The sequence below is a fragment of the Comamonas fluminis genome (assembly GCF_019186805.1).
Classification (GTDB): domain Bacteria; phylum Pseudomonadota; class Gammaproteobacteria; order Burkholderiales; family Burkholderiaceae_C; genus Comamonas; species Comamonas fluminis.
Map to the genome: position 1 here is coordinate 3,614,729 of NZ_CP066783.1, position 115,343 is coordinate 3,730,071.

Here is a 115,343-nt window from a genome sequence, read left to right on the forward strand (position 1 = left end):
ACTCATCCAGCGGCAGTTGCCTGGCAAACAGCGCCGCCAGTGCCGCGTCATCCACCATGTCGGTCAGCCCATCGGAGCACAGCATGATGCGATCGCCGGGCTGCAGCGGCCACTGGCTCAGCTCCGTTTCCACTTCCGGCTCCACGCCCAGCGCCCGCGTTACCAGATGGCTCATGCGTGAAGTTCTGGCCTCATCCTCCGTCATTCGCCCGGCATCGATATCCTGCTGCACCAGTGAATGGTCGTGCGTGATGCGCTGCAGCCGCCCGTCGCGCCAGGCATAGGCACGCGAATCGCCCAGATGGGCCAGCAACACCTGCTCCGGCAGCACCAGTGCCACCACCACCGTCGTGCCCATGCCCTGGCAACTGGGGCTGAACTGGGCCGCTGCATAGATCGCGGTGTTGGCCATGTCCAGCGCGTCAATCAGCTCGCAGCGCGCCACATGCTCGCCAGCCCCTGTCAGGCTGGCACGCTGCAGCGCTGCTGTCAGCAGGTCAACGGCCATGCCGCTGGCCACCTCGCCCGCCTTGTAGCCCCCCATGCCATCGGCCAGCACAGCCAGAGGCCAGGGACTGGCCTCGGGGCACACGCCCACGGCGTCTTCATTGTTGAGCCGCTTCAGCCCTACATCCGCGCGTGCAAGCATGCGCACGGCAGGCCATACGCGTGAAGGGGCAGAGGATGCAGAGGAGGACATGAAAAACAGGCGGACTGACGCGATGCAAAGTTTCTAAGCGTAACTCAAGTTACAGCAGCCCCCTTCTGCCCAAGGCTGTTGTGCAGGGTCACATACCGATGGCGCGCAATTCTGTTCAATACAGCGGCCCAGCCCTTCTTCAGACTGATGGGCAGTTTCACTCTCTTGTCTGATCATGCTGACTTCCCTGCTGGCCATGGCCGGTTTTGCACTGGCGGGGGCCATCACACCCGGGCCAGTCAATGTGCTGGCCCTGCGCCACGGCTGTGAAAGCCCCAGGACTACGGCTTTGCTTTATGTTCTTGGCGCCAGCCTGAGCTATGCGTTCATCGTCTGGCTGATGGGGCAAGGCAGCCAGTGGCTGCTGCAGATTCCGGCCCTTGCACTCTGGGCACCCCGGCTGTGCGCCGTCTATCTGCTGTGGCTGGCATGGCAAATCGCCAGGGCGCCCACCGCGCCATCTGCCGCGCAGCACCCCGATGCTGAAACGGCCATGCAAACGGCTGCTGCACCGGCCTTTTTGCAAGGTGCTGCCGTGCAGGGGCTCAACCCCAAGGCATGGCTGGTCGCGCTATCCGGGGTCGGCATGTTTGTCATCCCCCTCACCTCGCCCAGCCTGCACCTGCAATGGGCGCTGCTCTGGTTCTGCGCTGTCTCGCTGATGGCCTGCCTGCTGGGCGTTGGCTGCTGGGCTGCACTGGGGCGGGTTTTGCAGCGGTGGCTGCGCACACCGCAGCGCCAGCGCCTGCTCAACCGTCTGCTGGCACTGGTGCTGGTGGCCTGTGTCATCAGCATGCTGGCATGATGGCTGGCAGAGTGAAGCTTTCATGACCTCCAGCGCCTCCCCCCATCGTTTCCACCGGCCCCCGGCCGCCCCGTGGGCCGAACTGCGTCACAGCGCCGCATCGGCGCACTGCTTTCGCCTGCACATGCATGCCGAGTACTCCATTGGCATCGTCGATGCGGGGCAGACCGTTTTTCATCACGCCATGGGGCCGCAGCCTGTGCATGCAGGCAATGTCGTTCTGCTGGAGCCGCACTCCTGGCATGCCTGCAACCCGGCCCCCGGCGCCCCCTGGGCCTATCGCATGCTGTTCATCAATGCTGAATGGCTGCACGCCCGGCTGGGTGTGACTGCGCTGCGCTTTTCACAACGCGTCTGGGCTGATGCCGAGATCGCCCAGCTGGTTGACCTGCTCTGTCGCCCCATTGAAGACAGCGCTGCTGCGCATCAACTGGCCAGCGGTCTGGACAAACTGCTTACCCGGTGCGCGAACGCCTGCCATTCTGCGCAACCAAGCCCGTCAGACCCGTCGGGCGACTGGGCTGAGCTTCAGGCCGTGCTGCAACAGCTGCACGCAGCGCCAGCAGCCGAGTTAACGGTGCAGGCACTGGCCCGGCAATGCGGCATGAGCGCCACGCGCTTTATCCGCCGCTTCAAGGCGGCCACGGGAATGACGCCTGGCAGCTACAGGCTCAATCTGCGCATCAACGGTGCCCGGCGCCTGCTGGCTTCCGGCACCCCGCTGTCGGAAGCCGCATACACCATGGGCTTTGCCGACCAGGCACATCTGCAGCGGGCGTTCAAAGCCCATCATTCGCTGACACCCGGCAACTACGCACAGGCACAGCGCTGAAGCTGCAGCCGCACCACGAGCCGCTGCGGGACATTCGCAGGCCAGCAGTGAAATCCGCCCATTCGCGGGATACTTGCTGCTTCGTTTTCAGCCCCCAGACAGCAAGTGATGGCCGACTTTGACAGCATCCAACAACGAGAAACCGGCCTGAGCCAGCAGCTCAATGCCGCCCAGATGGCCATGATTGCCATTGGCGGCGCCATCGGCACGGGCCTGTTCATGGGCAGCGCCTTTGCCATTGGCGTGGCCGGGCCCAGTGTGCTCATCAGCTATGCAATTGGTGCACTCATCGGTCTGCTGCTCATGGGGTGCCTGGCCGAGATGACCGTGGCCCACCCTACCAGCGGCTCGTTCGGCGCCTATGCAGAGCACTACATCAGCCCGCTGGCCGGTTTTGTGGTGCGCTATGCCTACTGGGCTGCCGTCGTGCTGGCCGTGGGCATGGAAGTGACCGCCGTTGGCAAATACATGGCGTACTGGTTCCCAGCCGTTGACCAATGGGTGTGGGTAGCTCTGTTTTCCATAGTGCTTGCCGCCGTCAATGCCACCAGCGTCAAGGCCTTTGGTCAGGTCGAATATGTGTTCTCGATGATCAAGGTGATAGCCATCGTGGCCTTTATCCTGATTGGCGCCTATGTGATTTTTGGCGCTCGCCCCGAAGGCGTGGGCTTTGCCAATTACACCGCCAATGGCGGCTTCTTCCCCAACGGCCTGTGGGGCACCTGGGTGGGCGTGATCGTGGCCATCTTCAGCTACCTGAATCTGGAATCCATTGCCATTGCCGCGGGCGAAGCCGAAAAGCCCAAGCAGGCCGTGACCACCGCGTTTCGCACCACGGTGCTGCGCCTGGTGCTGTTTTATCTGCTGTCGCTGGCCATCATGCTGGCCATCGTGCCCTGGAACCACGCAGGTACGGACAAGAGCCCGTTCGTGAAGGTGATGGAGATTCTCAACATCCCCGGCGCCGCAGGCGTGCTCAACTTTGTGGTGCTGCTGGCCTCGCTGTCGGCCATGAACAGCCAGCTCTATGTCACCTCGCGCATGATGTTCAGCCTCTCGCGCGGCGGCTATGCACCCAAGGTTTTTGGCAAACTCAACCACCGTGGCGTGCCGCTGGGCGCGATTGCCGTGTCCTGTCTGGGCATGTGCGTGGCCATGGTGCTCAATGTCTTCAAGCCCGAGCAGTCGCTGGAGCTGATGATGTCGATTGCCATGTTCGGCGCCATGTTTGCCTGGTTCATGGTTTTCGTCACCCACCTGCTCTTTCGCCCCCGCTGGCAGCGCGAGCACCCAGGCCAGAAGCTGGAATTTCGCATGTGGGGCTTTCCCGTCTTCACCCTGCTGGGCGCGCTGCTGATGGCTGGCGTGATTGTCACCACCTTGTTTACCAAGGAATTCCACACCACCACACTCGTTGGAGTTCCGTTCCTGCTTGCGCTGATCGTCATCTATGCTCTCTGGTACCGCCCACGCGCCACTAAAGCATGAACGCCATGACACGCCAGATCTGGGATATTTCCCCCGCCATTGCGCCCACCAGCCCGGTGTTTCCCGGCGATACCGCCTATTCGCAGGAATGGTGCGCCACGATTGGACCGGGCTGCCCGGTCAATGTCAGCGCCATTCATCTAAGCCCCCATGTGGGCGCGCACGCCGATGCGCCGCTGCACTATGACGCGCAAGGCGCGGCCATTGGCGCAGTCGACCTCGACGCCTTCCTCGGCCCCTGCCGCGTGATTCATGCCATTGGCTGCGGCCCGCTGGTCGAGTGGCAGCACATTGAGCACGCGATTGACACCGACCTGCCGCAGCGCGTGCTGGTGCGCACCTACCAGGCTGCGCCCACCAGTTGGGACCCAGACCTTGCCGCCTACGCGCCTGAGACCGTGCAGAAGCTGGCCGAGCTGGGCGTCAAGCTGATCGGCATAGACACCGCCAGCATCGACCCAGCGACCAGCAAGACGCTGGACAGCCATATGGTGATCCGCCAGCGCGGCCTGCGCGTGCTGGAAAACCTGATGCTGGATGCCGTGGCAGAGGGTGACTACGAGCTGATTGCCCTGCCCCTCAAGCTGACCGAAGCGGATGCATCTCCGGTGCGTGCCGTGCTGCGCTCCCTGAGTTAAATAACAGCAAAAACCGCTTGAAGTCCAGGTTTCATAATCCTGGGCAGCTATCAAAATTGAGATACCTCTAAGGAAGACAATGACCACTTTGCAAGACTGCCAGGCACTGGATGCCCAAGACGCCCTGCGCCCCCTGCGCGATCGCTTTGCCCTGCCTGCGGGCGTGATCTATCTGGATGGCAACTCGCTGGGCGCCCAGCCCAAGGCAGCAGCAGCCCGCGTGGCCGAAGTGGTGACGCAGGAATGGGGGCAAGACCTGATCACCTCGTGGAACAAGGCGGGCTGGATCAGCCTGCCCGAGCGTCTGGGCAACCAGTTCGCCCCCTGGATTGGCGTGGGCGAAGGCGAGCTGATGTTCACTGACACCACCTCCATCAACCTCTACAAGGTGTTGAGCGCGGCGGCGCGCATCGCCCGCGAAGACTCGCCCAGCCGCAAAAAAGTCATCAGCGAGCGCAGCAACTTCCCCACCGATCTGTACATCGCCCAGTCCGTCTGCCAGGAATACGGGCTGGAGCTGGTGCTGCTGGAGCCCGAAGAAATCGCCGCTGCGCTGCAGAGCGACGTGGCGATCTCCATGCTCACCCACGTCAACTACCGCACCGGCGCCATGCATGACATGGCTGCCGTTACAGCCGCTGCACACGCCCAAGGCATTCTCTGCATCTGGGACCTGTGCCACAGCGCAGGCGCCGTGCCCGTGGACTTGAAGGGCGCAGACGCAGACTTTGCCGTGGGTTGCAGCTACAAATACCTGAACGGCGGCCCCGGCTCGCCCGCCTTTGTCTGGGCGCACCCGCGCCTGATCAACCGCTTCTGGCAACCGCTGTCGGGCTGGTTCGGCCATGCAGAGCCGTTCAAATTCGTGCCCGACTACCATCCGGCCCAGGGCATTCAGCGCTATCTGTGCGGCACCCAGCCCATGATCAGCATGAGCGTGCTGCAATGCGGTATCGACATCTATACCGAGGCCCAGCCATTCGGCGGCATGGCAGCGTTGCGCGCCAAATCGCTGGCCATGACCGATCTGTTCATCCAGCTGGTGGAAGAACGCTGCCAGGGCTATGGCCTGGGTCTGGCCACCCCGCGTGACCACGCCGCACGCGGCTCACAGGTCTGCCTGACGCGTGAGGAAGGTCTGGGCGTGGACGGCAAGGACAGCGGCGCCTACGCCATCATTCAGGCACTGATTGCACGCGGCGTGATTGGCGACTTCCGCAAGGGCGACGGCGGTACGGGCAAGCACAAAGACATTCTGCGTTTTGGCTTCACGCCGCTGTATGTGGGCTTTGAAGATGTATGGAATGCCGTCGAGCATCTGCGCCAGGTGCTGGAATCGGGCGAGTGGAAACGCACTGAGTTCAATACCATCAACGCAGTGACCTGATGATAAAAAGCGATTCAGTCACAAGCTACGCAGACGATGAGGTCGATCCGCGATTAGAGCGACACATGCTGTTCCAAGCTGCGATGGCAGCGCTTTGCGAAGGTGTCGAGACTGATCGCGCAGACAAACGAGAGCTAACGATTGCGTCACTATCCAACGCAGCCCGTGACCTCGCTCAAGGCCAATGGCTTCTCATTACTGCAGACAACCCTCTACCCGCTTATGCGCTGGTCAGGCCCATGTTTGAGTATGTGGTCAAAGCCATATGGTGCAGGGTCTATGCAAAAGATGACTGGCTCACACGGCTGTGGACTCCGCCGGAAGTAGATGTAATCAAGGAAACCGCGCCGCAGCGCATGCTCAAGGAAATGCTGGACAACATTGCTCAGCATCCTCCAACAGCCCAGATTCACCAGAAACTGGTCGCGCTGTATGACGCCACGGGCAAAGCCATGCATTCATTTGTTCATGGTGGCATCTATGCGAATGTTCACGCATTGATTGAGATTCCCATGGAGCAACAATTGAACCTGCTTCGCAATAGCAATGCACTTCTTCTGCTCAATGCACAGACCCTGCTGCTTCCCTACGAAGGCTGGAGGGACGACTACCGAGCAATCCAGTCCGACTTCCAGGACGTACTACCGCCATTTGATCCAGTACACTGACTTCAAAAGTCAGCCCAAGGCCTACGTTTCTCAGTAGGCTTGAGAGGAAAGGCTTGCCCACAGGTGCGCCGCCACCAGCGCTCTGAAGGGCTGAAACTGATCAAGCCAGATGCTTGCAGCCAGCGCATCTGGCTTTTCTTTTTGCTGCAGCAGGCCGATGGCGCGGCGCACGGCCACATCGCCATGCAGGCTGCCGTCGGGCCAGCCGTAGCCGCGCAGCAGGCAGTAGTTCACCGTCCACGGGCCTATGCCTTTGATGGCCAGCAACTGCCCGGCAACGGCTTCAACAGCGGTCGCGCTCCACTTTTCTTGAGCGCTCTGACTCGCCCATTCATCCAGAGGCAGCACTCCATCCACCACTGCCTTGGCTACGCTCCGCAAGGTCTGGGCCTTGGCCTGTGAAAAGCTCAGCGCCCGCAGTTGCTCCACATCCAGCGTGAGGACCTGCACCGCATCGGGATAGGCCAGCAAATGCGCGGCCTCAGGCTGCAGCTTCTGAGTCTGCTCATGCAGTCGTAAACCCGCCGCCTCGATCAGCTTGCGCCGCAGGCTGACGGCCACCGCCACCGAAATCTGCTGGCCCATGATGGCCCAGCTCAGCGCCTCGAATGGCGTGGGCGATGCGGGCACATGCAAGCCCGCTTGCCGCGCCAGCAGCGGCCCCAGCTCTGGGTGACTGCCGTGGGCCTGCAGCAAGGCGCTGGGCGGATAAGCCAGCCCCAACATGCGCTGCAGCATGGCTTGCAACTCCTGCTGGCTACTTGCCATGTCCTGCGCCACTGCATCAGGCACATGCAGCCGTGCCTGTACCTTTTCTTGATTCCACTGCAGCACCAGCAGCGCAGGCTGTCCCTGCCAGATCAAGGCTTTGAACAAACGCTGTTCAGACACTTGCAGCAACTCAGAGCGCTGCTGCGCATCGCGCCCATGAAAAGCCAGAAATTCCTGCCAGCGATAGGGCTGGGGCAGGCTTTGTTGGCATTCAATCCACATGCAATTCCTGTGTTTTTGAGAGCTGGCAGCGCTTGATATTCATAGATATCAGATTCAAATCATCTTGAAGTGCATAGATATCAATCGCTGGCAGCTATTGTTTTGATATCAACCCGGGTTGCGCTGCTGGGCTTCACGCAGTAGCAACGCACGCTTGCGCTCCACGCCCCAGCGGTAACCAGAGATGCTGCCGTCATTGCGCAGCACACGGTGGCAGGGCACCGCCACCGCAATCGGATTGGCCGCGATGGCACTGGCCACGGCGCGGGTGGACTGCGGCGCCCCCATCTGCCGCGCCAGTTCTGAATAGCTGAGCGTCTGGCCCGCTGGGATTTTCTGCAGCGCCTGCCACACCCGCTGCTGGAAAGCCGTGCCTTGAATATCCAGAGGCAGTGCCAGCCCCAGTCGCGGCTGCTCAATCAAGGCCACGACCTGCGCCACGGTCTGCTCATATTGCGTATCGGCCCCGATCAATTGCGCCGCAGCAAAGCGCTGCTGCAAATCTTCGATCAGTGCCTGCGGATCATCGCCCAGCAGCACGCAGCACACGCCCTGCTGCGTGCTGGCCACCAGCAAGCTGCCCAGCGAACATTCGGCCAGCGCAAAGCGAATGGTTTGATGCCGCCCGCGCTGGCGATAGGTTTGCGGTGCCATGCCCAGCATGGCGGGTGCATCTTTGTAAAAGCTGCTGCTGGCTTCATAGCCGCTCAGATAAGCGGCGTCGGTGACCGAGCTGCTCTGCTGCGGCTGCAGCGCCGCGCGCACATGCTGGCCACGGTGGGCCTTGGCATAGGCCTTGGGCGTGAGCCCCGTGGCGCGCTTGAAGTGTCGATGCAACTGCCAGGGGCTGAGCTGCAGACGCTGGGCCAGATCATCCAGCGAAGGTGCAGTCTCTTCAGCCTCCAGCCAGCGACAGCATTGCGCTATGCGCTCATCGATTGAGAGCAAATCAGAGGTCAGAGCGGCAGTATGGGCAGTGCGGGGCATGGCGTGATTTCCATCGGTCATGGGCTGACTTTACGCAATGACTGAATGCGCTGCATCCACGTTCTTGCACGCTGAACATGACAACTTTCGGTTACGCTGCGCGCATTGCATCAGATTCCATCGATTGACCATGACCACCGAATCCTCCGGCTGCCCCATGCATGGCGGCGCTGCCATCGTTCGTGACGAAAAAGCCCAGCTCGATTTCAGCCAGGACATGAGCTATGGCGACTATCTGCATCTGGACCAGATTCTGACGGCCCAGCACCCGCTGTCGCCCGCGCATGACGAGATGCTCTTCATCATCCAGCACCAGACCAGCGAGCTGTGGATGAAGCTGATGCTGCACGAGGTGCGCGCCGCCACCGCAGCGATTGCCAATGCCTCGGGCGAGACCAAGCCCGACGCCTTCAAGATGCTGGCGCGGGTGAGCCGCATCATGGAGCAACTGGTCAACGCCTGGACGGTGCTCTCGACCATGACACCGCCCGAATACACGGCCATGCGCCCCTATCTGGCCCAGTCCAGCGGGTTTCAGAGCTATCAGTACCGCTGCATCGAATTTGCTCTGGGCAACAAGAACGCCGCCATGCTCAAGCCGCACGAGCACCGCAGCGATCTGCTGGCCCAGGTGCAGGCGGCTTATGAAGCCCCCTCGCTGTACGACGTGGCCCTGCAGTTGCTGGCACGCGAAGGCATTGAGGTGCCCGCAGACCGCCTGCAGCGCGACTGGACCCAGCCCTATGAAGCCAGCGAAGGCGTGAAGCAGGCCTGGATTACCGTGTACCGCGACCCGCACAAATACTGGGATCTGTACCAGCTGGGCGAAAAGCTGGCCGATATCGAGGACGCCTTCCGCCTGTGGCGCTTCCGCCACCTGACCACCGTGGAGCGCGTCATCGGCTTCAAGCGCGGCACAGGCGGCACGGGCGGCGTGAGCTATCTGAAGAAGATGCTGGATGTGGTGCTGTTTCCGGAGATCTGGAGCCTGAGAACGGAGCTTTGACCACCCCTGAGCCGCTGCGCGGCTTCCCCTCTCTCGCTTCGCGGGAGGGGGACAGCAGCCTCGCTGCGGGACGGCCCTTGCTTGCTGCCACCCTGTTGGAGGCACGCCAGTTTTTGAAACGCGCCTGTTTTGAAAGCTCGTGCTCCTGCGTGACAGACACAAAACACCGAAGCCGCTACAACGCCTCTCAGCCCTCGCCACTTTTTTGCCTTGCCTGCCTGGCCACGCCAGGTGTTTTTCATGTCCACCCCAGCACCCGCTTCTGAAGCAAGCTCCTCTCGCAATCTGTCCACGGTCTGGCCCATGCTGCTGTGCCTGCTGACGGGCTTTGCGCTCAGTCAGGCCTATCGCACGATTGCGTCCATCATGGCCGATGGGCTGCGCACAGATTTTGGGCTGTCAGCCCAGTCACTGGGCTCGTTTGCGGGGCTGTTCGGCCTGTCGTTCGGCGTGGCCCAGTTGTTGATGGGCATTGGCATGGATATTTACGGGCTGCGCCGCACCGTCGTGCTGACGTTTCCGCTGACCATTGTGGGCGCCGCCTTATCCGCTGCTTCGCCCAGCTATGCATGGCTGATGCTGGGGCAGTTGCTGATCGGCGTGGGCTGCTCGCCCGCGTTTCTGGCCTGCACCATGTTTATTGCCCGCCACTTTCCGACAGATCGCTTTGCCTATTTTTCGGGAATGGCGCTGGGCATTGGCGGCCTGGGCCTGCTGTTCACAGGCACGCCTCTGGCCTGGCTGGTGCAGCACATGGGCTGGCGCAGCGGCTTCTGGCTGCTGGCGCTGCTCAGCGCCCTGTCCTGGCTGCTGATTTTCTTCAAGGTGCATGAACCCGCGCTGGCCAGCGACACTCTGCCCAAGCCCGGGTTTATGGAGGCCCTCAAAGGCTTTGGCAGCCTGCTGCTGCTGCCGCACACCTGGGGCATTGTGCTGCTGGGCATGGTCAGCTATGCCTCGTTCCTCACGGTGCGTGGCCTGTGGCTCAGCCCCATGCTGATGGACCGCTATCAGTTTTCATTGATTGCCACGGGCAATGTTGCACTGGCAACTTCGCTGATTTCGCTGTTTGTGCCTTCGCTGTTCGGCAAACTGGACCCCGGCCCGCGCAAGCGCCGCCAGCGCATTGCCCGCTTTGCGCTGCTGATGGGCTGCATCTTCACCGCCCTGGCGCTGGTGCACCACCCCATCGCCAGCGTGGCCTTGCTGCTACTGATGAGTGCCATGTCGGGCTACGGCACGCTGCTGTATGCCGATGTGCGCTCGTCCTACCCCCGAGAGACCACGGGCCGCGCCCTGTCCATCTTCACCATGGCGATGTTTCTGGGCGCAGCGCTGATGCAGTCGCTGTCTGGCGTGGTGGCAGGTCTGGCCGAGCGCCACGGCACCGATATCTATCTGGCAGTGATGCTGATGATTGCCACCATGCTGGGCCTGGGTGCACTGGCCTATCGCTTCATCAAGCCATCCCCTCTGCTGCATCAGGCCACACATTGAAAAGAGCCGCTGGCGCAATACCAATATGCGCCAGAAGCTCTCTTTTCAATAGCTTTCTGACCTAGCCTTCATACAGCCAGGGCACATCCATGATGCGGCCCCCCAAGGCGCGCAGCGACATATCGCGCCCCCAGCGCACCACACCGGTGGAGTGAAAGATGCGCCCATTGCGCAGAGATCGCTCCTGCACCCTGGCATTGCGCTGCCAGCGGTTCAGTGCATAACGGCGCAGGCGCAGGCTCACATCCAGATCATGCATGGACAGCGCACTTTGCAGCTCTGCCGCATCCTCAATCGCCATGCCAGCGCCTTGCGCCAGATAGGGTCGCATGGGGTGGGCCGCATCGCCAAGCAAAGCGACCAGGCCCTGCGCCATCTGGGCTGAAGACGACACGGGAACGCGATCAGCCACGGGCCACAGCCGCCATTCCCCACCCGCATCGGGAACATGCTGCACCAGGTCCTGCAGATAAGCGCAAGTGCCTTTCAAGTGCTTGAGCAAATCCGGCAGATTGACGGAGTGATCCCAGTGGTCCAGATCTTCAGGAGCCGGCCCCTGAACAATCACCACCAGGTTCTGCAACTCGCCACGGCGCACAGGGTACTGAATGGCGTGCAGATTCGGCCCCAGCCAGGCGGTAACCTCATGCGTGCGCAAACGCTTTGGCAACTGCGCCTGATGCACCATGGCGCGATAGGCCAGATGGCCTGTGACACGCGGCGGCCCATCACCCAGCATCTGCGAGCGAATGGCGCTGCGCACGCCATCCGCGCCAATCAGGGCATCGCCTTCAATCAGCTTGTTGTGGCTGGTGCGAATGGTGACCACACCATCTTGCTCGGTATAGCTGGTCACCGTCTGGTTCAGGTTCAGATGAACTTCAGGCAAGCCCTGCAAGGCATTCAGCAGCAGCTGATGCAGATCGGCGCGGTGAATGGTTGCGTAGCTGGCACCATATCGGCTCACGGTTTCCGCCCCCAGAGGCAGGCTTCCCAGCTCCAGCCCGCTGACTGCACTGCAAGCCCGCAATGCCGAGGGTGTGGCCACCACTTGCTGCAAAGGGCGCTGCAGCCCCCAGGCCTGCAGTTTGCGCACCACATTCGGGCCCAGCTGAATCCCTGCGCCCACTTCGGAAAACTGCGTCGCTCTTTCAAACAGACGCACATCCCAGTCAGCCTTCGCCGCTGCAATGGCCGCCGCCAGACCGCCAATGCCACCGCCCGCAATCAACACCTGTTTGTTCATGGTCTCTTATTGTGCCGTCTTAGCCGCATCGTGAGAGGCAAACCCGATCACACCGCTGCAAAACTGCCATCACCCGTTATCTGCACCCTGACATGAAAAAAGCCCACCGAGGTGGGCTCTTTCAAGCTGCGCAATCTACCAGGCTTAGATAGCGAATTTTTCGCGATCCTGGTCTGCAATCCACTTTGGTGGCTTGCCGCGGCCGGTCCAAGTCTGACCCGTTGCGGGGTCACGATACTTGGGGGCAACCTTGGCACCTGCATTGGAAGATGCGCGCGCACGTACAGGGGGGAAGACATCATCAGCAGTGAGACCGTATTCGGCAATCAGATTGCGAACCTTGGCCACAGCATCAGCCAGCTCGCGTGTACGAGCTTCGTTGATTTGCTGCTCGAGGTCTTCTCGCTGCTTCAGTAGTTCCTTGTAAGTACTCATGGTATGCGCTTGTTGGTTGATTAAAGTGAAAACATTATAGTGCCAGCATTTTCAAAGCAGCTAAAAAATCACTAAGCAATAACCACAACTTTGAAGTTTTAAAAAAGTAAGCATTTGTTAACACATTGAAAGCTTAAATTTTGGGGATAGCCAGAATTTTGTCGATTCGCTTGCCATCCAAATCGACCACCTCGAATATCCAGCCCGCACACAGCACACGCTCGCCTAATACGGGAAGATGGCCGCTTTCTGCCAGCCATAAACCCGCCACGGTGTTATAGCGGCCCTTATCTTCATCAGGCAGCTCACGAATTGACAGCCGTGCTTTCATTTCTGCAATAGGCATCAGCCCATCAAGCAGCCAGGAGCCGTCTTCTCGTTTGGTGGCCCAAGCTTCATTTTCCTCAACAGGTCGCAACTCACCAGTAATGGCTTCCAGCAAATCAGTAGGCGTCATGATGCCTTGCAGAACCCCGTACTCATCCACCACGAACACCATGCGCCCTGTTTTGGCACGCAGCTGATCCAGCAGTTCCATCCCGCTCAGGGTTTCCGGCAAAAAAGATGGAGCAAGCACCTGCTCTCGCAAAAGTACTTGGGAATTCTTTCCCATGGCCAGCAAGGTTGACACACTGATGATGCCAAGCACCTCATCCAGGGAACCTTTACAGACCGGATACCAAGAGTGCCCTCCCATTTCCTGGCCATCTGCCGCAGCCACCAATGCCTGGGCGACTGTCATATCCGCATCCAGCCAGTGCACATCGGCCCGTGGCACCATCAAAGAGGTCAATGGACGGTCATCCAGATGGAAAACGTTTTGCACCATCTGATGCTCATTCTCCTCAATCAGACCTGCTTCCCGCCCCTCTTCCAAACTGGCTGATATTTCCTCCTCGGTCACCGTTCTGCTTTGCGATTCATTAATTCTGAGCAGTGTCAAAACCCCATGCGTGGAGAATGCCAGCAGGCGCACAAAGGGTTTGGCTATGGATGCAACCCACGTCATAGGACGTGCAATGACGGTAGAAACCAGCTCTGGATATAACTGACCGATACGTTTAGGGACCAGTTCCCCAAAGATAATCGTTATAAATGTAATAGCAGTTACAACGATAGCGGTGGCCGATATAGAGGCGGCTTTGTCTGATATTCCCAGAGATATCAGCCACTGTGCAAGGCCATCACTGAATGCAGCCTCACCCAAAATACCGTTGAGCAGGCCAATCGACGTGATCCCCACCTGCACCGAAGAGAGAAACTGGGTGGGGTTCTCAAGAAGAGCCAGTGCAGCCTGCGCGCCCTTGTCGCCGGTTTCAGCCAGCGCCAGCAAACGGGCCTTGCGGCTGGAGGCCAGTGCCAATTCCGACATCGCGAACACCCCATTGAGCAGCGTGAGCAATGCGATCAGCAGAAAATCCATGACTTGTCCGTATGAAAGAAGACCATGGCACTTTACTGCATTGGAGATATCCAGGGCTGCGACGACGCCTTCGCACAATTACTTCAAACCGTGGATTTCTCCGCAAGTCGGGACACACTTTATGTGCTCGGCGACCTCGTCAATCGTGGCCCAAAATCTGCCGAGGTACTGCGTCGCTGCATGCAGGCCGGTGACTCCATGCGTGCGCTGCTGGGCAACCACGACCTGCATCTGCTTGCGGCCTCCCAAGGCCTGCGCCGCCAGAGCAAGCGCGACACGCTGGCACAGGTGCTGGATGCGCCAGACCGCATGGCCCTGCTTGACTGGCTGCGCCAGCAGCCGCTGGCACGCCTGCACACCAATGCGCGGGGAGAGAACCTGCTGATGGTGCACGCGGGTGTGCTGCCGCAGTGGAGCCTGCAGCAAGCCATGGCGCTAAACCAGGAAGTGCAGGCAGTTTTGCAAAGCCCGGACTTCGCCCGCTTTTTGCAGAATATGTACGGCAATCTGCCGGATCGCTGGTCTGCCGATCTGCAGGGTGATGACCGCCTGCGCTGCATCGTCAATGCCTTCACCCGCCTGCGCTTTTGCAGTGCAGAAGGCGTGATGGATTTTGAGAGTGCGGAATCCGCCGATCATGCCCCGGAGGGCCTGATGCCCTGGTTTGATGTGCCGGGCCGTGCCACGGCTGATACCCCCATGGCTTTTGGCCACTGGTCCACCCTGGGCCATATCAACCGCCCAGATTTGATGGCCATGGATACCGGATGCGTCTGGGGTGGTTGCCTGAGCATGATGCGCATTGGCAATCACATGGGTGAGCGCGAGTTGATTCAGCTGCAATGCCCCCAGGCACAGGTGCCGGGCGGCAAGGGCTGAAACCATAAAAAATGCCTGCGCAAAGCAGGCATTTTTTGCACAGTCACTGACCGATCAGGAAGCGGCCACTACGGGCGCCCTGAACAGCGCTGCAATCTTGCGCTTGGGCTTGATGCTGGCGCTCTTGACGGGCGCGGCAGTCTTGTGATCCCAGGCAGCTGTCTCTGCGACGCTGCTGGCCTCATAAGGCTTGTCAAAGAAAGGATCGACATTGGCGGGGCGCTGTGCCATGCGCGATGGGCGATGGGCATGGCTGCTGCTACGAGCGGCGCCATCAAACTCGCGTTCACGGCGAGGACGGAATTCCTCTTCGCTGCGGCTGCGACGGGCGGGGCGGAAGTCCGACATGGGTGCGGGCTCCACATCGATCTTCTTCTTGGTCAGCTTTTCAATATCGGACACATGGCGCGCATCGTGGTCGGTCACCAGCGTGACGGCCAGACCCGAGGCGCCTGCACGACCGGTACGGCCAATGCGGTGAACATAGTCTTCGGCGTTGAAAGGAACGTCGTAGTTGAAAACTGCGGGCACGTCCTTGATGTCCAGGCCGCGGGCGGCCACATCGGTACAGACCAGCAAGTCCACCTCACCAGCCTTGAAGGCTTCGAGAGCTTTCAGACGCTCGTCCTGGCTCTTGTCGCCATGCAGGGCTGCAGCACGCAAACCATCACGCTCCAGGGCACGGGTCAGGCGCGCACAGCCCAGCTTGCTGTTGGAGAAGATAAAGGCCTGGCGAATCTCGCGCTCCTTGAGGACGGAGCGAATCGCGTAACGCTTGTCGTCATCCGTGACCTTGTAGAAGCGCTGCTCCACCGTCGAAGCGGTTTCGTTGGGGCGTGCAACCTCGATGGTCACAGGGTCCTGCAGATAGCTATTGGCCAGACGCTTGATCTCGGGCGAGAACGTGGCCGAGAACAGCAGCGTGGTACGCGCCTTGGGCAGGTGGGACAGAATGCGCTGCAGATCGGGCAGGAAGCCGATATCCAGCATGCGGTCAGCCTCGTCCAGCACCACATATTCCACCTGGTTGAGCACCACATTCTTGGCTTCGATGTGGTCCAGCAGACGGCCGGGCGTGGCCACCAGCACTTCGACGCCTTTTTTCAGCTCGATGGTCTGGGGCTTCATGTCCATGCCACCAAACACCACGGTGCTGCGCAGCTTGGTGTGCTTGGCATACAGCGCGATCTGCTGGGCCACCTGGTCAGCCAGTTCACGCGTGGGCAGCAGCACCAGAGCGCGCACAGGGTGGCGGGCTGGCGATGCGGAAGCATTTTCGTGGCGCATCAGGCGCTGCAGCAAGGGCAGCGAGAAAGCAGCCGTTTTGCCCGTGCCTGTCTGGGCAGCGCCCATGACGTCCTTGCCAGTCAGTACGACCGGAATGGCCTGCGCCTGGATGGGAGTCATGGACTCGTAGCCCATGTCGGCAACAGCGCGTGCCAAGGGCTCGGCCAAATGAAGATTGGAGAAAGAGCTTGTCATTGAGGGCGTTATTGTCGCACCGAGTGGATTTTTCGCGTTGGCTTTGTGCAATTCCGGCGTTTTCATGTCACGCCAAGCCGATTTTTCAGAGGGCAGATGACCGTTTGAATATCCCGTTCAATCCATCGGGATAACCCGTAGCCGCTGTAGGTGATCGACCAAAACAAAAGGCGTGTGACTGTGCACACGCCTTTTTTAGCCGCTTCAGCCGCTTACAGCGACTGCGCGGAGAACGTATCGCAAGCCTTCATGCTGCCCGTCTTGTAGCCTTGGGTGAACCAGCGCACACGCTGGGCACTGGAGCCGTGGGTGAAGCTGTCGGGGCGCACCGTGCCTGTGGCTTCACGCTGCAGCTTGTCGTCACCAATTTGCTGCGCAGCGTTCATGGCCGACTCAATATCGCCCTGCTCCAGCCAGCTCTTGGCCTGCTGGGACTTGTTGGCCCAGATACCAGCCAGGCAGTCGGCCTGCAGTTCCAGACGCACGGAAGCCGCATTCTGCTCACGCTCGCTGACGCGGCCACGCATGGCGTCCACCTTGTCGGAAACCCCCAGCAGATTCTGCACATGGTGCCCCACTTCGTGGGCAATCACATAGGCCTGCGCAAACTGGCCGGGCGCGCCCAGCTGGCGGCTCATGGTGTTGAAGAAGTCCATGTCCAGATAGACCTTCTGGTCACCAGGGCAGTAAAACGGCCCCATGGCTGCCTGCCCGGTGCCGCAAGCCGTGCGCGTGACGCCCGTATAGAGCACCAGCTTGGGGTTGCGATACTGGGCGCCGCCCTCACGGAAGATCTGTGTCCAGACATCCTCCGTCGAAGCCAGCACGGTAGAGACAAATTTGGCGCCCTGGTCATTGCCTGCAGGACGCTGTGCAGGCGCCTGCTGCTGCACCTGGGGCGAGCCGCCGCCAGAGAGCACGCCAATCGTTGTCAGCGGGTTGATGCCGAAGACACCCCAGCCAATCAGGGCCAGCACCACGGTGCCAATGCCAATGCCGCGGCCACCAATGGGAAAGCCGCCACCACCGCCGCCACCGTCCGAGCCTCGGCGGTCTTCCACATTGTCTGACTCGCGGTTTCCTTCCCATTTCATGGTGCTTACTCCTGTGTGCTGTATTGCGTTGGTGACGACACTGTGCCGGGTGGCGATATTACGTGCTGTGCCGCCCTGTGCGCCAACTCCTGACGGGCTTTTCAGCGATCAACGCCCACCATTCTCAGCATTGTTGACGTTTCAGCGTCCCAGAGAACCCGCTCCAGAGGTCTGCGCGGGCGTGCTCGTCAGCGTCAATCCGGTATTCGCGGCTTCGGCCTGATTGCGCGCCATCTGCTCCTCCACCACATTGACCATGCTCAGCAAAAGATAAGCCACGGCCAGCAAGCCAATCACACCCAGCACCGCAGATATCCAGCCTTTGCCCGATGAGGACTTGCGCGGCGCGGCCGCCTGCACCTGGCTGGGCTGATAGCCGCCTGACGACGCATCGGCATCGCGCCACACGGGCTCTGCACGCGTGGCACTGGCGGGTGCCTGAGTCCAGCCGGGTTCTTGGCGTTGGGAAGAGCGAGGAGACAAACCAGACATGAATCTCAAATAAAAAGAAATACAACAGCCGCTATTGTGCGCGCTGGCGCCCCCTGGCAACAGACAGCCCCCGGCTCCCGCATGTCAGGCAAAGCCCTGAGAACGCTGCCGCATCTGTAAGCTAACGGCTATCCAAACGCCCATCAAGGCCCGCCATGACCGTTGCAACACCGCCCGCCTCCAGTGCTCTGGATGCAAAGGCCACCGCCAAGCTTCTGCCCTGGACTGCGCTGGCCGATGAAATTGAGCAGCTTTTGCAACAACTGCAAAACAGTTCATCCGTCTCAGTTCCGCCACGTATCGTCATGCCCATGGGCAAAGATGGCAGCCTGTTCTGCATGCCTGCGACGGACGGCGAGCTGGCCATGACCAAGCTCATCAGTTTCACGCCGGGCAACGCGGGCAGCGGCCGCCCCACCATTCAGGGCGATATCGTCGTGTTTGACGTGGCCACCGGCCAGCGCCAGCTGATTCTGGATGGCCCCACCGTCACAGCGCGGCGCACTGCGGCGGTTTCCTTGCTGGCTGCGCGCAGGCTGGCGGCCCAGCCGCAGGGCCCTTTGCTCATCATTGGCGCAGGGGTTCAGGGCAGCGCCCACCTGCAGGCTTTTGCCGCAGGGCTGGGCACGCGCGAGGTCTGGGTACATTCGCGCAGCAGCGCCAGCGCGCAGGCCTTGGTGGCGCAGGCACAGGCCATGGGCTTGCAGGCCAAGCAAGTGAGTGACCTGACAGACGCCGTGCGCCACTGCCCGCTGATCGTGACCTGCACGCCCGCGCAGGCCGTGGTGCTGACCGAAGCCCCGCACCCCGATGCCTTTGTCTGTGCAGTCGGCGCCTTCACGCCGCAGATGGTGGAGCTGGCGCCTGAGCTGTGCCACCACTTTCTGCAGCATGGCCAGGTTGTGGTGGACACCGACGACGCGGGCCATGAAGCGGGCGATCTGCTGCAGGCAGGCATTGACATTGCTGCGCTGCCCACGCTGGCCAAGGTGGTGCAGCAAGACTGGCCTCGCCCTCAGGGAGCAGTGCTTTTCAAATCCTGCGGCTGGGGCGGCTGGGATCTGGCAGCCACGCGCCTTGCGCTGCGCCAGCACAGGAACGCTATCAATACATGAGCTATTAACGCCTCATGAATAAGCGCTAATGGCTGTTTTTATTGAAATTCTGGTCGCCGCAACAGCCTGGCTGTTGCGTCAAAGCTGCTCTGACTATTTCGGCAGGTGACAAATCCGTCAAACCCCGGTTAAATAATACTCAATCTGAGTATAACTATTTAACAACGCAACCCGGATGGAGACCATGCCAATCAAGACCGTAGAGTTCGATCACCCCAAAACCGGCGGCAGTTGCAGCACCGCCCAGGCCTGGGCCAGAGTGCTGCCAGAGCAAAACCCCCAGCAATTGCAGCAGACGGCCCAGCGCATCAAGGCCTTGCTAGCCGAGCGCAACGCCACGCTGGTGGCCCATTACTACGTGGATGGTGCGCTGCAGGACCTGGCCCGCGAAACCGGCGGCTGCGTGGGCGATTCGCTGGAGATGGCGCGCTTTGGGTCTGAGCACCCAGCTACTACTTTGATAGTGGCTGGCGTACGCTTCATGGGCGAGACCGCCAAAATTCTGAGCCCCGAGAAAACCATTCTCATGCCCGACGGCGATGCCACCTGCTCTCTCGACCTGGGCTGCCCTGCTGAGGAATTCAGCCAGTTTTGCGACCAGCACCCGGACCGCACCGTGGTCGTTTACGCCAACACCAGCGCTGCCGTGAAGGCGCGGGCCGACTGGGTCGTCACCTCCTCGGTGGGTCAGGACATCGTGGCCGCCCTGCATGCACGCGGCGAAAAAATCCTCTGGGCCCCCGACCGTCACCTGGGCGGCCATATCCAGCGCGAAACCGGGGCCGACATGCTGCTGTGGCAAGGCAGCTGCGTGGTGCACGACGAATTCAAGGCCGATGAGCTGCAGGCCCTGGCCGATGCCCACCCCGAGGCCGCCATCCTCGTGCACCCCGAATCCCCCGCCGCCGTCACCGCACTGGCCGATGTGGTGGGCTCCACCACCCAGCTGATAGCCGCTGTGGGCCGCCTGCCCACCAACACCTTCATCGTCGCCACCGATCAGGGCATTCTTCACGACATGCGCCTGCGCTACCCCGGCAAAACCTTTCTGGCTGCGCCCACGGCGGGCACGGGCGGCAGTTGCAAAAGCTGCGCCTTCTGTCCCTGGATGGCCATGAACAGCCTGCAAGGCGTAGAGCAGGTCCTGCGGCAAGGCTCGGGCGCCATCGAACTGGACGCCACGCTGGGCCGCGCTGCCCGCAAACCCATACAGCGCATGCTGGACTTTGCCGCCGCCCGCAAGCAAAACGTGCAGGCCAGCGGCGATATGGTGCTGGACACCGCCCTCTTCCACCAGTTCGGCCCCGCCTGAGATGAGCAGCATGCCCCCCCTCAACACCCCGGACATGAGCACCGATGTACTCATCATCGGCGCCGGACTGGCCGGGCTGACCGTCGCCCTCAGCCTGCCCGATCATTTGCGCATCACCATCCTGAGTAAAGGCCCGCTGAACGAATGCGCCAGCGCCTGGGCACAAGGCGGCATTGCCGCCGTGCTGGACCCGGATGACGACGTTGAAGCCCATGTGCAAGACACGCTGATTGCCGGTGCTGGCCTGTGCGACGAGACCGCCGTGCGCCGCATCCTTGCCCAAGGCCCGCAGGCCATTGACTGGCTGCAGGCCCATGGCGTGTGCTTTGACACCGAAGAAAACGGCCGCCTGCACCTGACGCGTGAAGGCGGCCACAGTGCCCGGCGCATTGCCCATGTGGCCGACCACACCGGCCAGGCCGTGCACCACAGCCTGCTGCAGGCCTGTGCAGAGCGCAGCCACATCACCATGCTGGCGCCCTGCCGCGCCACAGAACTGCTGCTGGACGGCCAGCGCCGCTGCGCCGGTGCCACCATTGCGCATGCCGATGGCAGCCAGCAGCGCCTGCTGGCCAGCCACACCGTGCTGGCCACGGGCGGCATGGGCCAGATTTACGCCAGCACCACCAACCCGGACTGCGCCACGGGTGACGGCATTGCCCTGGCCTGGCGTGCGGGCTGCACGGTGCGCGACCTGGAGTTCATGCAGTTCCACCCCACGGCGCTGCACATCGGCGGCAAGGCCATGGGCCTGGTTTCAGAAGCGCTGCGCGGTGAAGGCGCCACCCTGCACCTGCCTGATGCCAGCGGCCAGCCCAGTGAGCGCTTCATGCTGCGCCATGACGAACGGGCCGAACTGGCCCCGCGTGACATCGTGGCCCGCGCCATTGATACCGAAATGCGCGCCCACAGCCTGAGCCATGTGCTGCTGGACATTCGCCACCACAGCCGCGACTGGCTCAGCCGCCATTTTCCGGCCGTCATGGCGCTGTGCGCAGCGCATGGCATAGACATCGCCACGCAGGCCATACCTGTGGCGCCCTGCGCCCACTACGCCTGTGGCGGTGTGCAGGCCCATACCGACGGCAGCACCGGCGTGGCCGGGCTGCTGGCCGTGGGTGAAGTGGCCCGCACCGGCCTGCACGGGGCCAACCGGCTGGCCAGCAACTCCTTGCTGGAATGTGTGGTCATGGGCCGCGCCGCCGCCGCGCGCATTGCGGCCCAGCCTCTGTACAAGCACTCACGCATTCATAGCACTTACCGCAATCAAGACAAGGGCTTGAGCATTAAAACGCTACCGGAGATGCACATTGCACTGCAACAGCTGATGCAAACCCATATGGGCGTGGTGCGCGGCAACCACCGCCTGATTGCCGCCGCCAAGCAACTGGTGCTGTGGCGTGCCCAGTGGCGCGGGGCCGATGCAGCCCTGCGCAACCAGCTGGTGCTATGCAGCCTGATGGTGGATGCCGCACTGCAGCGCCACCACAGCGTAGGTGCACACTGCAATCTGGACTGGCCGGCGCTGGAAACTGCGACGGCGACGGCGACGGCGACGGCGACGGCGTAAACACGCCCGGAAAAACAAAAAGCCCGCTGCAGACACAGCGGGCTTTTTGCATGATTTTCTGAAAGATCAGGCGATCAGGTGCGTGGCAGGGTCACGCCATGCTGGCCCTGGTACTTGCCATTGCGGTCCTTGTAGCTCATCTCGCACTGCTCATCGCCCTGGAAGAACAGCACCTGGGCGCAGCCTTCACCGGCGTAAATCTTGGCGGGCAGCGGCGTGGTGTTGGAGAACTCCAGCGTCACATAGCCTTCCCACTCGGGCTCAAACGGCGTCACGTTCACGATGATGCCGCAGCGCGCGTAGGTGCTCTTGCCCAGGCACACGGTCAACACGTCGCGGGGAATGCGGAAGTATTCCACCGTGCGGGCCAGCGCAAAGCTGTTGGGCGGGATGATGCAGTAGTCGCCTTCCATGTCGACAAAGCTTTTTTCGTCGAAGTTCTTGGGGTCCACCACCGTGCTGTGGATGTTGGTGAAGACCTTGAATTCACGTGCGCAGCGGATGTCGTAGCCATAGCTGGATGTGCCGTAGCTGATGACCTTCTTGCCGTCCACCTGGCGCACCTGGCCGGGCTCGAAGGGCTCGATCATGCCGTGCTGTTCCGCCATCTGACGGATCCACTTGTCGCTCTTGATGCTCATTGGGAAATCCTGTTTCGCTTGTTTTTTGATAGCGCCATGCGGCTATACAACCAGCGCAAGACCCCTATTTTGCTTGAGAAACAATGGTTTGCTCAATCAGGCGGTCATCCCCCAGCACGATCATGGCAAACAGCAGCTCGTCCAGATTGCGCGCCTGCGCCGTCTTACGCGCCAAGAGCGGCGTGCAGGCCGGGTTGATGACCACAAAATCCGCCTCACAGCCCGGCTGCAGATTGCCAATCACGCCCTGCAAGCCCAGCGCCCGCGCCGCGCCCGCCGTGTGCTGCCACCACAGGTTTTGCGGCGACAGGCTCTGGCCCTGCTTGCTATGGCTTTCGCGGCCCACCACATAGGCGGCCTGCATGGTGCGAAACGGCGAAAAGCTCATGCCGCCGCCCACATCGCTGGCCAAGCCATAGAGCATGCCTGCTTCATCGGCCTTGAGGTAGTCAAAAAAGCCGCTGGCCAGAAACTGGTTGCTGGTGGGGCTGATGGCCGCCGCGCTGCGAGTGCTGTGCATCAGTTGGCGATCGGTTTCGTCCAGCCAGATGCTGTGGGCGTACACCGCCCGCTCGCGCATCAGGCCAAAGTCATCGTACACGGCCAGATAGCTGCGCGACTGAGGGAACAGTTCTTTGACCCAGGCCACTTCGTCCAGGTTTTCAGCCACATGGGACTGAATCCACACATCGGAATACTTGGCCGCCAGTTCGCCCGCTCCACGCAGCTGCGCCTCGGTACTGGTGGGGGCAAAACGCGGCGTGATGGCGTAACCCAGACGATCCACGCCATGCCAGCGCTGGATCAGGGTTTCGGTGTCGATCAGGCTTTGCTCGGTCTCGTCGCGCACGCCATCAGGGCTGTTGCGGTCTTGCAGCACCTTGCCCGCAATCATGCGCATGCCCCGTTGTTGCGCGGCGGTCATGATGGCGTCCACCGATGTGGGGTGCGAGGTGGCAAAAGCCAGCGCCGTGGTCACGCCATTGCGCGCCAGCTCGTCCATGAAAAACTGGGCCACGCTGTCGGCATATTCGCGGTCTGAGAAACGCGATTCGTGCGGGAAGGTGTAGTTTTCCAGCCAGGGCAGCAGGCCCGGCGCAGGTGCGCCAATCACATCGGTCTGCGGGTAGTGAATGTGCAGATCGACAAAGCCCGGCGCCAGCAGCTTGCCGGGCAGGTGCACCACTTCCACGCCTTCGCGGTGAGTGTAGTGATCGGCCAACGCCTGCCAGCTGCCTGCAGCCACCACGCGCTGCACGCCCGCAGCATCCGCAGCCACGGCCAGCAGGGCATCGGAGTCATAGACCGCCTGGCCGTCATCGGCAAAGCGCAGCAGGGCACTACGGTAGATTTTCATGACCCCAAGCTTAAGCGCCATCCGCGCCGTGGAGCACACGGGCGCGCTTATAGCGGCTATATGGTTTGAGGAACAAAGCCCGCGCTCTTAAAAGCAGAGCTTCCTGCGCAATACCTGCCTTGATTTTGCATAGATATGCTTTGAAATTAGCAACAGGCAGGCGCCAGCTGCTTCTGTTTCAATAGCACCCATCCTGCTTCAGTCGTTCGGCCACGCTTTGCTGCAGCAGCTGCGCCAGTTGATGGACGGGCGCCAGCTGCCCCTTGCTGCACAGATACAGCTGCATGCCGGGCAAGGCAGGAAGAAGCGCCGCCTCATCGCCTTGCAGCGCCCGCACATGGGCAGGCAACCCAAGCCGCGTGCGCACCGACAGACCCAATCCGGCCCCAACTGCCGCCCATAGCGCCGTGAGGCTGGGGCTGGAAAACGCAGGCCGCCAAGCCACCTCCTCGCGAGCCAGAATCTGCGGCACCAGCGAGCTTAAAGGGCAGGGCTTGCTCAGCAGCACCAGCGGCAGTGCAGGCTGCGCGCCACCCTCATTCAGCGGCCACCAGGGCAGGCTTTCACGCGTCAGTGGCAAATCAGCCGGGGCTATCCAGCACAGCGGCAACTGCGCCAGTGCCACACCATCCGCAGGTGGCGTGATGTGCCCCACATCCCACAGCAAAGTCAGGTCCAGCAAACCTGCGTCGTAGAGCTGCAGCAAATCGGCACTTTTGCCCGATTGCACCTGCACCTGCAGCCGTGGGTGAGCGCGTGCAAAGCGGCCCAGCACCGTGGGCAACACGGATTCACCCAGGTCTTCCGGCAGGCCCAGGCGCACCAGCCCTTCCAGCTGACTGGAGCGCACTGCAGCCACCGCTTCGTCGTTGAGATCCAGCAGGCGCTGGGCATAGGCCAGCATGGTGTGACCCGCCTCGGTCAGTTCCAGCCCGCGCCCAGACTTGCGCAGCAGCTCGCAGCCCGTCTGCATCTCCAGCTTTTTGAGCTGGGCACTGACCGCCGAGGTAGAGCGCCCCAGCCGGTCGGCCGCCTGCGCAAAGCTGCCCAGCGCCACCCCTGTCGCAAAGCTGCGCAGCACATCCAGATCGAGATTCGTGACAGACATAGCAACCATCCTGTTTTTCAAAACTATTTGAATTGAATTATCTGATTTTCAAAATCATTGTGCCAAACCACACTGGCGGCCATGCACACCATGACCTCCCCTCAAGCCATCCCCCATTCGCCCCACCAGCGCTGGAAAGTGCTGGCTGCGGGCACGCTGGCCAATGCCGCGTTCTCCATGGTGTTCAGCGGCATTCCGATGACCGCCATCATGCTGCGCAGCAGCTATGGGCTGGATAACGCCGGACTGGGTCTGGTACTGGGCCTGATGGGCCTGGGCATTGCGCTGAGCGAGCTGCCCTGGGGCTTGCTGACCGATCGCTGGGGCGACCGGCCTGTGCTGCTTACCGGGCTTGGCGGCACCTGCGTAACGCTGCTCGCCTTGAGCATCTTGGGCGCACCACATGCCGGGCAAGTTCCGCCCGTCGCGTGGCTGGGTTCACTTTTGCTGCTGACGGGTTTGCTGGGCGGCAGCGTCAACGGTGCCAGTGGCCGCGCCATCATGCTGTGGTTTGCGGCCAGCCAGCGCGGCCTGGCCATGAGCATTCGCCAGACCGCAATTCCCATGGGTGGCGCGCTGGGGGCTTTGCTCCTGCCCTGGCTGGCCTTGCGGCATGGTTTTGTCAGCGTTTTTGCGACGCTTGCGGCCGCCACCATGCTGGCAGCCCTGCTCTGTGCGCTATGGATTCATGAGCCCTCACGCAAGCTGGATGAGCGCTGCAGCCCGAAAAGCCCAAGCCTCGCGGCACTCCGCAACCGGCAGGTCTGGCGGTTGTGCCTGGGCATAGGCTTGCTGTGCGTGCCCCAGTTTGCCGTGCTGCAGTTTGGCACCGTTTTTCTGCACGATGGCGCCCGGCTGGGCACCGGCACCCTATCGGCCGCAATGGCTACGCTGCAGATCAGCGCCATGGCACTGCGTATCTGGAGCGGCCACTGGACGGACAAACACCGCAATCGCAGCGTCTATCTGGCGGCCTGCATTGGCACCAGCGCTTTGCTGTTTGCACTGCTGGCCGCCGCCAGCGCCCTGCACTTCAGCCCTGGCGCTTTGGTGCTACTTCTGGTGCTGAGCGGCACGGCGGTTTCCGCATGGCACGGCGTGGCCTATGCCGAGTTGGCCACGATTGCCGGAATGCAGCAGGCGGGCACGGCGCTGGGCCTGTGCAACACGCTGGTGTTCATCGCCAACTTTCTGACCCCGCAGGCCGTTGCCAGCCTGTTGCTGCACGCGCCCTGGGCCGCTATCTGGATTGCCGCCAGCAGTTGCTGCCTGCTGTGCGTTCCGCTGCTGGCGCGCAAGAATGCAGCACGCTGAATTCAGCGTGGCAGCGTGCCAACCACGCCTTCGGCCAGCCAGTTCATTTCTAGAATCTGGGCGTCCGTCAGCGCCTTGCCGGCAGGAATGCGCACCTGGCCCTGGTTGTCGCGCACGGGCTGCTTGCCCGCGGCAAACGGTGCCAGTTGGCCCTTGGCCATTTGCTGCTCGCGCAGCAGCACTTCTTCGCGCGCAGCCTTGGGCAGCCTGGGGCCAAAGCCTTCCACGCCCACCATGCCGTCCTTCACGCCGCCCCAGAAGTCCTGACTCTTCCAGGTTCCGTCCAGAACAGCCCTCGCACGCTGCTCGTAATACTTGCCCCAGCGATGAGTGACAGCCAGCAACTGCGCATCGGGCGCTACTTTGCGCATATCAGAGTGAAAGGCAATCGCCATCTTGCCGCGCTCCTGCGCGGCCTGCATCACGGCAGTGGATGCCACCTGAAAGGCCACCACGTCCACATCCTGGTTGAACAGCGTCATGGCGGCATCGCGCTCGCGGGGAGGATCAAACCAGTTGTTGAGCCAGATCACGCGCACCTGAGCCTTGGGGTTGACGCTGCGCATGCCCAGGGCAAAGGCGTTGATGCCCTGCAGCACCTCGGGAATGGGGAACCCCACCACAAAACCAGCCACCCCCGTCTTGCTGGCGCGCGCGGCGGCGATGCCCGAGAGGTAACGCCCTTCGTAATGCCGGGCGTTAGCGGTGGCTACGTTCTCGGTGCGCTTGTAGCCGGTGAGGTTTTCGAACTTCACATCGGGAAAGTCTCGCGCCACCTTGAGTGTGGGCTCCATATAGCCAAAGCTGGTGGTAAAGATCAGCTTGTTGCCACTGGCGGCCAGGTCGCGCAGCACGCGCTCGGCATCCGCGCCTTCGGCCACGTTGTCAACGGCCACGGTCTGCACCTTGCTGCCCAGCGCTGCCTGCAGCGCCTTGCGCCCCTCTTCGTGCTGGCGTGTCCAGCCAGCATCCAGCACGGGCGTGACATAGACAAAAGCCGTCTTCAGCGGTGCGCTTGCGGGGGCGGGGGCTGCCGCCTGCGCTGCGCCCAGAGCAGATGCCAGCAGCACTGCGGCCAGTTTGGGCAAGCATTGCGACAAGGTACGGCCCGCACGCGGCAGGCCATGAGTGAGAGTGAACATCATGATGTTGAGGAGGTTTGCAACTCCGCAATGCGCAGATGGGCGCGCACAGAAATCTGCACGCTAGGCGCTGCCGCGCCACAGGGCGCAGCGAACCAGCAGCCAGGCAGAGGCCACGCAGGCTCAGGCCACCTCGCAGACGGAAGTTGCTATGGGTTCAGAGGGAGTTACGCAAAGCGGCCAGCAGAACGTGGCGCTAAGGCAAAGACAAATCGGGTGCAGAGATCATCACCGGCGCACAGGTGATTGATTTGTCTGCGTATTTTAGAAGTGACGCTCTTCATGGACTACCTCGATGGGATAGCGGTTGGGGTAGCCGGTGCCGTTGTCGCAGCACTGGCAGTGAGGGCGCAATTGTCTCGCCAAACGAAAAAGCTGTCACGCCGCTGCACCATTGCCGAAGCCTCTCAGCGCTGATCGGCACAGTCCCGGGCTATGGCCAGAAAGGCACGCACGGCGGGTGAGTTCTCTCGTTCGCGATAGGCCAGCGCCATCTGCACGGTTTCCTTGAAGCCCCGCAGTGGCCGGAAGATCACGCCGGGCTGATGGAGCAGCCGGTTTGACTCAGGCAGCACCACCACTCCGTAGCCCGCCGCCGCCAGACTGGTGGCCGTCACAAAGTCATTGACGCGGTAAGCCTCGCGGGCCGAAAAGCCCGCTGCATCGGCCAGCCGCGCCAGCACCTCGGCAAAGCCTTCGCTTTCATTGACGAACTGCGGCGCAATAAAGGTCTGGCCACGCAAATCGGCCACGCTGATGGATTCGTGGCGTGCCAGCGGATGGTTCTCCGCCATGGCCACCATGAATGGCTCGCTGTGCACGATCACGGCCTTGACACCTTCCGGATAGCGCCTGCGCGGGCGCAGCAGCCCGGCATCAATCTCGCCCTGCTGCAACGCCTGCAGCTGGCGCGGCGTTTCCATGGCCAGCACCTGCATATGCACCTGCTCATGGCCGGGGCGAAACTTCGTCAACACCCGCGCCAGCATGCCCGATGTGACGGCTGACGAGATATAGCCCAGCTTGACATGGCCGCTCATGCCCTGCGCCGCCAGCTGGCCAATTTGCTGCGCCCGCTCCATATGGCGCAGCACGGCCACGGCCTCGTCATACAGCAGCTCGCCCGCATCGGTCAGCGTGATGGGTTTGCGCTTATTGCGCTGCAGCAGGCGCACACCCAGTTGCTGCTCCAGCTGCTGCACCTGCACGCTGACGGCTGACTGGGCCACACCCAGCTTGTCGGCTGCGCGAGAGAAATGCAGCTCCTGGGCTACGGTGACGAAGTGCTCCAGTTGCCGGTAGCTGAGCATGAAGACCTTTAATCTGAATTAATGATTAAACAATGCATTTAAACCCATAGATCGTATCAAACAAGAAGGGTTCAATCACACCATTCCCGATTGAGACTTCTGCCATGAACGCCACCACACCCCAGCACCTGATTCAGCCCGCCCACTACGAAATCAGCGCGCACCCAGAACACCCCCGTCTGAAGAAGCTGACGCTGAATGCACAGGCCCTGTCTGCCTTTCTGGCCGATGTGCAGGACATTGACGTGCAAAACCTTGAATACGTTCCCTTCATGCGCTTTCACCTGGCGCGCCGCCTGAAGGCCCATCTGGGCGCAGACTTTGCCCAAACGCTGGTCAGCATCATCAAAGACCGAAACCACGGCGGCTTTGTGCTGGGTCTGGAAGGTGTGAGCCAGCACAGTGACGACTTCGTGAAGTTCGGCACCGCCATCGGCCACCTTCTTGGCCCGGCCAATCACGACTCCATGTCGAACAAGTACTACGCGCGCTTCCTGGTCAAGCACACCGACGCCAGCGACTCCTATCTGCGCCAGGCCTACCGCCTGTTCACCATGCACACCGACGGAACCTTCGTGACCGAAGCCACCGACTGGCTGCTGATGATGAAATTCGACGAACAGAACGCCGTGGGCGGCGAGTCGCGCTTTCTGCACCTGGATGACTGGAGCGAGCTGAACCGCTTTGTGCAAGACCCGCTGGGCGCCAAGCCCTTGCTGTACAAGGCTCCTGGCTCCAAGAACGTGCAGGAACGCGTGGAGCGCCCGGTGTTCTTCCACGGTGAGTTCGGCCTGTCCATGTCCTTTATCGACCAGTTTGTGCAACCTGCCAACGATGCAGAGGCCGAATATCTGCAGAACCTGTCGGAATCGATGGAAAATTCGCCGGGCACCCGCACCGTCAGCCTGCCCTCTGGCGATCTGGTGGTGCTGAACAACTACTTCTACGTGCACGGCCGCGCGCCGTTCGAGCGTAATGAGCAACTGCACCGCGAGCTGATGCGTCAGCGTGGTACTTTCGCTCAGTAAGCTTTGAGCCGCTGATGTTTCTGGCCCGCCCCCGTGCACCACAAGTGTGCGGGGGCGTTGCCCCTTGGACCCCAAGCTCTACACCACGCTCTACACCAAGTTAGACCCCGAATTTCGCTCTCGAAGCGCCCCACCATGGCACAGTCTCCCGCCCCAGCTGCCAACGCAGCCACCGCCCCTCAAACGCAAACCTCGCAAGCCGCCTACGGCCAGCGCGCAGGCCTGCCCCGTCATCTGCAAAGCATTCTGTCGCTCAACGACTTCGAGGCCGCTGCGCGCAAGCACCTGCCCCGCCCTCTGTACGGTTATGTCTCCGGTGCAGCCGAAGATTGCGTATCCCTGCAGGCCAACCGCGACAGCTTTCAGCAATACGGCTTCAGCTCGCGGGTCATGGTGGACGTCTCCCAGCGCAGCCAGAAAGTCGAGCTGTTCGGCCAGACCTGGGACTCACCCTTTGGCGTGGCCCCTGTGGGTATCAGCGCCATCTCGGCCTATCGCGGCGATCTGGTGCTGGCACAGACGGCGGCGGCCAACCGCATTCCCGCCATCATGAGTGGCACATCGCTCATTCCCATGGAAGAAGTGGCCAAGGCCGCGCCTTCCACCTGGTTTCAGGCCTATCTGCCCGGCGACACCACGCGCATTGATGGCCTGATCGACCGTATCGAAGCCGCAGGCTTTGGCACGCTGGTCATCACCGTGGACATTCCTGTCTGGGCCAACCGCGAAAACAATGTGCGCACCGGTTTTTCCATGCCACTGCGCCCCTCACTGCGCCTGGCCTATGACGGCATCACCCGCCCGCGCTGGATGGTGGGCACCATGCTGCGCACGCTCATCAACCACGGCATGCCGCACTTCGAGAACTCGTTTGCCACACGCGGCGCGCCCTTGCTGTCCAACACCGCCATCCGTGACACCACGGGCCGCGACCACCTGAACTGGAAGCATATCGAGCGCATTCGCCAGCGCTGGAATGGCAACCTCATCATCAAAGGCATCCTCAACGAAGAAGACGCCGTGATGGCCACCGATATTGGCGCGCAGGGCATCGTGGTCAGCAACCACGGCGGCCGCCAGCTCGATGGCGTGGTCGCCCCGCTGCAGATGCTGCCCTCTGTGGTGGACCGCGTGGGCCACCGCACCGCCGTAATGATGGACAGCGGCATCCGCCGTGGCAGCGATGTGCTCAAGGCTGTGGCCCTGGGCGCACGCATGGTGTTTCTGGGCCGCCCCTTTATGTACGCCGCTGCCGTGGGTGGCGCACAAGGCGTGGATCACGCCATCACGCTGCTGCGCGACGAGGTGGACCGCAATATGGCCATGCTGGGCGCGACGTCGATGGCGGAGATCACTAGGGACTGCCTGCGGGCCAAGTCAGCCTGAGCCTCTTCAAGGGGCGTGTGAACGCGCTCAGCCCTCAAAGCCCGCAGACAATGCGGCTTTGAGGTGATCGACAAACGATGCAATACGCGACGACAGCGCCGTATTGCGGTAGTAAACCGCATGGATGGGCTGGCGCACCTCCAGCGTCCGCTCAGGAAGAAGCTGCTGCAGCCGCCCCGCCTTGCGCTCGGTCTGAGTCATGAAATCGGACAGACAGACAATGCCAGCCCCTTGCAGCGCCAGCTCCAGCAAGGTTTCGCCGCTGCTGGCACGAATGGCTGGCTCAATATGCAGCAATTGCCCATCGCTCCCGGCCAGCGGCCAGTCGTTCAAGGAATCTGGCTGCATGAACCCCAGCAGCGGGTGCTGCATCAGCTCCTCCACACTGCGCGGCGTGCCGTGCTCTGCCAGATAGGCCGGGCTGGCCAGCACGCGAATGCTGCTGCTGGCAATGGGCGTGGCGTGCAGGCTGGAATCCTTGAGGCTGCCGATGCGAATCGCCACATCGGTGCGCCGCTCCAGCAGGTCAATGAATCCCTCGTTGCTCGTCAGCTCCAGCTGCACCTGCGGATAGCGGGCGCGGTAGCTGCTCACCAGCGGCACGATGACATGGCGCATGAACGGCGAGGCAGCATCCACCCGCAGGCGCCCCTCAGGCTGGTTGCGGCGCAGCGTCATCAGCGCCTCGGTTTCTTGCACGGACTCCACGATCTGCCTGGCCCGCGTGAGAAATGTCGCGCCCTCCTCCGTCAGCTCCAGCCGCCGGGTACTGCGCCGCATGAGCGTGGTGCAGAGCTTGGCCTCCAGCCTGGCCAGTGTGCGGCTGGTGGCCGAAATGGTCAGCCCCAGCTGCTCTGCCGCTGCCGTGATGGAGCCGCTGTCCACCACGGTGATAAAGGCCTGCATTTCATCGAGTGTGATCTTCATATTTGAATTTTTATCAAATATTTTTTACCCATACATGTCTTTTTAGTTAATAAACAAAAGAACACACTGGCGCCCTTCTCAGCCCTGCAAAGGGTTGACCGCTATCGCAACCGGGCAGCCACAAAGGCATGCCTCAAGGAGTTTTTGTATGAACCATGTTCCAGCTTTCGGCGTGGGCACGTTTCGCCTGCAAGGCCAGGTCGTTGTGGATTCCGTGCGCAATGCACTCGAAGTGGGCTACCGGGCTATCGATACCGCACAGATCTATGGCAATGAAGCCGAAGTGGGCCAAGCCATGCGCGAGGCCGCTGTTCCGCGCGAGCAGCTCTTCATCACCACCAAGATCTGGGTGGACAACTTTTCTCGCAGCCAGCTCATTCCCAGTCTGCAGGACAGCCTGCGCAAACTGGGCACCGAGCAGGTCGATCTGACGCTGATCCACTGGCCCGCGTTTCAGAAGGTCACGCTGGAAGAAGCCATGACAGCGCTGGCCGAAGCCAAGGCACAGGGCCTGACGCGCCTGATTGGCGTGTCCAACTTCAATATCGCGCTGACGCAGCAAGCCATGGCCGCAGTCGGGAAAAGCGAAATCGCCACCAACCAGATCGAGCTGAGCCCCTATCTGCAAAACCCCGAGCTGGTGGGCTTTCTGCAAAGCCAGGGCATTGATGTGACCTCCTACATGACGCTGGCCTACGGCAAGGTGCTGAGTGACCCCGTCATCGCGCAGATTGCACAACAGCACCAGGCAACGCCTGCACAAGTGACGCTGGCCTGGGCCTTGCAGCGCGGCTTTGCGGTCATTCCGTCCTCCACCCAGCGCGAGCACCTGGCCAGCAATCTGCTGGCGCAAAACCTGCGTCTTACCGACAGCGATATGGCGCAGATAGCTGGGCTGGAGCGCAATGGCCGCGAGGTCAGCCCCGAAGGACTTGCCCCGCTGTGGGACTGAGCCAGCACACCGCAAACGAATCACGATTTATGCAAAAAGTTCTGAACCCACGCTGGCCCCTGCTGGCTCTAGCCGTGGGAGCCTTTGGCATCGGCATGACCGAATTCACCCCCATGGGCCTGCTGCCCGTCATTGCCGAGGGCGTGGGTGCCAGCATCCCCGAAGCAGGCATGCTGATTACCGCCTATGCGCTGGGCGTCATGCTCGGGGCACCCATCATGACGCTGGCTCTGGGCCGCATTCGCGTCAAAACCGCCTTGATCGCGCTGATGGGCATTTTTGTCATCGGCAATATGCTGGCGGCGGCGGCGCCCGGCTACACCACCCTGCTGCTGGCACGGCTGGTCACCAGCTTGAACCATGGCGCCTTCTTTGGTCTGGGCTCTGTGCTTGCCGCCAGTCTGGTGCCCAAGGACAAGCAAGCCAGCGCGGTCGCAGCCATGTTTCTGGGCCTGACCATTGCCAATATCGGCGGTGTACCTGCCGCCACCTGGGTAGGCCAGCAAATTGGCTGGCGCATGGCGTTTGTGCTGACGGCGGCTCTGGGCGTGCTTGCCATGGTGGCCCTGGCCATCACACTGCCACGCGGCGAGGTGGGCAAGATGCCCGACGTCCGCCGCGAGTTGCGCGTGCTGACGCGGCCCCGGGTGCTGTTGGCCCTGGGCACAACCGTGATGGGCGCGGGCGGCATGTTCACCCTCTATACCTATGTGGCACCGGTGCTGCAAAGCCTGACGGCGGCAACTCCCGGCTTTGTCACGCTGGCGCTGGTCATCATCGGGCTGGGTTTCACCATCGGCAACTGGCTGGGTGGGCGGCTGGCCGACTGGTCGGTGGATGGCAGCACCAAGCTGTTCCTGGCGGCCTTGGCGCTGATCATGCTGGCACTGCCCTTTGTTTTGCCCTCAAAGGTTGGCGCTTTGCTGGGCCTGCTGGTCTGGGGCATTGCCACCTTTGCCATTGTGCCGCCGGTGCAGATCCGGGTCATGCAGGCGGCGGCGGAAGCGCCCGGGCTTGCCGCCTCGGTCAACATCGGCGCCTTCAATCTGGGCAATGCACTGGGCGCGGCCGCCGGAGGGGCCGTGATTGCGGCGGGCTGGGGTTATGCCTCGGTGAGCTGGGCCGGTGCCGCCCTGGCAGTGGCGGGTTTGAGCCTGGTCATTGGCGGCGCACGCAGCGCCCGCAAACTCGCCGCCGCTTAAGCAAGGCACCGGACACTTGCAGACTAAGATGCAACGCTTGAATAACGAAAAGGAGAGCGTCATGCCCATGTTTGTAGACCACTCGCCTGCTGGCGAGTGCATTTTCTGCAAGCTCGTCAAAGGGGAGATTCCATCGGCCAAGGTCTATGAGGACGATCTGACCATCGCCTTCATGGACATCGGCCAAGCCACACGCGGCCATGTGCTGGTGGCCAGCAAGCGCCATGCCGTCAATCTGCTGGAGCTGACCACCGAAGAAGCTGGTGCCGTGATGCAGACGGCCCAGCGTGTGGCCGATGCCGTGAACAAGGCCTTCGATCCCGATGGCATCAATATCTTCCAGGCCAATGGCGCACCAGCTGGGCAGACGGTTTTCCACTTCCACCTACATGTGCTGCCGCGCTTCGAGGGCGATGGCCTGTCGGTGGTCTGGCAGCGCGAGGAGCCCGGTTTTGCCGTGCTGGGTGAGCTAGCCGAAAAAATTAAGGCGCAGCTTTCGTAAGCTCTGCCGCTCTTAATAAAAGAGCTGTTAGCGCATGAATTATTTGGGTTTCAGCACGAAAAATGGCTGAAATCTATTCATATCAAGCGCTAGCAGCTCTTGTTTTTATGCAGCGAAGTCTGCAAAGGTCTGATCCAGCTTGGCAATCCACTGCGCTTTTTGCGCATCGCTGGCAAAGCTGGCTTCCAGGCTGTTACGCGCCAGCTGGTAGGCCTCTGGCGCGCCCATGCCGGTGGCGGCAAACAGCTGGGTGTAGTTTTCATTGACGTAGCCACCAAAGTAGGCCGGATCGTCCGAGTTGACCATCACCTTGAGGCCCGCCTTCAAAAGGCGTGGCAGGTTGTGATCAGCCAGATCGCGCACCACGCACAGCTTGAGGTTGGACAGCGGGCAGACCGTGAGCGGTATCTGCTCTTTCGCCAGTCGTTCCATCAGCTTCGCATCTTTTTCAGACTGCACGCCGTGGTCGATGCGCTCTACGCCGAGCACATCCAGCGCGCCCCAGATATAGGCGGGCGGGCCTTCCTCGCCCCCATGGGCGACCAAGTGCAAACCTAATTCCTTGCAGCGTGCAAAGACATGGGCAAACTTTTCGGGCGGGTTGCCCAGTTCGCTGCTGTCCAGCCCCACGCCAATAAAGCGGTCGCGCAGTGGCAGCGCGGCTTCCAGCGTCTGCATGGCGCTTTCTTCACTGAGGTGGCGCAGAAAACTCAGAATCAGGGTGGCCGATATGCCCTGCTCTATCTGCGCATCACGGCAGGCGCGGTACAGGCCGTTGATGACGGTTTCCATGGCCACGCCGCGCTCGGTGTGGGTCTGCGGGTCGAAAAAGATTTCAGCGTGCACCACGTTATCAGCCACCGCGCGGTTCAGGTAGGCCCGCGCCATGTCGTAGAAATCCTGCTCGTGCAGCAGCACACTGGCACCGGCGTAATAGATGTCCAGAAAGCTTTGCAGATCGGTGAAAGCGTAGGCAGCGCGCAGGGCTTCCACACTCTCGTAGGCCAGTGCGACGTTGTTGCGCTGGGCCAGCGCAAAGATCAGCTCAGGCTCCAGCGAGCCTTCGATGTGCATATGCAGCTCTGCCTTGGGCATGGCAAGCAGCAGCTCTGGCAGGCGCGATATTTCTACGGATGGAACTGCATTCATCTCGGTTCTCCATGGCGCGGTACACCGCTCGTAGCCTATCAAAATAGTGCCCCTCAAACTACAGCAGCTCCACGCGAGAGACGGCCAGCAAGGGCCGCCCCGCAGCGAGGCCGTCGTCCCCCTGGGGGGAAGCGGCAAAGCCGCTCAGGGGGGAGGCAATCAACAAACGCCGAAAGTGATGGCCTGAGCCTTCAGGAAACGGCGGTAGGCAGACGACATACGGTCCGCAGCCGAGTGCATTTCTGCACGCGGGTCCAGTGGCAAAGCCTTGGGCAGTTGCGACTCCAGCACGGGCTGGTCCTGCACAAAGATGGTGTGCTGGAAGTTCTGCAGCTGCTCATCTGTCGATTCAAAGTCTGCCACGGCCAGACGGAACCAGACACGGCTGGTCTCTGGCGTGATGGGGCTGATGAACAGGCCAATCTGCTCACGCCAGCCTTGCTTGGAAGTGCCTTCTTCGGGAATCTTGGTCAGCACCGCTGTGTAAGGCGCGGTCACTTCATAGGTGTACTCCACTTCGGCGGCCTGGGTGGAGTGCAGATTGGACTGGGGCTGCACGGCCTTGCAGCCGGTGGCGATGATGCCTGTTTCGGTCTTGTCCACCTGGTAGGTAGCAATCGCCGTGGCGTCGCGGCTGCCCAGCCAGCCTTCGTGCACAAAGCCGAAGTGCGACATGTCCAGGAAGTTTTCGATGATGCGCGGCGCACTGGCAGCGACATCGTAGGGGCCGCAGTTGACCTTGCGCAGATAGGTGTCGGCTTCGGCAGCGAATGCGGGCAACTGGCTGTCGGATGGATCCAGGCGCACCCAGACCAGGCCATAGGCTTCCGCCACTTCAAAGGACTTCACGCACTGCGAAGGTGGCGGCACAAAGTCAGGCACTGCAGGCACCTTGACGCACTGGCCGCCGCTGGTGAACTGCCAGCCGTGGTAGGGGCATTCCAGGTTGTTGTTCTCGACATGGCCCATGGACAGGCGCGCACCGCGGTGGGGGCAGCGGTCGTTGAAGGCCTGCACCAGGCCTTCGGCATTGCGCCACAGCACCAGGGGTTGCTCCAGCAGTTGTACGGGCAGCGGTGCAGTGACCACTTCCTGGGATTGGGCGACGGGATGCCAGAGGCTACGTTCAGTCATGGGGATACTCATTGATCTTCAGAAAACGAAAAGGCCGCTCTGCGGCGGCCTTTGCAGAGGGGTACGGAGACGTTACTTAGACTCGCCGCCCGGAACCTTGCCTTCCACGCCCTTGACGTAGAAGTTCACACCCTTGAGGAAGGCGTCGTCAGCAACCTTGTCAGCAGCGACCAGTTCCTTGCCGTCCTGGCCCAGGATAGGACCCTTCCAGATGGAGAATGTACCGTCCTTCAGGCCCTTCTTCACTTCCTCAACCTTTGCCTTGACTTCGGCGGGCACGTCATCAGCCATGGAGACGATGTTGATCGCGTCTTCCTTCACACCCCACCAGGATTGCTGGCTCTTCCAGGTGCCATCGATCACGGCCTTGGCGGTCTGGATGTAGTACTTGGTGGGGTCGAAGATGGCAGAGGCCAGGTGAGCCTTGGGGCCGTAGGCGGTCATGTCCGAATCCCAGCCGAAGGCGCGCTTGCCCTTTTCTTCGGCCGTCTTGAGCACAGCGGGAGAGTCGGTGTTCTGGAACAGAATGTCAGCGCCGCCATTGATCAGGCTGGTGGCCGCTTCGGTTTCCTTGGGAGGGGCAAACCATTCGTTGACCCACACCACCTTGGTGGTGATCTTGGGGTTCATGGACTGAGCGCCCAGCGTGAAGCTGTTGATGTTGCGCAGCACTTCGGGAATTGGCACGGAGCCGACGATGCCCAGCGTGTTGGACTTGGTCATGGCGCCTGCAATCACGCCCGCCAGGTAAGCCGCTTCATAAGTGCGGAAGTCGTAGGTGCTGGCGTTGGCCGCAGTCTTGTAGCCAGTGGCGTGTTCCCACTTCACATCGGGAAAATCGGGAGCCAGCTTCTGGATGACATCCATATAGCCAAAGGTGGTGCCGAAGATCAGCTTGTTGCCCTGGCTGGCCATGTCACGCAGCACGCGCTCGGCGTCTGCACCTTCGGGCACGCTTTCCACATACATGGTCTTGATCTTGTCACCCAGTTCCTTTTCCAGCGCCTTGCGGGCCTGATCGTGGGCAAAGGAGTAACCACCATCACCCACAGGGCCAACGTAGGCGAAGGCAATCTTCAATGGCTCGGCGGCGGCCGCTGCGGGGGCGGCAGCAGGTGCGGCAGCTGGGGCGGGTGTCTCGTCCTTCTTGCCGCAGCCAACCAGCGCAGCGCCAGCCACGGCTGTCAGCGCAGCAACCTTGATCAGCGAACGCTTGTTCAAATCAGTCATCGTTTTTCCTTGGTGAAAGATGGATCTATGGGTGAAGTCGTGTCTGGCGTGGCGCTGCTGCTTCAAGCCGTCCCTCGCCTTCAGGGAATATATGCATAAACCGGGCCAGTTGGCATGGCGTATCGACTAAACGACAGATGGCCATGCAACGCCCAGCAAAAAGGCCCCGCAGGGCCTTGAATGAGCGCTTTGCAGCGCTCGGCAATGATTACTTGGCGCCAGGGACGGTGCCCTCAATGCCGTTCACATAGAAGTTGATGCCGCGCAGGAAGGCATCGTCACCCACCTTGCCGGTTTCCAGCACTTCCTTGCCAGCGTTGTCCTTGATAGGACCTGTCCAGACGGCGAAAGAGCCATCCTTCAGACCTGCACGGGCCTTTTCGACCTTGTCCTTGATTTCCTGAGGCACGTCGTCAGCGATCTTCTTGAGGTCGATCGCGCCTTCCTTCACGCCCCACCAGAAGTTGCCGGTCTGCCACTTGCCGTCCAGAGTGTCCTGCACCACCTTGGTGTAGTAGGGAGCCCAGTCGATCACCTCAGAGCCCAGGTGGGCCTTGGGTGCGAAGGCGCTCATGTCGCCATCCTTGCCGAAGGCACGGGCGCCGCGCTCTTCAGCGGTCTTGAGCACGGCAGGCGAGTTGGTGTTCTGGTACATCACGTCCACACCGCCATTGATCAGGCTGGTAGCGGCTTCGGATTCCTTGGGAGGCGCAAACCACTCGTTGACCCAGACCACCTTGGCCTTGATCGAGGGGTCAATGCTCTGCGCGCCCAGCACAAAGCTGTTGATGTTACGCACCACTTCGGGGATTGGCACCGAAGCGACCACGCCCACGGTCTTGGTCTTGGTCATGGCGCCCGCCACGATACCGGCCAGGTAAGCACCTTCAAAGGTCTTGGTGTCGTACACGGCAGCGTTGTCAGCGGTCTTGTAGCCGGTAGCGTGCTCGAACTTCACATCCTTGGCATCAGCCGCCACCTTCTGCACAAAGTCCTGATAGCCAAAGCTGGTGGCAAACACCAGCTTGTTGCCCTGGCCGATCATGTCGCGCATCACGCGCTCGGCATCAGCGGACTCAGGCACGCTCTCCACCATGGAGGTTTCGATCTTGTCGCCAAACTTTTCCTGGATGGCCTTGCGACCCAGCTCATGCTGATAAGTCCAGCCGCCGTCGCCAATGGGGCTCACATACATGAAGCCGATCTTGAGCTTGTCAGCGGCAGGGGCGGCGGCAGCAGGCGCCGCTGCGGGCGCTGCTGGTGTCTCGTCCTTTTTGCCACAGGCAGTCAGCACAGCCACGGAAACAGCCGACAGGCCAATCATCTTGAGGAGAGCGCGCTTACGCAGGGTCGTCATTGGGGAAGTCCTCTCTAAGTCAGAAATCAAAACCGGATTGCACCATAACGGCGCATCAAGAGCCAGGGTAAAAAGGTTTACCCAGCGAGGCTGGCATGTTCACGCGAATCCAGGTGGGATTGCGTGATATGAGCACCAGCACCACGATGGTGGCCAGATACGGCAGCATGGACAGCACCTGGCTGGGCACCTGCACACCAATGGCCTGCAGGTGAAACTGCAGCATGGTCACGCCGCCAAACAAGTAAGCCCCGAGGAGCACGCGGGCCGGACGCCAGGTGGCAAAGGTCGTCAGCGCCAGCGCAATCCAGCCACGGCCAGACACCATGTTCTCCACCCACAGCGGTGTATAGACCACCGAGATGAAAGCACCCGCCAGGCCACACATGGCACCGCCAAACATCACGGCCAGCAGACGAATGCGGCGCACGGGGTAGCCCAGCGCATGGGCCGACGAAGGTGATTCACCTACGGCACGCAGGACCAGGCCCGCGCGCGTGCGGTACAGAAACCAGACCATCACGGCGGCCAGCACGATGGCGCCATACACCAGCGGATGCAGCGTAAACAGCGCCTGCCCCACCACAGGCAGATCAGACAAGCCGGGAATGGCGAACTTGGGCAGCTCTGGCAGCTTGGCCTGCACATAACCCAGGCCCACAAAGGCAGAAAAACCTGCGCCGAACAAAGACAGGGCCAGACCCGTGGCGTACTGATTGGTGTTGAGCCAGATCACCAGCACACCAAAGATGGCAGCCAGCAGGGCACCGGCGAGCATGCCTGCGCCAAAACCCGCCCAGGTGCTACCTGTGTGCACCGTCGCGGCAAAGCCCGCAATGGCCGCGCAGAGCATCATGCCCTCGGCGCCCAGATTGACGATGCCGGACTTTTCATTGATCAGCAGGCCCAGCGCAGCCAGCGCCAGCACGGTGCCAGCACTTAGCGTAGAGCCCAGAAGCAGTGCATAGGATTCCATATTCAGGCCCCCTTCACTGCAGAAACCGCTGCGCTGGCTTTTTGCGCCACCCAGCGAATACGGTAAGCCACCAGCGTGTCACAGGCCAGAAGTGCGAACAGCAGCAGCCCCTGAAAAACGCCGGTCAAGGCCTTGGGCAGACCCAGACGCGACTGCGCCAGCTCGCCGCCGATATAGAACATGCTCATGAGAATGGCCGAGAAAATCATGCCCACAGGGTGCAGGCGGCCCACAAAGGCCACGATGATGGCCGCAAAGCCGTAGCCCGCTGGCACATAGGGAGTGAGCTGACCCAGCGGGCCTGCCACTTCCAGCGCACCGGCCAGGCCAGCAGCGGCGCCTGAAATCAGCAGCGCCGTCCACAGCGCCTTGCGCGAGGAAAAACCGGCGTAACGCGCAGCAGCAGGGGCCAGACCACCCACCTGCAGGGCAAAGCCCGAACGTGTGCGAAACAGGAAGGCCCACAGCAGACCAGCCGCCACCAGTGAAATGATGACGCCAATATTCATGCGCATGCCCTGCACCAGACGCGGAATCTGGGTGACACGCTCAAAGCTCTTGGTTTGCGGGAAGTTGTAACCCATGGGGTCCTTCCACGGGCCGTAAACCAGGTAGCCCAGCACCAGCGTCGCCACATAGACCAGCATCAGGCTGACCAGAATTTCATTGGCATTGAAGCGGTCGCGCAGCAGGGCCACAATGCCCGCCCACACCATTCCGCCCAGCATGCCTGCTATCAAAATTGCGGGCACGATCCAGGGGCCAGTCGTCTTGTCCGCCAAAAGCGCCACACCACCTGCGGCCACGGCACCAATGACGAACTGGCCTTCTGCGCCAATGTTCCAGATATTGGAGCGAAAGCACACCGCCAGCCCCAGCGCGATCAGCAGCAGCGGCGTGGCCTTCATGGCCAGCTCGCCCAGCGCGTAGCCCGACTTGATGGGTTCCCAGAAAAAGGCCTGCAAGCCCTTGACCGGGTCTTTGCCCAGCAGTGCAAACAGGGCCACGCCAATCAGCACCGTGATCAGCAGCGCCAGCAATGGCGAGCCATAGGTCCAGAATCTGGAGGCCTGAGGACGTTGTTCAAGCTTGAACATGGGAGCCTCCGTTCTCAGCAGTCAGGGCCGAGCCCTCCCACAGTCCGCTCATCCATTCACCAATCTGCTGCACGGTGGCATCGGCGCGCTGCACCGATGGGCTCAAATGGCCCTTGGCCACCACGTGCAGGCGGTCACATATCTCAAACAACTCGTCCAACTCCTCGCTGAGCACCAGCACTGCACAGCCCTGGTCACGCAACTGCAAAATCTCGCCCCGAATCTGCGCAGCAGCTCCTACATCCACCCCCCAGGTGGGCTGAGAGATGATGAGCAGTCGTGGCCTGGCATCAATCTCGCGGCCCACAATGAACTTCTGCAGATTGCCGCCAGATAGCGACTGCGCTGCAGAGTTGGGGCCACCGGCCTTGACGTTGAAGCGGCGAATGATGTCCTGCGCCTGGGCGTGCAACTTGCCCATGCGAATCCAGCCACCCTTGGCCAGCGCATCCTTGCGCGTCAGCAGCAGGTTATGGGCCAGGCCCATGCTGGGCACTGCGCCCCGGCCCAGTCGCTCTTCCGGCACAAAGTGCAGGCCCATGCCACGGCGGCGACCCGGGCCCATGCGGCCTACGCCCTTGCCCAGCATCTGCACCATCTCGGGCGCAGCGCGGGTGTCCTCGCCTGACAGGGCATACATCAGCTCTTTCTGGCCGTTGCCAGAAACACCGGCAATACCGACCACTTCACCCGCACGCACCTGCAGGCTGATGTCGTCAAGATCCACGCCAAAGGGGTCCTGGCTTCTGAGGCTGAGCTGGTTGACGCGCAGCACCGCGTCCCCCGTGCGCACGCTGCGGTGCTCCAGCTCTGGCGGCTCGGAGCCAATCATCATGCGCGACAGCGATGCATTGGTTTCATTGGCAGGATTGCATTCGCCTGTCACCACACCGCCACGCAGAACCGTGCAGGCCGTGCACAGCGAGCGGATTTCATGCAGCTTGTGGCTGATATAGAGAATGGAGCAGCCTTCCGAAGCCAGACGGCGCAGCACGACAAACAGCTTCTCGACGGCCTGAGGAGTGAGCACTGACGTTGGCTCATCCAGAATCAGCACGCGGGGGTTGGTCAGCAGAGCGCGGATGATTTCCACGCGCTGCATCTCGCCCACGGACAGCGTATGCACAGGTCGGTGAGCATCCACTTCCAGCCCGTAGTCACGCGCAGTGGCTTCCACGCGCTCTATCACCTGTGCCAGCGGAATGCTTTTGTCCAGACCCAGCCAGACGTTCTCGGCCACCGTCAGGGTGTCGAACAGGCTGAAATGCTGAAACACCATGGCAATGCCCAGCGCCCGGGCTTCCTGGGGGTTGCGCACTTGCACGGGTTTGCCATCCACCAGGATGCTGCCCTCATCAGGCTTGACCGCACCGTAGATGATCTTCATGAGCGTGGACTTGCCAGCGCCGTTCTCGCCCAGAATGGCATGCACCTCTCCGGGGCGTACCGTCAACGACACCTTGTTATTCGCAACAACGGCTGGGTATCGTTTTGTAATACCCTCCAGTTGCAAACGCGCAGGCGCTGCCACCGAAGGGTTGTGTGTTGGGGGGGGATTCATCGCTGGATTGTCTCTCAAATTCAATAACAAATTGACTCAAACAGGCTCTCTGCGTTGAATGGGGTTAGGTTACAAGCTATTGATTTCGAAGCGTTAAAGCCACATTCCGCACGGCCTCACGCAACCATCTGGTAGCCGCACCCGCATGCGACCGGGCATGCCAGAGCTGGTAATACACCAGTGGTGGAAACTGCACAGGGCAAGCCAGGATGGTCAATGGCAGGCGCTCGCAAAAGCGCTCGCAGAACAAACGGCCCGAAGTCATGACAAGCAAACTTGATGCCACCATGTCGGGAATCAGACTGAAATGCGCGCATCGCGCCACTACCTGCCGCCGCATGTCCATGTCTGCCAGCTGTTCGTCAATCACACCCAGCGCCCCCGGGTAAGCGGGCGTGGGGGCAATATGTTCGGCCTGCAGCCACTGCTCCACATCCCAGCCTCGCCGCACTGCCGGATGGTTGGGGCTGACCAGGCACACCACTTCATCCTCGAACAGCTTGGCCATATGCAAGCCCTCAGGCGGCTGGGGCCAGTTGCCAATGACGACATCCACCTCTCCTTCAGCCAGCTGACCTTCATAGTGCGACTCCGCGCTGAGCGGAAGAATATCGACTGGGCAATGAGGCGCATGCTGCTTGAGGTAGGCCATCAGGCGCGGGAGGAACTGCGGGTCCAGATAGTCACTGGCGGCAATGCTGAAGGTGCGCGTGGCCGTTTTGGGGTCAAACTGTCGAGCATCGCTGAACAGGCCTTCGGCCGCACGCAGAATATCGGCAGCAGGCTGCATCATGCGCTCGCCCACTTCTGTAGGCTGCATCTGCGCCCCAGATCGCACCAGCAAAGGATCGCCCGCCAGCTCACGCAGCCTGCGCAGTGATGCAGACACCGCTGGCTGATGCATGCCCAGGCGCAGCGCTGCCCGCGAGACGCTTCGCTCCGTCAGCACCGTGTGAAGCACCCGGATCAGGTGCAGGTCAATCCTGTCAAACAAAGTCTGGTCACGCATAGGCTGCAGCCACCCCATGCCTGCAGACAGGCGAGTGACCTCATCATGGTTTTGTATACAAAATAATGACGAGCGTAACCGAGGCCTGCCGCTAGCGCAGCCAAGGGATTGCCCGAAAGATACGATGAAGCGTGTTCTTAAGCCATGGCGGCAATGACTTCAACGCGGTTGCGCCCCTTGCGCTTGGCCGCGTAGCAAGCCATATCCGCCCCCTGAAACGCGGTAGCGACAGAGTGGCTCAGCGCATCGAGCACCAGCATGCCGATGCTGGCACTCAACATATAGCGCTGCCCTTGATACGAGCCTTCCCAATCCTGAATCGCCATGCAAAGCAGTTGTGCGTAGCGCATGCCTTGTTCTCGGCTCACTCCCGGCATCAGCACGGCAAACTCGTCTCCGCCAACACGGGCCACCCAGCCATGCGGGCGCACCGATGACTCGATCAGCTTGGCGATATGCCCCAGCACCTCGTCCCCCACTTCTCGCCCGCCCTGGCGATTGACCTGGGAGAAATGATCGAGATCAACGTAGAGAATGACGCCGTGTCCGGCTGAACTCTTGGCAGCGCCATCATCGGTCTGCGTGCACTCCTGCAGCCAGTCCTTGAGTCTTACGGCAAAGGCAGCACGGTTGGGCAAGCGGGTCAGCGGGTCATGCATCGCCTTCCAGGTGGACTGTTCGCGCAGCATGCGCTGGGTGGTGACATCCTCCACTTCCCAGACCAGATAGCGCTCGTCCCCTTCCTTGTTGCTGAGCTCCCATGTACGGCTCATGCGCTGCATGCTCTGCCCGTTGAGCCTTACCCAGACAGTGCTGGAGTCCTTTCGCAGCAAGGAGACTTCGCTATCAAATTGGCCATAGATATCCAAACCACGACCTATGCGTGACACCAGATCAGCGTAGGCCTGATCGCTGGCGCACAGCTGGCGCAGGCTCATCCCCAGCATTTCGCGTGGCTGGTAGCCCAGCACCCGCGCAGCCTGAATCCCGACTCGCAGCACTTTTTCACCCTGCGTGACCACCAGCCCCACCGGGGCATAGTCCATCAGGGTCTGCAACTGCAGCTGCAGCTGACGTTCGCGCTCCTCATGCCCTTCGCGGCTGCGCCCCAGCGCCTGCAGCGCATTTCTCAAGGTTTGTGCTTCGCCCCAGTCATGGGATGAAAGCCTTTGCCACCAGCGGGCGCCAAAGACATTGGTATCCACCTCATCCACAGTGCCGCGCTGCTGGGCGCGGTCCGCCTTCCGAAACAGCTCGGTCAGGGGGTGAAAAACCAGGGCCATCACCACCAGCAGGGCAATGGCAATCAATACCAAGGCCGCAGACAAGAGAGCCAGCGAACGATTACCCAGACCCGGCACCCAGTCCTGCGCGCTGGAGACTTTGACCAAAGACCATTGGGTCCAGGGCAGAGTCACAACACTCCAGAGCTTTGTGCCACGGCGTTCACTGACGGTGGATGCCTGCAGCTCGCGCAGCCAGGCAAGGTCTTGCTCACCCACTGCACCTGGCAGGCCCTCGCTGGCAGGCAGTTGCCATTGGCCTTTTTGCTCCACCGCCAGCAACCGCCCATCCTTGTCCAGCAAAAACAGATCGCTGACAGGCCCCGGCTGCTCTCCATCCAGTGGCAGCAGCGTGGCGGCGCTGACATGGTGGCTGCCGCCCAGCACACCCAGCAAGCGACCGTTGGCCGTACGCACGGGAACCACATGCTGGAACTCCAGATCCAGCCCAATGTCAGTGCTCTCAACCCGGCCTTTGACTAGCGGCTTCCCCTCCAACAGGCCGCGCCGGAGTTCTTCGCGTGTGGATTCAGGAAGCTGCGACGAAGGGATGCTTTCGTCTTTTTTCAGACTCAGCAGCAACTGCCCGCGCTCATCGGCCAGTTGCACCTTATCGAACTGCTGCGCCATGGAGGCTGGCTGAAGCAGCAATGCCTCCAGCCAGTCACGAGGCTCATGCATGCGATCAGAGAGCACGGTTGCCAAGCTCTGCAATGGCTTTTGCTGCTGCTCCACCCGAAAAGCAAGCGCGCGCGCCATGTATTCCAGTGACCGGGTCTGCGCTGGCAAAGCGCCATCCGCCACAGCCTGCTGCATGGAGTAACGCACCCAGACGGCTGTTCCCGCGCCCACCAGCAGCACCACAGCCATGACAATCAGCATGACGCTGCGCAGCATGGGGCCGGGGCCCCGGTTGACGCGCTCTACCCACGGCTCATGCACAGGCCGCCGGGGTAGTGAATCCGGAAGGGCCCAAGGAGGCTCTACAGCAGTGGTTGCAGCGAGGTCAGACATGATCTCTCAATATAGAGAGCGGCTGTCTTTTACCAATCAGAGGAAGCCCGCAAACCTGTCGGTACATACCCGGGCGGGCACTGAGCATTAAGCGCAAAAGCAAGCGCTCATTCACCTACAGCCTGTAGCTGAAACTCTCAGCCCAGCGCCAGCACTTCCAGGGCTTGAGGTTTGGGCAGATCAATCACATTGCCGCGCCCTGCAATCAGCCCATGTTCGCGCAGTTGGCGCAGCACACGCGAAAACGTCTCGGGTGCAATGCCCAGTTGCGCGGCAATCAGGCGCTTGCGTGCATTCAAGGTCACGCGCAAACCGCCTTCGGCATGCTGGGTTGCATGGTGCAGCAGCCACTGAGCGCAGCGCGCCTCGGCGTCCTGTGCCAGCCGGCTCACGGCCAGCTCGGTCTGCGAGCAATAGGCACGCGCCAGATCCTTGAGCAGTTGCTGCGCGGGCTGCGGCATGTCGGCAATGGCTTTGTGAAATCGCTCCAGCGGAATGGCGTAGAGCTGCCCCGCTGTCTGCGCCTGCATGTCCATGCAGGAATTGCGTCCCTGCAGCGCAAAGGCTGCATCCAGCCAGGCTGGACCTTCCACCTGTCCCAGCTGGTGTCTCAGCGTCGAGTCCTGCTCCACGCCCAGCAGCACACTTCCGCTTGCCAGGTACAGAACAGAGGCGATAGGTTGACGGCGCAGTCTGAGCCACGAGCCCGGAGCAAAGCTCTCAGGCTGCCCAAACGAGGAGGCAACTTGCGACATGGAGGGCATGGTGAACATATGCTCGCACTTTGCCCGGCTTTGCTCCCGCTCGCATTGAGCCACATCAACAAGCCAGAGATACGGGAAAACAAAAAGGCCGCAGAGCAAAGCTGCGGCCTTTGGAGATCAGAGAACTTCTGTCTATCAGTTCACGGCAGCGCCGGACTCATACCAGGTCTTGATCAGGTTGCGCTCGTCTTCGGACAGCGCACCGGGGTTGCCGAAAGGCATCTTCTTGAGCTGAACCACCTGCTGGTAGATCTGCTGAGCGTGCGACTTCACCGCTTCGGGCGAATCCAGACGAACGCCCTTTTGCTGGATGGCTGTGCCGTGGCACACCACGCAGTGCTGCTGGAAGATGGCATTGACCTTGGCAAAGCCTTCGCCACCAGCGGCAGCAGGAGCTTCAGCAGCGGGAGCTGCTGCGCCTTCTGCGGCGGGCGCTGCGGCCTGGGCAGCCGGAGCAGCTTGCTCAGCGGCGGGGGCTGCAGGAGCAGCAGCCACGGGAGCAGGAGCCGCCACAGGAGCGGGCTTGAGCCAGACGAACACGGCCAGCAGAGCAGCCACGCCAACCGCAGCGTAAGGCCAGGGGTGGCTGTTGCGGCCCAGCTTGTAGCCGTGACGCATCACGAAGAACTGGCGAATAGCGGCACCGGCAAACATCATGCCGATCAACACCAGCCAGTTCATCTTGTGGCTATACAGCCAGCCATAGTGGTTGGACAGCATGGCAAACAGCACAGGCAGCGTGAAGTAGGTGTTGTGCACGCTACGCTGCTTGGCACGCTGGCCGTGACGGGGATCCACAGGCTCGCCAGCCTTCAGGGAAGCCACCACCTTGCGCTGGCCAGGGATGATCCAGAAGAACACGTTGGCGCTCATGGAAGTCGCAATCATCGCACCCATCAGCAGGAAGGCAGCTTGGCCGGGGAAGATGTGGCAAGCCAGATAGGCGGCAATACACACCAGAACCAGCACCAGGGCACCCACGGTGGCATCGCCATTCTTCTTCTGGCCGAAAGTGCGGCAGATGAAGTCATACAGCAGCCAGAACACCACCAGGAAGGCCAGCGCAGAAGCCACGGCAGCGCCGGTGCTCATGGCGTTAGGGTCGCCGGGGGTAATCAGGTAGATGTTGGCGTTCCACAGGTAGGAAACCGTCAGCAGAGCAAAACCGGACAGCCACGTGGTGTAGCTTTCCCAGTAGAACCAGTGCAGATGGTCCGGCATCTTGGGAGGAGACACGTTGAACTTGACGGGGTGGTAGAAACCGCCACCGTGCACAGCCCAGAGTTCGCCGCTGACGCCTTGTTTTTTCAAGTCGTCGTCAATGGGCGGCGTCAAGCTGCTGTCCAGAAACACAAAGTAGAAGGATGAACCGACCCAGGCGATGGCGGTGATGACGTGGAGCCACCGCAACAGCAGGCCGGCCCAGTCGAGAATGTAGCTTTCCATAGCTCTCAACCTTGGCAGCGTGGGGCTGCCTTACAACCTGCTCACCACTGCGGGCGCTCTGAGCAGAAGAAGAGGCCGCGCACCCGAGCGTGAAGCACGAGGCACCGCTGCGACCTATCTGTCGACTGAAAGTGTATGCAATTTTTGCCGCCAGATAGTGGTGATTCAGGGTTAATCACCCTAGTGATTTCCCTAGGAGTTAGACCTAAAGCAAATCTGCTGCTATGAATTTCTGGCAATAGGCAATGAACCGCAGGGACAGGCTGCCACTGGAGCGGCTGCCCAATCTGGCCCCATCAGACCGCGCCCGGCAGACGCTGTAAAAGCTGCGCCGCCACTGCCACGGCAATGACCTCGGGCTGCTTGCCCGTGATTCCCGGCACACCAATCGGGCAGGTGATGTGGGCCAGTTCCTCATCTGTAAAACCACGCTCGCGCAGGCGGCGACTGAACGTGGCCCATTTGGTCTTGCTGCCAATCAGGCCAATAAAAGGCAAGTCCCCGCGTTCGCGCTGGCGCTTGAGGCACTGGGCCACCACCTCCAGATCTTCGGCATGGCTGAAGCTCATGATGAGCACCTGCGTCTGGGCAGGCAGCTCATCCACGGCGGCCTGCACCGGGTCAGAGTGCTCGCACAGCACACCAATCTGTTCCTCTTTGGGAAAGACAGCATCACGGCTGTCCACCCAGATCACGCGGTAAGGCAGGCTGCGCAAGATACGCACCAGCGCATGCCCCACATGGCCTGCGCCAAACAGTGCCACGTTACTGGAAGGAATTGGCAGCAATCGTTCTAGTTGATTGCGCTGACCGCTCTCAAAAAAGGAGTACTCCAGCTCCAGTGCCCCCCCGCAGCATTGCCCCAAACTTGGCCCCAGCGCATAACGCTGCGTGTGAGCGGGGCGCGCATCTGCACCTTCGCTTTTCCCCTTTTCACTCCACTGCGCCAGCAATTGCTGCGCCTGAGCAATCGCCTGCCATTCCAGGTGACCACCGCCAATCGTGCCATGCACCTCATCGGCAAACACCGCCATCCACGCGCCCTGCTCTCGCGGTACAGAGCCGCGCACTGTCTGCACCTGCACCCAGCACAGAGGCTGCTGCGCAAGGCTGCTCAAAATCTTTTCGTAGGTTTGACTCCACATGGGCGCAAGTATCAAGGCTGAATGGGTAAAGATGCCCATCTTCGCGCAGTTCAAGGCCGACAGTAGAAGCGCCCTGATATGAACCGCCTAATGCCTGGCACATAGGCAAGCACAGGGCGGAAGACATCAACAGGCAAACCCTCCAATCCATCCCAACCCCGAGACAGCGAACCAGCACCGTTGCATCCGCTTGCCTGCGCCACGTTTCGCTGCGCACAGCAGCTGCGTTTTCAGGGTACGCTTGCCCCATGTCTGAATCTTCCGCCCTGCCCAAAATCACTTTGCGCAAGAAAGCCTGGCTCTGGGCCAGCGCTGCTTTGTCTGCTGCCTGCCTTCTGACTGCCTGCCAGACGCCTCCGGGCGGCTCCTCATCCACATCAAGCCCACCCGCCGCATCCAAGACGTATCGCAAAGATGCAGCCCAGCATCTGTACTCTCGCAATGCAGATCGCATCTACAAAGGCATGCTCCCGCCCATGCTGTATGCCATAGGCGTGCTGCAGATTCAGATTGATAGCAAAGGCCAGATCCGCAATCTGCACTGGCTGCGCAAGCCCAGCCATGCACCCGAGGTGGTTGCAGAGATCGAACGCACCGTGCGCGCGGCAGCACCTTTTCCCGCAACCGGAAGCCGCTCCAACATCACCTATACCGACACCTGGCTGTGGGATCGGTCTGGGCGCTTTCAACTCGATACGCTGTCCGAAGGTCAGCTAGGTCAGTAAGAGCTGCCCGACACTGTTGTCGAACTCGCGCGCATTGCGTGAACCCCAAAAGAAAGCCGGCTATGAAGCCGGCTTCTTTATTGGCAGCCCATCAGCTGCGCTTACAGGATTACTCCACGATCTTGGTGATCTTGGTGCCTTGCAGAGACACGCCGGCTTCCAGACCCACGTTGGTCAGCACATAGCTGGTAACAGGTGCGTCAACGGTGGTGGTATCGACACCGCCATTGGCACCGATCTTGCCAGCAGCCACGGTTGCGTCAGCACCGACGGACCAGCCATCGCTCTTGAGGAACTTGTCCAGCGCTTCCTGGGTGTTGAACACATAGATCACAGCCTTGGACTGGCCACCCGCTTGCCAGCCGATGGAAGCACCGGTGGTGCTGTAGTTGCCACGGTTATGACCGCCCACGCGCAGCACGCCACGGCCATGCTCCACACCCACCACAAAGCTGCCGCCAATCACCGACGGGAAGATCAGCACGCCCTTGGCGTTCTGCACCATCTGCTTGGAGCCAGGAGCTGTCTGATACAGGCGCTCCAGTGCAGCGTTGGCACGGGTGTTGACAGTGGTTGCATCAGCACGAGGCGCAGAGGAAGTTTCTGGCTTGGTGGTCGTGCAAGCAGTCATGGAAACAGCACCGGCTACCACGGCCGCAGTCAGAGCCAGAGAACGCAGAGAGATTTGTCGCATTGCTATTCCTTTCGTTGGGCGAATGTGGCAGGCACATTCCAAAGTTTTTAAAGGCCTGTGTGAGGCTTATGGCTGCCGCAGAACCCTCTTCTGCACGGCGCCCCTCAGGACAAGGTTGACCCGATCCTAGTACGCCGAATCACCAAGTAAACCCTGCATTGCCAGCTTGCGTCATTGACCTACAAAGCGCAAGCGCATGTATCAAAAAGGACTCACAGCCCCGTCAGACGCTATCCCGCAAACCCTGGTTGGTCGCAATGCGGAAAAGGCCTCATAAACACTTGGAATGACACCAGACAAGCCCGTTCGGCGCTAGCATTCTTGATATGCCACAGGCGTCGATGAATGGATCTTCATGAAAGTTTGGAACTATTTACACAACCCTCGGGCGGCCATGGTGCTGCTGCGCACCACACTGGCCCTTCTCATGCTGTTTCATGGCTGGGCCAAGATTCGCCACGGCATTGGCGGCATCGAGCTGATGGTTGAGGCCCGTGGCGCCCCGGGCTGGCTGGCCTATGCCGTGTATCTGGGTGAGGTTGTTGCACCGCTGTTGCTGCTGGTGGGGCTGTGGGTTGTTCCTGCCGCACTGGTGATTGCGATCAATATGCTGGTGGCATTTTTTCTGGTGCACACCAAACAGGTGCTGATGCTGCAGAACTCGGGCGGCTGGTCGCTGGAGCTGCAGGCTTTCTTCTTTGTCACCGCCATCGTGGTGGCCATGGGTTCATCCAAGCAGTAATCGCACCCCTCAAAAACAAGAGCAGCTTGCGCTGACTACTTCTGGGCTTTCAAGTCAATCGCCTTGAAATGCAGGAATAGCATGCGCAAGCTGCTCTTGTTTTTAAAGGCTTCTTCAAGAAGAAGCCATCGTGATCAGGAACCGCGATAAGTGGAATAGCTCCAGGGGCTGACCAGCAAAGGCACGTGGTAGTGCTGCTCCACATTGGCCACGCCAAAGTCCAGGCTCACCTTGTTCAGAAAGCTGGGCTCAGGCAGTTCAACGCCGCGTGCCTTGAAGTACGCCGCCACATCAAAAGTCAGGCGATAAGTGCCAACCTTGAGGGTGTTGTTGTCGAACAGAGGCGCGTCGGTGCGACCGTCGTGATTGAGCACCAGGCTCTTGATCAGCGTGGCCTTGTCGCCTTCGGTCGAAAACAGTTCAACGGCCATGCCAGCTGCGGGGCAGCCGTTCATGGTGTCGAGTACGTGGGTGCTCAGTCCCATGGAAATCTCCTCACGGACAGTTCAAATCTGCCCTGGTTGTTGCAAGAACCAAGAACGCGGGCGCAGGCACCCCCGCCTCAGATGGTTAAAGTGTATACAGTTTCTGTACTCCATCAAAGGCTGTACAGACTTGACTTCTAGGCACATACCCGCAAAGTCACCACCTCATGCAGAGAGCTGCGGCAGCCGCTTCTAAACTGAGTCAATTTGCCGCCCACCCGAAGACGCCTATGCCATTACGCGCCACTGCATTCGCCACCAGCCTGGCGATTGCCACCATCAGCCTGACTGCATGCAGTAACGCACCTGAAAGCAAAACTGACCCGAAACCTACGATCACGGCTTCTGCGCCCACCGAAGCCGTTCAGCCCAGTGCAGCGCAGGCCGCCGCAGCGGCCTATGACTTTGGCATGGATATCTTCCATCCCGTGCAAGCCCGAAATGGCATGGTGGCCAGCGAGCAGGAACTGGCCACGCAGATTGGCGTGGACATTCTCAAGGCCGGGGGCAACGCCATGGACGCCGCCGTGGCCGTGGGTTTTGCACTGGCCGTGGCTTTGCCCAATGCCGGCAATATTGGCGGCGGCGGCTTCATGATGGTGCATGACGCCCGAAGCGGCAAAGACATTGCGCTGGACTTTCGCGAAGTGGCACCTAAGGGCGCATCGCGCACCATGTACCTGGACGACAAGGGCAATGTGGTGGATGGCAAATCGCTATTCACCCATTACGCCGTAGGCGTGCCGGGTACCGTGGCAGGCATGACGCATGCGCTCTCGCGCTGGGGCTCCATGCCGCTGCCCGCGGTCATGGCTCCGGCGATTGAGCTGGCGGAAAAAGGCTACCCCGTCAGCGCGACACTGGCCAAGACACTGAGCCAGGAAAAGAAAAATATGAGCCGCTGGCCTGCCACGCAGGCCATCTTCTGGAAAAACGGCACGCCGCTGCAAGCGGGTGAGCAACTGGTGCAGAAAGACCTGGCGCAGTCACTGCGCCTTATCAGCCAGCAAGGCGCCAAGGCCTTCTATCAAGGTGAAATTGCGCAGAGGATTGCCGCTGAAATGGCGCCTCATGCCAATGCCATCACGCTGCAGGACCTGCGCGACTACAAGGTGGTGGAGCGCGAGCCGGTGCGCGGAACTTATCGCGGCTATCAGATCGTGACCATGCCGCCACCCTCTTCCGGCGGCGCGCACCTGCTACAGATTCTGAACATGATGGAGCGCTGGCCCATGCAGCAATGGGGCCCGAACAGTGCGCAAAGCGTGCACCACATGACCGAGGCCATGAAGCTGGCCTATGCCGACCGCGCGGAATATCTGGGCGACCCTGACTTTGTGAAGATTCCGCTGCAAGGCCTGATCTCAAAACGCTATGCCAGCGAACTGGCTGCAGGCATCACACCCCGCCAAGCGCGGCCCAGCCAAAGCATCAAGCCCGGCAAGCCCCAGCCCTATGAAAGCGACCAGACCACGCATTACTCGGTGGTTGATAAAGCAGGCAATGCCGTGGCTGTGACCTATACGCTGAACACCAATTTCGGCAGCGGCATCGTGGCCAAGGGCACGGGAATCTTGCTCAATAACGAGATGGACGACTTCTCCGTCAAACCCGGCGTGGCCAATGCCTACGGCCTGCTGGGCGGCGATGCCAATGCGGTGCAAGCAGGCAAGCGGCCTCTGTCATCAATGACGCCCACCCTGGTGCTCAAAGACGGCAAACCTGTACTGGTCACAGGCAGCCCCGGCGGCGCACGCATCATCACGACGGTGCTGCAGCAAATCGTCAACTTCATCGACTACGGCATGAACCCGCTGGAAGCTGCGGCCACACCGCGCTTTCACCATCAGTGGTCGCCCGATGAGCTGCGTGTGGAAAAAGGCTTCAGCGCCGACACGCTGAACCTTCTCAGGCAATGGGGACACAAGGTCGCAATCAAGCCCGCCATGGGCCGCACGCAGACCATTGAAATACAGGACGGCAAGCTGCTCGGTGCATCTGACCCACGCAACCCGGATGGCAAAGCCGCTGGTTACTGAGCCACTTTTCAAAACCAAAAAACAAAAAAGCCGCGCTCCCCCGAGCGCGGCTTTTCTTATGGGCGGCTACCGCTGTACGCGTCGCTTCACCGCCCTCCCCACCTGAGACTCTTACTCAGCCTTCTGGCCGATTTCGAAGTTTGCCTGAATTTCCAGAGCACGCACCATGCCGGAGTGGTCCCATGCAGCGCCGCCGTGAGCCACGCAGCTGTTGAACAGCTCTTGAGCCTGAGCGGTGTTGGGCAGCGACACGCCCAGCTGACGAGCGCTGGACAGAGCCAGGTTCAGGTCCTTCTGGTGCAGAGCGATACGGAAGCCTGGGTCGAAAGTGCGCTTGATCATGCGCTCGGCGTGCACTTCCAGAATCTTGGAAGAAGCAAAACCACCCAGCAGAGCTTCACGCACACGTGCTGGATCAGCACCGGCGCGCGATGCGAACAGCAGGGCTTCAGCCACGGCTTCGATGTTCAGAGCCACGATGATCTGGTTGGCCACCTTGGCAGTCTGGCCATCGCCGTTGCCGCCGACCAGAGTGATGTTCTTGCCCATCTTGTCGAACAAAGGCTTGACGCGAGCAAAGGCTTCGTCAGGGCCACCGACCATGATGGAGAGCGTGCCGTTCTTGGCACCGACTTCGCCGCCGGAGACGGGAGCGTCCAGGTACTGAGCGCCCACGGCTTCGATGCGCTTGGCGAAGTCCTTGGTGGCCACGGGCGAGATGGAGGACATGTCCACCACGATCTTGCCGGTGCTGCCCTTCAGGCCAGCGGCCACGCCGTCTTCACCGAACAGCACCTTTTCCACGTCGGGAGTGTCGGGCACCATGATGAAGATGATGTCAGCGCGCTCGGCCACGCCCTTGGCGGTGGTGCACTGGGTAGCGCTGGTTTCAGCGATGTTGGCAGGCACCTTGCCGTGGGTGTTCACGAACAGTTGGTGACCGGCAGAAATCAGGTGGCCGCACATGGGGGCGCCCATGATGCCCAGACCGATAAAGCCCAGCTTGAGAGACGATGCGTTCATGGTGTTCTCCTAAGTTTTTTGATAATCAAATTCGATAGCTTGAAGCGCTTACCTAGAAAGCGCTTCCGGCCTTTTTATGTCTTATGCAGCGACTGCAGCTTTCTTCCAGCCGCCAATCTTTTCCAGCCAGCCCAGGCCCGATTCGGTGCCGTTGGCAGGCTTGTATTCGCAACCGATGTAGCCGTCGTAGCCGATGCGGTCCAGGTGCGCGAACAGGAAGGGGTAGTTGATCTCGCCCGTGCCGGGTTCGTTGCGACCGGGGTTGTCAGCCAGCTGAATGTGGCCAATGCGTGCCAGCTGCTTTTGCATGGTGGCAGCCAGTTCGCCTTCCACGCGCTGAGCGTGATAGATGTCGTACTGCACGAAGGCATTGGGCGCCCCCACTTCGTCCAGAATGGACAGCGCTTCATCTGTGCGGTTCAGGTAGAAACCGGGGATGTCAAAAGGATTGATCGGCTCGATCAGCAGGCGGATGTTGGCTGCGCTCAAAGCGGCAGCGGCAAAGCGTAGGTTTTCCACAAAAGTGCGACGCACCAAAGCAGCATCAGCGCCAGCGGGAACCTTGCCAGCCAAGCAGTTCAGCTGGGGCACGCCCAGTGCATGCGCATAGGTCACAGCCTTGGCCACGCCAGCGCGGAACTCGTCCACGCGTGTGGGGTCGCAGGCAATGCCGCGCTCGCCAGCATCCCAGTCGCCAGCGGGCAGGTTGTGCAGAACAATCTTCAGGCCCGTGGCGTCCAGACGCTCTTTGATCTCTTCCACAGTGTGTGCATAGGGGAAGAGGAATTCCACGGCTTCAAAGCCAGCGTTGGCGGCACGCTCAAAACGCTCGAGGAAAGGCACCTCGGTGAACAACATGCTCAGGTTGGCAGCAAAACGGGGCATGGTCAAATCTCCAAAATCGCTAATAGTTGCAGGCGCTAGACGCCAAGCAAGGGCAGCCCCGCAGCGAAGGTGTCGTCCCCCTCCCCCTTGCGAGAGAGGGGGAAGCGGCGGGGCCGCCCAGGCAGAGCCGCTCAGGGGGTGGTTCTAGTTAATCAGCCCAGCAGAGCCAGTGCGCTAGGCGCGTCAGCCTTTTCGGTGGCCAGGTCTTCGAACTCAACCACGTTGTCGATTTCGGCGCCCATGGAGATGTTGGTCACACGCTCCAGAATGCACTCGATCACCACAGGGGTCTTGTGCTCGGCCATCCAGGCTTCAGCCTGCTGCATGGCAGGTGCAAAGTCTTCAGCGCGGTGAACGCGGATGGCCTTGCAACCCAAGCCTTCAACGACCTTAACATGGTCAACACCGTAGCCACGGGTCGCATCACCCTCATCCATGTTGATATTGTCGAACGCCAATTGCACGCAATAGTCGATGGAGAAAGCGCGCTGCGCCTGGCGAATCAGACCCAGATAGCTGTTGTTCACCAGCACGTGAACGTAAGGCAGCTTGAACTGTGCGCCCACGGCCAGCTCTTCGATCATGAACTGGAAGTCGTAGTCGCCAGACAGCGCCACGATCTTGCGAGCTGGGTCAGCAACGCGCACACCCAGGGCAGCAGGTGTAGTCCAGCCCAGAGGGCCGGCCTGACCGCAGTTGATCCAGTTGCGGGGCTTGTACACGTGCAGGAACTGAGCACCGGCGATCTGCGACAGACCGATGGTGGACACGTAAGTCGTGTCGCGGTCCAGCGTGTTGTTCATGCACTGGTACACGCGCTGGGGCTTCATCGGCACGTTGTCGAAGTTCGTCTTGCGCAGGAACTCGATGCTGTTCTTGCGACCTTGGCACTCGGCCACCCAGGCCTTGCGGCACTTGAGCTTGCCAGCAGCCTTCCACTCCTTGGCCACGGAAACGAATTGCTCCAGAGCTGCCTTGGCGTCGGAGACGATGCCGTAGTCAGGGGCGAACACGCGGCCGATTTGTGTGGGCTCAATGTCCACGTGCACAAACTTGCGTCCCTTGGTGTAGACCTCGACCGAGCCGGTGTGGCGGTTGGCCCAACGGTTGCCGATACCGAGCACGAAGTCCGAAGCCAGCATGTTGGCGTTGCCATAACGGTGGCTGGTCTGCAGACCGCACATACCGACCATCAGAGGGTGGTCATCAGGGATGGTGCCCCAGCCCATCAGTGTGGGGATCACGGGCACGTTCAGGATTTCGGCCAGCTCGACCATCAGGTCGGAAGCGTCGGCGTTGATGACACCGCCACCGGAAACCAGCAGAGGACGCTCGGATTCGTTGAGCATCTCGATGGCCTTCTCGGCTTGCTTGCGCGAAGCAGCGGGCTTGTAGGCAGCCAGAGGTTCGTAGGTGTCGATGTCGAATTCGATTTCAGCCAGCTGAACGTCGATAGGCAGGTCGATCAGCACAGGGCCGGGACGGCCGGAGCGCATCAGGTGGAAAGCTTGCTGGAATGCGCGGGGCACTTGAGCAGGCTCCAGCACCGTGGTGGCCCACTTGGTCACAGGCTTGGCGATGGAAGCGATGTCCACCGCCTGGAAGTCTTCCTTGTGCAGACGCGAGCGAGGTGCCTGGCCTGTGATGCACAGAATTGGGATGGAGTCAGCGCTGGCCGAGTACAGGCCGGTGATCATGTCGGTGCCAGCGGGGCCGCTGGTACCGATGCACACGCCGATATTGCCAGCGACGGCACGTGTGTAGCCTTCAGCCATGTGGCTGGCACCTTCCACGTGACGGGCCAGAATGTGACCGATGCCGCCGTGGTTCTTCATTGCAGCATACAGCGGGTTGATGGCCGCACCGGGCACACCAAACGTCACGGTTACACCTTCTTTTTCGAGCACCAGGACTGCTGCGTCGATTGCTTTCATTTTGGCCATGAGGGTCTCCTAAAAACTTGGTTGAACTTTAGTCAAGACCTTTGCTTGCTGGAAGCCACTCTCAGACCATAAAATTTATTCCAATGAAGAATAAATAGGAGATAAAACATGGACCGACTCGACGCGATGCACATGTTTGTACGCGTGGTGGAAACCGGCAGCTTCACCAAAGTGGCGCATGAATTTGCAACCACTCAGCCCACCGTCACCAAGCAGGTCGCCGCCATGGAAGCGCGCCTGAAAGTGCGCCTGCTCAATCGCAACACACGCGGCGTGAGCCTGACCGAAGCGGGTGCGCTGTACTACGAGAAGTGCAAGATCATCGTCACCGATGTGGCCGATGCCGAGAACGTGGTCAAGGTGCGCCAGACGCAGGTGCAAGGCCAGTTGCGCATTGGCAGCTCGGTCGCTTTCGGGCGTCGCGTACTCATTCCGCTGGCCATGGAATTCATGAAGCACAACCCTCAGGTGCAGGTGGATCTGAGCTTTGAGGACCGCTACACCGACCTGGTGGCCAACGGCATTGACGTGGCGCTGCGCATGGGCAAGCTGGCCGATTCTTCGCTGGGTGCGCGCATGCTGGGCATCAACCCCTGGGTGCTGGTAGCGTCGAACACCTATCTGCGCAAACACGGCACACCGCGCCGCCCCAGTGACCTCAAGGAACATTCCACTCTGATCTACAGCAGCGTGCAGGGCAACGACATCTGGCGGCTGCGCAACGCCAGTGGCGAACCGGTTTCAGTCCCCATCACCGGGCGGCTGCGCTCCAACAATCTCTCGGCCCTGCTGGCCGCTGCGCGCTCACACATGGGCATTGCCGCCCTGCCGCGATACGTGGCCCACGACTCACTCAAGGATGGGCGCGTGGTGGAGGTTCTCAAAACCTGCCGCCTGCCCGAGCAAGAAATTCACGCGGTCTATCCCTCACCGCGACTGGTGCCGCAGAAGGTGCAGTCGTTTATCGCATTCCTTCAAGGCAAGTTTGATGATGCGTGGTGGGAAGACCTGCCAAGAGGGGGCTAACTCCCCCTGAGGCGCTTCGCGCCTTCCCCCTCTTCGTACGCGCTGCGCGCTAACGGAGGGGGACTGCTCCTTCGCCGCGAGGCGGCTCTTGCTCGGAGCACTGGGATGGGTAGCGCCAGCTTTACACTGAAGCTATACAAAATATAGCAGATACCGATTGATTAGCAGTAGCTGCAGATCGTTTTCCATTTGAAACCGTTGAATAGCCTGCGCAAGAAGCTATTCAATTTGATAGTTTCAGAGAATCAAAATCGCGCGGAAGTCGTTCACATTGGTGTGTGTGGGGCCGGTGATGACCAGATCACCCAGCGCTTCAAAGTAGCCATAGGCATCGTTGCGATCCAGGTGGTCGCTGATGCGCAGGTTCTTCTCGGCAGCGCGCTTGAGCGTGCAGGGCGAGACACGTGCACCGGCGTTGTCTTCGATGCCGTCAATGCCGTCGGTGTCTGCAGCCAGCGCCCAGACTTTTTCCTGACCTTGCAGCGCCTGTGCCAGGCCCAGGCAGAACTCACCTGCGCGTCCGCCACGGCCTTTGGCTGCGCCGGGCTGGCGGGGGCGAATGGTCACGGTGGTTTCACCGCCCGACAGAATCACGCAGGGCTTGGCAAACGGCTCTCCGTGCTTGGCCACAGCGCGGGCCAGGGCGGCGTGCACCTTGCCCACTTCACGCGATTCACCCTCCATTTCATCCGACAGCACATGCACGGCCATACCTGCCTCACGTGCTGCGGCTGCCGCTGCCTCCAGCGACTGCTGGGGCGTGGCAATCAGATGCACTTCATGGCCTGCAAAACGTTCATCACCGGGTTTGGGCGTTTCCAGCTGACCCGCTTCCAGCGCTGCACGCACGGATTCCGGGATGCTGATTTGGTAGCGGTTGAGAATCGCCAGCGCATCGGCGCAGGTCGATGCATCGGGCACCGTGGGGCCGCTGGCAATGACCGAAGGATCGTCACCGGGCACATCGCTGATGGTCAGCGTCACCAGCTGGGCGGGGTAGCAGGCGGCAGCCAGACGCCCGCCCTTGATGCGCGAAAGGTGCTTGCGCACGCAGTTCATCTCGCCAATGGCGGCGCCGCTTTCCAGCAGGGCTTTGTTGATGCGTTGTTTCTCGGCCAGGTCAATGCCTTCGGCAGGCAAGGTCAGCAGCGATGAGCCACCGCCAGAGATCAGGCAGATAACCAGGTCGTCAGCGGTCAGCCCCTGCGTCAGCGCCAGAATGCGCTCGGCCGCAGCCAAGCCTGCAGCATCGGGCACGGGGTGTGCGGCTTCCACCACTTCCAGCCGCACTGGCAGGCCTTCCGGGCGCGGCGGAATATGGGCGTAGCGGGTGACAACCAGACCGGACAGCGGTGCATCCTGCGGCCACAACGCTTCCAGCGCCTGCGCCATGGAGCCGCCCGCCTTGCCAGCGCCCAGAACCAAAGTGCGCCCTTTGGGCGGCTTGGGCAGATGGCGGGCCAGCCCCTCGATGGGCAGGGCATTGCGCACCGCCACGTCATAGAGATGACGCAAGAAACCAGCGGGGTCTTGCTGAGGCGAAGGTGCGACGGCAGCCTGCGCGCGCGAGGATGTATTCTGTGCTTGCATAGCTGCGCATTGTGCATTCCGGCTTTTTTGCCTCACAGACACTCTCGTGTCACAACACTGCTGATCTTTGCTGCATCAATGGCGCAAGCCCTTATGCAGCTTGGCTTTGCGCGCTTGCTCACAGCTTTTTCCCGCCGACCATCGAGACAAACACTAGGTATGGTGGACAGAAACTGTATACAAAACTTGTCTTCAACCGCTATGATCGATTTATGGAAACTTCCACCACCAGCTTCATTGTTGAAAACCTGACCAAGGCGATCGTCGAGCATCGCCTGATGCCCGGCACCAAGCTGGCTGAGCAAAAGCTGGCTGACCACTTTGGCGTTTCCCGCACCCTGGTTCGCCAGGCCCTGTTTCAACTCTCCCAGAACAAGCTCATCCGGCTGGAGCCTGCGCGCGGCGCCTTTGTTGCCACACCTTCGGTTGACGAAGCACGCCAGGTGTTTGCCGTGCGCCGCATGCTGGAAGCCGAGATGGTGCGCAGCTTTGTGGCCCAGAGCACGCCCGCCAAGATCAAAGCCCTCAAATCCCATGTGAGCGCCGAGAAAAAGGCCATGGAAGCCAACGACGTAGGCCAGCGCACCGAGCTGCTGGGCGACTTCCACGTGCGCATGGCCGAGCTGATGGGCAACGAGGTGCTGGCACAGCTGCTGGGTGAGCTGATTTCCCGCTGCGCATTGATCACGCTGATGTACCAGTCTGCATCGGCGGCCGAGCATTCGCACGAAGAACATGCCGACATCGTCACTGCTCTTGCAGCGGGCGATGCAGAACATGCGGTGCAACTGATGCAGCTGCACCTGGACCACGTGGAAGCAGGCCTGACCTTCGACCGCGATCTGCCAACGAACGATTTGTCGATGGCACTTTCATCTGTATCCCTATGATTTACGATTCCACCGCCTCCTATCCACGCGACCTGATTGGTTATGGTCGCAACACGCCGCACCCGCAATGGCCCGGCCAAGCCCGCGTGGCTGTGCAGTTCGTTCTGAACTACGAAGAAGGCGGTGAGAACCATGTGATGCATGGCGACCCTGGCAGCGAGCAGTTCCTGTCGGAAATGTTCAACCCCGCCAGCTACCCCGCCCGTCACATGAGCATGGACGGCATCTATGAATACGGCTCACGCGTCGGCGTGTGGCGCATTCTGAAGGAGTTCGAAAAGCGCGGCCTGCCGCTGACCGTGTTTGGCGTGGCTACAGCCCTGCAAAAGCACCGCGAACTGGCCCAGGCTTTTGACGAACTCGGTCACGAAATCGCCTGCCACGGTCTGAAGTGGATTCACTACCAGAACGTGCCCGAAGAGATCGAGCGCGCCCACCTGAACCAGTGCGTGGAAATCTTTGAAGAGCTGTACGGCCACGATGGTGACCACGGCCTGGGCTGGTACACCGGCCGCGACAGCCCCAACAGCCACCGTCTGGTGGCCGATACCGGCCGCTTTACCTACGACAGCGATTACTACGGCGAAGACCTGCCCTTCTGGATGAAGGTTGCCAAGACCGATGGCAGCACCCGCAACCAGCTGATCGTGCCCTACACACTGGACTGCAACGACATGCGTTTTGCCCTGCCTCAGGGTTACGCGTATGCCGATCCGTTCTATCAGTACCTGAAGGACACGTTCGATGTCCTGTACGCCGAAGGCGATGCCAGCGGCGACAACGCCCCCAAGATGATGAGCATCGGCATGCACTGCCGACTGCTGGGCCGCCCCGGCCGCATTACAGCGCTGCAGCGCTTCCTAGACCACATCCAGAAGCACGACAACGTGTGGGTGTGCCGCCGTATTGATTTGGCTCGCCACTGGGCTGAGCGTTTCCCCTGCAAGGATTGATTGCGACATGGCTTTGACCCTGGAACAACTGAATGCCGCCGACGCGGCCACCGCTACCGATCTGCTCGACGGTCTGTATGAGCACTCGCCCTGGATTGCCGCCAAGGCGCTGGAGCAGCGCCCCTTCAAGTCCATGGCGCACATCAAGCACGCCATGGCTGCCGTGCTGGCCGAGTCCAGCGAGCAGGCCCAGCTCGACCTGATCCGCGCTCACCCGGAACTGGCTGGCAAGCAGATGGAGACCAACACGCTCACGGCCGAATCGACCAATGAGCAAAAGAAGGCGGGCCTGACTAACTGCACGCCCGAAGAGCTGGCGCACATTCGCAAGCTCAACGCCGAATATGGCGAGCGCTTTGGCTTCCCCTTCATTCTGGCCGTGCGCGGTGCGCGGGGTCTGGGTCTGAGCAAGGCAGAAATCATCTCGACCTTCGAGCGCCGCATCTTCAACCACCCTGCTTACGAGCAGGCTGAAGCACTGCGCAACATCCACCGCATTGCCGAAATTCGTCTGAACGACAAGTTCGGCTATGAGCCCGTGGAAGGCAACGAAGTCTGGGACTGGCAGGAACGTCTGTCCACCAACAGCGACCCTGGCTACGCCGAAAAGGGCCAGCTGACGGTGACTTACCTGACCGATGCTCACCGTGCCTGCGCCCAGCGCATCAGCCACTGGATGCGTGAAATCGGCTTCGACGAAGTCGAGATCGATGCCGTGGGCAATGTGGTTGGTCGCTACAAGGCTGCTACCGAAGGAGCCAAGACTCTGCTGACCGGCAGCCACTACGACACCGTGCGCAACGGCGGCAAGTACGACGGCCGCCTGGGCATCTTCGTGCCCATGGCTTGCGTCAAGCAACTGGCCCAGCAAGGCAAGCGTCTGCCCTTCAACATCGAAGTGGTGGGCTTCTCGGAAGAAGAAGGCCAGCGCTACAAGGCCACCTTCCTGGGCTCTGGCGCCTTGGTCGGCGACTTCAAGAATGAATGGCTGGATCAAAAGGACGCCGACGGCATCACGCTGCGCGAAGCCATGACCCACGCCGGTCTGTGCATTGACGACATCCCCAAGCTGGAGCGCGATCCCGCCAAGTACCTGGGCTTTGTGGAAGTGCACATCGAGCAAGGTCCCGTGCTCAACGAGCTGGACATTCCTCTGGGCATCGTCACCTCCATCAACGGCAGTGCCCGCTATACGTGCGAGTTCATCGGCATGGCCAGCCACGCAGGCACCACGCCCATGGACCGCCGCCGTGATGCTGCTGCGGGCGTGGCCGAGCTGTCGCTGTACATCGAAAAGCGTGCTGGCCAGGATGGCGACAGTGTGGCCACCATCGGTCAGCTAAACGTACCCTCGGGCTCGGTCAACGTAGTGCCTGGCCGCTGCCAGTTCTCGCTGGACCTGCGTGCGCCCACCAACGAGCAGCGCGACGCCATGATCAAGGACATCATGGCCGAGATGGCCGCGATTGCCGAACGCCGTGGCCTGCGTTTCACCACCGATCTGTCCATGAAGGCCTCGGCCGCACCTAGCGCCCCCGAATGGCAAAAGCGCTGGGAAAACGCAGTGGACGCACTGGGCGTGCCCCTGTTCCGTATGCCCAGCGGCGCCGGTCACGACGCGATGAAGCTGCACGAAATCATGCCCCAGGCCATGTTGTTTGTGCGCGGCATGAATGCTGGCATCAGCCACAACCCGCTGGAAAACTCCACCTCTGACGACATGCAGTTGTCTGTGGACGCTTTCACCCACCTCCTCCAACAACTGGCTCAAGAACAGCAATGACCAATATGAATCAAGACAAGCAAGCCACCTACGCCGCCATCGATGCATGGATTGACCAGCACTTCGACGAAGAAGTGAAGTTCCTGCAAGCCATGGTGCAAGTGCCCACTGATACACCTCCCGGCAACAACGCCCCTCACGCCGAGCGCACGGCCGACCTCATCAAGGGTTTTGGCTTTGACGCTGAAAAGCACGTCGTGCCCGAAGCCGATGTGAAGGCCTACGGCATGGAGTCGATCACCAACCTGATCGTGCGCCGCCAGTACGGTGACGGTGGCAAGACCATCGCCCTGAACGCCCACGGCGACGTGGTGCCTCCAGGTGAAGGCTGGTCCAAGGACCCCTACGGCGCCGAAATCGAAGACGGCAAGCTGTATGGCCGCGCCGCTGCCGTGAGCAAGAGCGATTTCGCCTCGTTCACCTTCGCCGTGCGTGCTCTGGAAGCCGTGGCCAAGCCCAGCAAGGGCGCTGTGGAACTGCACTACACCTACGACGAAGAATTCGGCGGCATCATGGGCCCCGGCTGGTTGCTGGAAAAGGGTCTGACCAAGCCTGACCTGATGATTGCAGCGGGCTTCAGCTACGAAGTCGTGACCGCTCACAACGGCTGCCTGCAGATGGAAATCACCGTGCAGGGCAAGATGGCGCACGCCGCCGTGCCCCACACCGGTGTGGACGCGCTGCAAGCCACGGCTGTGCTGCTGACGGCTCTGTACGGCGAAAACGTCAAGTACAAGCAAATCACTTCGCAAGTGCCCGGCATCAAGCACCCTTACCTGAACGTCGGCCGCATCGACGGCGGCACCAACACCAATGTGGTGCCCGGCAAGGTCATGCTCAAGATCGACCGCCGCATGATTCCTGAAGAGAATCCCGTGGAAGTGGAAGCCAGCATCCGCGCCGTTATCGCCAAGGCCATCGAAGACTTCAACACCCAAGGCGGCTACACCGGTGAAGACGCAGTGCGCGTGGACATCAAGCGCCTGCTGCTGGCCAACGCCATGACGCCTCTGGACGGCAACAAGCCTCTGGTCGATGCCATTCAAAAGCACGGCGAAGCCATCTTCGGTGAAGTGCCTCCTGCCGTGGGTACGCCTCTGTACACCGACGTGCGCCTGTACGTTGAGCGCGGCATCCCCGGCGTGATCTATGGCGCTGGCCCCCGCACCGTGCTGGAATCGCACGCCAAGCGCTCCGACGAGCGCCTGGTACTGGAAGACCTGCGCCGCGCGACCAAGGTGGTTGCTCGTTCGCTGGTGGACCTGACGGCTTAACTGGGATCCCCCCTGAGCGGCCCCGCCGCTTGCCCCTCTCTCGATGCATTGCATCTGGAGAAGGACGGCAGCATCGCCGCAGGGCGGCCTTTGCTTGCTGCCTCTTTGATGAGGCATGCCTGCTTTACTGCTCTGCACCAAGCCCGGTTTTCCGGGCTTTTTCATGTCTGCGCTAAGCCGCTTTGTGGCTGCTCTCTGCCCAGGCAACCCTCTCTTCATCATTGAATAGGAGCATCGACTCAGGGTAGCCTTGCTTGCGGCCTCCTGTGTAAGAGATACCTGTTTGGCTATTCGCCTCAAGCCCGGTTCATCCGGGCTTTTTTCATGGGCTTGGGGCTTGCATGCGGGGGAAGTGTCATGTGCTCACCTGCGCCCCATGCTGGCGCGGGGTAAAGCACCTTTTTGACGCATGGCGAGCATTCGGCACGGTTCTTGCAAACTTTCCACGGCGTAGCAACCGCAGAACCCTTTGTCAGCCGCCATGCACGCTTTTGCACACCGAAGCACCAATTCAGGGCATTTCTTCTTGTTTCGCACCTCTCATCACCCTAATGGGCAGCAGCATCACTCTGGTGCCTGCCAGCTTTCCTTCACTGGATGTTTCAAGACCCAAACCTTGCACGCACATAACCGGCGCTCATTGCATATCGCGCAAAGTTTGCTCACAAAACAATAGCTTTAATCGCTTTATTCACCTTATTTTCTTAATTGTTTTTCGAGAAAAATAGGTGAAACAAGCGAGTGCAGCTACATATTTTGTAGCAAACCAAGGTTTTGACATTTTTTCATGCGTAAAACGCATAGTCGTTGACAAGCCATCCTGTTCCGCTCCGTTGAGCAGGGTTTACCGCTAGATATCGCGCGTTATGGCCTGTATACACTTTTTGTATGGATTGCATGCCTCACCGACATCGCATGCAAACCTGACGCAAAAACAGAGTGAGGAGACAGTTTTCTATGACATCCAAAGTGCACCCCGTCGATGAGGTTCTGCCATTTGGCAAGCTCACCGCCCTAGGCTTGCAGCACGTGCTGGTCATGTATGCGGGCGCTGTGGCCGTTCCGCTGATCGTGGGCCGCGCCCTGAACCTTCCGCCCGAGCAGGTCGCGCACCTGATTTCCGCCGACTTGTTCGTCTGCGGCCTGGTCACGCTGATTCAGGCGCTGGGCGCCACACAGTGGTTCGGTATCAAACTGCCCGTGATGATGGGCGTGACCTTTGCCAGCGTGGCCCCCATGGTGGCCATTGCCCAATCTACAGGCGGTCACGCCGGTGCGGGGCTGATCTTTGGCTCGGTCATTGGAGCGGGGGTGGTATCCATCCTCATTGCTCCGCTGATCAGCCGCTGCCTGCGCTTTTTCCCACCGGTTGTGACCGGCACCATCATTGCCGTCATCGGCATCAGCCTGATGCGCGTGGGCATTAACTGGATCTTCGGCAACCCCGTGGGCCCTACCGCTCCTTCCGTGCCTAACCCAGAGCACCTGAAGTGGCTGGCTGAGGCCCAGGCCATGGCTGGCGCGCCAGGCTCTGTGCTGCCTGCCGTTCCCAAGGGCTTCTCGATTCTGCCCACCGTACCCAACCCCAAGTACGCAGACCTGCAAGGCGCTGCCGTCTCCGGCGTGGTGCTGCTGTCCATTCTGCTGATCGCACGTTTTGCCAAGGGCTTCATCGCCAATATCTCCGTGCTAATGGGCATTCTGATCGGCGGCGTGATCTCGGTGGCCATGGGTCTGATGAACTTTGACAAGGTTGCCAAGGCTGAATGGTTCACGCTGGTGCTGCCTTTCGATATCGCCATGCCCATTTTTGACCCCATCCTCATCCTGACCATGAGCCTGGTGATGGTGGTGGTGATGATCGAATCCACTGGCATGTTCCTGGCCCTGGGCGACATGACCAACAAGGAAATCTCTCAGGACGAACTGACACGCGGTCTGCGCACCGACGGTCTGGGCACCCTGATTGGCGGCATTTTCAACACCTTCCCCTACACCAGCTTCTCGCAGAACGTGGGTCTGGTGGCAGTGACTGGCGTGATGAGCCGCTGGGTTTGCGTGGCTGGTGGAGCCATCCTGATCATCCTGGGCGTGCTGCCCAAGATGGGCGCGCTGATCGAATCCCTGCCCACCGTGGTGCTGGGCGGCGCGGGTCTGGTGATGTTCGGCATGGTGGCCTCCACCGGCATTCGCATCCTGTCCAACGTCGATTTCAAGAACAACAAGCACAACGCCATGATCGTGGCCGTGTCCATCGGTGTAGGAATGATTCCATTGGTTGCACCTAATTTCCGCCAATGGATGCCCCATTCCATCCATCCACTGATTGAATCCGGTATCCTGCTGGCTTCGATTACCGCAGTGGCTCTGAACCTTTTCTTCAACGGAGCTGCCAAAGACAACAGCGCAGCAATCAACGCCGCGCGTCAGGCAGACGCCCACTAAGGCGTAGCCTCCAAAAAGCTGCCGGCTTACCCGCTGGCCTGGCCCCCTGCCCGCAGAAAAATGCGTCAGGGGGTTTGTTGTCGGTGCAGTTCAGGCAAAACACACCTGACCCAAAAATCTTCTCGCCATCCGGTAAGCTCAGAGAAGCAACTTGTTGATTAATTTCGTATGACACAAAACCTGTCCACCGCCGAACAAGCCCTGCGCGACGCGGCCCGCGAATACCACCGCAGCCCTGTCAAGGGCAAGATTTCGGTCACTCCCACCAAGCCCCTGTCGAATCAGCGCGATCTGTCTCTGGCTTACTCCCCCGGCGTGGCCTACCCCTGCCTGGATATCGAAGCCGATCCCGCCACTGCCTCCGAATACACATCGCGCGGCAATCTGGTCGGCGTGATCACCAACGGCACCGCCGTGCTGGGTCTGGGCGACATCGGTCCCCTGGCCGCCAAACCCGTGATGGAAGGCAAAGGCTGCCTGTTCAAGAAATTTGCCGGCGTGGACGTGTTCGACATCGAACTGGCCGAACGCGATCCGGACAAGCTGATCGACATCATTGCGTCGATGGAGCCCACCCTGGGCGGCATCAACCTGGAAGACATCAAGGCGCCCGAGTGCTTCTACATTGAGCAAGAACTCTCCAAGCGCATGAACATTCCGGTGTTCCACGACGACCAGCACGGCACCGCCATCATCTCCAGCGCCGCCCTGCTCAACGGCCTGGAACTGGTGGGCAAGGAAATTGACAAGGTCAAGATTGCCGTCTCCGGCGCTGGCGCTGCGGCCATTGCCTGCGTGAACGTCATGGTGGGCCTGGGCGTCAAGCGCTCCAACGTCTTCATGTGCGACTCCAAGGGCGTGATCTACGAAGGCCGCCCCGGCGGTCTGGACGCCTCCAAGGCCCAGTACGCACAGAACACCGATGCCCGCACTCTGGCTGACGCCGTCAACGGCGCTGACGTGTTCCTGGGTTGCTCCGCCCCCGGCGTGCTGACTGCCGACATGGTCAAGACCATGGCCGACAAGCCCATCATCCTGGCCCTGGCCAACCCCGAACCCGAAATCCGCCCGGAACTGGCCAAGGCAATCCGCCCTGACTGCATCGTGGCCACCGGCCGCTCGGACTACCCCAACCAGGTCAACAACGTCCTGTGCTTCCCCTACATCTTCCGTGGCGCACTGGACTGCGGCGCCACCAAGATCACCGAAGCCATGAAGCTGGCCTGCGTGCGCGAAATCGCCGCCCTGGCCAAGCAGGACGTCAGCGATGAAGTCGCCGCCGCCTACCAGGGCAAGGAACTGACCTTCGGCCCCGACTACCTGATCCCCACGCCTTTCGATACGCGCCTGATTCTGCGTATCGCACCCGCCGTGGCCCAGGCAGCTGCCGAATCCGGTGTGGCCACCCGCCCCATCGAAGACATCGCCGCCTACCGCGAAAGCCTGACTCGCTTCGTTTACCAGACCAGCATGTTCATGCGCCCCGTGTTTGCCGCAGCCAAGGCCGGCCAGCAACGCGTGGCCTACGCAGAAGGTGAAGACGAGCGCGTGCTGCGTGCCGTACAAGTCGCTCTGGACGACGGCCTGGCCAAGCCCATCCTGATCGGCCGCCCCGCCGTCATCGAAGCGCGCATCATCAAGGCAGGCCTGCGCATGCAGCCCGGCAAGGATGTCGAGATCTGCAACCCCGAAGATGATCCACGTTTCCGCCAGTACTGGGAAACCTATCACAAGCTCATGGGCCGCGATGGTGTGACGCCTGAAGCCGCCAAGGCCGCTGTGCGCCGCTCCAACACCCTGATCGCCGCGCTGATGGTGCACCTGGGTGATGCCGACGCCATGCTGTGCGGCCTGGTGGGTCGCTTCGACAGCCACCTGACACATCTGGAAGACGTGCTGGGCCTGAAGAAGGGTGCCAACGAGTTCGCCACCGTCAACGCCGTCATGCTGGAATCCGGCACATTGTTCGTCGCTGATACCTATATCAACGACGCACCCAGCGCCGAAGAGCTGGCCGAGATCGCCAAGATGGCTGCCGACGAAGTCGCCCGCTTTGGCCTGCCTCCCAAGGTCGCATTCCTGTCGCACAGCAACTACGGCTCGTCCACTCGCGGCTCCGCCCGCAAGATGCGCGCCGCCCGCGACCTGTTCGCAGCAGCCAACCCGCACATCGAATGCGATGGCGAAATGCATGGCGATGCCGCTCTGGACGCCACCGTGCGCAGCCACTCTCTGCTGGACTCCAGCCTGACCGGCGAAGCCAACGTGCTGATCTGCCCCAACCTCGACGCTGCGAACATCCTGTTCAACGTGCTCAAGACCACCGGCGGCCACGGCACCACCATCGGCCCCATCCTGATGGGCTGCGCCGCATCTGCCCACGTGCTGACCCCCTCGTCCACCGTGCGCCGCGTCGTCAACATGACGGCTCTGGCTGCGGCTCAGGCGATTGCGCTGCGCGGCTAAGCCAGCCTGCACTACCTCCCAGGTCTCCGACCTGATACAGAAAACGCCCTTCGGGGCGTTTTTTTATTCCCGACTTTCTTACTCAAAAAGGCAAATAACACTTGCTTTTTATGATCCTCAAAAATATCAACAAACCTCTTTATCCATAAGGACTCGTTGCTATCAAATTTGATTTATTAAAAAGTACTTAATAGTCCCGCAAAGAAATTGACAAAAAAAACCTCAAAAAAGCAACACCAAAACAACATGGATTGAAACTTATTGTCATCAAAACACACAGGAGCACACAAAAAGCCCTTGCCATCTAGAATTCAGGTACAAAAATCAATCACAAAACAATTCCAAAAACAATAGGAATTTTTCGATTTTTGTAAGTGCACGCTTAGGATGAGAGCCTCACATTTAGTAGGAAAACTCTTACCGCGGCAGCAAAGAACATAGATTTCAAGGGGTCCCCATGGCACAGTCAAAAAAACGCACTCGTTCAACCAGCCGCCTTCTGGCATTGGAACCACGTTTGCTGTTTGATGGAGCCGCCATGGTGGCCGCGCAGGATGTGGCTTACCAGAACGATGCCCACACTCAGGATGGAGACAAGCAGGGCCACGCATCAGACTCCCAAAGTGAACGCAGCGTCGATGCACAGAAGTCGCTCGACTTCGATGGCAGCTTTGCCAGCGTCAACCCTGTCAACGTCGTCGTCATCGACAGCCGTGTTCCAGATCTGGATTCCCTGGTTGCAGACCTTGAAGCTGGTGGTGCACAAGTCCATGTCGTTCAAGCCAACGAATCTGGCCTGACAGCCATCAGCAATGCTCTGGCCCTGGCCCAGAATGCTGACAGCCTGCACATCATCAGCCACGGCAACAGCGGCAGCATTACTCTGGGTAGTGACACCATCAACAGCGCAACTCTGCAAGCACAGAGCGCGCAAGTTCAGGACTGGGCCTACTACCTGACTCAGGATGCTGACATCCTGCTCTATGGCTGCGACGTGGCAGCAGGCGAGCAGGGTCAGGCTTTCATTCAAGAGCTGGCTTACCTGAGCAGCGCAGATATTGCAGCCTCCACAGATGCAACAGGCGCCGCAGCTCTTGGCGGCAACTGGGCATTGGAGCGTCAGACTGGTGATATTGAAAGCAAGCTGGCCCTTAGTGCCGCAGCCATGGAGCAATACTCCGAACTGCTCCCCAACTCCCTGCCCAAAACCACCACTAACGGCCCTAGTGAAATTTTGCTGGGAAGCGACTTCAGCTTCAATGTCAGCTTCAGCAATAAAGGTAGCGCAACAGGTTACGGCCCCTATATCGATGTCATTCTTCCGTCCACCGGCTCTGACGGAAACGATGGCATCACATATGACAAAAGCAAAGGTGTGACCTATCTGGGTCAGCAGCTTGAAGTTACCGAAATAAAGTTTGACTCCAACGGCAAAGCCACGCACCCCTACGCTGTGGGCACCAATGGAGCCAAGCTCATCCTTACCGGCAAGCCAGGCGACACCCTGCTGGTGATTGAGTTGCCATTTGGCAGCTATAGCAAAGATCAGCCTGTTGCCGACATTGTTGTCAATGCCAAGCTCTCCGACCTTGCGGATACTGACAAACCTCTGAGCATCTCGGTTCAGAGTGGTTTTATGTATGGTGACACTGCTGTGGCAAGCGACTATGCAAGTGACCCCAGCATTCGCGGCAATACCGAAACCATTAGCATCAAGAGCACCGAAGTTCAGTACAGCTATGGCTTTAGCGGTGCAGAAAATGAAACTGCCAGTGGCCCCAGCTTTCCCAAGGAAGTGACTGTCAGCATCACTCCCGCTCCCGGCCAAACCCTGACCGACCACATCACCACCATCGACCTGCCAGATGGCGTTGTCATTACCGAAATCAGTGGTGGCAGCATTGTGGCTGGTAACGATTTGGTCAATGGTTCAGTCACCTCTGGCAACAAGATTCAGGTCAAAATTGACTCACTGTCTGGCACACAAGACATCAAGATTCAATACTATGTCGCAGAAACATACGCAGATGGTTCTGCAATCATTGACCCTGCAACAGGTGCGACCGTCACCAAAAATTTCGACATCAGCAGCGCCTGGACTTGGGTCCCCAAAGATATTCGTGACAAAACCATTAATGGCAGCATTAATCCAGCAGGGGCAGAGGTCAGCCATAAAGTGCACTCCATGGCTGTTCAAAAGGACGTCACTGGAGACCCTAGACCTGGTCAGGATCTGACGCACACCATCGATTTTCAGATCTCTGATTTCTTCGACTTTAAAAATCTCGTCATTACCGACACCATCGACGACGGACTGACCCCTAAAGGCAGCGCCATGCTGGAGGTAAAGCTGCCAGATGGTCGCACCATTACAATTGACCTCAGCCAATACACTGGCAGCAAAACAATTTCCGGCAACGACAATACCGAGTTAAGCTTTGATATTTCATCGGCTCTTCAATCCATGAAGGCAGATTATCCAGAGCTTGCTGATGGAAAATTACCAGGTGGATCCACCGGAAAAATTGTTTATAAAACAAGTATTAATAATACTTTCAAGTCCCCAGCAGACGGGGGGGACCCTCAAATCAACCATGGCGACACTCTAGGAAGCTCTGTCAATATCAGCGGCTCGATTGTCAAAAGCGATGGAAGCACTGATCTCCCAGTCATCACAGATACCACCCAAACTTCCACGACAGTGACAGGTGGTGCGCTTAATCTGGATATCAGCAAAGTCAATGGAGGCAATCCTGTCAGCAGTGTCAAGCCTGGTGACAGTGTGACATATCAACTCGATTACACACTCAACACCGGAGATTTTGAAAAACTCAATCTTGATATTTATCTGCCACAGCCTGCATTCAAGGTCAATGACTGGAATGATGATGGCACAATAGATAACCTTAGCAAAGGTGATGGAAGTATTGCAGGTCAATGGTCCTGGAAAATAGTCGATAGCCTTGGCAATATTGTAGAAAGCTCTACAAGCAATACAGGAAGAGGAAGTCTGACAAATGACGCAACCAATAACAAACTCAGTTTCGACTTTGGTGACCGCACTGATAATTTTAATGACACACTGAAACTGGTTGTTGAGTTTACGGTCAAGGTTGCTGACGATGTTATGGCAGACAAGCTGCAACTGACAGCGATGGCCAAGGGAGGGGAAAGAAACACCCCACAAATCGAGGCCACACACACAGCCATTAACAAACTGGTCATTGCTGAGCCTGTACTGGAAGTCATACACGGCATTGTCTCCAAGGATGGAGATGGTTCAATTTCTGGAACCACTGGAATTTGGGGTGCACCAGGAAGCCCAGGTCAGCCATTTACTGGAGAAATCACAGATATTTCCGGAATTAATGGAGATATTAATAATATTGATGCCGGGGATTCAGTGCGCTTTGCACTGGGTATCAAGAATTCTGGTGGCTCTACTGCCTATGATGTCACCACAACGAAAATCACTCCTCCTTCGGGTTTTGAATTCACAGGGACTGACCTGGAGAGTTCCAACCTCAAAGTATTCCTAGGCAATGAGACAGAACTTATCAAAGGCACTGACTATAAAATAGTCGATGGTGCTATTGAGCTCATGGACAGTGACAAGGGCAAGCTGGCACAGGGCCGCAACATGGAAGGCACTGCTGTAACTGATGGCAGCAATATTCTGCTAATTACCTATGATGCCAAAGCGACAGCGGCTATTATTTCAGGAGCATTAGCTACTTCCGAGGTGGGCGTCAGCAAGTATGCCAGTGTTGACAATGGCACAGATTTTCTTGCGAAAGATCTGACAGACACAGCCACTGCGACAGTGCGAGCACCAGAAATACATGCGTATTTCAAGGATGGAAGTATTTCGGAGGATGACTCCTCAGCCACCCACACCACAGGGGCTAATTTGGTCATTGGCGAAAGCATGGTGTATGACATAGTCATTACTCTGCCGGAAGGAACTACCAAAGATTTTAATATCAAGAATTTTATTCCCTCAGGAATGAAACTTGATACAAATTTCAACGGAACAGGCTACGAGCTAATCACCGCCCCAGGTGGAAAACTGAGTAATGCATTTTCTGGTAGTGTCAACATTGTTTCAGGCAATGCCACCAACATTAGCTTTGGGGATGTAACTGTTACTGCTGACAATGATAAAAGCAATAATAGCTTTGTGGTGCGCGTCAAATTGATTGCAGACAATGTCAGCGCCAATCAACAAGGGAAAACTATTGATTTTACGCCATCAATGACGTATGACAAGGCCGGTGCAGACAACAATACTCCAATTTCAAGCCCGGAAAAACCACGCATCACCATTGTAGAGCCACAGCTCAGCATCACCCAGAGTGTTGACAAAGAAAATGTCGATGCAGGTGATAAAGTTGATTACACCATTACAATCACAAACAATTCTGTAGTTAATGCTTTCGACTTGCAATTTAGCGATCAATTTGCTTCCGTCTTGGATATCCTAGGGTTTACAGCAACAAATGATGGCAACGATATCTCTAAATCATTGGAATGGGTAGGCAACAAGTTACAAATCAAGGATGGTGAGAATATCGATCTTGCAGCAGGCAAGTCTATTACCATCACAGTCAATGCCACAGCCAATAGCACTGTAGCTAGCGTTCCCAGCTTCAACAGCGATGCTGTTGTGAAATGGAGCAGTCTTGACAGCAGCAGCAACTCTGCTGTTAATCGCGATGGAAACGAGCGAACCGGTGACGATGGCATCTGGAATGAAGATGGCAAGCTAAACGACTATAGCGCCAAAGACAGCGCGCAGGTCAAGGTCTGGGCCTTCAATGAAATTTCCAGTATTGGTGGACTGACAGACACAGCAGATCGCGTTTTAACTATTGGTGAAATTGAGCGCTTTCGCATGGTGATTGGCTTGGCAGAAGGCAAGGTCGATGATTTCAAAGTCACTGTCAACTTGCCAGATGGTTATGAATATCTAGGTTCAGCTACCATTGCCTTTGTTTCTGTCGACGGCACCAAGATCACTTCATCCGTAAATTTCCCAATTGGAACAGGCAAGTCATTTATCCAAAGCCTGATTGATGCCATCAATTCCGGAAATTACAATAGTGCAGATAAACCCACTACCGAGATTCACGCAACAGTAGGACCAGATGGCAAGCCCGTATTTAGTCTTGGCACAATAACCAATAGCAATAATGATTCTCAAACCGAATATGTGGTGATTGAGTTCAATGCGGTTGTCAAGAATATTAAGGCCAATCAGGCTGGTACTAAGCTTGAAACCTCATTCACCACCGCCACGGGCACCACTGAACTAGGCGCATCAGGCAAATTGACATCCACGATTGCCGAGGCCGATGTTGGCAATGTCACGAAAACCGTCGTTGACGTTTCTTACCCCGTAGCGGGCAATAACGCCACAATCACGGTGGAAGACTCGTTCACCGTCAACAATGCTGCAGGTGTTCAGGATGACCTGGCGGCATTCAATGCCGTGCTGACTGACCAATGGCCGCAGGGCAGCAACTATGTGTTTTCCAGTCTGACGGTCGGCGGCAAGACGTACACCCTGGCAGAAGCACAAGCAGCGGGCTACACAGTCACGACCGATGAATCTGGAATCAAGGTTGAGTTCGGGGACAACAAGATTGACCCTGGCACCAAGGTCACTTTGAAATACACCGCTGAAGTGCCCAAGGATGGCGCTCAAACAGTGTCGACAGATAGCACTCCAGCCAAGCTGACCTGGAGCAGTGTTCCCGGTACCCAGCATTCATTTGCGGGCTCAACCGCTGGCGCGGCTGGCACAGCGACAGGCGAGCGCACTGGAGCAGATGCCGCCGCAGGTGCAAGCGGCGTTAACGACTACTACAAGAAAGATGAGGCAGGCTATAGCCTGATTACGGGGACGCTGTGGGATGACACCAAGTCTCCGAACAATGAATGGGATGATGGGGAGGCCAAACTTGCAGGAGTGACGGTCACTCTGACGCTGGCTGGCAAAGACGGGCAGACGGGAACTGCCGACGACATCAAGCTGACCACCGTGACAAATGAAAAGGGCGAGTACAGCTTTGGTGCTTTGCCTGCAGGCAAATACATCATCACCGTTGGCAATGTCAGCAAAGAAGTATCACCGGGCGACACGGATGACCTGTCTGTTCGCTGGGATGCCGATAGCGGAAGTGCATTGGGCACCATCACAGGAAGTCTGGCCGAAGGAACCTCAAACGCCAGTAGAAACTTTGCCTACGTCCAGAAAAATGACGCGCCCGTCAATCAGGTTCCCACTGGCCCATTGAGCGTGGACGAAGATACGCTGCTGTCGATCCCCGGCATTTCAATCAGCGACCCCGATGGCGATGCAGGTGATGGCAAACTGACGGTCACATTGACGGTTGAGCACGGTCAACTGTCTTTTGGGGCCGGTTTCCCTTCAGAACTGGGTACAGCACCCGCACCCGGCAAGAGCATCACACTGACAGGCAGTCAGACTGACTTGAACAAGGCGTTGGCATTGCTCCAGTACCTGGGAGACCTCAACTGGAATGGCGCGGATACGCTGACGATCAACACCAATGACCGAGGTCAGGGTGGTGATGCCAATGGCAACGGCACCCCTCGTGAACCCGGAGATGCACTAACAGATACGGATTCTGTTCAGATCCTTGTGAAGCCTGTCAATGACGCGCCTGTTGCTAACCCAGACACGCACACCATCGACGAAAACACAGCCGGCGTTGAAGGTGGCCTGATAACGCAACCGCAAGGAAGTGATAAGGGCCATACTGGAAAAGACACGGATGTGGATATCGGTGATACCTTGACTGTGCATGAAGTCAAGTTCGGGAACAACATCGGCAACAAGGACCAGACAACGGGGGTCATTACTGTTGCCGGCAAATATGGCACTTTGACCGTCAACCCTGATGGCAGTTACACCTATGAGCTGCGCACCAATGACCCCGAGGTCAATGCTCTGGTAGAGGGTGGAACGCCTTTGACTGAGGTCTTTGATTACACGGTCAAAGACTCGGCTGGAAGCCCTGCTTCTTCAACACTCACGATCTCCATCACTGGCAAGGATGATGGTGGGTCCAGCATTACCCCGGTGGATGGCAATGGTGCAGTGGCAGGTCACGCTACCGTCAAGGAAAGCGGCTTGGTGAGTGGCTCTGGTGTCATTGGCGCAGACAACAAAACCAGCGGCAGCATCAACTTCACTGCGGGTAATGGCCTGGTCAGCATGACCTTTGGCTCAGGCGTCTATGAAACCACAGTGACCTTAGATCAGCTTAAGAATGCCAGTAGCAGCAACCCTATCACTATCACCTTGGCTGATGGTGTCTTGACCATCACGGGCTTTACACCTGACGCCGCTGGCGGCTACAGCGTGCCCGTTCAAGGCAGCATTCAGTATGAGTTTGTGCTGAATAAAACACAGACTCATACCTCCGCTGGCAGTGACTCCAGCACTATCGATATTGGTCTAAAAATTGCCGATACCGGAGGCAAGAGCAATACAGGCACTTTGACGATTGCTGTCATTGACGATGTGCCTGTGGCCAAGGATGACACCGCCACCGTGGGCAATATGCCCAATACCGACGGTAAGACCACAGCCTCCGGCAATGTGCTGGGCGGCCAAGGCGTTGTTGCACAAATGCCGGTCGCAGCTGAGGTAGGCTCGGGAGATGAGAGAGACGAGCTGGAAGTACCGCACAACGAACTGGAAGGCTTACAACGCAGCGTTGAAGGCGCGAGGTGAGCTGACCATTTGGCTCGATAGGGATATGCAGTGGCTAGCTCGGCCCACGGGCAAGCGTGGTCGTTGCCAGAAGTTCTCAGATGCGGCCATCCAGTTTTGCCTGACCATCAAGTGCTTGTTTGGCCAGCCCTTGCGCCAGACACTGGGCCTGGTTGAGTCGCTATTGGGTATGGCAGGCCTGCATTGGCCAGTGCCCGACTACAGCACGGTGTGTCGCAGGCAAAAGAGCTTGGATGTGCAGGTGCGCTACCGTGCAAGTGACAAAGGCTTGCACATGCTGGCCGACTCCACGGGCATCAAGTTCTTGGGCGAAGGTGAGTGGAAAACCAAAAAGCACGGTGCCGAGAGCCGCCGCCAGTGGCGCAAGGTGCATCTGGGTATTGATGCCCAGACACTGCAGATTCGGGCCATCGCAGTAACAACCAATGAAGTGGGCGACTCGCCCATGGCAGCAGACCTGCTAGGTCAAATTCCAAGCAATGAAGAGATAGCTAGCTTTACCGGTGATGGGGCGTACGACACGCAGGATGTACATAAGGCGTGCTACCTGCGGGGAGCCATTCCAATCATCCCGCCGCGCAAAGGAGCGAAGCTGCGCAAAGGGCTGGCATTTGCTCACCGCAATGAAGCGGTCAAGGCGTGTAGGCAGTTGGGGCGGGCTATCTGGAAACGCTGGAGCGGCTACCACCGAAGGTCACTGGTGGAGACCAAGATGAATTGCTTCAAGCGACTCGGCGAGAAGGTCATGGCCAGGACGTTTGAGCGCCAGGTGACCGAGCTGCACATCCGAGCTTCAATCCTCAATCAATTTACCGCTCTGGGCACGCCCCAGACAGTCGCTGCTGCGTAAATCTATTTGGGATTGGGGATGCCTTGGCCTATGGCCGATTTATGCAACAAAGCCGGCGGCCAAGGCACCGTCACTGGCAGCGGTGATGTTGAGGATATTCGTGGTGCAGACGGCGCCACGGTCACCGGCGTGGTCGCTGGCGACAATGGCACAACCCATGTCAACGCTGGCGTGGGCAGCATCATCCAGGGCCAGTACGGCACTCTGGTGCTGCAAGCCAATGGCAGCTATGTCTACACCCGTGATGTGAATGCGCCTCAGGATGCCGTCGAGGATGTCTTTACCTACACCATCAAGGATGCCGATGGCGATGAGTCCACTGCGACGTTGACCATCACGATTGCCGACAAGGCACCCGTGGTGACCAACCCGCCCGTGCAAGTGCCTGTGGATCCGATGGATCCCGACAGCCCCACTCGCCCTGTGATCAAACCCGGCCCCCCTGTCAGCGAAGGCGGCCTGCCCGATGGCAGCGATCCAGACAAGTCCACCACCACCACCACGGGCACGATCACGCTGACTCCCGGCGATGAAACGACCACGGTGACGGTAACACCTCCTGGCGGCGATCCTGTGACGCTGGTGCCAGGTGTCAACCCTCCGATCAAGACGCCTCAGGGTGAGGTGACCTTCACCTATACCGAAGGTGATCCTTCTACGAACACTCCACCCACGATCACCTACGAGTACGAGCTCAAGACCCCCGTGGACGACGCTTCCAAGCCGCCCACCGATGAGTTCAATGTGACGATCACCGACCAGGACGGCGACAGCACAACAGTCACGGTTCTGATCGACATCCTCGACGACCAACCTGTGGCCAAGGATGACACGGCCACCGTGGGCAATATGCCCAATACCGACGGTAAGACCACAGCCTCCGGCAATGTGCTGGGCGGCCAAGGCACCGTCACTGGCAGCGGTGATGTTGAGGATATTCGTGGTGCAGACGGCGCCACGGTCAGCGGCGTGGTCGCTGGCGACAATGGCAAAACCCATGTCAACGCTGGCGTGGGCAGCATCATCCAGGGTCAGTACGGCACTCTGGTGCTGCAAGCCAATGGCAGCTATGTCTACACCCGTGATGTGAATGCGCCTCAGGATGCCGTCGAGGATGTCTTTACCTACACCATCAAGGATGCCGATGGCGATGAGTCCACTGCGACGTTGACCATCACGATTGCCGACAAGGCACCCGTGGTGACCAACCCGCCCGTGCAAGTGCCCGTGAATCCGATGGATCCCGACAGCCCCACTCGCCCCGTGATCAAACCCGGCCCCCCTGTCAGCGAAGGCGGCCTGCCCGATGGCAGCGATCCAGACAAGTCCACCAGCACCACCACGGGCACGATCACGCTGACTCCCGGCGATGAAACGACCACGGTGACGGTAACACCTCCTGGCGGCGATCCTGTGACGCTGGTGCCAGGTGTCAATCCTCCGATCAAGACGCCTCAGGGTGAGGTGACCTTCACCTATACCGAAGGTGATCCTTCTACGAACACTCCACCCACGATCACCTACGAGTACGAGCTCAAGACCCCCGTGGACGACGCTTCCAAGCCGCCCACCGATGAGTTCAATGTGACGATCACCGACCAAGACGGCGACAGCACAACAGTCACGGTTCTGATCGACATCCTCGACGACCAACCTGTGGCCAAGGATGACACGGCCACCGTGGGCAACATGCCCAATACCGACGGTAAGACCACAGCCTCCGGCAATGTGCTGGGCGGCCAAGGCACCGTCACTGGCAGCGGTGATGTTGAGGATATTCGTGGTGCAGACGGCGCCACGGTCACCGGCGTGGTCGCTGGCGACAATGGCACAACCCATGTCAACGCTGGCGTGGGCAGCATCATCCAGGGCCAGTACGGCACACTGGTGCTGCAAGCCAATGGCAGCTATGTCTACACCCGTGATGTGAATGCGCCTCAGGATGCCGTCGAGGATGTCTTTACCTACACCATCAAGGATGCCGATGGCGATGAGTCCACTGCGACGTTGACCATCACGATTGCCGACAAGGCACCCGTGGTGACCAACCCGCCCGAGCAAGTGCCTGTGGATCCGATGGATCCCGACAGCCCCACTCGCCCTGTGATCAAACCCGGCCCCCCTGTCAGCGAAGGCGGCCTGCCCGATGGCAGCGATCCAGACAAGTCCACCAGCACCACCACGGGCACGATCACGCTGACTCCCGGCGATGAAACGACCACGGTGACGGTAACACCTCCTGGCGGCGATCCTGTGACGCTGGTGCCAGGTGTCAACCCTCCGATCAAGACGCCTCAGGGTGAGGTGACCTTCACCTATACCGAAGGTGATCCTTCTACGAACACTCCACCCACGATCACCTACGAGTACGAGCTCAAGACCCCCGTGGACGACGCTTCCAAGCCGCCCACCGATGAGTTCAATGTGACGATCACCGACCAGGACGGCGACAGCACAACAGTCACGGTTCTGATCGACATCCTCGACGACCAACCTGTGGCCAAGGATGACACGGCCACCGTGGGCAATATGCCCAATACCGACGGTAAGACCACAGCCTCCGGCAATGTGCTGGGCGGCCAAGGCACCGTCACTGGCAGCGGTGATGTTGAGGATATTCGTGGTGCAGACGGCGCCACGGTCAGCGGCGTGGTCGCTGGCGACAATGGCAAGACCCATGTCAACGCTGGCGTGGGCAGCATCATCCAGGGCCAGTACGGCACTCTGGTGCTGCAAGCCAATGGCAGCTATGTCTACACCCGTGATGTGAATGCGCCTCAGGATGCCGTCGAGGATGTCTTTACCTACACCATCAAGGATGCCGATGGCGATGAGTCCACTGCGACGTTGACCATCACGATTGCCGACAAGGCACCCGTGGTGACCAACCCGCCCGAGCAAGTGCCTGTGGATCCGATGGATCCCGACAGCCCCACTCGCCCTGTGATCAAACCCGGCCCCCCTGTCAGCGAAGGCGGCCTGCCCGATGGCAGCGATCCAGACAAGTCCACCAGCACCACCACGGGCACGATCACGCTGACTCCCGGCGATGAAACGACCACGGTGACGGTAACACCTCCTGGCGGCGATCCTGTGACGCTGGTGCCAGGTGTCAACCCTCCGATCAAGACGCCTCAGGGTGAGGTGACCTTCACCTATACCGAAGGTGATCCTTCTACGAACACTCCACCCACGATCACCTACGAGTACGAGCTCAAGACCCCCGTGGACGACGCTTCCAAGCCGCCCACCGATGAGTTCAATGTGACGATCACCGACCAGGACGGCGACAGCACAACAGTCACGGTTCTGATCGACATCCTCGACGACCAACCTATGGCCAAGGATGACACGGCCACCGTGGGCAATATGCCCAATACCGACGGTAAGACCACAGCCTCCGGCAACGTGCTGGGCGGCCAAGGCACCGTCACTGGCAGCGGTGATGTTGAGGATATTCGTGGTGCAGACGGCGCCACGGTCACCGGCGTGGTCGCTGGCGACAATGGCAAGACCCATGTCAACGCTGGCGTGGGCAGCATCATCCAGGGCCAGTACGGCACTCTGGTGCTGCAAGCCAATGGCAGCTATGTCTACACCCGTGATGTGAATGCGCCTCAGGATGCCGTCGAGGATGTCTTTACCTACACCATCAAGGATGCCGATGGCGATGAGTCCACTGCGACGTTGACCATCACGATTGCCGACAAGGCACCCGTGGTGACCAACCCGCCCGTGCAAGTGCCTGTGGATCCGATGGATCCCGACAGCCCCACTCGCCCTGTGATCAAACCCGGCCCCCCTGTCAGCGAAGGCGGCCTGCCCGATGGCAGCGATCCAGACAAGTCCACCAGCACCACCACGGGCACGATCACGCTGACTCCCGGCGATGAAACGACCACGGTGACGGTAACACCTCCTGGCGGCGATCCTGTGACGCTGGTGCCAGGTGTCAACCCTCCGATCAAGACGCCTCAGGGTGAGGTGACCTTCACCTATACCGAAGGTGATCCTTCTACGAACACTCCACCCACGATCACCTACGAGTACGAGCTCAAGACCCCCGTGGACGACGCTTCCAAGCCGCCCACCGATGAGTTCAATGTGACGATCACCGACCAGGACGGCGACAGCACAACAGTCACGGTTCTGATCGACATCCTCGACGACCAACCTATGGCCAAGGATGACACGGCCACCGTGGGCAATATGCCCAATACCGACGGTAAGACCACAGCCTCCGGCAACGTGCTGGGCGGCCAAGGCACCGTCACTGGCAGCGGTGATGTTGAGGATATTCGTGGTGCAGACGGCGCCACGGTCACCGGCGTGGTCGCTGGCGACAATGGCAAGACCCATGTCAACGCTGGCGTGGGCAGCATCATCCAGGGCCAGTACGGCACTCTGGTGCTGCAAGCCAATGGCAGCTATGTCTACACCCGTGATGTGAATGCGCCTCAGGATGCCGTCGAGGATGTCTTTACCTACACCATCAAGGATGCCGATGGCGATGAGTCCACTGCGACGTTGACCATCACGATTGCCGACAAGGCACCCGTGGTGACCAACCCGCCCGTGCAAGTGCCCGTGAATCCGATGGATCCCGACAGCCCCACTCGCCCTGTGATCAAACCTGATCGCCCTGTCAGCGAAGGCGGCCTGCCCGATGGCAGCGATCCAGACAAGTCCACCAGCACCACCACGGGCACGATCACGCTGACTCCCGGCGATGAAACGACCACGGTGACGGTAACACCTCCTGGCGGCGATCCTGTGACGCTGGTGCCAGGTGTCAACCCTCCGATCAAGACGCCTCAGGGTGAGGTGACCTTCACCTATACCGAAGGTGATCCTTCTACGAACACTCCACCCACGATCACCTACGAGTACGAGCTCAAGACCCCCGTGGACGACGCTTCCAAGCCGCCCACCGATGAGTTCAATGTGACGATCACCGACCAGGACGGCGACAGCACCACCGTGACCGTGGTGGTGGAGATCACCGATGACGTCCCTGTGGCCAAGCCCGACAGCGCCACGGTCGACAACGGCAGCAACACCGCCTCCAGCAACGCTCTGGGCAATGACACGCTGGGTGCCGACCGTGACACGCTCGTTACCAGCGCCAAGGGCCCCAATGACAGCGCTCCTGTCTCGGTGGACCCTGACACCGGCAAGATCACGGTGACCGGCCAGTACGGCACGCTGACCCTGGACGCCAAGGGCGACTACACCTACACCCGCTTCAATGACTCGCCACTGAATGCGACGGAAGTGTTCGACTACACGATCACGGACATAGACGGTGACTCTTCTCCTGCCACGATCACCATCACGATTGCGGACAACACGCCTTCTGTGACGGACAAGGATGGCAATCCGCCTACCGAGCTGCCAGTGGATCCTACGGACCCCAACAGCCCCACTCGTCCCGTCATCAAGCCCGATGGCAGCGTCAGCGAAGGTGGCCTCACCGATGGCAGCACCCCAGGCAAGGGCAACACCACGACGGGCACCATCGTGCTCACTCCGGGTGATGACACAACCACCGTGACAGTGACGCCTCCTGGCGGCCCTTCCGTGACGCTGGTGCCGGATGTGCCCACCAAGGTGATCACGCCCCAGGGCGAAGTGACGTTGACCTACACCGAGGGTGATCCTTCTACGAACACTCCGCCCAAGGTCACCTACGAGTACGAACTCAAGACCCCTGTGGACGACTCCTCCAAGTCGCCCACCGATGAGTTCAATGTGACGATCACCGACAAGGACGGTGACAGCACGACGGTGACGGTTCTGGTGGATATCACCGACGACGCTCCTGCGGCCGCTGACGACAGCGCCACCGTCGACAACGGCAGCAACACCGCCACAGGCAACGCTCTGGACAACGACACTCTGGGCGCCGACCGTGACACGCTCGTTACCAGCGCCAAGGGGCCCAATGACAGCGCTCCTGTCACTGTGGACCCTGACACCGGCAAGATCACGGTAACAGGCCAGTACGGCACGCTGACCCTCTCTCCCGATGGCAGCTATGTCTACACCCGCACTGATGGCTCGCCACTGAATGCGACGGAAGTGTTCGACTACACGATCACGGACAAGGACGGTGACTCTTCTCCTGCCACGATCACCATCACGATTGCGGACAACACGCCTTCTGTGACGGACAAGGATGGCAATCCGCCTACCGAGCTGCCTGTGGATCCATCCGATCCCAACAGCCCCACTCGCCCTGTCATCAAGCCTGATGGCAGCGTCAGCGAAGGTGGCCTCACCGATGGCAGCACCCCAGGCAAGGGCAACACCACGACGGGCACCATCGTGCTCGAACCGGGTGATGACACAACCACCGTGACAGTGACGCCTCCTGGCGGTCCTTCCGTGACGCTGGTGCCGGATGTACCCACCAAGGTGATCACGCCCCAGGGCGAAGTGACGTTGACCTACACCGAGGGTGATCCTTCTACGAACACTCCGCCCAAGGTCACCTACGAGTACGAACTCAAGACCCCTGTGGACGACTCCTCCAAGTCGCCCACCGATGAGTTCAATGTGACGATCACCGACAAGGACGGTGACAGCACGACGGTGACGGTTCTGGTGGATATCACCGACGACGCTCCTGCGGCCGCTGACGACAGCGCCACAGTCGACAACGGCAGCAACACCGCCACAGGCAACGCTCTGGGCAACGACACGCTGGGCGCCGACCGTGACACGCTCGTTACCAGCGCCAAGGGCCCCAATGACAGCGCTCCTGTCACTGTGGACCCTGACACCGGCAAGATCACGGTGACAGGCCAGTACGGCACGCTGACCCTCTCTCCCGATGGCAGCTATGTCTACACCCGCACTGATGGCTCGCCACTGAATGCGACGGAAGTGTTCGACTACACGATCACGGACAAGGACGGTGATCCCGCCTCGGCCACGATCACGATCACGATTGCCGACAAGGCTCCAACACTCACCCCGCCCTCAACCAGCGGTAACACGCCAGGCAACCCCAGCGTGAGCGAGTCTGGTCTTGATGGCGGTAGCGATCCTGACTCTGGCAGCAACAAGACGACCGGAAGCTTCGAGGTAGAGTCGCCAGACGGTGGAACCACCACCATCACGGTGACGCCACCTGGCGGCAGCCCTCAAGAAGTCAAGCCTGGTGTGCCGACTGTGGTGGATACCCCCCATGGCCAGGTCACGGTGACCTACACCCCTGGTGATGGCACAACGCCACCTACGGTGACTTATGAGTACGAACTCAAGACACCTGCCGATGGCAGCGGTGCAACGCCTCCAACCGATTCGTTCACCATCACGGTAACGGACGGTGACGGCGACAGCACTTCCTCCACGGTGACAGTGGACATCGTTGATGACCGCCCCGATGCACAGGATGACGGCAACACCACACTGGTGAACGTGCCGGTCACCGGTCAGTTGGGTGGCAACGACCAGCCAGGCGCTGATGGCATTGAGAGCTGGACGCTGGGCGAGCCGCCCAAGCACGGCACAGTGACTATTGACCCGGCAACGGGCCAGTACATCTTTACCCCTGCCCCCGGCTTTGTTGGCACGGATACGTTCACCTATACCGTCACGGACAAGGACGGCAGCACGGACACGGCAACCGTCACCATTACTGTGACGAACCGCCCCCCCGTTGCGGTGGATGACAGCAATGTCACCGCCCCTGGCGAACCTGCCAAGGGCAATGTGATTACAGGCGGATCCTCTGGCGACCATGCCGACAGTGACCCGGACGGCCAGCCTGTCACCGTGACCGAAATCACGGTGGATGGCATCACTGTTTCCGTCCCACCCAATGACTCGGTCACGATATCGATTCCTAACAAGGGTGTGCTGGAGATCCACAGCGATGGCAGCTACACCTTCACTGCTCAGCCACTGTGGGGCGGCCAGGTGCCTGATATCCACTACACCATCTCTGATGGGGCCGGTGGTACTTCGAGCGCAGTGCTTCGCATCACCGCGAATGCAGCACCGCTGAATGTGGACCCACCTGCACGACCCAACACCGGCATCACCACGGACGTTGGAACAACCGTTGCGCCTCCGCTTTCTGGCGGCTCCAGCACACTACTGGTTCTGGGTGACGCCATGACGGACACACCTAGCGTCTTCTGGGAAAGCTATCGCTACTTCCAAGACATGCGTGTGCCCACCGTGATGCACCCCATCACTTACGTGAACCTGGAAGTGCAGCGTGCGCAGCTGGAAGCCGTGCAGACCATGCTTGCCAACTGGCCTGTGCTCAATGAGTCCAGACTGCACTCTATCGGCCTGAGCCTCGCTCAGGACCCCAACCTGTTTGTCCAACATGCGGTTCAGGCGGCTCAGCAAGAACGCAGGTTCTGGGAGTTCCTGGCGCGCAACATTCAGGCCAACCTGCCGACAGAGACGCCGCTCCAGGAAATGCTGCGACAGCATTCCGAAGAGCTGAACAAAGCGGAAGCTATTCCTGACGCACCCGCCAAGGACAGCGCACAGGAACCCGTCGATGGCGAGAAGCCGCAAGCGCTGCTGGACTTGCTGGAGCGCTGGAATGCGGCTGAAGCACAGCCTCAGGCCACCGGAATGATGGATGCCATGACTTCCGGAAAGTCCGCCTCCTTCAGCGAACAGCTCAAGCAAAGCGCTAACGACCTGCCAAGCCACCTCGGCTAACACAACAGCCCGCCCCTGCTCGCAAGTCGAGCAGGTCGGGTATTCCCATATCTTTGACCTACGGAAGCACAACAATGAACAGCCGTATCCCTCCCTTCGCTCTGCGCCTGACGACCGCTTGCCTGCCCCTGGTTCTGGCCGCCTGCGGCTCCGTTGCCCCCAAGGCATTTACCTCCGACGAAATTCGTGACCGTGCAGCTCAGGACGTACTGAGCATGTACAAGGATCAGGAACCCATCAGCGCTCCTATCGACTTTCACGAAGCTGCGGCACGCGCACTCAAGTACAACCTGGACTACAAGCTCAAGCTGATGGAAACGGCTCTGAGCCGTAGCCTGTGGGATGTATCGACCTATGAAATGCTGCCCAAGCTGGTGGCAGGTGCCGGCTACAGCAGCCGTAACAATGACTCTGGCGGCACCTCGGTCCTGATCGAGCCACCTCGCACCGTGTCACTGAACCCATCGACCTCGCAGGAGCGTGACCGCTCTATGGCGAATCTGTCCTTCTCCTGGAACGCTCTGGACTTTGGCGTGTCCTACTATCGCGCTCAGCAAAAGGCCGATCAGGTTCTGATGGCTGAAGAGCGTCGCCGTAAGGTGATCCAGAACGTGCTCCAGGACGTGCGCAACAGCTACTGGCGCGCACTGGGCGCTCAAAAGCTGCTCGGCCGTGTGGATGGGCTGCTGGACCGCGTGAACAAGGCACTGGAACGCGCCAAGGAAATTGAGAAGCAAGGCTTGATGCCACAGGCCCAGGTCCTGGGCTACCAACGAGCCCTGCTGGATGCCGTGAACACCCTGACGCTGCGTCGCCAGGACCTGGAACTGGCCATGGCCGAGCTGCGTGCACTGATGTCCGTAGCCCCCGGCGTGAAGTTCACTCTGGCTGAACAAAATGAGCTGGCCCTGCCCCGCATCCCTGTGAATGTGGAAGCGCTGGAAAAGCTGGCTCTGGAAAAGCGCCCTGAAATCATGGAAGAGTGGTACCGCAAGCGCGTGACCGAAAATGACATCAAGGCGGCCAAGGTTTTGCTGTGGCCCAACATCAGCTTTGATGCCGGCTGGCAATATGATTCCAACAAGTACAGCTACAACAGCAACTGGGTGGATACCGGCGTTCGCGTTTCCTGGAACCTGCTGAAACTGACTCAGTACCCTGCACTGCAAAAAGCTCACCAGGCACAGAATGAGACAGACGACATGCGCCGCATGGCCCTGTCCATGGCGGTGCTGACTCAGGTGCGTGTGGGCGTGCAGCGTTACGGCCTGTCGCTCTCCGAACTCAAGTTCGCAGAGGAAAGCATGAATGTGGATCAGCGCCTGCTGAACTACGCCAAGGCTGCGGCCAAGAGCCAGTTTGACTCCGAGCTGGAAGTTATCCGCACAGAAGCACGTGCGCTGCTGGGTGAATACCAGCGCTACGCCGCGTACTCCAATGCGCAAGCCGCCTGGGGCCGTCTGTACAACTCCGTGGGCCTGGACATCCTGCCCGAGACCGTGCAAAGCCACGACGTCAAGACCCTGGCCAAGTCCATGCAGGAAACCATGGGCCAATGGCAACAGACAGTCTTCCAGGCTACCAATCAATGAGCGCCGTGCCCTCTGGGCACTGGCGAGAAGTTAGAAGTTCTATGTCAATGAAATCCTTTGCGCGGGCAGCCCTTGGCTGCACCGCAATTTGGGCAGTCTCTCAAACGACCTTGGCCCAACAGGCGCCTGCGCCCGCAGCCCCTGCCGCAGCGCGTGCTGCCGCTCCCGCCCATGCGGACCCACATGCCATTCGCGTCCTGTTGACCCCAGAGCTGGAAACCGTACTGGCTTCGCAGATGCTGGGCCGTATTGCCAGCCTGAATGCGGGCCTGGGAGCTCATGTCAAAAAAGGGCAAACGCTGCTGAGCTTTGACTGCAGCGAAGCCAATGCACGCCTGCGCATGGCTCAGGCCGAATATGCCAATGCCAAGGAAACGCAGGACGTCAAGGAAAGACTGCGCAAGCTGGATGCCGCTGGTGACACCGAGGTTCTGCTGGCCAAAACCCAGGCTGACAAAGCCAAGGCGGCTATCTCGCTCACCCGCGTTCAGATGGATCAATGTGTGGTCCGCGCCCCGTTCTCTGGCCATGTGGTCAAGCTGCATGTCAAGCCTGCACAGGGCGTAAACGTTGGCGTTCCTTTGCTGGAAATGGTCAGCGACGGCCCCCTGAAGCTGCGTCTGAACGTCCCATCGCGCTGGTTGCAATCGCTCAAAGTGGGCGCGGCCTTTGATGTGGCAATCGATGAAACCCGCAAAACCTATCCTGCAAAAGTTTCGGCCATCAACGCCCGTGTTGATGCTGTCGCTCAGACAGTTGAGCTCGAAGCCCGTATCGACGGCAAGCACCCTGACCTGCTTGCTGGCATGAGTGGCGTAGCCCGCTTCCCAGGACTGCAGTAAACCATGGCAAGTGCTTCCCCTTCAGCCGCCGCCATGGTGGCTCAGTTGGAGGCACGCGCCCGTGCAGCCAACACTCCTGCAGAGCTCGCTTTTTCCATTGCCAATGACAGTTTCGGCCTGCTCGGTTTCCGGCAAGCCTTTGTCATGGCGGGCAGCGGCAAACAAGCCCGCTTGCTCACGCTATCAGGGCTTGCAGTTCCCACAGAAGACAGCCCTTACCTGATCTGGCTGCGCCGCAGCTGGCCCTGGATGGAAAAGCAGCTTGGCAGCAAGGCTGGCTGGATTCCATCGCCAGCAAACGCGTCCATTAAGGCGCCTGAAATGCCTGAGGCGCCGGCCTCCGGCAACTCGGCACAAGTGCAGCCCGCAGCCGTTGAACCAGCGGAACCTGCTGATCTTCAGAAGCCTCAAGAGCCGCCTCCCCCCGAAGTCCTCGATGGCTGGCTGGAATGGTGGCCGGAAGGCCTTTACGCCATCCCTCTGCGCCGCCGCGACGGCGCGATTCTGGCCTGGGCCGGATTTTTGATGGAAGCAGAGCCCAGCGCCCTTCACAAACAGGCTCTGTCGCATCTGGCAACCCATTGGGCCTATTGCTGGGAAATGCTGGGAGGCAAGCCACGCCTGAGCCTACGCGAACATTGGCAAGCCCTAGGCCGCAAGCGATACTTCATCTGGGGTGCCTTGCTGGTGCTCTGCCTGTTTCCTGTGCGCCAGTCAGCCCTGGCACCTGCCGAAGTCGTCGCGCTGGATGCAACGACGATTGCTTCCCCTCTGGACGGCGTAGTCAAGAACTTCCATGTTCGCCCCAATCAGGTGGTCAAGACCGGCGACCTTTTGATCTCTCTGGATGAAACAACGCTGCGCAACCGTCTGGAAGTCGCCACACAGTCCGTCGCAGTTGCTGATGCTGAATGGATGGCTGCCAGCCAGAAAGCCTTTGACAACTTCCAGAGCAAAGGGGAGCTGACACAGTTACAAGGCAAAGCTCAGGAAAAGCGAGCCGAGCTCGCGGCTGTGCAAGCCCAGTTGACGCGCATCGAGGTCCGAGCTCCTCATGACGGGATTGCCGTTTTTGGCTCTGCAGATGACTGGCTGGGCCGTCCTGTTGTCACTGGAGAGCGCATCATGCAGGTCGCCAATCCTAAATCGGCGGGGGTACTGGTCTATCTGCCAGTCTCTGACGCACTGGTACTCAACGAAAATGCCCCCGTCAAGCTGTTCCTGACTGTCAAACCACTTTCGCCACTCAGCGCAACCGTGGCCGAGACCAGCTACCAGGCCAGCCTGTCGCCAGACAATGTGTCCAGTTACCGTCTTCGCGCTACGCTGAACAAAGGTCAATCCCTGGACGATGCCCGCATTGGCTTGCACGGCACCGCCAAGATCTCTGGTGGCTGGGTCGCGTTGAGCTATTACCTGCTGCGTCGCCCACTAGCGACCGTCCGTGAATGGAGCGGCTTCTGATGCCGCAATCCGCTGCCCCCTCAGGCGAGCAAGGCAAGGGCGGGGTTGCTGGCAACAAGCTCAGTCCAGAAGCGTTAGCCCTGCTAGGCGCAAGCAGTAAAGCGGCTGCCAACAAGCAGCCCAAAGCCGCACCGCCCGCTCCACCACTACGCGAAGATCTCAAACTGCATTCCAGCGCCCCGTTTCCAGACGGAGCGCCAGCCTGGGCCATACAGGACCCCATTACCAACCGCTTCTACCGCATTGGCTGGCTGGAGTATGAGTGCCTGCTGCGCTGGCACATGCCCCCGTCTCTGATTGCGCAAGATATCAACGCCTCAACGACTCTTGAAGTCGATGAGGAGCAGATTACCGAATTTGCCAAGTTTCTGGATCAACATAGCTTGCTGCGTGCGACACCTCAGAAAGTGGAGCAACTGCAGAAAAAAAGCGGTGAAGCCAAGTGGAAAAGCGGAAAGTGGTGGTTGCACACCTACCTGTTCATTCGCGTTCCACTGGTCAGACCTCAGCGCTTCCTGCAAGCCATGCTGCCCTGGGTCGCACCACTTTTTACCAAGTCGGCACTTGGACTACTGATCGCAGCCACCGTGCTAGGCCTGATCCTGGTAGCCCGCCAATGGGATACCTTCGTCAACAGCTTCATGGACATGCTGTCCCCCACCGGGCTTGCAGGCTTTGCCTTGGCGCTGATCGTCTCTAAAGCACTGCACGAAATGGGCCACGCTCTGGTTGCCACACGTCTGGGAGTACGCGTGGCCCACATGGGCGTTGCCATGGTCGTTCTGTGGCCCATGCTCTATACCGACACCAGTGAATCCTGGAGACTGCGCAACCATCGCCATCGGCTTGCAATCTCTATCGCCGGGGTCAGTACAGAACTGGCGCTCGCGGGCCTGGCTACGTTGGCCTGGGCCTTGCTGGATGAAGGCCTGCTGCGCCAATCCATGCTGTATCTCGCCACGACGGGCTGGATACTGTCTCTGGCCCTGAACGTCAGCCCTTTCATGCGCTTTGACGGCTACTTCATCCTCTCGGACATCATCAACTTTCCGAACTTGCATGAGCGTGCAGGAGCCATTGCCAAGGCCTATATGCGCCGCAAACTGCTGGGCCTCAATGAACCAGACCCAGAATCGTTCCGCCCAGAAGTGCTGTGGAAACTGCGCCTGTTTGCCTATATCACCTGGCTATACCGGCTAACCGTCTTTCTCGGTATCGCCTTTGCCGTCTACTACTTTTTCTTTAAAGCACTGGGCATCTTCCTGCTTGGTGTGGAACTGTGGTGGTTCGTTGCTAAACCTATTTGGACTGAAATCATGGTCTGGAAAAAACGTTGGTCTGAAGTTCCCAGACGCAATCGCATCATGATCTGGAGCATCGTGGGTGCAGCACTCTTTCTGGCTGCATTCCCATGGTCAGCCGATCTGCAGGCGCCTGGTGTCGCCCGTACAGAACGCCAGCAGGTCATCTACAGCCCTCAAGCGGCTCAAGTCATCGCACTCACCAAGCCTGGCCAGGTCAAAGCAGGCCAGGCCCTGGCACACCTCGACATGCCAGACCTGGCGGCGCGAAAGGCACGCACCGAAGCCAGCGTATCCGCACTGTCCCGACAACTCCCTCAGTTAATGGGGCAAGAGCAAGGGCTGGATACTCAGCAAGCCACCATCCGCCGCCTGGAAGAACAACTGGCCGAAAACCGTGCTATCGACGAAGAAGTGGCACAGCTCCAGCTCAAGGCGGAATTCTCAGGACTATGGCGTGATGTAGATCCCCATCTGCGTGCCGGATCCTGGGTCAACAGCCGCATACCGCTTGGGGTCCTAGTTGATCCTGAAAGCTGGATCGTCGATGCCTATGTCGATCAACAGCAAGTTCACCGCATTGCGACCGGAGCCCAGGCCCAGTTCTGGCCCCAGCGCTGGGGCCGCTCCATTGATGCAACCGTCCTCGAAGTCGATAGCGCCAGAAGTCAGCAACTGCCCTATTCCACACTGGACGCGCGCCATGGAGGAGCAGTTGCTACACAGCCTCACGAGAAAGAAGTGCTACCGGTCCACGCGCTGTACAGAGTACGATTGAAGCTCCACGATCAGCCACCTCAGACTCGCGAACTCCGCGGCACAGCCCATATCCGCGCCGAACGCAGCAGCTGGCTATGGCATGTACTGCAAAACGGCTTGGCTGTCGTTATTCGTGAAAGTGGCTTCTAGCCATTAAAAGATATGCGCTTCGCGCTATCATTTTTTCAGATGTTGAAAAAACTGCCCCAATCCAGATTCCAATGAATCCTTGTGTAGAATCCTGCCATCCGGAGGTTTGGGTGAGTGGTTTAAACCAGCAGTCTTGAAAACTGCCGAAGGAGTGATCCTTCCGTGAGTTCGAATCTCACAGCCTCCGCCAAATAGAAAAGCCAAGTGATTGATTTCACTTGGCTTTTTTGTTTTTTCCTTCCGTCGGTATGCCATTTGGTATGCCATTGCGCATTGGCTTTTGTTAGACCTCTTTGGAAGGCTGATGTACATCTGCACGGCCACGATCAAAATCTAGATGTTTGATCCCTGGTTTTAATGGTGCAATCTTTTGAGATAGCCCCCTGAATCTCCGGACACGGTCCATCGTTTATCTTTGAGATAGGCATAGGACTGTGCGTATGACTAGACATACAGAGACGATTGAGGTCATCACCCGAGACCAGCGCAGGCGACGCTGGTCGGCTACCGAGAAGGCGGCCTTGGTTCGCAAAACTTATGAGCCAGGCATGAGCGTGTCGCTCGTAGCCCGCCAGGAGGGTGTGTCAGCGAGCTTGCTATTCACTTGGCGGCGACTGGATCGTGAAGGCGCGCTGGTGGCCGTGAGCGCAGGCGAAGCGGTTGTGCCAGCTTCGGAACTGGCCGCAGCTCGCGCCGAGATCGCCAAGCTGCAACGTGTGCTGGGCAAAAAGACCTTGGAGAACGAGATACTCAAGGAAGCCGTGGAGCTCGCCGCCGCAAAAAAGTGGATTGCGCGCTCGCCCTTGTTGCCGGGGGACGACCAATGAAGTCGGTCTGCTCAGCGCTGGGTGTGGCGCGCTCGAATCTGTATGTGCGCCATCGCAGGCCCAGTGACTGGCGAGATGGCCGCAGTGGCCGTGCGCCAGCCCAGGATGAGGCATTGCTGGTCGATATTCGCCGCCACATTGCCGAGTTGCCTAGCTATGGCTATCGCCGCGCCGGTGCGCTGCTCAATCGAGAGCGGCGTTCGCAAGGTCAACAGGTGCTGAACCACAAGCGCATCTATCGGGTCATGGCGCAGCATCGACTGCTGTTGCCCAAGGCGCCCAAGCGCCGGCATTCGAGCCGTGTTCACGATGGCCAGGTCAGTGTGCCGATGAGCAACATGCGCTGGTGCTCTGACGGCTTTGAGATCAAGTGCGATTCGGGCGAGACGGTCACAGCCACCTTCGCCAAGGACTGCTGCGACCGGGAGATCCTGGCCTGGCGAGCTTGGAAGGGCAAGGGACTTGCGGGAGAGCCGGTGCGCGATATGCTGGTGGAAGCCGTGGAGCGGCGCTTTGGCACGGTTGAAGCCGTGCCCCTGGAGCATGAATTGGAGTTCCTTACCGACAACGGCAGCGCCTACATCGCGCACGAGACGCGTGGCATTGCTAGATCGCTGGGCTTGAAGCCGATCAACACGCCCGTGTGTAGCCCGCAGAGCAACGGCATGGCCGAGAGCTTCGTGAATACCTTCAAGCGCGACTACATGAGCCGTATGGACCTGCGTGACGCGCCGACGGTGCTGGCGCAATTGCCGGGTGCGTTCGAGCACTTCAACGAAGTTCACCCGCATTCGAGTTTGAAGATGATGTCGCCCAGGGAGTTCCGACGACGGCAGAATCACCCCGCCCATCAGGGCTAACTTAGCGACTGGATGGTGTCCGGAACTACGGGGGCAAGATCACTTTTCCCCTGAATGGAAGGAAGCACTTTGGGCCAGACTCTGCACGGTAGCGCCACAACGACAGAGGCAATTCGTAGAGCAATACAAAATAGTCAAGAGAGCTTGAGAGCTCTTTCTACGCGCTATAGCTTCAATCAGAAGCCGATGGCGAAGTGGAAGAAACGTACCTCGGTCAACGATCTACCAACAGGGCCGAGACAGCCATGCTCCACCGTTTTATCCGTTGAAGATGAGGCTGCAATCGTCGCCTTTCGCAGGCATACCTTGCTGCCGTTGGATGACTGCCTATATGCACTGCAGCCGAGCATTCCGCACCTGACGCGCTCCTCGTTGCATCGATGCCTGCAGCGTCATGGCATCTCGCGACGAGCAGAGGTTGAGGGTGACAAGCCTGCCAAGAAAAAATTCAAGAGCTACCCCATCGGCTACTTCCATGTCGACATTGCCGAGGTTCAAACAGCCGAAGGCAAACTCTATTTGTTTGTAGCCATTGACCGAACCTCCAAGTTCGCCTTTACCGAACTCCACGCTAAGGCCGGAAAGATGATTGCTGCACAGTTCTTGCGCAATCTGATCAAGACGGTGCCATACACCCTCCATACGGTGCTAACCGATAACGTACTAAATGCAAGCAGTTTTTTATTTCCCGGCAGCAGCAAGTTTTACCGCTCTGGCAAGACCAGTTCGGTAAGTCCAAAGAGCAACAAACAGAGCCAGCAATGCGGTTCCGCTGCGTGAGGTTGCCTTGGTTAACCATAGTGGAAACAAGATTCACGACGACTCGGCCGAGGTGATCTTTACCGTACTTAAAACAGCATAGGCAGCCCAGCGGAAGGTCCGAGCATTATCTATAGGGTCACCAGCCTAAGCCAGCGCCCCGACGGCACAACTGAGAGGGATCGATCCGCTGGGCAAACTCTGTTCAAAGAACCGCCGATAAGGCTGGCCCTTCTTGATAATTCCGTAGGCAACACGGGCCATCTTTGCAGCCACGGCTGTCAGCGCTTTGCGCTTGAGGTCTTGGTCTTTGGGATTGCTGCTGACATATCGGTCGTACTTCTCACGAAACGAATTCTCACGCGCACGGACTGCGACCACTGCCGCTAGCCAGAATGCCAGGCGCAGGCGGGCATTGCCCCGTTTGGATAATTGCTCTCGTCCACGGTGAACGCCAGACTGGCTTTTAGCCAGATCAAAGCCACAGAACTTTAAAAACTGGCGATGATGTCCAAAGCGGCGCATATTCCCAGCCTCGGCGAGGATCGTCAAGGCGTTGATCGGGCCGACGCCAGGAAGGGACAACAGGTTGATGTAATCCACTTCATTGCCCAGTAAATCCTGCGCTTGTTGCTCAAGTTGGCTGCGCAGCTCGTTCATATGCTGATAGTGACGCAATGTGAACTGGAACGTTTGAACGGCAACGCTTTGCGGATCATGTGGCAACGCCCCAGAAAGAGCCGCTGCTTCCCATATCTCAGTGAGTTTCGCAACACGATGCACACGTCGCCCAACCAGGGTAGAGGCCAGATCAATGTAAGCGCCAATTTCTACCCCTAGTGAGGTCTTGGCTCCGGATATTCCGCGTTTACAAGCAGCAGCCTTTCGAACTTGGTCACTCAATCAATCCTTGCTCAAACAGCGCCAAGACGGCATTGATAAAACGAGACGCTGAGTTCTCGTAGAGCACCACTAATCGAGCAACGAAATTACCAAGTCAGCTAGCAATACTAGACAATCAGATGCATGTCAGGCGCTTCCATCATTGCAAACCATATGAATGTTCCATACGGACCCATCGTAAGTTCGTCGGATGTGATTGCATCGTTTTGCTATGGTCGCTTAAGTGGGAAAAATGAATGGGTGAATGGAGTTTTAGCTCCTTTTTTTAACGAAATTGAGCCTAGTTTGATCTTGCGTTGCGCGCGCGAGGTCAACGCATCTTTGGATATGGTCAACAGCCTGTACGCGCACACATTAAGCTTAGGTTTTATGCCATCGCCCGAATGGGAAAAGACCGTAGCCCTGCTTCAAGGACAGCTCTAGGCTGTGAATTCAACCGATCGATGCAACACAATGATCGCCGCTGGCGAAAGGAGTGTTTGCATGAAGCAAAGACCACGGATGTACTACACAGCTGATCTAAGTCATTCGCAGACCAACGCCTGAGCGGCAGTATGCGCGGGAATCGGTCATTGATCGCAGTGGGCACCTGCGGCGGCTTCGTATCCGTCCCCCATCCCTCGATCGCGGCACAAGCGTCGTGCCAGCATAAACGGCCGATCCCGTTTTCCTCACCAGGCTCATGCCGAACCCAGTTGACCATTGCCTCCGATGTTTCAGCTAACCGAAGCCTTCATTGCGGGCACAGCCAGGCGAGAAGCTGGAGCGGGATATCGTTTTTCTGGGTACAGGCGCGCCCTAGCCGATCTCTCACGGGCAGAATCCATGCATGACTGTAGGCTACGATTTTCAAAACCTCTCGTTTGACGACTTTGAGCGGCTATGCGCCGACCTGATGCAAGTTCGGATTGGGGTACCGCTTGAGTCTTTCAAGGTCGGTCGAGATGGCGGTATCGACTTACGGTACGCGCCGTCTAGAGACCGAACAACCATCATCCAGTGCAAACGGTATGCGCCAGATGCATTCGCGCGTCTGTACAGAGACCTTGAGAGCAAGGAGCTTGCGAAGGTCAGAGTGCTCGCCCCGCAACGCTATGTACTCTGTACTTCGTGCAAGCTCAGTCCACCTCAGAAAGAAAAGCTGCTGAGCCTCCTGGTGCCTCACTGCCTGAGCTCCGGAGACATTTTGGGTGCGGGTGAGTTGAACAGCATCGTTGCAGCCAACCCTGACATCGAGCGGCGGCACTTCAAGCTCTGGCTAAGTTCCGTTGCAGTGCTTGAACGAGTTCTAAACGCGGGAATTTTTTCCTATAGCGAGCATGAGGTTGAGATGCTCCAGCGAGAGATCTCCAGATATGTCGTTCATGATGGCTTCGACCGCGCACTTCGTACGTTAGACGATACGCACCACTGCATCATCGTGGGCATTCCTGGGGTAGGCAAAACGACTGCGGCGCGCTTGCTGCTCGCACACTATTTAAGGGAAGGCTACGACGTCGTCTCTGTTACTCGTGACGTTGACGAAGCTTGGCGGATGCTCAGTCGGTCTGCCGATGCCAAGCAAGTTATCTACTACGACGACTTTCTTGGTCAGGTGACGTTCTCACAGAAGCTAGAGAAGAACGAGGACCGGCGTCTGCTGGAGCTGATGACGCATTGCAAGAACAGCAAGAACAAACGGTTCATTCTCACGACACGTGACTACATTCTGGATCAGGCAATGGGCGCGCATGAGCCCCTGGATCGAGCAAAGGCCAACTTAAAACGTTCAACGGTCACCCTCGATGACTACTCCCCCATCGTTCGGGCGAGGCTGCTAGCGAATCACCTACAGTTTTCGAGCCTTGGCTTGAACGTGCTCCAGGCCGTAGTGGACACACGTGCCTACACGACCATCATTGAACATCCCAACTTTCTGCCTCGAGTTGTCGAGCAGCTTTGCTCAGAAAGTGAAATTGAGGGTAAGACGCCTCAGCAGTTCATTGACAACGCACTTGCCGTGCTAAACGACCCGTCACGAGTGTGGCTGCGTCCCTTCCGGCAGCTGACCGTCGATGCGCGTAACCTCGCTTACACGCTCGCCAGCTTGGACGGCATCTGTGAATATGAGCGTCTGGAGGCAGGTTGGCGCTCGTTGAATCTCCAGCTTGGACATCGCAGCGATAGATCCTTCGTCGACGTGCTGCGCGAGGTTGAGGGCTCGTTCACCCAATCGCAAAAGTACCCTGGGTTTGGCCGCACAAGCAGGCTTGAAGGGCGTATGGTGCGATTCGTCAACCCGTCGGTCCGAGAATTCGTGATGGCCGATCTGCTCAACCAAGATGAGCTTCTTGTGGCCGTTTTTGAATCTGCAGTCTCTTTCACGCAGCTTCTTTTCTGGAGGGAAGCACGCTACAGCCTATCCAGCAAGAGCTCCACATCCGCAGCCGCCAAATTCGCCGGGGCAATTTCGGCGAAGGCACCTCAACTCCTGTCCGTTGTCGAACCGAGATTGGAGATGTATTTAGGGAGGCAGACGGTTTTCTGGAATCTTGATGGCAGAAAGCTCAAAAGGCTGTACGCACTCTTTGAAGCCCTTTCCAGCATGAGCCACCCAAGCCAATTGCGCAGTGTCTGTACCGCAATCTTCGGTAACAACCTGCGAGAGTTCGCTGAGATGATACCGGGCCAAGAGCTTACCTGGTTACCCGAGGTCTTGAAGGTTGTCTTGGATCATTACAGGTCTGACGAACCAGAAACGGCTGCGACCGCCTGCCAGATACTGGAGGTTGACAAATGGGATAGATACGCGAGGAATTTCTTGGATGTGCGTTATCTTTGGGACGCAGCTAGATGGGCGATCGAACTTGCTCCTGATGCCGGCGACTGGCACGATCGAACCCGTGATGCTCTTATCGCAAAGACCAAGGAGCTATGTTCAGATGTGCCGGACGATTGGAGCGCTGACGACCTAGTGGACGCTAGTGCCGAACTAGAGTTGCTCATGGATGACCTGGAAGCGCAACTCGAACAAGAAGTAGAGAAGCTTCGGACCCTCGCGGGTGAGTTGCAGCATGCCGAAGAAGAACACGACGAGTACCAGTCCTCTCTGTCAACGCGATATGGTCGAGACAGGGTCGGCGACCCACGCTCCGACGTAGATGGCGTGTTCCGAACTTTAGTCGAGCAGCTTGAACGTTAAGCGCACAGCCGACTCTGTGTCGCCCGGTACGTCTTTTCAGAGGAGCAGATGATCGTTGGCCACATCGTAATGATCCGAACCGCCATTGCTCTGTCGTCCTCCTTCCTCATGCTCCTCCGCGCCGAGGAGCTGTTTCACGCGAACTTGCTTGGCTTCCCCTACGGAATCTAAAGATGAGCAGCTTGAGGACATCCTCCTCGCGTTTAGAAGCTCGTTGAGGTCGCTAACGTCGGCTATACGGCGCACGCACAGGGAGAAAACATCGCTGCTGGATCGCCAATTCCACTCGGCTATGACCGCTTCAAATGTGTCTGGCCGACCCCGGCCACCCAGCTCCGCCTCAATACAGCAGCGGCAGGACCTCCCCAACCAACATGCGCTCACTCAAGTGACACGTTGCCGCCAAGTCCTGTAGTCGGTCTCTTCTGGTGAAGTACGAATTGGAATGGCGATGGGAACGCTGTACGCTAGAACCACAACGAGGGAGAGAATATGAACAAGCTGAAGCTCCAGCTGGAGCATTGCTATGGAATCCGCAAACTTGACGTTGTGCTGGACTTCAGTAGCAGTGCTGCGGTCGCCATCTACGCGCCCAACGGATCGATGAAGAGTTCGCTGGCCAGCGCCTTCCAGGACATCGCAGACGGTAATGCATCTCGGGACCGGATTTTCCCGAGCCGCGCTACAGTGCGTGTGGTCCAGGATGAGAACAGTGCCAACATTCAGGCCGCCAACGTGCTCGTTCTCAGGCCTTACGAGGAATTTTCCAACAAGGGAAACGCCACTGCAACTCTCCTGGTGAATGCCGCCCTCCGGCAGGAATATGAAGCGTTGCACGCAGGTGTCACTGCTGCGCGGGCTGCCCTGATAACCGCAGTTAAGGCCACCGCAAAAACCAAACGACCGATTGAGCGCGAGGTCTTGTCGGCATTCGCACCTACCAACGGGGATTTCGATGCGACGCTTGCCCGCTTGAAAGAGGAATTAGCCAAGGACTGGGAGCCCGTATTCAAGGACGTTTCGTACGACATCTTGAACGACGAACGGGTCGTTGCGTTCCTGGCACAAGGTGATTTCCGCACGGCTATCAATGACTACACGAAGAAGTACAACGAGCTGCTAGCGGCTTCTAAGTACTTCAAGAAAGGCGGCTTCAACTACTACGCGGCCACCAACGTGGCCAAAGAGTTGAAGGCCAGCGGCTTCTTTAAGGCCAAGCATTCGGTGAGCCTCAACGGTGAAGAAAAAAAGGAGATCAACTCTGAGGCCGAGCTCCAAGCCCTTGTTGATGCGGAACGCGCCAAGATTTCTGAGGACGCCGCGCTGCGCCAAAAGTATGAGGAGCTCGAGAAGCAGATCCAGAAGAACGCGCAGCTCCGCGAGTTCGAGTCGTACTTGCAAGGGCACGAAGACCTGCTGCCAGAGCTCGCCGACCTCGCAGCCTTCAACAAGAAGCTCTGGATGTCGTACCTTAAGGCGAACCACCCTCTGTATGTGGACCTGATAAACAAGGTCGAGCAGGCTGCCGTGCGATCCGCCGAGATCGAGGCGCAGGCCAGCCAGGAACACACGCAATGGCAAGACGTCATTGATATGTTCAACAACCGCTTTATCGTCCCTTTCCATCTTGAAGTGGCCAACAAGATCCAGGTGGTGCTGGGCAAGGAAACGGCACCGCGCCTGGGCTTCGTATTCAAGGACGGCAACGACCATGCGCCAGTCGAGCGGGACGCCCTGCTGCAAACACTCAGTACAGGCGAGAAGAGGGCGTTCCACGTCCTGAACATGCTGTTCGACATCGAGGTGCGTCGTGCGGCTGGTCAGCAGACACTTCTGGTCGTAGACGACATCGCGGACTCCTTCGACTACAAGAACAAGTACGCCATCGTTCAGTACCTCTCCGACTTGGCCGAGGATCAGCACTTCAAGCTGCTCATCCTGACCCACAACTTCGATTTCTACCGGACCATCGAGAGCCGCCGCCTCGTTCAGCGGAAGAACTGCTTCATGGTGTCAAAGACGACTGCCGGCGTTACGCTCGAGGCGGCTCAGGGCGTACGCAACGTCTTTATCAATGCCTGGAAACCAGCGTTCTTTACCGACGACCGCAAGAAAATCTGCTGCGTGCCCTTCATGCGCAACCTCATCGAGTACACGAAAGGCGAGGCCGACCCCGATTACCTGCTCCTCACTTCGTTGCTTCACTGGAAGGTCGACACGGATCAAATCACCGTGGCGGATCTTGATGGTATCTACGCCAGACTGTTTGGTGCCACCGGGCAGTCGGGCAACCCTACGGCCCGCGTTATTGATCTTCTTGCCGCAGAGGTCGTTGCCTGTCTGCAGGCACCGGACGGCATCAACTTCGAGAACAAGGTCGTGTTGGCGATTGCTACCCGCCTACAGGCTGAGCGGTTCATGGCTGGCAGAATCAACGACGCAGTCTGGCTGGCCGGTATTGCCTCCAATCAGACTCCCGCGCTCCTCAAGCGCTACCGAGCCGACTTCCCTGCGGAGCTCGCCAACGTTAGCGTCATCCAGCGTGTCCTGCTCATGACGCCGGAGAACATTCATCTGAACTCGTTCATGTACGAGCCGATCTTGGACATGTCCGACCAACACCTCCGCCGACTTCACGCAGAAGTCGTCGGCTTGGTCTAGCTGCGGCACGCGAGCTTTAATCACGTCTCAAGTGCAAATAGAGGATAGCGGCGCGCTCCAATCGACCGCGTGTCGCTGCTCCGATTTCACCCTCCTTCAACAGCCTCTGCGGCAGATCCAGATCACACGGAGCGAGCTCCGCCGCCCAGCCATTGCGAAGCCTGCTGCGCGGCCACCGACAGCAGTAAGAGCAAGTGGAGTAGTGAGCCAATGACAGCTTCCGGCACTGAAGCGTTAGGCTGGCTCCGCGCTGCGAAAGACGGCAACCGCTGCAGAGCAGCTGTACCACTACACGTACTGGGCTGCTCTGAAAGCTATGAGTAGTCAAGCAGCGAGGCGTTCTTGCGAAGCGGCAACATCTAGCCCTGCCTTAACATTCCAAGGCATCATTTCTTCGAAATCTTTTTCGCTTTCGGCGTACGGTAGCTTGTTGAGTATCTGTACTAAGTACTGATATGGGTCGAGCTTGTTCAAAATCGCGGATTGAACCATCGTGGTTAGCACTGCTGTTGCATACGCTCCATCCACAGAGGTTGAAAACAGCCAGTTCTTGCGACCGATCACAAGATTTTTGATGCTGCGTTCTGCAATGTTGTTGTCAATGCTCAGAAGTCCATTTTCAACATAGCGAATCACATAAGGCCACTGACCCAGTGCATAGTGAATGGCTTTGCCAAGCAGTGATTTGGGCGCTACAAGCTTTACGTGCTCGTCCAACCACGCTTTGAGCTGGTTCAAGATTGGAATGCTTTGCATCTGCCGCACTCGCTTGCGCTCTGACACTGCAGCCGTCTTCATCCGCGCTTCAATCACGTATAGCTTTTGAATCAGCCCGATAGGCTGCAATGCAATCGATTCCTTAGCATTGACAGCGGGGATGGATTGCTGGACTTCAACGAACTTTCTGCGCACATGCGCCATGCAGCCTACGCGTGCAGCCGCTTGTATGGTGTTGTACCCCGCATACCCATCAACCTGCAGGTAGCCATTGAAAAACTTGCCGTTAGGTGCTGTGAGAAATTTCAATGCATGCGCACCAGCACGTGTGGGCTGGTACTCGAACATAGCCAGTGGCTGTGCGGCATGCTGGCCACTGCAGTATTGCCACATGAATGACTGCGACTGAGGGTCTCGACCAGGCTCTTTGAGAACCTGCAAAGTAGTCTCATCGGCATGAATCACGCCTTGGCGAAGCAGGATCTCGCGGAAGCGCTCATAGACCGGCGTCAATCGATCAGCCAAGCTAATCATGAGATTAGCCAAGGTTGTTCGGTTGATGGTCATGCCCGCACGGTCATACATGTACGTCAACCGATTGAGGGGAAGTGCAAACTGATATTTATTGACAGCGATGTCTGCCAACACCGACGAGCTCCCGAAGCTGCTACCCGGAATCACTGATTTAGGAATGGGCGCTACAGCAAATTTATTGCAGCATCGGCATACATACTTTTTCGCGATGAAGCGCTTAACAACCAACTTGGCGGGGATGAGCTCCAATCGTTCAGTGGACTCGTCGCCAATTAATTTCATTGGCTGATCGCAGCCAGAGCACTTTTGCTCAGCTTCAGCGAGGTCGCAAGTAACGTCTTCGCGGGGTAAGTGTGCTGGCAGTGGTTTACGACCGGCATTGCTGACCAATCGAGGTTTTTTGATAACTGCTGGTATTTCAGCCTCGTCGTTGGCCACGACTTCGTCGGAATTCAGCGGCGCAACTTGCTCTGAACTCGTACCGAACTGCTCTTGACGAAACCGAGCAAGCTGCTCAGTCATCAAACGGTTTGAATCGCCCCGGGTTTTCTAGACACTTCTGAGCCTCAATCCCGAGGCCCAATAGGAGGTGCCATGAGTAAGCCTAAATATCCAGACGAATTCAAGATCGAAGCCATCAAGCAGATCACACAACGAGGCCACAAGGTCGCTGACGTGTCACAGCGCCTTGGCGTTAGTCAACATAGCCTGTATCAGTGGCTGAAGACGCATTCAGGGCCTCCCGCAGAGCGACAAGCTCAACTTACGCAGACAGAAGAGTTGCGCAGACTAAAGTCCGAGCTCAAGCGTGTGACCGAGGAGCGTGACATCCTAAAAAAGGCCGCAGCGTACTTTGCCAAGCAGCTCGGGTGAAGTACGCATTTATTCAGAAACATGAGCACGAATACAGCATTCGTAGCATGTGCAAAGTCATGGTGGTACATCCCAGCGGGTATTACGCTTGGAAAGCTGAACCCGTCAGCCCACGGGCTCGGGATGATCTGCGACTGCAAGGTTTGCTCAAACAAGCCTGGCTTGAAAGTGGTGGTGTGTACGGCTACCGCAAGCTCACACTGGACATGCGGGATCTGGGAGAGCGCTGCGGTAAACACCGCGTGGCCCGTTTGCTCAAGCTCCAAGGGCTGCGTTCGCAAACGGGATACCGGCGCCGCCCTGGGATGCGCGGAGGCAAGCCCGCCATAGTTGCCCCTAACCACCTGCAGCGCCGCTTCGCTGTGGATGAGCCCAATCAATCGTGGGTGACCGACATCACGTACATCCGCACTCACGAGGGATGGCTGTACCTGGCAGTGGTGGTTGATCTGTTCTCCCGTCTGGTCGTGGGCTGGTCCATGGGCAGCCGCATCGATACCGACTTGGTACTCGATGCACTACTGATGGCTCTGTGGCGTCGTCGACCTGATCAGGCGGTCATGGTGCATTCGGATCAGGGAAGTCAGTTCACCGGGCATGACTGGCAGGACTTCCTACGAGATCACAACCTAGTCTCCAGCATGAGTCGCCGCGGTAACTGTCATGACAACGCAGTGGCCGAGAGCTTCTTCCAGTTGCTCAAGCGCGAGCGAATTCGTCGCCAGATCTACACGTCGCGCGAGGACGCAAGGGCAGATATCTTCAACTACATCGAGATGTTCTACAACCCAAAAAGGCGTCACGGCACTGCAGGAGATATTTCTCCGATAGAGTTCGAGAAACGCCATTCCCAACGGCTTAAAAGTGTCTAGGGAATCCGGGGCGATTCAGTTTGACTCCTGCAGCTTCAGAATTTCCTGCTGAGCTGTGGAAAGTTGAAGCCCTTGCTGAGCTGCTTCGAGTGCCTTCTGCTGGATTTGGTTTTTCTGTAGTTTTAGCAGAGAACAAAGACGCCGCTGCACATGACCTTCGTGTCCAAAAATGATCCGTTGGGTCATGTCGATTGATGGAAAAAACGCATCAATCACGAGCCCTAACGTTTCATCTTCCTTGAAGTCAAATTGGCATGTTAGTTCTTCAATCTCCGCTTTCAGCTGGGTGCTTGGAAGTTCTGGCCATGGAGCTCTTGTGATGATGGGTTGCTCTTGCAGTGGGCGTTCATTACCAAAAAAGACCCACTGGCGTACTTCCAGATCTATAGGAGTAAGTCGATCCCGCGCTTCTCGATCAGATGCAGCAGCTTCAAGGCTGAACCCGTCGGATTTCTGAGGCCCTGCTCCCATTGCCTTACTGCTCCCAAACCCACATTGAGGATTTGCGCCAAAACGGCTTGGCTAACGTTGTGTTTTTCTCGCAGCGCTTTGATCGCAGCACCATCCAACGGCGGCAGCCGATGGTCATCAAGACCAAGATGTTCAGCCATACGGCGTTTGGTGATCTTGACATGGCTATTGGACGGGGCAGAGGATGAAGTTCGGTTTGATGTCACATGTTCTCCAGTCACAAGCCGGAGCTCGAAAACTATATTTCATTGATGTGCAAAACACAAGCATCCAATCACTGGTTGCTCAGCTCAAATATTTTGCGTCCATAGGTCGGTGGGCAAATCGCTGCTCCAGCGCCAATCCATCTAATAGCCAAGCTAGTTGGCGGCGGCTGATGCAAACCGGGACTGCAACCTCCTTGGGCCATCTGAACGTTCCTCGTTCCAGGCGCTTGTACAGAAGCCAAAAGCCATTGCCACCCCAATAAAGGATTTTGATCTTGCTGCAACTGCGGTTGCAGAACACGAAGATCTGTTGGCTGGTGGGAGCCTGCTTGATGACATGCTGCGCGATCGCAGCCAGGCCATCTATGGATTTGCGCATGTCAGTAGCACCAGGAGCCAACCAAACGTTGTCGGAGGTGAATTCAATCACGCAGCCTCCTTCAATACTCGCAAGACACGCAGCAAGGTCTTTTAGTCAAAGCCATCCGTGATCAGAAGCCTATCTCCTGAAGACGTAATGATGGTGATAGGCGAAGGTGCTGAGCCGTTCACTTCAGGGAGTGGTTTAGGTAGTGGATGGCCAGCGTCCGCTTCGATCACCTGAAGGGGGATCAGTGGGTGAGGTGATTCCTTGCGTGAAACCTTTACTGTGCGCTTAGCTGTGCGCCGAGGAGCCGCGTTGTTACGACTCCGCCAATTCGCGAAGGTCTTGTAGTTGATGCCGCGCTGTTCACAAAAGTCTTTTTGTGGCAAACCACTTTGGGACTACTCCAAGCTGAGAGCCTCCCAGGCTTCGAAGCTTGAGTCTTTTACGGAATTGACCATCGAAATTTCCCCAGATTGACGTAGTCGTCATTCTTTGGTTCAGAGGTCTAAATCACAAGAAGGGGTAGAAATTGGCGCTTACAGATCAATGAATTCCTGGCAAGTGTGCTGCCGTACATGAGCGGGGGTGGGGAATTCGATCATGAACCTCACCCACCACTCGTTGCGAGTGCTGCTCCAGTATTTGTGCATCTCTGGGAAGTACAGCGGTACATGGTGATTGATGATCGCGTTCTGCACCTTGGTCCTTGCCCTGCTGATTTGATAATAAGTTTTAGACAGCTCCTGAATGTCGTGGTGACCAGCGATCATGGGATTAACAAATCGCTGAATACGCCCCAGCTTGAGCATCTCCAAAATGACCGATGCGTCCTTGGGGTCATTCTTGTCCCACGAATTGAACATAGCCTTTCGAAAGCGTGACTGAGCGACAGAGGAGATAGAGACGACTTCAAAACCTGCCACGAGTAACCGATGTGCTATCGGGCGGTGATAGTCCCCGGTTGGCTCCATGGCTACCCTGCATTGGCCACCCAGGCTGCCCAAGAAGTCAATAAGGCGCTGCATATCAACGGCACTATTGCTCATCCGGAAACGGTGCTTCTGTCCCGATGCGGTTTCAATCAAAACCGCATTCGAGTACCGGGCGATATCTATGGCAACCCAGTTGAGACTGGGGCTGGCAAGAGGTGTATCGGTCATGGCAGTGCTCTCCTTTGGTGGTCAGCGATTCAAAGAATGCTGCTGCCTTGGGGTGATGACAACCACTATGCATTTACTACGGCATCCAGTTCACGAACCGCTCTTGCGATCGGTACGCTGGCGATCACATTTTTGACCGTGTCTGCACTGAGCATGGCATTGAACATCGACTCACCAAGATCAAACATCCGTGGACTAATGGTCAGGTTGAGCGAATGAACCGAACCATAAAAGAAGCCACGGTCAAACGCTTCCATTACGAAGGTCACGAGCAACTACGACAGCATCTGGCGGACTTCATCGATGCCTACAACTTCGGTCGAAGGCTCAAGACACTCAAGGGATTGACCCCGTATGAATTCATTTGCAAGCAGTGGACATCCGAACCCAAACACTTCAGGATTGATCCACTCCATCAAATACTGGGACTAAACACCTAGGGTACGATCACCACTGGCCGTTTACCGAGAGCAGTTGATCAACAGCTCTCAGCATTCCACCCTCATTCATTGAATCCATGGGTGTTGCACTACGGATTTGAATCCGCCATTCAAGTTGAAATCGCTGAATTTATGTTAACTCATTTAAAAATAAGTTAAATTTATTTAAAATGATAAAATTTTATCAAGAACCTCAAAATGTCGAATTAGAACTTGACATCAGGACCAAAGCATCCACAATCAATTCAAAAATTAAAAAAGACCAAAAACCCATGCACGATCCTGAATTCAAGATATTTCTAAGAAATTATGCTGATGAAATTCATGATCAGAACATAGCATTCGAAAGTCATGCATTTAATTTAAAACAGAAGCTTTATGCGATATGGAAAAAATCAGTTGACTATATTTCAAAGACAGAAGATAAATACAAAAACTCACTATTAAGAAATCTTACTCTTATCAATAATTCTTATCTTGAAAATAATGACCCGCGAAATGAAAAATTAGCACTATCTACATCGAGATTAATTATAGATAAATCCAAAGATATTGCAACTCGAGAGTACATTCTAACATTAAGATGCATTTACAGAATCAAATATATATACGAAACTAATTTCAATCAAAATAAATCAATCTCAACTCCATTTACAGACGAGTTTAAAGAATTACTATTTGCAGATGAAAATTTTGAAAGTGGAAAATTTATCAACTTAATTGTTCAAGAATTTTTCCCTCTCTCAATACACGCTAATGAACTAGGAAAATCATGTGGTTTAAAACTAGGCATTCCTATATCTGAGGAAGTTAGAAACTATAGATCAGCCACAGGTTCACAAAGTTCAAAGGCCTTAAAAGCTTTGAAGACTTTAAAGGCGTTGAAAGAATTAGATCATGACGCTTCAGAGGCAATTTCATCTTTAGAGGAAGTCTTTAAACCCTATGGCGAAGAAGTTCTCAAGTTTCGCATCCGATCAATTATTCCAAAGCTCAATAAAAGTTCAAAATACAGAAGTATCCAATCAATTATAGATGATAATGAAAAATTATTTTCTGATGTTTTGATTGATTATCAGCAAGGGATAGGAAGCCCGGCTGTCAAAGGAGGTGAAAATATCACATTTGGTGAAAATTTACGTATATCTGATTTAGTTGACTTAATCAAGAAGTGGAAGATTTTTCCAGAAATTAAGGCTCATATTAAAAATCTCAATCTAGAAAAGATGAGGGAAATTATTTAATCTAAAATATCTTCTTCCTCCATGAAAATATTTTAGAATCTTACCTTGGTAAATAAGATTATCAATCGAAGCATCCAATATGTCAGCCTTGCGTATGGACTGCGGACCGCACCGAAGAATCTCACTTCGAGTTATAAAGCAATTACCCGTACGCTGAAATCTTTTTAGAAGATAGGAATATAATCCATCTACCTCTTGAAAGAATTTCACCTCATCTTTACCATTTCCAAAAATTCTCTTTGCCTCATCAAGGTGCCAAACGACTATATCAGTAGCAGCTTTTATAATCCACCCTTTAACATCCTGATTAGGTTCTACGAAGTACTGAATAACAGCTGCCACACGACAGATCAACTCACCGCTGCGGCTGATGAATGATCGCATCTCGCTCCAATTTTCATATGGTTCGGAGATTTTTTTTGTTTGCAAATGATATTGATTCCAGAGATCTGCGGCTTCAGAATTAAAGCCAATGTGTTGGCGTGAAATTTCAGACTTTCCTATAGACCTTGCATATTCCTTCATCAACTCTTTCACCCGCAGATGAAAAGCATGTCTCGCAAGATCCTCTTCATTAAGACGCTCAACCCATCTACTGGAATTTATTCCACTGATTGCCTGGGAAATCAGCATACGTGGCATCAGGCCGGACTGTACGAATAACTCACCCTTCTTGCTCAAAAAGCGTTCGAAAGTTATATCCTGGGTCATCATGCACAAAGCAACATGCCTATCATGCAAAATAGTTGAACCTTGGGACCTAGTTACTTCATTGATTGCAGATCCATCAAAGCGCTTGCACAAACTAGGCATATCTAAATTTTTAAAGAGCAATGCTGCCTCGTCCAGTGCGTAAAACAACGAATAAGCACCACCTTTAAAAATATCTATTACCCCTTTATTTGTGGCCGCTTCAATGAGGAACTGATGGCTCTTCAGTCCTTCCATAGGAATATCTGAAAATCGTCCTCGCTCAAAATCCTCAAACCCCTTCATCACCTTTTTGAGTACACTGGATTTCCTATCTCCTGACTTGGCAATCACACATGAGAACAGGCTTACAGGCAACACCTCACCATATGGAACTTTGACATCAGCAACACCTTGTACAGCTGCCGACATTGCTGTCAGCATTACTGGCACTACCATTTCGTATGATGACTGCGTCGCTGCTACAACTTGCTGCGCAAAATCTTGCAACATTGGTGGAAGCACATGGACTGGGTAAGGCGAATTCTGAGTTAGATAGTTCATTTTAAATATCAACGCCTAAGTTAATGGATGATTTTCTCTTTGGGCCTGGTTTGCTTTTTCTGAGGTTTTTCATTTTTGAGCATCCAAAGGTTCTAAAACCCTCAGGAGCTCTCAATTTCATTGAGACATCAAGCTTTGTAAGGTAGCTAGCGTATGTGCTTAAAATTTTTATCAACCCCTCATCTCTATAATCTATATTCCGCAAATATTCACTAGCAGGTTTACACATGCCTAGAACATTCCATACATAGCTCTCATTACCACAGATGTGGTGATTCCAATCATCCGTTATTGCTCTTGAGTGATAATAAGGATTTTGATATTTTGTACCATTGAGCGCGATGAGCCAATGGATGTGTAGCCCTTTATGGTGTCCACACTCAATTTTCCAGGCGTAAAAAGATAAATTCTTACCGAACATCTTTTTCAGTCTTTTCAGCATGAGATTTCTTTTGACATCGACAACTGAAAATTCCTCAATAATTTCTTGCTCAGTTTTAAAATTAAATGGCTTACGTGGGTGTTCAACATAGAAACCCCAGTCTATTCTGAGCAGAACATTTTTACAGTTAATCTCCCAAGACTGAAGTGCCACCTTCATCAACTGGTGATAACGTTCATTTGCATTTCTATAAAAGCTTTTTATTTCTTCACGCAAATCATCTTTATTCAATGCATCTTTTAGCTGTATAACAAAATTATTTAAGCTATCTACAATCGCATCAGTACGCTTACCACAAGCCATCTTGAATTCATGCTCGCCATAAATTACAGGGTCTACGAGGCCTATACCTTCAATACGCTCACCCTTAGGTGAGGTTGCTGCAACGAAAGCACTGTAGGTCAATTTCATTAAAGGGCTGTAATTAATGATAGATGCGTACTCCTCATCCCATCCCAGCAACCTAGCCTGACTGGCATGATTGAGAATATTTAATATCTGATGTCCTAAACCTGAAGCACGAGCCCTGTAAGTGGTTCCGCTCTTCATCTTAAAGAATGGCATTCTTTTTTTATCCAAAGAAGCTATATTTACTCCAATACTGTAATACATTAATTTCTCATGATAGATTCTTCTATCTTCATAGCTAATAGTAAAACAAGAATCTGATTTATTCTTGAATACAAATCTTTGAAGATCAATGAACTTATCTCTTGCAGACATAAGGACTCTTATTTCATTGATAAATAGTGATAGATAGATAGATAAATACATATATGTATCTATAATACCCAATTTAAATTTCTTATTAACTTGAGGAAATGCCCTATAAATTCGATGCCATTCATCGAGAACTCCTCACAATAAGATTTGATTCTTGTGAAAAATTAATTCAACGATTTAGTACCCTCTTTTATTAAATCGATGTAGTCGAAGACATCCTGAAGCACCCAGCCCACAGCCTTCTCCCCCAGTTTGATGGGTAGGGGAAAGTTCTTGTCGTAGTACTTCGAGGTCTTGTTGATCTTCAAGTACACCGTCGAGCGAGAGATGCTCAAGAGTTGAAGCAACTTGGGTAAACGGATCACGCCTACGTGCAGGCGGCACTCATCTCCTAACTGAGTTGCATGTGAGAAGGAAGGTTGATTCAGCTCGGTCATTCGCTCACCTTGGGTTGTTGTCGGTTGGAACAAATTGGAGCTTTTTCACCAGTCACAGCACAGGTCTGCTTAGCCAGTTGACAAATAGATAAGCATAGCTTGACTGATTTTAAAAAATATGCTTCAAGTCAATTACTCATCACCAATCATTGATCAGCATTGCGAATGCGAATCGAAATTTAGTTCCCCTCGAGGAGAGCAAGCATGCGAAGACCTTCGCAAGCTTGATGTGCTTGGAAAACGGCTGGGTCTGTAGGCAGTCGAAAAATTGAAATCAAATAACTTACAAAAACATATGACTTTATTGAGCACAACCAGGACAGATGCTCAAACAAGGTCTGACCAATCCACGCACTGGGCTTGTCAGAATGTAGGCACTAACTAAGGGAATTTATGACTCGACACATCACTTGCCCTACTTGTGGCAGCTGCAATGTCACTCAGCGCAATTGGGCTAAGAAGCTTTTTGGTGTCTTGGGCACTGCAGCAGGCGCTACAGGAGGCTTTGCAGGAACGATCAGAGGCGCCCAAATCGGTATGACCGCGGGAGCCGCAGCAGGCCCTGCAGGAACTACTGCTGGTGGTCTGGCCGGTGCTGTTTTAGGCGGAATTGCAGGTAGTGCAATTGGATGCGAGTTGGGCACAACCGTCGGTAAAAAAATCGACCAGCACATGCTTGATAACTTTGTTTGTGCATTCTGCGGAAATGCATTTACTGAAGCGTCTGCTTAATTCCTTCCTTATTTATCGAAAGCAATCAACATGGCACATCTCGTAGAAACCATGGCCTATACCGGTCAAACTCCTTGGCACAAACTGGGCCATGCTCTGCCCGCTAGACAAGGCATCGATGTCTGGGCGCAAGCGGCTGGCATGGATTGGCGTATTCAGGAAACGCCGGTGCGTTATCTGGCAAGCGATGCCGATTCTGGTCTTTCAGGTCTGTATGCCGAGCCTAAAGAGTTTCCCGAGCAGAAGGTGCTTTATCGCAGCGATACCCAGGCTCCTTTATCTGTCGTGGGTAGCCGCTACCAGGTAGTGCAACCTCGTGAGGTGCTGGAGTTCTACCGTGATCTGACCGAGGTCGCGGGCTATGAATTGGAGACCGCTGGCGTGCTCAAGGCTGGACGCAAGTTCTGGGCCTTGGCCCGCACTGGCAAGTCGACTGCACTCAAGGGCAATGATGTCGTCAATGGATATTTGCTACTGGCTACGTCCTGTGATGGAACGCTGGCTACGGTGGCCATGCCAACGACGGTGCGGGTGGTCTGCAACAACACGCTGACGATTGCTCTACGTGATGGTGTCGGAGCGGTCAAGGTGCCGCACAGCACGGCTTTCGATGCCCAAGCGGTCAAGCGTCAGTTGGGCGTGGCCGTCGGTCAGTGGGACAGCTTTATGTACCGCATGAAGACGCTTGCCGAGCGCAAGGTCAAGACCCATGAGGCGATGAACTATTTCCTCAAGGTGATCTGCAACACAGACCAGAATTCCGATATGCCGGTGGGCTTGACCAATGAGCGTGCGCTCAAGAAGGTGCAGATGCTCTATGAAGGCCATGGCCGTGGTGCAGAAATGCATGCAGCCAAGGACACGGCCTGGGGCCTTCTGTGCTCTGTGACCGAGTTCATCGACCATGAGAAGCAAGCACGCAGCCAAGACAACCGTCTGGACAGCGCCTGGTTTGGCCAGGGTGCCGTGATCAAGCAACGTGCTTTGGATCATGCACTGCAGTTGGTGGCCTGATGGATTGATGCCATGGCGATGACTGACTGCAGACCTTGTTGTCCGTGTTTGGACGCATCACACCGTTTTTACCCTCTCTGTTTTCCACCCAACCAAGCCACCTTTTGAGGTGGCTTTTTTATGCCCGCAAATTGCGGGCTAGGAGATTTCGATGTCTGTGCATGTTCTCAAGAATGGAAATTTGGATACTGGCTTGACCGTTCCCC

The 115,343-nt window shown here is 58.2% G+C and carries 86 protein-coding genes, 1 tRNA gene and 2 pseudogenes (2 of these 89 running past the window's edge); 46 read left to right on the forward strand and 43 right to left on the reverse strand.

Going from position 1 to position 115,343, the window contains the following annotated elements:
• On the reverse strand, positions 1–649 hold the 5' portion of the coding sequence (locus JDW18_RS16775; protein WP_218243957.1) for a Stp1/IreP family PP2C-type Ser/Thr phosphatase. Its footprint begins 89 nt before the window's first position; only the first 649 of its 738 coding nucleotides appear in the window; it begins with the start codon at positions 647–649; the stop codon falls past the left edge of the window.
• A gap of 226 nt (positions 650–875) precedes the next feature.
• Between JDW18_RS16775 and JDW18_RS16780 the strand changes: the two genes are divergently transcribed.
• The 6 genes from JDW18_RS16780 to JDW18_RS16805 all read left to right on the forward strand — a co-directional run bounded on the left by JDW18_RS16780 (position 876) and on the right by JDW18_RS16805 (position 6,518).
• Positions 876–1,505, forward strand: coding sequence for a LysE family translocator (locus tag JDW18_RS16780; protein WP_218240572.1), 630 nt, complete (start codon positions 876–878; stop codon positions 1,503–1,505).
• Between the two features lie 22 nt (positions 1,506–1,527).
• Positions 1,528–2,337 (forward strand): AraC family transcriptional regulator, encoded by an 810-nt coding sequence (locus JDW18_RS16785; RefSeq protein WP_218240573.1) that lies wholly within the window; start codon positions 1,528–1,530, stop codon positions 2,335–2,337.
• Positions 2,338–2,445: 108 nt separating this feature from the next.
• Positions 2,446–3,825, forward strand: coding sequence for an amino acid permease (locus tag JDW18_RS16790; RefSeq protein ID WP_218240574.1), 1,380 nt, complete (start codon positions 2,446–2,448; stop codon positions 3,823–3,825).
• Positions 3,826–3,830: 5 nt separating this feature from the next.
• Positions 3,831–4,463, forward strand: a complete 633-nt coding sequence (gene kynB / locus JDW18_RS16795; protein ID WP_218240575.1) for an arylformamidase — start codon at positions 3,831–3,833, stop codon at positions 4,461–4,463.
• Positions 4,464–4,542: 79 nt separating this feature from the next.
• Positions 4,543–5,850, forward strand: a complete 1,308-nt coding sequence (gene kynU, locus JDW18_RS16800) for a kynureninase (RefSeq protein WP_218240576.1) — start codon at positions 4,543–4,545, stop codon at positions 5,848–5,850.
• Between the two features lie 65 nt (positions 5,851–5,915).
• On the forward strand, positions 5,916–6,518 hold the full coding sequence (locus tag JDW18_RS16805) for a DUF6988 family protein (RefSeq protein WP_218240577.1): 603 nt from the start codon (positions 5,916–5,918) through the stop codon (positions 6,516–6,518).
• Positions 6,519–6,548: 30 nt separating this feature from the next.
• Here JDW18_RS16805 and JDW18_RS16810 read toward each other — a convergent pair whose 3' ends face one another.
• Both JDW18_RS16810 and JDW18_RS16815 read right to left on the reverse strand, forming a co-directional pair.
• Positions 6,549–7,511, reverse strand: a complete 963-nt coding sequence (locus tag JDW18_RS16810) for a DNA-3-methyladenine glycosylase family protein (RefSeq protein WP_218240579.1) — start codon at positions 7,509–7,511, stop codon at positions 6,549–6,551.
• Positions 7,512–7,619: 108 nt separating this feature from the next.
• Positions 7,620–8,498, reverse strand: coding sequence for a methylated-DNA--[protein]-cysteine S-methyltransferase (locus JDW18_RS16815; protein WP_218243958.1), 879 nt, complete (start codon positions 8,496–8,498; stop codon positions 7,620–7,622).
• A 130-nt stretch (positions 8,499–8,628) separates the two neighbouring features.
• Here JDW18_RS16815 and kynA point away from each other — a divergent pair, with 130 nt between their 5' ends.
• Together kynA and JDW18_RS16825 are read left to right on the forward strand one after the other, a co-directional pair.
• Positions 8,629–9,504, forward strand: coding sequence for a tryptophan 2,3-dioxygenase (gene kynA, locus JDW18_RS16820; RefSeq protein WP_218240580.1), 876 nt, complete (start codon positions 8,629–8,631; stop codon positions 9,502–9,504).
• 240 nt (positions 9,505–9,744) lie between these two features.
• Complete coding sequence (locus JDW18_RS16825; RefSeq protein ID WP_218240582.1) at positions 9,745–11,001, forward strand: MFS transporter; 1,257 nt, start codon at positions 9,745–9,747, stop codon at positions 10,999–11,001.
• A gap of 61 nt (positions 11,002–11,062) precedes the next feature.
• Here JDW18_RS16825 and JDW18_RS16830 read toward each other — a convergent pair whose 3' ends face one another.
• The 3 genes from JDW18_RS16830 to JDW18_RS16840 all read right to left on the reverse strand — a co-directional run bounded on the left by JDW18_RS16830 (position 11,063) and on the right by JDW18_RS16840 (position 14,105).
• Entirely contained in the window at positions 11,063–12,247 is a 1,185-nt protein-coding gene (locus JDW18_RS16830; RefSeq protein ID WP_218240584.1) for an FAD-dependent monooxygenase, read from the reverse strand.
• A gap of 144 nt (positions 12,248–12,391) precedes the next feature.
• A complete protein-coding gene (locus JDW18_RS16835) occupies positions 12,392–12,682 on the reverse strand; it encodes an H-NS histone family protein (RefSeq protein ID WP_218240585.1) in 291 nt (96 codons plus the stop codon).
• A 133-nt stretch (positions 12,683–12,815) separates the two neighbouring features.
• On the reverse strand, positions 12,816–14,105 hold the full coding sequence (locus JDW18_RS16840) for a hemolysin family protein (protein ID WP_218240586.1): 1,290 nt from the start codon (positions 14,103–14,105) through the stop codon (positions 12,816–12,818).
• Positions 14,106–14,129: 24 nt separating this feature from the next.
• On the opposite strand from JDW18_RS16840, the gene JDW18_RS16845 reads away from it, so the two are divergent.
• The gene (locus JDW18_RS16845) at positions 14,130–14,984 is read left to right on the forward strand and encodes a symmetrical bis(5'-nucleosyl)-tetraphosphatase (protein WP_218240587.1); all 855 of its coding nucleotides are present in this window, start codon (positions 14,130–14,132) and stop codon (positions 14,982–14,984) included.
• Between the two features lie 54 nt (positions 14,985–15,038).
• On the opposite strand, the gene JDW18_RS16850 is transcribed toward JDW18_RS16845, so the two are convergent.
• The 3 genes from JDW18_RS16850 to JDW18_RS16860 form a co-directional block, all read right to left on the reverse strand.
• Positions 15,039–16,466, reverse strand: a complete 1,428-nt coding sequence (locus JDW18_RS16850) for a DEAD/DEAH box helicase (protein WP_218240589.1) — start codon at positions 16,464–16,466, stop codon at positions 15,039–15,041.
• Between the two features lie 212 nt (positions 16,467–16,678).
• Positions 16,679–17,560: a KPN_02809 family neutral zinc metallopeptidase gene (gene ypfJ / locus JDW18_RS16855; protein WP_218240590.1), complete on the reverse strand. Its 882-nt coding sequence runs from the start codon at positions 17,558–17,560 to the stop codon at positions 16,679–16,681.
• Between the two features lie 141 nt (positions 17,561–17,701).
• Positions 17,702–18,052 carry a hypothetical protein gene (locus JDW18_RS16860; RefSeq protein WP_218240592.1) on the reverse strand — a complete coding sequence of 117 codons (351 nt, stop codon included), beginning with the start codon at positions 18,050–18,052 and terminating at the stop codon, positions 17,702–17,704.
• Between the two features lie 155 nt (positions 18,053–18,207).
• Here JDW18_RS16860 and JDW18_RS16865 point away from each other — a divergent pair, with 155 nt between their 5' ends.
• The 3 genes from JDW18_RS16865 (at position 18,208) to nadB (ending at position 22,049) form a co-directional block, all read left to right on the forward strand.
• Positions 18,208–19,167, forward strand: a complete 960-nt coding sequence (locus JDW18_RS16865) for a delta(1)-pyrroline-2-carboxylate reductase family protein (protein WP_218240594.1) — start codon at positions 18,208–18,210, stop codon at positions 19,165–19,167.
• A gap of 184 nt (positions 19,168–19,351) precedes the next feature.
• Positions 19,352–20,479 (forward strand): quinolinate synthase NadA, encoded by a 1,128-nt coding sequence (nadA, locus tag JDW18_RS16870; RefSeq protein WP_218240596.1) that lies wholly within the window; start codon positions 19,352–19,354, stop codon positions 20,477–20,479.
• A gap of 10 nt (positions 20,480–20,489) precedes the next feature.
• Positions 20,490–22,049 (forward strand): L-aspartate oxidase, encoded by a 1,560-nt coding sequence (nadB, locus tag JDW18_RS16875; RefSeq protein WP_246610021.1) that lies wholly within the window; start codon positions 20,490–20,492, stop codon positions 22,047–22,049.
• A 74-nt stretch (positions 22,050–22,123) separates the two neighbouring features.
• On the opposite strand, the gene dcd is transcribed toward nadB, so the two are convergent.
• The 3 genes from dcd to JDW18_RS16890 all read right to left on the reverse strand — a co-directional run bounded on the left by dcd (position 22,124) and on the right by JDW18_RS16890 (position 25,155).
• Positions 22,124–22,690 (reverse strand): dCTP deaminase, encoded by a 567-nt coding sequence (dcd, locus tag JDW18_RS16880; protein ID WP_042414074.1) that lies wholly within the window; start codon positions 22,688–22,690, stop codon positions 22,124–22,126.
• A 64-nt stretch (positions 22,691–22,754) separates the two neighbouring features.
• Positions 22,755–24,047, reverse strand: a complete 1,293-nt coding sequence (guaD, locus tag JDW18_RS16885; RefSeq protein WP_218240598.1) for a guanine deaminase — start codon at positions 24,045–24,047, stop codon at positions 22,755–22,757.
• Between the two features lie 178 nt (positions 24,048–24,225).
• Positions 24,226–25,155: a LysR substrate-binding domain-containing protein gene (locus JDW18_RS16890; protein ID WP_218240600.1), complete on the reverse strand. Its 930-nt coding sequence runs from the start codon at positions 25,153–25,155 to the stop codon at positions 24,226–24,228.
• Between the two features lie 90 nt (positions 25,156–25,245).
• Here JDW18_RS16890 and JDW18_RS16895 point away from each other — a divergent pair, with 90 nt between their 5' ends.
• Positions 25,246–26,469, forward strand: coding sequence for an MFS transporter (locus JDW18_RS16895; protein ID WP_218240602.1), 1,224 nt, complete (start codon positions 25,246–25,248; stop codon positions 26,467–26,469).
• A gap of 2 nt (positions 26,470–26,471) precedes the next feature.
• Here the strand turns inward: JDW18_RS16895 and JDW18_RS16900 are convergent, their stop codons facing one another.
• Complete coding sequence (locus JDW18_RS16900) at positions 26,472–27,614, reverse strand: BMP family ABC transporter substrate-binding protein (protein ID WP_246610023.1); 1,143 nt, start codon at positions 27,612–27,614, stop codon at positions 26,472–26,474.
• 404 nt (positions 27,615–28,018) lie between these two features.
• Positions 28,019–28,921, reverse strand: a complete 903-nt coding sequence (locus JDW18_RS16905) for a LysR family transcriptional regulator (protein WP_218240603.1) — start codon at positions 28,919–28,921, stop codon at positions 28,019–28,021.
• Positions 28,922–29,025: 104 nt separating this feature from the next.
• Between JDW18_RS16905 and glaH the strand changes: the two genes are divergently transcribed.
• Both glaH and JDW18_RS16915 read left to right on the forward strand, forming a co-directional pair.
• Entirely contained in the window at positions 29,026–29,949 is a 924-nt protein-coding gene (gene glaH / locus JDW18_RS16910; protein ID WP_218240604.1) for a glutarate dioxygenase GlaH, read from the forward strand.
• Positions 29,950–30,084: 135 nt separating this feature from the next.
• Positions 30,085–31,335, forward strand: a complete 1,251-nt coding sequence (locus tag JDW18_RS16915; protein WP_218240605.1) for an alpha-hydroxy acid oxidase — start codon at positions 30,085–30,087, stop codon at positions 31,333–31,335.
• A 27-nt stretch (positions 31,336–31,362) separates the two neighbouring features.
• Here the strand turns inward: JDW18_RS16915 and JDW18_RS16920 are convergent, their stop codons facing one another.
• Complete coding sequence (locus JDW18_RS16920; RefSeq protein WP_218240606.1) at positions 31,363–32,262, reverse strand: LysR family transcriptional regulator; 900 nt, start codon at positions 32,260–32,262, stop codon at positions 31,363–31,365.
• Positions 32,263–32,410: 148 nt separating this feature from the next.
• On the opposite strand from JDW18_RS16920, the gene dkgB reads away from it, so the two are divergent.
• The 3 genes from dkgB to JDW18_RS16935 all read left to right on the forward strand — a co-directional run bounded on the left by dkgB (position 32,411) and on the right by JDW18_RS16935 (position 34,918).
• On the forward strand, positions 32,411–33,214 hold the full coding sequence (gene dkgB, locus JDW18_RS16925) for a 2,5-didehydrogluconate reductase DkgB (RefSeq protein WP_218240608.1): 804 nt from the start codon (positions 32,411–32,413) through the stop codon (positions 33,212–33,214).
• A gap of 29 nt (positions 33,215–33,243) precedes the next feature.
• A complete protein-coding gene (locus JDW18_RS16930) occupies positions 33,244–34,416 on the forward strand; it encodes an MFS transporter (protein ID WP_218240610.1) in 1,173 nt (390 codons plus the stop codon).
• Between the two features lie 61 nt (positions 34,417–34,477).
• Positions 34,478–34,918, forward strand: coding sequence for an HIT family protein (locus JDW18_RS16935; RefSeq protein ID WP_218243961.1), 441 nt, complete (start codon positions 34,478–34,480; stop codon positions 34,916–34,918).
• Between the two features lie 105 nt (positions 34,919–35,023).
• Here the strand turns inward: JDW18_RS16935 and JDW18_RS16940 are convergent, their stop codons facing one another.
• The 12 genes from JDW18_RS16940 to xdhC form a co-directional block, all read right to left on the reverse strand.
• Positions 35,024–36,067 (reverse strand): adenosine deaminase, encoded by a 1,044-nt coding sequence (locus JDW18_RS16940; protein WP_218240611.1) that lies wholly within the window; start codon positions 36,065–36,067, stop codon positions 35,024–35,026.
• Positions 36,068–36,226: 159 nt separating this feature from the next.
• A complete protein-coding gene (locus tag JDW18_RS16945; RefSeq protein ID WP_218240612.1) occupies positions 36,227–37,201 on the reverse strand; it encodes an aromatic ring-hydroxylating dioxygenase subunit alpha in 975 nt (324 codons plus the stop codon).
• Between the two features lie 72 nt (positions 37,202–37,273).
• Complete coding sequence (locus JDW18_RS16950; RefSeq protein ID WP_218240614.1) at positions 37,274–38,431, reverse strand: BMP family ABC transporter substrate-binding protein; 1,158 nt, start codon at positions 38,429–38,431, stop codon at positions 37,274–37,276.
• Between the two features lie 208 nt (positions 38,432–38,639).
• Entirely contained in the window at positions 38,640–39,788 is a 1,149-nt protein-coding gene (locus JDW18_RS16955) for a BMP family ABC transporter substrate-binding protein (RefSeq protein ID WP_218240615.1), read from the reverse strand.
• Positions 39,789–39,843: 55 nt separating this feature from the next.
• Positions 39,844–40,764 (reverse strand): ABC transporter permease, encoded by a 921-nt coding sequence (locus JDW18_RS16960; RefSeq protein WP_218240617.1) that lies wholly within the window; start codon positions 40,762–40,764, stop codon positions 39,844–39,846.
• A 2-nt stretch (positions 40,765–40,766) separates the two neighbouring features.
• On the reverse strand, positions 40,767–41,861 hold the full coding sequence (locus JDW18_RS16965) for an ABC transporter permease (protein ID WP_218240618.1): 1,095 nt from the start codon (positions 41,859–41,861) through the stop codon (positions 40,767–40,769).
• A complete protein-coding gene (locus tag JDW18_RS16970; protein WP_218240619.1) occupies positions 41,848–43,422 on the reverse strand; it encodes an ABC transporter ATP-binding protein in 1,575 nt (524 codons plus the stop codon). The genes JDW18_RS16965 and JDW18_RS16970 overlap by 14 nt, the downstream gene beginning before the upstream one ends.
• Before the next feature lie 76 nt (positions 43,423–43,498).
• A complete protein-coding gene (locus tag JDW18_RS16975; RefSeq protein ID WP_218240620.1) occupies positions 43,499–44,431 on the reverse strand; it encodes a LysR family transcriptional regulator in 933 nt (310 codons plus the stop codon).
• A gap of 137 nt (positions 44,432–44,568) precedes the next feature.
• The gene (locus JDW18_RS16980; RefSeq protein WP_246610025.1) at positions 44,569–46,728 is read right to left on the reverse strand and encodes a sensor domain-containing diguanylate cyclase; all 2,160 of its coding nucleotides are present in this window, start codon (positions 46,726–46,728) and stop codon (positions 44,569–44,571) included.
• 137 nt (positions 46,729–46,865) lie between these two features.
• Positions 46,866–47,501: a Crp/Fnr family transcriptional regulator gene (locus tag JDW18_RS16985; protein ID WP_218240622.1), complete on the reverse strand. Its 636-nt coding sequence runs from the start codon at positions 47,499–47,501 to the stop codon at positions 46,866–46,868.
• A gap of 126 nt (positions 47,502–47,627) precedes the next feature.
• Positions 47,628–48,938: a urate hydroxylase PuuD gene (locus JDW18_RS16990; RefSeq protein ID WP_218240623.1), complete on the reverse strand. Its 1,311-nt coding sequence runs from the start codon at positions 48,936–48,938 to the stop codon at positions 47,628–47,630.
• Between the two features lie 296 nt (positions 48,939–49,234).
• Positions 49,235–50,083, reverse strand: a complete 849-nt coding sequence (gene xdhC, locus JDW18_RS16995; RefSeq protein ID WP_218240624.1) for a xanthine dehydrogenase accessory protein XdhC — start codon at positions 50,081–50,083, stop codon at positions 49,235–49,237.
• Between the two features lie 248 nt (positions 50,084–50,331).
• Here xdhC and JDW18_RS17000 point away from each other — a divergent pair, with 248 nt between their 5' ends.
• A complete protein-coding gene (locus JDW18_RS17000; RefSeq protein WP_246610028.1) occupies positions 50,332–50,808 on the forward strand; it encodes an energy transducer TonB in 477 nt (158 codons plus the stop codon).
• Positions 50,809–50,917: 109 nt separating this feature from the next.
• Here the strand turns inward: JDW18_RS17000 and JDW18_RS17005 are convergent, their stop codons facing one another.
• Positions 50,918–51,502, reverse strand: a complete 585-nt coding sequence (locus JDW18_RS17005) for a BPSL1445 family SYLF domain-containing lipoprotein (RefSeq protein ID WP_218240625.1) — start codon at positions 51,500–51,502, stop codon at positions 50,918–50,920.
• Between the two features lie 355 nt (positions 51,503–51,857).
• Between JDW18_RS17005 and JDW18_RS17010 the strand changes: the two genes are divergently transcribed.
• Positions 51,858–52,244, forward strand: a complete 387-nt coding sequence (locus tag JDW18_RS17010; RefSeq protein WP_218240626.1) for a DoxX family protein — start codon at positions 51,858–51,860, stop codon at positions 52,242–52,244.
• Positions 52,245–52,378: 134 nt separating this feature from the next.
• Here JDW18_RS17010 and uraH read toward each other — a convergent pair whose 3' ends face one another.
• The gene (uraH, locus tag JDW18_RS17015; RefSeq protein ID WP_218240628.1) at positions 52,379–52,729 is read right to left on the reverse strand and encodes a hydroxyisourate hydrolase; all 351 of its coding nucleotides are present in this window, start codon (positions 52,727–52,729) and stop codon (positions 52,379–52,381) included.
• Between the two features lie 230 nt (positions 52,730–52,959).
• Here uraH and ggt point away from each other — a divergent pair, with 230 nt between their 5' ends.
• The gene (ggt, locus tag JDW18_RS17020; RefSeq protein ID WP_218240629.1) at positions 52,960–54,768 is read left to right on the forward strand and encodes a gamma-glutamyltransferase; all 1,809 of its coding nucleotides are present in this window, start codon (positions 52,960–52,962) and stop codon (positions 54,766–54,768) included.
• Positions 54,769–54,879: 111 nt separating this feature from the next.
• Here ggt and glxR read toward each other — a convergent pair whose 3' ends face one another.
• The 3 genes from glxR to gcl all read right to left on the reverse strand — a co-directional run bounded on the left by glxR (position 54,880) and on the right by gcl (position 58,619).
• The gene (glxR, locus tag JDW18_RS17025) at positions 54,880–55,791 is read right to left on the reverse strand and encodes a 2-hydroxy-3-oxopropionate reductase (RefSeq protein WP_218240630.1); all 912 of its coding nucleotides are present in this window, start codon (positions 55,789–55,791) and stop codon (positions 54,880–54,882) included.
• 81 nt (positions 55,792–55,872) lie between these two features.
• Entirely contained in the window at positions 55,873–56,676 is an 804-nt protein-coding gene (hyi, locus tag JDW18_RS17030) for a hydroxypyruvate isomerase (RefSeq protein ID WP_218240632.1), read from the reverse strand.
• A gap of 152 nt (positions 56,677–56,828) precedes the next feature.
• On the reverse strand, positions 56,829–58,619 hold the full coding sequence (gene gcl / locus JDW18_RS17035) for a glyoxylate carboligase (RefSeq protein ID WP_218240633.1): 1,791 nt from the start codon (positions 58,617–58,619) through the stop codon (positions 56,829–56,831).
• A 108-nt stretch (positions 58,620–58,727) separates the two neighbouring features.
• Here gcl and JDW18_RS17040 point away from each other — a divergent pair, with 108 nt between their 5' ends.
• Positions 58,728–59,645: a LysR family transcriptional regulator gene (locus tag JDW18_RS17040; protein ID WP_218240634.1), complete on the forward strand. Its 918-nt coding sequence runs from the start codon at positions 58,728–58,730 to the stop codon at positions 59,643–59,645.
• A 237-nt stretch (positions 59,646–59,882) separates the two neighbouring features.
• Here the strand turns inward: JDW18_RS17040 and JDW18_RS17045 are convergent, their stop codons facing one another.
• A complete protein-coding gene (locus tag JDW18_RS17045; protein ID WP_218240635.1) occupies positions 59,883–61,235 on the reverse strand; it encodes a glycerate kinase type-2 family protein in 1,353 nt (450 codons plus the stop codon).
• Between the two features lie 212 nt (positions 61,236–61,447).
• Between JDW18_RS17045 and JDW18_RS17050 the strand changes: the two genes are divergently transcribed.
• The 16 genes and pseudogenes from JDW18_RS17050 to JDW18_RS17125 form a co-directional block, all read left to right on the forward strand.
• Positions 61,448–62,125 carry a GntR family transcriptional regulator gene (locus tag JDW18_RS17050; RefSeq protein WP_218240636.1) on the forward strand — a complete coding sequence of 226 codons (678 nt, stop codon included), beginning with the start codon at positions 61,448–61,450 and terminating at the stop codon, positions 62,123–62,125.
• Entirely contained in the window at positions 62,122–63,078 is a 957-nt protein-coding gene (puuE, locus tag JDW18_RS17055; RefSeq protein ID WP_218240637.1) for an allantoinase PuuE, read from the forward strand. Before JDW18_RS17050 ends, puuE begins: the two co-directional genes overlap by 4 nt.
• Before the next feature lie 7 nt (positions 63,079–63,085).
• A complete protein-coding gene (gene uraD / locus JDW18_RS17060) occupies positions 63,086–64,861 on the forward strand; it encodes a 2-oxo-4-hydroxy-4-carboxy-5-ureidoimidazoline decarboxylase (RefSeq protein ID WP_218240638.1) in 1,776 nt (591 codons plus the stop codon).
• Positions 64,858–66,135 carry a M20 family metallopeptidase gene (locus JDW18_RS17065; protein ID WP_218240640.1) on the forward strand — a complete coding sequence of 426 codons (1,278 nt, stop codon included), beginning with the start codon at positions 64,858–64,860 and terminating at the stop codon, positions 66,133–66,135. The genes uraD and JDW18_RS17065 overlap by 4 nt, the downstream gene beginning before the upstream one ends.
• 957 nt (positions 66,136–67,092) lie before the next feature.
• Positions 67,093–68,580 carry a nucleobase:cation symporter-2 family protein gene (locus JDW18_RS17070; protein ID WP_218240642.1) on the forward strand — a complete coding sequence of 496 codons (1,488 nt, stop codon included), beginning with the start codon at positions 67,093–67,095 and terminating at the stop codon, positions 68,578–68,580.
• A gap of 168 nt (positions 68,581–68,748) precedes the next feature.
• Entirely contained in the window at positions 68,749–71,046 is a 2,298-nt protein-coding gene (locus tag JDW18_RS17075; RefSeq protein WP_218240644.1) for an NADP-dependent malic enzyme, read from the forward strand.
• A 457-nt stretch (positions 71,047–71,503) separates the two neighbouring features.
• A complete protein-coding gene (locus JDW18_RS17080) occupies positions 71,504–78,811 on the forward strand; it encodes a DUF4347 domain-containing protein (RefSeq protein ID WP_218240646.1) in 7,308 nt (2,435 codons plus the stop codon).
• On the forward strand, positions 78,738–79,661 hold the full coding sequence (locus tag JDW18_RS17085) for an IS5-like element ISAav2 family transposase (RefSeq protein ID WP_218240256.1): 924 nt from the start codon (positions 78,738–78,740) through the stop codon (positions 79,659–79,661). Before JDW18_RS17080 ends, JDW18_RS17085 begins: the two co-directional genes overlap by 74 nt.
• Positions 79,662–79,691: 30 nt before the next feature.
• Positions 79,692–88,352, forward strand: a complete 8,661-nt coding sequence (locus tag JDW18_RS17090) for an Ig-like domain-containing protein (RefSeq protein WP_218240648.1) — start codon at positions 79,692–79,694, stop codon at positions 88,350–88,352.
• A gap of 74 nt (positions 88,353–88,426) precedes the next feature.
• The gene (locus JDW18_RS17095) at positions 88,427–89,944 is read left to right on the forward strand and encodes a TolC family protein (protein ID WP_218240650.1); all 1,518 of its coding nucleotides are present in this window, start codon (positions 88,427–88,429) and stop codon (positions 89,942–89,944) included.
• 110 nt (positions 89,945–90,054) lie between these two features.
• Positions 90,055–90,786: an efflux RND transporter periplasmic adaptor subunit gene (locus tag JDW18_RS17100; protein ID WP_246610030.1), complete on the forward strand. Its 732-nt coding sequence runs from the start codon at positions 90,055–90,057 to the stop codon at positions 90,784–90,786.
• 3 nt (positions 90,787–90,789) lie between these two features.
• Positions 90,790–92,250 carry an efflux RND transporter periplasmic adaptor subunit gene (locus JDW18_RS17105; RefSeq protein ID WP_218240653.1) on the forward strand — a complete coding sequence of 487 codons (1,461 nt, stop codon included), beginning with the start codon at positions 90,790–90,792 and terminating at the stop codon, positions 92,248–92,250.
• Positions 92,250–94,460 carry a site-2 protease family protein gene (locus JDW18_RS17110; protein WP_218240655.1) on the forward strand — a complete coding sequence of 737 codons (2,211 nt, stop codon included), beginning with the start codon at positions 92,250–92,252 and terminating at the stop codon, positions 94,458–94,460. Before JDW18_RS17105 ends, JDW18_RS17110 begins: the two co-directional genes overlap by 1 nt.
• Before the next feature lie 100 nt (positions 94,461–94,560).
• Positions 94,561–94,650 (forward strand) — tRNA-Ser (locus JDW18_RS17115).
• A gap of 250 nt (positions 94,651–94,900) precedes the next feature.
• Positions 94,901–96,147, forward strand: a protein-coding gene (locus tag JDW18_RS17120) for an IS3 family transposase (protein ID WP_425514746.1) whose coding sequence is annotated in 2 segments (ribosomal slippage) — positions 94,901–95,231 and positions 95,231–96,147 — 1,248 coding nt in all. Because the reading frame shifts where the segments join, the coding sequence is not laid out codon by codon here.
• A 69-nt stretch (positions 96,148–96,216) separates the two neighbouring features.
• Positions 96,217–96,807 (forward strand): annotated as a pseudogene (locus tag JDW18_RS17125) (transposase family protein); the annotation flags it as partial.
• Positions 96,808–97,053: 246 nt separating this feature from the next.
• On the opposite strand, the gene JDW18_RS17130 reads toward JDW18_RS17125, so the two are convergent.
• Positions 97,054–97,809 (reverse strand): transposase, encoded by a 756-nt coding sequence (locus JDW18_RS17130; RefSeq protein WP_218240656.1) that lies wholly within the window; start codon positions 97,807–97,809, stop codon positions 97,054–97,056.
• Positions 97,810–98,638: 829 nt separating this feature from the next.
• Between JDW18_RS17130 and JDW18_RS17135 the strand changes: the two genes are divergently transcribed.
• Both JDW18_RS17135 and JDW18_RS17140 read left to right on the forward strand, forming a co-directional pair.
• Positions 98,639–100,990, forward strand: coding sequence for an ATP-binding protein (locus JDW18_RS17135; RefSeq protein ID WP_218240657.1), 2,352 nt, complete (start codon positions 98,639–98,641; stop codon positions 100,988–100,990).
• A 492-nt stretch (positions 100,991–101,482) separates the two neighbouring features.
• A complete protein-coding gene (locus JDW18_RS17140; RefSeq protein ID WP_246610034.1) occupies positions 101,483–103,651 on the forward strand; it encodes an ATP-binding protein in 2,169 nt (722 codons plus the stop codon).
• 324 nt (positions 103,652–103,975) lie between these two features.
• Here the strand turns inward: JDW18_RS17140 and tnpC are convergent, their stop codons facing one another.
• Positions 103,976–105,424 carry an IS66 family transposase gene (gene tnpC, locus JDW18_RS17145; protein WP_218240658.1) on the reverse strand — a complete coding sequence of 483 codons (1,449 nt, stop codon included), beginning with the start codon at positions 105,422–105,424 and terminating at the stop codon, positions 103,976–103,978.
• 72 nt (positions 105,425–105,496) lie between these two features.
• On the opposite strand from tnpC, the gene JDW18_RS17150 reads away from it, so the two are divergent.
• Positions 105,497–106,647 (forward strand): IS3 family transposase gene (locus JDW18_RS17150; RefSeq protein WP_218239616.1). Its coding sequence is split into 2 segments (ribosomal slippage): positions 105,497–105,743 and positions 105,743–106,647, totalling 1,152 coding nucleotides; the frame shifts between segments, so codons are not numbered across the junction.
• 15 nt (positions 106,648–106,662) lie between these two features.
• Here the strand turns inward: JDW18_RS17150 and JDW18_RS17155 are convergent.
• From JDW18_RS17155 to JDW18_RS17170, 5 genes are all read right to left on the reverse strand, one after another.
• Entirely contained in the window at positions 106,663–107,118 is a 456-nt protein-coding gene (locus tag JDW18_RS17155) for a hypothetical protein (RefSeq protein WP_218240659.1), read from the reverse strand.
• Positions 107,031–107,258, reverse strand: a complete 228-nt coding sequence (locus JDW18_RS22875; protein ID WP_425514811.1) for a helix-turn-helix domain-containing protein — start codon at positions 107,256–107,258, stop codon at positions 107,031–107,033. Before JDW18_RS22875 ends, JDW18_RS17155 begins: the two co-directional genes overlap by 88 nt.
• A 145-nt stretch (positions 107,259–107,403) precedes the next feature.
• Entirely contained in the window at positions 107,404–107,754 is a 351-nt protein-coding gene (tnpB, locus tag JDW18_RS17165; RefSeq protein ID WP_218240661.1) for an IS66 family insertion sequence element accessory protein TnpB, read from the reverse strand.
• A 41-nt stretch (positions 107,755–107,795) separates the two neighbouring features.
• Positions 107,796–108,077: an IS66 family insertion sequence element accessory protein TnpA gene (gene tnpA, locus JDW18_RS22880; RefSeq protein WP_425514747.1), complete on the reverse strand. Its 282-nt coding sequence runs from the start codon at positions 108,075–108,077 to the stop codon at positions 107,796–107,798.
• Positions 108,078–108,227: 150 nt separating this feature from the next.
• Positions 108,228–108,851 carry an IS110 family transposase gene (locus JDW18_RS17170; RefSeq protein ID WP_218240662.1) on the reverse strand — a complete coding sequence of 208 codons (624 nt, stop codon included), beginning with the start codon at positions 108,849–108,851 and terminating at the stop codon, positions 108,228–108,230.
• Between the two features lie 80 nt (positions 108,852–108,931).
• On the opposite strand from JDW18_RS17170, the pseudogene JDW18_RS17175 reads away from it, so the two are divergent.
• Together JDW18_RS17175 and JDW18_RS17180 are read left to right on the forward strand one after the other, a co-directional pair.
• Positions 108,932–109,291: pseudogene (locus JDW18_RS17175) on the forward strand (integrase core domain-containing protein); the annotation flags it as partial.
• A gap of 170 nt (positions 109,292–109,461) precedes the next feature.
• A complete protein-coding gene (locus JDW18_RS17180) occupies positions 109,462–110,535 on the forward strand; it encodes a hypothetical protein (RefSeq protein WP_218240664.1) in 1,074 nt (357 codons plus the stop codon).
• On the opposite strand, the gene JDW18_RS17185 is transcribed toward JDW18_RS17180, so the two are convergent.
• From JDW18_RS17185 to JDW18_RS17195, 3 genes are all read right to left on the reverse strand, one after another.
• Positions 110,509–111,789 (reverse strand): DUF3987 domain-containing protein, encoded by a 1,281-nt coding sequence (locus JDW18_RS17185; protein WP_218240666.1) that lies wholly within the window; start codon positions 111,787–111,789, stop codon positions 110,509–110,511. The two genes, JDW18_RS17180 and JDW18_RS17185, sit on opposite strands and share 27 nt — an antisense overlap.
• A 1-nt stretch (position 111,790) precedes the next feature.
• Positions 111,791–112,954: a YagK/YfjJ domain-containing protein gene (locus tag JDW18_RS17190; protein ID WP_218240667.1), complete on the reverse strand. Its 1,164-nt coding sequence runs from the start codon at positions 112,952–112,954 to the stop codon at positions 111,791–111,793.
• Positions 112,955–113,118: 164 nt separating this feature from the next.
• Positions 113,119–113,391 carry a helix-turn-helix transcriptional regulator gene (locus JDW18_RS17195; RefSeq protein ID WP_218240669.1) on the reverse strand — a complete coding sequence of 91 codons (273 nt, stop codon included), beginning with the start codon at positions 113,389–113,391 and terminating at the stop codon, positions 113,119–113,121.
• Between the two features lie 393 nt (positions 113,392–113,784).
• Between JDW18_RS17195 and JDW18_RS17200 the strand changes: the two genes are divergently transcribed.
• The 3 genes from JDW18_RS17200 to JDW18_RS17210 form a co-directional block, all read left to right on the forward strand.
• The gene (locus JDW18_RS17200) at positions 113,785–114,123 is read left to right on the forward strand and encodes a hypothetical protein (protein ID WP_218240670.1); all 339 of its coding nucleotides are present in this window, start codon (positions 113,785–113,787) and stop codon (positions 114,121–114,123) included.
• Between the two features lie 30 nt (positions 114,124–114,153).
• A complete protein-coding gene (locus JDW18_RS17205) occupies positions 114,154–115,137 on the forward strand; it encodes a DUF932 domain-containing protein (RefSeq protein ID WP_218240671.1) in 984 nt (327 codons plus the stop codon).
• 151 nt (positions 115,138–115,288) lie between these two features.
• Positions 115,289–115,343, forward strand: the start of a protein-coding gene (locus JDW18_RS17210; RefSeq protein ID WP_218240672.1) for a YqaJ viral recombinase family nuclease. It continues 1,007 nt past the right edge of the window; 55 of the gene's 1,062 nt are visible here — the first part of the coding sequence; it begins with the start codon at positions 115,289–115,291; its stop codon lies beyond the right edge, outside the window.

Excerpts from the sequence above, each read along its gene's own strand:
- glaH (WP_218240604.1), top strand. The coding sequence starts at position 29,026 with ATGAACGCCACCACACCCCAGCACCTGATTCAGCCCGCCCACTACGAA.
- JDW18_RS16815 (WP_218243958.1), bottom strand. The coding sequence starts at position 8,498 with ATGCCCCGCACTGCCCATACTGCCGCTCTGACCTCTGATTTGCTCTCA.
- JDW18_RS17045 (WP_218240635.1), bottom strand. The coding sequence starts at position 61,235 with ATGCAAGCACAGAATACATCCTCGCGCGCGCAGGCTGCCGTCGCACCT.
- kynB (WP_218240575.1), top strand. The coding sequence starts at position 3,831 with ATGACACGCCAGATCTGGGATATTTCCCCCGCCATTGCGCCCACCAGC.
- uraH (WP_218240628.1), bottom strand. The coding sequence starts at position 52,729 with ATGGGACTGAGCACCCACGTACTCGACACCATGAACGGCTGCCCCGCA.
- JDW18_RS16955 (WP_218240615.1), bottom strand. The coding sequence starts at position 39,788 with ATGACGACCCTGCGTAAGCGCGCTCTCCTCAAGATGATTGGCCTGTCG.
- JDW18_RS22875 (WP_425514811.1), bottom strand. The coding sequence starts at position 107,258 with ATGGCTGAACATCTTGGTCTTGATGACCATCGGCTGCCGCCGTTGGAT.
- JDW18_RS16905 (WP_218240603.1), bottom strand. The coding sequence starts at position 28,921 with ATGCTCAGCTACCGGCAACTGGAGCACTTCGTCACCGTAGCCCAGGAG.
- nadB (WP_246610021.1), top strand. The coding sequence starts at position 20,490 with ATGCCCCCCCTCAACACCCCGGACATGAGCACCGATGTACTCATCATC.
- JDW18_RS16865 (WP_218240594.1), top strand. The coding sequence starts at position 18,208 with ATGACCGTTGCAACACCGCCCGCCTCCAGTGCTCTGGATGCAAAGGCC.
- dcd (WP_042414074.1), bottom strand. The coding sequence starts at position 22,690 with ATGAGCATCAAGAGCGACAAGTGGATCCGTCAGATGGCGGAACAGCAC.
- JDW18_RS17105 (WP_218240653.1), top strand. The coding sequence starts at position 90,790 with ATGGCAAGTGCTTCCCCTTCAGCCGCCGCCATGGTGGCTCAGTTGGAG.
- kynA (WP_218240580.1), top strand. The coding sequence starts at position 8,629 with ATGACCACCGAATCCTCCGGCTGCCCCATGCATGGCGGCGCTGCCATC.
- hyi (WP_218240632.1), bottom strand. The coding sequence starts at position 56,676 with ATGCCCCGTTTTGCTGCCAACCTGAGCATGTTGTTCACCGAGGTGCCT.
- JDW18_RS17110 (WP_218240655.1), top strand. The coding sequence starts at position 92,250 with ATGCCGCAATCCGCTGCCCCCTCAGGCGAGCAAGGCAAGGGCGGGGTT.
- JDW18_RS17140 (WP_246610034.1), top strand. The coding sequence starts at position 101,483 with ATGAACAAGCTGAAGCTCCAGCTGGAGCATTGCTATGGAATCCGCAAA.
- JDW18_RS16810 (WP_218240579.1), bottom strand. The coding sequence starts at position 7,511 with ATGTGGATTGAATGCCAACAAAGCCTGCCCCAGCCCTATCGCTGGCAG.
- JDW18_RS17195 (WP_218240669.1), bottom strand. The coding sequence starts at position 113,391 with ATGACCGAGCTGAATCAACCTTCCTTCTCACATGCAACTCAGTTAGGA.
- JDW18_RS16785 (WP_218240573.1), top strand. The coding sequence starts at position 1,528 with ATGACCTCCAGCGCCTCCCCCCATCGTTTCCACCGGCCCCCGGCCGCC.
- JDW18_RS17040 (WP_218240634.1), top strand. The coding sequence starts at position 58,728 with ATGGACCGACTCGACGCGATGCACATGTTTGTACGCGTGGTGGAAACC.
- JDW18_RS16850 (WP_218240589.1), bottom strand. The coding sequence starts at position 16,466 with ATGACAAGCTCTTTCTCCAATCTTCATTTGGCCGAGCCCTTGGCACGC.
- JDW18_RS16845 (WP_218240587.1), top strand. The coding sequence starts at position 14,130 with ATGGCACTTTACTGCATTGGAGATATCCAGGGCTGCGACGACGCCTTC.
- JDW18_RS16840 (WP_218240586.1), bottom strand. The coding sequence starts at position 14,105 with ATGGATTTTCTGCTGATCGCATTGCTCACGCTGCTCAATGGGGTGTTC.
- tnpC (WP_218240658.1), bottom strand. The coding sequence starts at position 105,424 with ATGACTGAGCAGCTTGCTCGGTTTCGTCAAGAGCAGTTCGGTACGAGT.
- JDW18_RS17070 (WP_218240642.1), top strand. The coding sequence starts at position 67,093 with ATGACATCCAAAGTGCACCCCGTCGATGAGGTTCTGCCATTTGGCAAG.
- glxR (WP_218240630.1), bottom strand. The coding sequence starts at position 55,791 with ATGAACGCATCGTCTCTCAAGCTGGGCTTTATCGGTCTGGGCATCATG.
- nadA (WP_218240596.1), top strand. The coding sequence starts at position 19,352 with ATGCCAATCAAGACCGTAGAGTTCGATCACCCCAAAACCGGCGGCAGT.
- JDW18_RS17000 (WP_246610028.1), top strand. The coding sequence starts at position 50,332 with ATGTCTGAATCTTCCGCCCTGCCCAAAATCACTTTGCGCAAGAAAGCC.
- JDW18_RS16890 (WP_218240600.1), bottom strand. The coding sequence starts at position 25,155 with ATGTCTGTCACGAATCTCGATCTGGATGTGCTGCGCAGCTTTGCGACA.
- JDW18_RS16930 (WP_218240610.1), top strand. The coding sequence starts at position 33,244 with ATGCAAAAAGTTCTGAACCCACGCTGGCCCCTGCTGGCTCTAGCCGTG.
- JDW18_RS16895 (WP_218240602.1), top strand. The coding sequence starts at position 25,246 with ATGACCTCCCCTCAAGCCATCCCCCATTCGCCCCACCAGCGCTGGAAA.
- JDW18_RS17095 (WP_218240650.1), top strand. The coding sequence starts at position 88,427 with ATGAACAGCCGTATCCCTCCCTTCGCTCTGCGCCTGACGACCGCTTGC.
- JDW18_RS17085 (WP_218240256.1), top strand. The coding sequence starts at position 78,738 with ATGAGAGAGACGAGCTGGAAGTACCGCACAACGAACTGGAAGGCTTAC.
- JDW18_RS17180 (WP_218240664.1), top strand. The coding sequence starts at position 109,462 with ATGATAAAATTTTATCAAGAACCTCAAAATGTCGAATTAGAACTTGAC.
- gcl (WP_218240633.1), bottom strand. The coding sequence starts at position 58,619 with ATGGCCAAAATGAAAGCAATCGACGCAGCAGTCCTGGTGCTCGAAAAA.
- xdhC (WP_218240624.1), bottom strand. The coding sequence starts at position 50,083 with ATGTGGAGTCAAACCTACGAAAAGATTTTGAGCAGCCTTGCGCAGCAG.
- JDW18_RS16970 (WP_218240619.1), bottom strand. The coding sequence starts at position 43,422 with ATGAATCCCCCCCCAACACACAACCCTTCGGTGGCAGCGCCTGCGCGT.
- JDW18_RS16825 (WP_218240582.1), top strand. The coding sequence starts at position 9,745 with ATGTCCACCCCAGCACCCGCTTCTGAAGCAAGCTCCTCTCGCAATCTG.
- JDW18_RS16915 (WP_218240605.1), top strand. The coding sequence starts at position 30,085 with ATGGCACAGTCTCCCGCCCCAGCTGCCAACGCAGCCACCGCCCCTCAA.
- JDW18_RS16990 (WP_218240623.1), bottom strand. The coding sequence starts at position 48,938 with ATGGAAAGCTACATTCTCGACTGGGCCGGCCTGCTGTTGCGGTGGCTC.
- JDW18_RS16920 (WP_218240606.1), bottom strand. The coding sequence starts at position 32,262 with ATGAAGATCACACTCGATGAAATGCAGGCCTTTATCACCGTGGTGGAC.
- JDW18_RS17205 (WP_218240671.1), top strand. The coding sequence starts at position 114,154 with ATGGCACATCTCGTAGAAACCATGGCCTATACCGGTCAAACTCCTTGG.
- JDW18_RS16790 (WP_218240574.1), top strand. The coding sequence starts at position 2,446 with ATGGCCGACTTTGACAGCATCCAACAACGAGAAACCGGCCTGAGCCAG.
- JDW18_RS16860 (WP_218240592.1), bottom strand. The coding sequence starts at position 18,052 with ATGTCTGGTTTGTCTCCTCGCTCTTCCCAACGCCAAGAACCCGGCTGG.
- dkgB (WP_218240608.1), top strand. The coding sequence starts at position 32,411 with ATGAACCATGTTCCAGCTTTCGGCGTGGGCACGTTTCGCCTGCAAGGC.
- JDW18_RS17080 (WP_218240646.1), top strand. The coding sequence starts at position 71,504 with ATGGCACAGTCAAAAAAACGCACTCGTTCAACCAGCCGCCTTCTGGCA.
- JDW18_RS17185 (WP_218240666.1), bottom strand. The coding sequence starts at position 111,789 with ATGAACTATCTAACTCAGAATTCGCCTTACCCAGTCCATGTGCTTCCA.
- JDW18_RS17005 (WP_218240625.1), bottom strand. The coding sequence starts at position 51,502 with ATGCGACAAATCTCTCTGCGTTCTCTGGCTCTGACTGCGGCCGTGGTA.
- uraD (WP_218240638.1), top strand. The coding sequence starts at position 63,086 with ATGGCTTTGACCCTGGAACAACTGAATGCCGCCGACGCGGCCACCGCT.
- JDW18_RS16965 (WP_218240618.1), bottom strand. The coding sequence starts at position 41,861 with ATGTTCAAGCTTGAACAACGTCCTCAGGCCTCCAGATTCTGGACCTAT.
- JDW18_RS17075 (WP_218240644.1), top strand. The coding sequence starts at position 68,749 with ATGACACAAAACCTGTCCACCGCCGAACAAGCCCTGCGCGACGCGGCC.
- JDW18_RS17155 (WP_218240659.1), bottom strand. The coding sequence starts at position 107,118 with ATGGGAGCAGGGCCTCAGAAATCCGACGGGTTCAGCCTTGAAGCTGCT.
- JDW18_RS17170 (WP_218240662.1), bottom strand. The coding sequence starts at position 108,851 with ATGACCGATACACCTCTTGCCAGCCCCAGTCTCAACTGGGTTGCCATA.
- JDW18_RS17010 (WP_218240626.1), top strand. The coding sequence starts at position 51,858 with ATGAAAGTTTGGAACTATTTACACAACCCTCGGGCGGCCATGGTGCTG.
- JDW18_RS16780 (WP_218240572.1), top strand. The coding sequence starts at position 876 with ATGCTGACTTCCCTGCTGGCCATGGCCGGTTTTGCACTGGCGGGGGCC.
- JDW18_RS17135 (WP_218240657.1), top strand. The coding sequence starts at position 98,639 with ATGACTGTAGGCTACGATTTTCAAAACCTCTCGTTTGACGACTTTGAG.
- kynU (WP_218240576.1), top strand. The coding sequence starts at position 4,543 with ATGACCACTTTGCAAGACTGCCAGGCACTGGATGCCCAAGACGCCCTG.
- JDW18_RS17190 (WP_218240667.1), bottom strand. The coding sequence starts at position 112,954 with ATGTCTGCAAGAGATAAGTTCATTGATCTTCAAAGATTTGTATTCAAG.
- JDW18_RS16960 (WP_218240617.1), bottom strand. The coding sequence starts at position 40,764 with ATGGAATCCTATGCACTGCTTCTGGGCTCTACGCTAAGTGCTGGCACC.
- JDW18_RS16830 (WP_218240584.1), bottom strand. The coding sequence starts at position 12,247 with ATGAACAAACAGGTGTTGATTGCGGGCGGTGGCATTGGCGGTCTGGCG.
- JDW18_RS17090 (WP_218240648.1), top strand. The coding sequence starts at position 79,692 with ATGGCCGATTTATGCAACAAAGCCGGCGGCCAAGGCACCGTCACTGGC.
- JDW18_RS16805 (WP_218240577.1), top strand. The coding sequence starts at position 5,916 with ATGCTGTTCCAAGCTGCGATGGCAGCGCTTTGCGAAGGTGTCGAGACT.
- JDW18_RS16935 (WP_218243961.1), top strand. The coding sequence starts at position 34,478 with ATGCCCATGTTTGTAGACCACTCGCCTGCTGGCGAGTGCATTTTCTGC.
- ypfJ (WP_218240590.1), bottom strand. The coding sequence starts at position 17,560 with ATGAAATGGGAAGGAAACCGCGAGTCAGACAATGTGGAAGACCGCCGA.
- JDW18_RS17065 (WP_218240640.1), top strand. The coding sequence starts at position 64,858 with ATGACCAATATGAATCAAGACAAGCAAGCCACCTACGCCGCCATCGAT.
- puuE (WP_218240637.1), top strand. The coding sequence starts at position 62,122 with ATGATTTACGATTCCACCGCCTCCTATCCACGCGACCTGATTGGTTAT.
- ggt (WP_218240629.1), top strand. The coding sequence starts at position 52,960 with ATGCCATTACGCGCCACTGCATTCGCCACCAGCCTGGCGATTGCCACC.
- JDW18_RS16975 (WP_218240620.1), bottom strand. The coding sequence starts at position 44,431 with ATGCGTGACCAGACTTTGTTTGACAGGATTGACCTGCACCTGATCCGG.
- JDW18_RS17050 (WP_218240636.1), top strand. The coding sequence starts at position 61,448 with ATGGAAACTTCCACCACCAGCTTCATTGTTGAAAACCTGACCAAGGCG.
- JDW18_RS16900 (WP_246610023.1), bottom strand. The coding sequence starts at position 27,614 with ATGATGTTCACTCTCACTCATGGCCTGCCGCGTGCGGGCCGTACCTTG.
- JDW18_RS17200 (WP_218240670.1), top strand. The coding sequence starts at position 113,785 with ATGACTCGACACATCACTTGCCCTACTTGTGGCAGCTGCAATGTCACT.
- JDW18_RS16980 (WP_246610025.1), bottom strand. The coding sequence starts at position 46,728 with ATGTCTGACCTCGCTGCAACCACTGCTGTAGAGCCTCCTTGGGCCCTT.
- guaD (WP_218240598.1), bottom strand. The coding sequence starts at position 24,047 with ATGAAAATCTACCGTAGTGCCCTGCTGCGCTTTGCCGATGACGGCCAG.
- JDW18_RS16950 (WP_218240614.1), bottom strand. The coding sequence starts at position 38,431 with ATGACTGATTTGAACAAGCGTTCGCTGATCAAGGTTGCTGCGCTGACA.
- JDW18_RS16835 (WP_218240585.1), bottom strand. The coding sequence starts at position 12,682 with ATGAGTACTTACAAGGAACTACTGAAGCAGCGAGAAGACCTCGAGCAG.
- JDW18_RS16945 (WP_218240612.1), bottom strand. The coding sequence starts at position 37,201 with ATGACTGAACGTAGCCTCTGGCATCCCGTCGCCCAATCCCAGGAAGTG.
- JDW18_RS16940 (WP_218240611.1), bottom strand. The coding sequence starts at position 36,067 with ATGAATGCAGTTCCATCCGTAGAAATATCGCGCCTGCCAGAGCTGCTG.
- JDW18_RS16985 (WP_218240622.1), bottom strand. The coding sequence starts at position 47,501 with ATGTTCACCATGCCCTCCATGTCGCAAGTTGCCTCCTCGTTTGGGCAG.